This is a genomic window from Variovorax paradoxus (assembly GCF_009498455.1).
Classification (GTDB): domain Bacteria; phylum Pseudomonadota; class Gammaproteobacteria; order Burkholderiales; family Burkholderiaceae_C; genus Variovorax; species Variovorax paradoxus_H.
The window spans coordinates 2,972,127-3,086,379 of the sequence record NZ_CP045644.1; the positions used below are offsets into that span (position 1 = coordinate 2,972,127).

General features: G+C 68.6%; 97 protein-coding genes and 2 pseudogenes (2 of these 99 only partly in view). 49 read left to right on the forward strand and 50 right to left on the reverse strand.

Annotated features, from left to right (window positions below; genetic code table 11):
• The 7 genes from GFK26_RS13610 to GFK26_RS13640 all read right to left on the reverse strand — a co-directional run.
• On the reverse strand, window positions 1-81 hold the 5' portion of the coding sequence (locus GFK26_RS13610) for a CynX/NimT family MFS transporter (protein ID WP_153285961.1). It extends 1,233 nt beyond the left edge of the window; only the first 81 of its 1,314 coding nucleotides appear in the window; its start codon is at window positions 79-81; the stop codon falls past the left edge of the window.
• 5 nt (window positions 82-86) lie between these two features.
• Window positions 87-767: a FadR/GntR family transcriptional regulator gene (locus GFK26_RS13615; protein ID WP_153282415.1), complete on the reverse strand. Its 681-nt coding sequence runs from the start codon at window positions 765-767 to the stop codon at window positions 87-89.
• Window positions 768-866: 99 nt separating this feature from the next.
• Entirely contained in the window at window positions 867-2,300 is a 1,434-nt protein-coding gene (locus GFK26_RS13620) for a TPM domain-containing protein (RefSeq protein ID WP_228122010.1), read from the reverse strand.
• A 14-nt stretch (window positions 2,301-2,314) separates the two neighbouring features.
• A complete protein-coding gene (gene pbpC / locus GFK26_RS13625; protein WP_153282416.1) occupies window positions 2,315-4,546 on the reverse strand; it encodes a penicillin-binding protein 1C in 2,232 nt (743 codons plus the stop codon).
• Between the two features lie 89 nt (window positions 4,547-4,635).
• Window positions 4,636-7,065, reverse strand: a complete 2,430-nt coding sequence (locus GFK26_RS13630; protein ID WP_228122011.1) for an ATP-binding cassette domain-containing protein — start codon at window positions 7,063-7,065, stop codon at window positions 4,636-4,638.
• Window positions 7,066-7,155: 90 nt separating this feature from the next.
• Complete coding sequence (locus tag GFK26_RS13635) at window positions 7,156-7,566, reverse strand: VOC family protein (RefSeq protein ID WP_153282417.1); 411 nt, start codon at window positions 7,564-7,566, stop codon at window positions 7,156-7,158.
• Between the two features lie 31 nt (window positions 7,567-7,597).
• The gene (locus GFK26_RS13640; protein WP_153282418.1) at window positions 7,598-8,044 is read right to left on the reverse strand and encodes a helix-turn-helix transcriptional regulator; all 447 of its coding nucleotides are present in this window, start codon (window positions 8,042-8,044) and stop codon (window positions 7,598-7,600) included.
• 183 nt (window positions 8,045-8,227) lie between these two features.
• Between GFK26_RS13640 and GFK26_RS13645 the strand changes: the two genes are divergently transcribed.
• Window positions 8,228-8,434, forward strand: coding sequence for a hypothetical protein (locus GFK26_RS13645; protein ID WP_153282419.1), 207 nt, complete (start codon window positions 8,228-8,230; stop codon window positions 8,432-8,434).
• 78 nt (window positions 8,435-8,512) lie between these two features.
• Here the strand turns inward: GFK26_RS13645 and GFK26_RS13650 are convergent, their stop codons facing one another.
• The 8 genes from GFK26_RS13650 to GFK26_RS13685 form a co-directional block, all read right to left on the reverse strand.
• Window positions 8,513-9,139, reverse strand: a complete 627-nt coding sequence (locus GFK26_RS13650) for a LysE family translocator (RefSeq protein WP_153282420.1) — start codon at window positions 9,137-9,139, stop codon at window positions 8,513-8,515.
• Window positions 9,140-9,202: 63 nt separating this feature from the next.
• Window positions 9,203-9,493 (reverse strand): DUF2277 domain-containing protein, encoded by a 291-nt coding sequence (locus GFK26_RS13655; RefSeq protein ID WP_153282421.1) that lies wholly within the window; start codon window positions 9,491-9,493, stop codon window positions 9,203-9,205.
• A gap of 113 nt (window positions 9,494-9,606) precedes the next feature.
• A complete protein-coding gene (locus GFK26_RS13660) occupies window positions 9,607-9,972 on the reverse strand; it encodes a nuclear transport factor 2 family protein (protein WP_153282422.1) in 366 nt (121 codons plus the stop codon).
• Window positions 9,973-10,047: 75 nt separating this feature from the next.
• Entirely contained in the window at window positions 10,048-10,395 is a 348-nt protein-coding gene (locus tag GFK26_RS13665) for an NIPSNAP family protein (RefSeq protein WP_153282423.1), read from the reverse strand.
• 19 nt (window positions 10,396-10,414) lie between these two features.
• The gene (locus GFK26_RS13670; protein WP_153282424.1) at window positions 10,415-11,251 is read right to left on the reverse strand and encodes a hypothetical protein; all 837 of its coding nucleotides are present in this window, start codon (window positions 11,249-11,251) and stop codon (window positions 10,415-10,417) included.
• Window positions 11,248-11,760: a tyrosine-protein phosphatase gene (locus tag GFK26_RS13675; RefSeq protein WP_153282425.1), complete on the reverse strand. Its 513-nt coding sequence runs from the start codon at window positions 11,758-11,760 to the stop codon at window positions 11,248-11,250. The genes GFK26_RS13670 and GFK26_RS13675 overlap by 4 nt, the downstream gene beginning before the upstream one ends.
• A 27-nt stretch (window positions 11,761-11,787) precedes the next feature.
• Window positions 11,788-12,432 carry a hypothetical protein gene (locus GFK26_RS13680; protein WP_153282426.1) on the reverse strand — a complete coding sequence of 215 codons (645 nt, stop codon included), beginning with the start codon at window positions 12,430-12,432 and terminating at the stop codon, window positions 11,788-11,790.
• Window positions 12,433-12,526: 94 nt separating this feature from the next.
• Complete coding sequence (locus GFK26_RS13685; protein WP_153285964.1) at window positions 12,527-18,517, reverse strand: alpha-2-macroglobulin family protein; 5,991 nt, start codon at window positions 18,515-18,517, stop codon at window positions 12,527-12,529.
• 183 nt (window positions 18,518-18,700) lie between these two features.
• On the opposite strand from GFK26_RS13685, the gene opgC reads away from it, so the two are divergent.
• Both opgC and GFK26_RS13695 read left to right on the forward strand, forming a co-directional pair.
• On the forward strand, window positions 18,701-19,843 hold the full coding sequence (gene opgC / locus GFK26_RS13690) for an OpgC domain-containing protein (protein WP_153282427.1): 1,143 nt from the start codon (window positions 18,701-18,703) through the stop codon (window positions 19,841-19,843).
• A gap of 47 nt (window positions 19,844-19,890) precedes the next feature.
• Window positions 19,891-20,700, forward strand: a complete 810-nt coding sequence (locus GFK26_RS13695) for a hypothetical protein (protein WP_153282428.1) — start codon at window positions 19,891-19,893, stop codon at window positions 20,698-20,700.
• On the opposite strand, the gene GFK26_RS13700 is transcribed toward GFK26_RS13695, so the two are convergent.
• The 3 genes from GFK26_RS13700 to GFK26_RS13710 are packed head-to-tail and all read right to left on the reverse strand — an operon-like array spanning window position 20,701 to window position 22,871.
• The gene (locus GFK26_RS13700; protein WP_153282429.1) at window positions 20,701-21,474 is read right to left on the reverse strand and encodes an SGNH/GDSL hydrolase family protein; all 774 of its coding nucleotides are present in this window, start codon (window positions 21,472-21,474) and stop codon (window positions 20,701-20,703) included.
• A 43-nt stretch (window positions 21,475-21,517) separates the two neighbouring features.
• A complete protein-coding gene (locus GFK26_RS13705; RefSeq protein WP_153282430.1) occupies window positions 21,518-22,279 on the reverse strand; it encodes an anti-sigma factor domain-containing protein in 762 nt (253 codons plus the stop codon).
• 16 nt (window positions 22,280-22,295) lie between these two features.
• Complete coding sequence (locus GFK26_RS13710) at window positions 22,296-22,871, reverse strand: RNA polymerase sigma factor (protein WP_225616938.1); 576 nt, start codon at window positions 22,869-22,871, stop codon at window positions 22,296-22,298.
• Window positions 22,872-23,062: 191 nt separating this feature from the next.
• On the opposite strand from GFK26_RS13710, the gene GFK26_RS13715 reads away from it, so the two are divergent.
• From GFK26_RS13715 to GFK26_RS13740, 6 genes are all read left to right on the forward strand, one after another.
• Window positions 23,063-23,623: a DUF3455 domain-containing protein gene (locus tag GFK26_RS13715; protein WP_153282432.1), complete on the forward strand. Its 561-nt coding sequence runs from the start codon at window positions 23,063-23,065 to the stop codon at window positions 23,621-23,623.
• Window positions 23,624-23,720: 97 nt separating this feature from the next.
• On the forward strand, window positions 23,721-24,260 hold the full coding sequence (locus GFK26_RS13720) for a hypothetical protein (protein WP_153282433.1): 540 nt from the start codon (window positions 23,721-23,723) through the stop codon (window positions 24,258-24,260).
• Between the two features lie 34 nt (window positions 24,261-24,294).
• Complete coding sequence (locus GFK26_RS13725) at window positions 24,295-25,596, forward strand: hypothetical protein (protein ID WP_153282434.1); 1,302 nt, start codon at window positions 24,295-24,297, stop codon at window positions 25,594-25,596.
• A 71-nt stretch (window positions 25,597-25,667) separates the two neighbouring features.
• Window positions 25,668-27,857 (forward strand): ATP-binding protein, encoded by a 2,190-nt coding sequence (locus tag GFK26_RS13730; RefSeq protein WP_153282435.1) that lies wholly within the window; start codon window positions 25,668-25,670, stop codon window positions 27,855-27,857.
• Window positions 27,854-28,474: a response regulator transcription factor gene (locus GFK26_RS13735; RefSeq protein ID WP_101493265.1), complete on the forward strand. Its 621-nt coding sequence runs from the start codon at window positions 27,854-27,856 to the stop codon at window positions 28,472-28,474. The genes GFK26_RS13730 and GFK26_RS13735 overlap by 4 nt, the downstream gene beginning before the upstream one ends.
• Window positions 28,475-28,620: 146 nt before the next feature.
• A complete protein-coding gene (locus GFK26_RS13740) occupies window positions 28,621-29,970 on the forward strand; it encodes an MFS family transporter (protein ID WP_153282436.1) in 1,350 nt (449 codons plus the stop codon).
• Between the two features lie 45 nt (window positions 29,971-30,015).
• Here GFK26_RS13740 and GFK26_RS13745 read toward each other — a convergent pair whose 3' ends face one another.
• Both GFK26_RS13745 and argH read right to left on the reverse strand, forming a co-directional pair.
• Window positions 30,016-31,494, reverse strand: coding sequence for a rhomboid family intramembrane serine protease (locus GFK26_RS13745; protein WP_153282437.1), 1,479 nt, complete (start codon window positions 31,492-31,494; stop codon window positions 30,016-30,018).
• Window positions 31,495-31,527: 33 nt separating this feature from the next.
• On the reverse strand, window positions 31,528-32,925 hold the full coding sequence (gene argH / locus GFK26_RS13750; protein ID WP_153282438.1) for an argininosuccinate lyase: 1,398 nt from the start codon (window positions 32,923-32,925) through the stop codon (window positions 31,528-31,530).
• Window positions 32,926-32,982: 57 nt separating this feature from the next.
• On the opposite strand from argH, the gene GFK26_RS13755 reads away from it, so the two are divergent.
• From GFK26_RS13755 to GFK26_RS13775, 5 genes are all read left to right on the forward strand, one after another.
• Entirely contained in the window at window positions 32,983-34,068 is a 1,086-nt protein-coding gene (locus GFK26_RS13755; protein ID WP_153285965.1) for a sensor histidine kinase, read from the forward strand.
• Entirely contained in the window at window positions 34,065-34,817 is a 753-nt protein-coding gene (locus GFK26_RS13760; RefSeq protein WP_153282439.1) for a LytR/AlgR family response regulator transcription factor, read from the forward strand. Before GFK26_RS13755 ends, GFK26_RS13760 begins: the two co-directional genes overlap by 4 nt.
• The gene (locus GFK26_RS13765) at window positions 34,814-36,088 is read left to right on the forward strand and encodes an AI-2E family transporter (protein ID WP_153282440.1); all 1,275 of its coding nucleotides are present in this window, start codon (window positions 34,814-34,816) and stop codon (window positions 36,086-36,088) included. The genes GFK26_RS13760 and GFK26_RS13765 overlap by 4 nt, the downstream gene beginning before the upstream one ends.
• A gap of 67 nt (window positions 36,089-36,155) precedes the next feature.
• On the forward strand, window positions 36,156-37,337 hold the full coding sequence (locus GFK26_RS13770) for a DUF1624 domain-containing protein (protein WP_153282441.1): 1,182 nt from the start codon (window positions 36,156-36,158) through the stop codon (window positions 37,335-37,337).
• Window positions 37,338-37,347: 10 nt separating this feature from the next.
• A complete protein-coding gene (locus tag GFK26_RS13775) occupies window positions 37,348-38,673 on the forward strand; it encodes an OprD family outer membrane porin (RefSeq protein ID WP_153282442.1) in 1,326 nt (441 codons plus the stop codon).
• Between the two features lie 13 nt (window positions 38,674-38,686).
• Here the strand turns inward: GFK26_RS13775 and GFK26_RS13780 are convergent, their stop codons facing one another.
• The gene (locus GFK26_RS13780) at window positions 38,687-39,145 is read right to left on the reverse strand and encodes a winged helix-turn-helix transcriptional regulator (RefSeq protein ID WP_153282443.1); all 459 of its coding nucleotides are present in this window, start codon (window positions 39,143-39,145) and stop codon (window positions 38,687-38,689) included.
• Between the two features lie 121 nt (window positions 39,146-39,266).
• Here GFK26_RS13780 and GFK26_RS13785 point away from each other — a divergent pair, with 121 nt between their 5' ends.
• A complete protein-coding gene (locus GFK26_RS13785) occupies window positions 39,267-40,196 on the forward strand; it encodes a nitrilase family protein (RefSeq protein WP_153282444.1) in 930 nt (309 codons plus the stop codon).
• Here the strand turns inward: GFK26_RS13785 and GFK26_RS13790 are convergent.
• On the reverse strand, window positions 40,114-41,436 hold the full coding sequence (locus GFK26_RS13790) for an MFS transporter (protein WP_153282445.1): 1,323 nt from the start codon (window positions 41,434-41,436) through the stop codon (window positions 40,114-40,116). The two genes, GFK26_RS13785 and GFK26_RS13790, sit on opposite strands and share 83 nt — an antisense overlap.
• Window positions 41,423-41,947 carry a GNAT family N-acetyltransferase gene (locus GFK26_RS13795; RefSeq protein ID WP_153282446.1) on the reverse strand — a complete coding sequence of 175 codons (525 nt, stop codon included), beginning with the start codon at window positions 41,945-41,947 and terminating at the stop codon, window positions 41,423-41,425. The genes GFK26_RS13790 and GFK26_RS13795 overlap by 14 nt, the downstream gene beginning before the upstream one ends.
• 48 nt (window positions 41,948-41,995) lie before the next feature.
• Here GFK26_RS13795 and GFK26_RS13800 point away from each other — a divergent pair, with 48 nt between their 5' ends.
• Window positions 41,996-42,922 (forward strand): LysR family transcriptional regulator, encoded by a 927-nt coding sequence (locus GFK26_RS13800; RefSeq protein WP_153282447.1) that lies wholly within the window; start codon window positions 41,996-41,998, stop codon window positions 42,920-42,922.
• Window positions 42,923-42,928: 6 nt separating this feature from the next.
• Here the strand turns inward: GFK26_RS13800 and GFK26_RS13805 are convergent, their stop codons facing one another.
• The 5 genes from GFK26_RS13805 to ppc all read right to left on the reverse strand — a co-directional run bounded on the left by GFK26_RS13805 (window position 42,929) and on the right by ppc (window position 56,458).
• On the reverse strand, window positions 42,929-44,179 hold the full coding sequence (locus GFK26_RS13805) for an MFS transporter (RefSeq protein WP_153282448.1): 1,251 nt from the start codon (window positions 44,177-44,179) through the stop codon (window positions 42,929-42,931).
• Window positions 44,180-44,390: 211 nt separating this feature from the next.
• Window positions 44,391-44,933, reverse strand: a complete 543-nt coding sequence (locus tag GFK26_RS13810; RefSeq protein ID WP_153282449.1) for a hypothetical protein — start codon at window positions 44,931-44,933, stop codon at window positions 44,391-44,393.
• Between the two features lie 35 nt (window positions 44,934-44,968).
• Entirely contained in the window at window positions 44,969-53,230 is an 8,262-nt protein-coding gene (locus GFK26_RS13815; RefSeq protein WP_228122012.1) for a GH36-type glycosyl hydrolase domain-containing protein, read from the reverse strand.
• Window positions 53,227-53,445, reverse strand: coding sequence for a hypothetical protein (locus GFK26_RS13820; protein WP_153282450.1), 219 nt, complete (start codon window positions 53,443-53,445; stop codon window positions 53,227-53,229). The genes GFK26_RS13815 and GFK26_RS13820 overlap by 4 nt, the downstream gene beginning before the upstream one ends.
• Before the next feature lie 166 nt (window positions 53,446-53,611).
• Window positions 53,612-56,458, reverse strand: a complete 2,847-nt coding sequence (gene ppc, locus GFK26_RS13825; RefSeq protein WP_153282451.1) for a phosphoenolpyruvate carboxylase — start codon at window positions 56,456-56,458, stop codon at window positions 53,612-53,614.
• Window positions 56,459-56,515: 57 nt separating this feature from the next.
• Here ppc and hemC point away from each other — a divergent pair, with 57 nt between their 5' ends.
• Genes hemC through GFK26_RS13845 form a run of 4 tightly spaced genes read left to right on the forward strand, consistent with a single transcriptional unit; the run spans window position 56,516 to window position 60,656 of the window.
• Window positions 56,516-57,469 (forward strand): hydroxymethylbilane synthase, encoded by a 954-nt coding sequence (gene hemC, locus GFK26_RS13830; protein ID WP_153285966.1) that lies wholly within the window; start codon window positions 56,516-56,518, stop codon window positions 57,467-57,469.
• 19 nt (window positions 57,470-57,488) lie between these two features.
• Window positions 57,489-58,259, forward strand: a complete 771-nt coding sequence (locus GFK26_RS13835; RefSeq protein ID WP_153282452.1) for a uroporphyrinogen-III synthase — start codon at window positions 57,489-57,491, stop codon at window positions 58,257-58,259.
• The gene (locus GFK26_RS13840) at window positions 58,256-59,362 is read left to right on the forward strand and encodes a uroporphyrinogen-III C-methyltransferase (protein WP_153282453.1); all 1,107 of its coding nucleotides are present in this window, start codon (window positions 58,256-58,258) and stop codon (window positions 59,360-59,362) included. The genes GFK26_RS13835 and GFK26_RS13840 overlap by 4 nt, the downstream gene beginning before the upstream one ends.
• Window positions 59,363-59,369: 7 nt before the next feature.
• Window positions 59,370-60,656, forward strand: a complete 1,287-nt coding sequence (locus GFK26_RS13845) for a heme biosynthesis protein HemY (protein WP_153282454.1) — start codon at window positions 59,370-59,372, stop codon at window positions 60,654-60,656.
• 31 nt (window positions 60,657-60,687) lie between these two features.
• Here GFK26_RS13845 and GFK26_RS13850 read toward each other — a convergent pair.
• Window positions 60,688-62,256: pseudogene (locus GFK26_RS13850) on the reverse strand (MFS transporter).
• A 110-nt stretch (window positions 62,257-62,366) separates the two neighbouring features.
• Between GFK26_RS13850 and GFK26_RS13855 the strand changes: the two are divergent.
• Entirely contained in the window at window positions 62,367-63,245 is an 879-nt protein-coding gene (locus GFK26_RS13855; RefSeq protein ID WP_153282455.1) for a LysR family transcriptional regulator, read from the forward strand.
• A 61-nt stretch (window positions 63,246-63,306) separates the two neighbouring features.
• Here GFK26_RS13855 and GFK26_RS13860 read toward each other — a convergent pair whose 3' ends face one another.
• Window positions 63,307-66,546 carry an Rne/Rng family ribonuclease gene (locus GFK26_RS13860; protein WP_153282456.1) on the reverse strand — a complete coding sequence of 1,080 codons (3,240 nt, stop codon included), beginning with the start codon at window positions 66,544-66,546 and terminating at the stop codon, window positions 63,307-63,309.
• A gap of 547 nt (window positions 66,547-67,093) precedes the next feature.
• Here GFK26_RS13860 and GFK26_RS13865 point away from each other — a divergent pair.
• The 4 genes and pseudogenes from GFK26_RS13865 to GFK26_RS13880 form a co-directional block, all read left to right on the forward strand.
• Window positions 67,094-68,179: pseudogene (locus GFK26_RS13865) on the forward strand (RluA family pseudouridine synthase); the annotation flags it as partial.
• Between the two features lie 6 nt (window positions 68,180-68,185).
• Window positions 68,186-68,869: an HAD family hydrolase gene (locus tag GFK26_RS13870; RefSeq protein WP_153285967.1), complete on the forward strand. Its 684-nt coding sequence runs from the start codon at window positions 68,186-68,188 to the stop codon at window positions 68,867-68,869.
• A gap of 10 nt (window positions 68,870-68,879) precedes the next feature.
• The gene (locus GFK26_RS13875) at window positions 68,880-69,248 is read left to right on the forward strand and encodes a Rieske (2Fe-2S) protein (RefSeq protein WP_062475569.1); all 369 of its coding nucleotides are present in this window, start codon (window positions 68,880-68,882) and stop codon (window positions 69,246-69,248) included.
• A gap of 1 nt (window position 69,249) precedes the next feature.
• Window positions 69,250-70,290, forward strand: a complete 1,041-nt coding sequence (locus GFK26_RS13880; RefSeq protein WP_153282457.1) for a S49 family peptidase — start codon at window positions 69,250-69,252, stop codon at window positions 70,288-70,290.
• A gap of 12 nt (window positions 70,291-70,302) precedes the next feature.
• Here the strand turns inward: GFK26_RS13880 and GFK26_RS13885 are convergent, their stop codons facing one another.
• From GFK26_RS13885 to GFK26_RS13895, 3 genes are read right to left on the reverse strand one after another with little or no spacing between them, the layout of a single operon-like run.
• Window positions 70,303-71,469 carry an MFS transporter gene (locus GFK26_RS13885; RefSeq protein ID WP_153282458.1) on the reverse strand — a complete coding sequence of 389 codons (1,167 nt, stop codon included), beginning with the start codon at window positions 71,467-71,469 and terminating at the stop codon, window positions 70,303-70,305.
• 2 nt (window positions 71,470-71,471) lie between these two features.
• Complete coding sequence (locus GFK26_RS13890; protein ID WP_153282459.1) at window positions 71,472-72,239, reverse strand: SAM-dependent methyltransferase; 768 nt, start codon at window positions 72,237-72,239, stop codon at window positions 71,472-71,474.
• The gene (locus GFK26_RS13895; RefSeq protein WP_153282460.1) at window positions 72,236-72,817 is read right to left on the reverse strand and encodes a Maf family protein; all 582 of its coding nucleotides are present in this window, start codon (window positions 72,815-72,817) and stop codon (window positions 72,236-72,238) included. Before GFK26_RS13895 ends, GFK26_RS13890 begins: the two co-directional genes overlap by 4 nt.
• An 86-nt stretch (window positions 72,818-72,903) precedes the next feature.
• On the opposite strand from GFK26_RS13895, the gene GFK26_RS13900 reads away from it, so the two are divergent.
• From GFK26_RS13900 to nagZ, 22 genes are all read left to right on the forward strand, one after another.
• Window positions 72,904-73,461 (forward strand): YceD family protein, encoded by a 558-nt coding sequence (locus GFK26_RS13900; RefSeq protein WP_153282461.1) that lies wholly within the window; start codon window positions 72,904-72,906, stop codon window positions 73,459-73,461.
• 173 nt (window positions 73,462-73,634) lie between these two features.
• Window positions 73,635-73,817: a 50S ribosomal protein L32 gene (gene rpmF / locus GFK26_RS13905; RefSeq protein ID WP_007830466.1), complete on the forward strand. Its 183-nt coding sequence runs from the start codon at window positions 73,635-73,637 to the stop codon at window positions 73,815-73,817.
• Between the two features lie 61 nt (window positions 73,818-73,878).
• Window positions 73,879-74,976 carry a phosphate acyltransferase PlsX gene (gene plsX / locus GFK26_RS13910; protein WP_153282462.1) on the forward strand — a complete coding sequence of 366 codons (1,098 nt, stop codon included), beginning with the start codon at window positions 73,879-73,881 and terminating at the stop codon, window positions 74,974-74,976.
• On the forward strand, window positions 74,976-75,953 hold the full coding sequence (locus GFK26_RS13915; RefSeq protein WP_153282463.1) for a beta-ketoacyl-ACP synthase III: 978 nt from the start codon (window positions 74,976-74,978) through the stop codon (window positions 75,951-75,953). Before plsX ends, GFK26_RS13915 begins: the two co-directional genes overlap by 1 nt.
• 51 nt (window positions 75,954-76,004) lie before the next feature.
• Window positions 76,005-76,958, forward strand: coding sequence for an ACP S-malonyltransferase (fabD, locus tag GFK26_RS13920; protein WP_153282464.1), 954 nt, complete (start codon window positions 76,005-76,007; stop codon window positions 76,956-76,958).
• Between the two features lie 32 nt (window positions 76,959-76,990).
• A complete protein-coding gene (gene fabG / locus GFK26_RS13925; protein WP_153282465.1) occupies window positions 76,991-77,734 on the forward strand; it encodes a 3-oxoacyl-ACP reductase FabG in 744 nt (247 codons plus the stop codon).
• A gap of 100 nt (window positions 77,735-77,834) precedes the next feature.
• On the forward strand, window positions 77,835-78,074 hold the full coding sequence (gene acpP / locus GFK26_RS13930; RefSeq protein WP_007830471.1) for an acyl carrier protein: 240 nt from the start codon (window positions 77,835-77,837) through the stop codon (window positions 78,072-78,074).
• A 95-nt stretch (window positions 78,075-78,169) separates the two neighbouring features.
• Window positions 78,170-79,414 (forward strand): beta-ketoacyl-ACP synthase II, encoded by a 1,245-nt coding sequence (gene fabF, locus GFK26_RS13935; RefSeq protein ID WP_153282466.1) that lies wholly within the window; start codon window positions 78,170-78,172, stop codon window positions 79,412-79,414.
• Between the two features lie 13 nt (window positions 79,415-79,427).
• Window positions 79,428-79,910: a hypothetical protein gene (locus tag GFK26_RS13940; protein ID WP_153282467.1), complete on the forward strand. Its 483-nt coding sequence runs from the start codon at window positions 79,428-79,430 to the stop codon at window positions 79,908-79,910.
• A gap of 9 nt (window positions 79,911-79,919) precedes the next feature.
• Complete coding sequence (gene rpoE / locus GFK26_RS13945) at window positions 79,920-80,594, forward strand: RNA polymerase sigma factor RpoE (RefSeq protein WP_225616939.1); 675 nt, start codon at window positions 79,920-79,922, stop codon at window positions 80,592-80,594.
• Window positions 80,595-80,611: 17 nt separating this feature from the next.
• Window positions 80,612-81,286 (forward strand): sigma-E factor negative regulatory protein, encoded by a 675-nt coding sequence (locus GFK26_RS13950; RefSeq protein WP_153282468.1) that lies wholly within the window; start codon window positions 80,612-80,614, stop codon window positions 81,284-81,286.
• A gap of 23 nt (window positions 81,287-81,309) precedes the next feature.
• Window positions 81,310-82,389, forward strand: a complete 1,080-nt coding sequence (locus GFK26_RS13955) for a MucB/RseB C-terminal domain-containing protein (protein WP_153282469.1) — start codon at window positions 81,310-81,312, stop codon at window positions 82,387-82,389.
• Window positions 82,390-82,497: 108 nt separating this feature from the next.
• Window positions 82,498-83,979, forward strand: coding sequence for a DegQ family serine endoprotease (locus GFK26_RS13960; protein ID WP_153282470.1), 1,482 nt, complete (start codon window positions 82,498-82,500; stop codon window positions 83,977-83,979).
• A 522-nt stretch (window positions 83,980-84,501) separates the two neighbouring features.
• A complete protein-coding gene (gene lepA, locus GFK26_RS13965) occupies window positions 84,502-86,313 on the forward strand; it encodes a translation elongation factor 4 (protein WP_153282471.1) in 1,812 nt (603 codons plus the stop codon).
• A gap of 11 nt (window positions 86,314-86,324) precedes the next feature.
• Window positions 86,325-87,290 carry a signal peptidase I gene (gene lepB / locus GFK26_RS13970; RefSeq protein WP_153282472.1) on the forward strand — a complete coding sequence of 322 codons (966 nt, stop codon included), beginning with the start codon at window positions 86,325-86,327 and terminating at the stop codon, window positions 87,288-87,290.
• A 41-nt stretch (window positions 87,291-87,331) separates the two neighbouring features.
• Entirely contained in the window at window positions 87,332-87,703 is a 372-nt protein-coding gene (locus GFK26_RS13975) for a DUF4845 domain-containing protein (protein ID WP_153282473.1), read from the forward strand.
• Window positions 87,704-87,723: 20 nt separating this feature from the next.
• Window positions 87,724-88,410 carry a ribonuclease III gene (rnc, locus tag GFK26_RS13980; RefSeq protein ID WP_153285968.1) on the forward strand — a complete coding sequence of 229 codons (687 nt, stop codon included), beginning with the start codon at window positions 87,724-87,726 and terminating at the stop codon, window positions 88,408-88,410.
• A 7-nt stretch (window positions 88,411-88,417) separates the two neighbouring features.
• Complete coding sequence (gene era, locus GFK26_RS13985) at window positions 88,418-89,383, forward strand: GTPase Era (protein ID WP_153282474.1); 966 nt, start codon at window positions 88,418-88,420, stop codon at window positions 89,381-89,383.
• 1 nt (window position 89,384) lies between these two features.
• Window positions 89,385-90,158, forward strand: coding sequence for a DNA repair protein RecO (recO, locus tag GFK26_RS13990; protein ID WP_153282475.1), 774 nt, complete (start codon window positions 89,385-89,387; stop codon window positions 90,156-90,158).
• Window positions 90,155-90,919, forward strand: a complete 765-nt coding sequence (locus tag GFK26_RS13995; protein ID WP_153282476.1) for a pyridoxine 5'-phosphate synthase — start codon at window positions 90,155-90,157, stop codon at window positions 90,917-90,919. Before recO ends, GFK26_RS13995 begins: the two co-directional genes overlap by 4 nt.
• Window positions 90,916-91,308, forward strand: a complete 393-nt coding sequence (acpS, locus tag GFK26_RS14000; RefSeq protein ID WP_101493304.1) for a holo-ACP synthase — start codon at window positions 90,916-90,918, stop codon at window positions 91,306-91,308. Before GFK26_RS13995 ends, acpS begins: the two co-directional genes overlap by 4 nt.
• A 48-nt stretch (window positions 91,309-91,356) precedes the next feature.
• Window positions 91,357-92,454, forward strand: coding sequence for a beta-N-acetylhexosaminidase (gene nagZ, locus GFK26_RS14005; protein WP_153282477.1), 1,098 nt, complete (start codon window positions 91,357-91,359; stop codon window positions 92,452-92,454).
• On the opposite strand, the gene GFK26_RS14010 is transcribed toward nagZ, so the two are convergent.
• The 3 genes from GFK26_RS14010 to GFK26_RS14020 are packed head-to-tail and all read right to left on the reverse strand — an operon-like array spanning window position 92,424 to window position 96,135.
• Complete coding sequence (locus GFK26_RS14010; RefSeq protein ID WP_153282478.1) at window positions 92,424-94,310, reverse strand: glycosyltransferase; 1,887 nt, start codon at window positions 94,308-94,310, stop codon at window positions 92,424-92,426. The genes nagZ and GFK26_RS14010 overlap by 31 nt on opposite strands.
• 24 nt (window positions 94,311-94,334) lie before the next feature.
• A complete protein-coding gene (locus GFK26_RS14015) occupies window positions 94,335-94,862 on the reverse strand; it encodes a YgjP-like metallopeptidase domain-containing protein (protein ID WP_153282479.1) in 528 nt (175 codons plus the stop codon).
• 7 nt (window positions 94,863-94,869) lie between these two features.
• Entirely contained in the window at window positions 94,870-96,135 is a 1,266-nt protein-coding gene (locus tag GFK26_RS14020) for an Hsp70 family protein (protein ID WP_153282480.1), read from the reverse strand.
• Between the two features lie 94 nt (window positions 96,136-96,229).
• Between GFK26_RS14020 and GFK26_RS14025 the strand changes: the two genes are divergently transcribed.
• Window positions 96,230-97,564 carry a galactosyl transferase GMA12/MNN10 family protein gene (locus GFK26_RS14025; RefSeq protein ID WP_153282481.1) on the forward strand — a complete coding sequence of 445 codons (1,335 nt, stop codon included), beginning with the start codon at window positions 96,230-96,232 and terminating at the stop codon, window positions 97,562-97,564.
• A 21-nt stretch (window positions 97,565-97,585) separates the two neighbouring features.
• Here the strand turns inward: GFK26_RS14025 and GFK26_RS14030 are convergent, their stop codons facing one another.
• The 3 genes from GFK26_RS14030 to GFK26_RS14040 all read right to left on the reverse strand — a co-directional run bounded on the left by GFK26_RS14030 (window position 97,586) and on the right by GFK26_RS14040 (window position 100,729).
• Entirely contained in the window at window positions 97,586-98,380 is a 795-nt protein-coding gene (locus tag GFK26_RS14030; protein WP_153282482.1) for a class I SAM-dependent methyltransferase, read from the reverse strand.
• A gap of 19 nt (window positions 98,381-98,399) precedes the next feature.
• Window positions 98,400-99,962 (reverse strand): lysine--tRNA ligase, encoded by a 1,563-nt coding sequence (gene lysS / locus GFK26_RS14035; protein WP_153282483.1) that lies wholly within the window; start codon window positions 99,960-99,962, stop codon window positions 98,400-98,402.
• 122 nt (window positions 99,963-100,084) lie between these two features.
• Complete coding sequence (locus GFK26_RS14040) at window positions 100,085-100,729, reverse strand: LON peptidase substrate-binding domain-containing protein (protein ID WP_228122014.1); 645 nt, start codon at window positions 100,727-100,729, stop codon at window positions 100,085-100,087.
• Between the two features lie 49 nt (window positions 100,730-100,778).
• Here GFK26_RS14040 and GFK26_RS14045 point away from each other — a divergent pair, with 49 nt between their 5' ends.
• Entirely contained in the window at window positions 100,779-101,339 is a 561-nt protein-coding gene (locus tag GFK26_RS14045; RefSeq protein ID WP_153282485.1) for a YggT family protein, read from the forward strand.
• 84 nt (window positions 101,340-101,423) lie between these two features.
• Here GFK26_RS14045 and accD read toward each other — a convergent pair whose 3' ends face one another.
• The 11 genes from accD to GFK26_RS14100 all read right to left on the reverse strand — a co-directional run.
• Window positions 101,424-102,296, reverse strand: coding sequence for an acetyl-CoA carboxylase, carboxyltransferase subunit beta (accD, locus tag GFK26_RS14050; RefSeq protein ID WP_101493314.1), 873 nt, complete (start codon window positions 102,294-102,296; stop codon window positions 101,424-101,426).
• Between the two features lie 91 nt (window positions 102,297-102,387).
• On the reverse strand, window positions 102,388-103,233 hold the full coding sequence (gene trpA, locus GFK26_RS14055; protein WP_153282486.1) for a tryptophan synthase subunit alpha: 846 nt from the start codon (window positions 103,231-103,233) through the stop codon (window positions 102,388-102,390).
• Complete coding sequence (trpB, locus tag GFK26_RS14060) at window positions 103,233-104,519, reverse strand: tryptophan synthase subunit beta (RefSeq protein ID WP_153282487.1); 1,287 nt, start codon at window positions 104,517-104,519, stop codon at window positions 103,233-103,235. Before trpB ends, trpA begins: the two co-directional genes overlap by 1 nt.
• A 48-nt stretch (window positions 104,520-104,567) precedes the next feature.
• On the reverse strand, window positions 104,568-105,302 hold the full coding sequence (locus GFK26_RS14065) for a phosphoribosylanthranilate isomerase (protein ID WP_153282488.1): 735 nt from the start codon (window positions 105,300-105,302) through the stop codon (window positions 104,568-104,570).
• Window positions 105,299-106,123, reverse strand: coding sequence for a tRNA pseudouridine(38-40) synthase TruA (truA, locus tag GFK26_RS14070; RefSeq protein ID WP_153282489.1), 825 nt, complete (start codon window positions 106,121-106,123; stop codon window positions 105,299-105,301). The genes GFK26_RS14065 and truA overlap by 4 nt, the downstream gene beginning before the upstream one ends.
• 31 nt (window positions 106,124-106,154) lie before the next feature.
• A complete protein-coding gene (locus GFK26_RS14075) occupies window positions 106,155-108,956 on the reverse strand; it encodes a FimV/HubP family polar landmark protein (RefSeq protein WP_153282490.1) in 2,802 nt (933 codons plus the stop codon).
• A gap of 167 nt (window positions 108,957-109,123) precedes the next feature.
• Window positions 109,124-110,269 (reverse strand): aspartate-semialdehyde dehydrogenase, encoded by a 1,146-nt coding sequence (gene asd / locus GFK26_RS14080; protein WP_153282491.1) that lies wholly within the window; start codon window positions 110,267-110,269, stop codon window positions 109,124-109,126.
• A gap of 90 nt (window positions 110,270-110,359) precedes the next feature.
• Window positions 110,360-111,448: a 3-isopropylmalate dehydrogenase gene (gene leuB / locus GFK26_RS14085; protein WP_153282492.1), complete on the reverse strand. Its 1,089-nt coding sequence runs from the start codon at window positions 111,446-111,448 to the stop codon at window positions 110,360-110,362.
• Between the two features lie 43 nt (window positions 111,449-111,491).
• Window positions 111,492-112,142, reverse strand: coding sequence for a 3-isopropylmalate dehydratase small subunit (gene leuD / locus GFK26_RS14090; RefSeq protein ID WP_101493321.1), 651 nt, complete (start codon window positions 112,140-112,142; stop codon window positions 111,492-111,494).
• Between the two features lie 14 nt (window positions 112,143-112,156).
• A complete protein-coding gene (leuC, locus tag GFK26_RS14095; protein WP_153282493.1) occupies window positions 112,157-113,578 on the reverse strand; it encodes a 3-isopropylmalate dehydratase large subunit in 1,422 nt (473 codons plus the stop codon).
• A 46-nt stretch (window positions 113,579-113,624) separates the two neighbouring features.
• Window positions 113,625-114,253, reverse strand: partial view of a LysR substrate-binding domain-containing protein gene (locus GFK26_RS14100; protein WP_153282494.1) — the 3' portion only. 325 nt of this gene lie beyond the right edge of the window; 629 of the gene's 954 nt are visible here — the last part of the coding sequence; its start codon lies beyond the right edge, outside the window — the gene reads right to left on this strand; it ends in the stop codon at window positions 113,625-113,627.

Sequence of the window (114,253 nt, forward strand, 5' to 3'; positions counted from 1 at the left end):
GGCGTCGATCAGCAGTTCTTCGGCGCTGGATGGCGCCGCCTGGGTGCGCGCCGTGGTGGCCGCACCCGTGGGCAAGGTCATGGAGTTCATGCGGTGCCCAGCGCCAGGACGTGCATCGTCGGCGCCATCAGGTCGCGCACGGCGGCGGCCGCACGCGCGGGGTCGCCGCTGGCAATGCCCTCGACGATGGCGCGGTGCGCCGCCTCGTCGGGCTCGGGCAGGCTGGTGCTCAGCGTGCTGGCGATGGTTTCCTTGATGTAGCCGGTGATGAAGCGGCAGGTCTCGACCAGCGCCAGGTTGCCCGACACATCGACGATGGCCAGGTGAAAGGCCAGGTCGCGCTCGATGAAGGCGGCGCCGCCGTCGGCCGCATCGGGCTGGCCGCGCTTGTCGAGCAGGGCGTTGAGACGGCGCAGGTCTTTCGCAGTGTGGCGCACGGCGGCGAGCCGGGCGGCTTCGACCTCGAGCGCGCGGCGCACCTCGAACTGGTCGCGCAAGCTCGCCAGGCGCAGCTTCTGCAGGCTGGCCGAAGGGTCGAAGCCCGAGCGCACGTAGGTGCCCGAACCCTGGCGCACCTCGAGCAGGCCGCGCGAGACCAGCGTCTTCACCGCCTCGCGCACCGTGCCGCGGCTCACGCCCAGCAGCTGCGCCAGCTGCGGTTCGATGGGAATGCGCGAGCCGATGGGCCAGCGGCCTGCGGCGATCTCGGTGCGGATGCTGTTCGCGGCGGCGTCGGCCAGGGAGGTGCGGGGAGGTTGGACGAGCATGGGTCAGGCCGGCTTATTCATTGAATGATTGGATGAATTTAACCATTGTCAAAAAGCCGCAGTCGGCGGGAGGGGCATGAAGCCCGGCCGCCGACCGGATCACCAGCTGCCCGAAGCGCCGCCGCCGCTGCTTGAACCGCCGCTGTCCGAAGACGAGGAGGACGACGATGACGAACTGCTGCTGCTCCAGCCGCTGTCGTCATCGTCGCTGCTGCCCGATTCCCAGACGCCGGGCGGCAGGAAGCCGATCAGCATCGAGAAGAACGCCGCCAGCGCGATGGGAATCCACGAGGTGTCCGGCACCGGGCCGGGCGAGGTTTCATGGAACACGTAGCCGCAGATGCCCGCCACGATGACCAGCCGGACGAAGAAGCTGACCACGCTGCGCTGGAAGGTGTTGACCATGCAGCGCAGGATGACCACCGCGAACAGCGTCACGCCGCCGATGCACAGCGCCCACAGAAAGCCCCACCAGAAGCGCTCGGCGCCGACCGTGAATGCGATGGCGACCAGCGACGCGATCACGGCCACGAAGCCGCCCATGAAGATGGCCGCCGTGCGCGACATGCCGCAGAGAAAGCCCAGGCCGTAGCCGAAGATCGCCGGCATCGCCAGCACCAGCGCGATGGGCGGATTCAGCAGCGCAGCGCCGGCTGCCAGCGGGCCGGCCCCGAGCAGGCCGAGCACCAGGCGCAGGTCGCGCGGGGCAGGGCGCGCACGCGCCGGTTCGGGCTTCATGGCCGCCAGCGCGTCGGCCCAGGGCTCGGGGCCCGCACTGCCTTTGCGCGTGCTCTTGCGTTTTTTCTCTTCGGCACGCCGCGAGGCCGAGGTGCCGCGCGGCGGGTCGCGCTCGATGCCGCGGCCGTGGTAGATGCCCAGGCCCAGGCCCCACAGCAGCACGCCCAGCAGGCTCCAGCCTTCGGGTGTGACCTTGCCGCCGCTCGTCAGGCTGGTGGTTTTCTCGTCGTCGGGTGCGGGGGCGGGTGCGGCGGCGTGGTCCACGGCGATCTGCTGCGACTCGGGCGCGACGAAGCTCACCTCGCCGTCGAGCAGCCGCGCGAGCGCGCCCACCGCCGACTGCACACCGCCGCCGAAGTCGCCCTCGCGAAAGCGCGGCGCCATCTCGCGGTCGATGATGCGGGCCGCCTGGATGTCGGTCACCGTGCCTTCGAGCCCGGCGCCGACCTCGATGCGCATGCGCCGGTCTTTCTGCGCCACGAGCAGCAGGATGCCGTCGTCGGCCTCGCTGCGGCCCAGCCGCCATTTGGCGAACACGCGCGTGGCGTAGGCCTCGATGGTGTCTTCGCCCGTGGTCGGCACGATGAGCACCGCGAGTTGGGCCTCGGTGCGGCTCTGGATGTCGGCGATCTGCTGGCGCAGCGCATCGGCCTCGCGGGGCGCCAGCGCCTGTGCGAGGTCGACCACGCGCGAACTCATCGCGGGCACCGGCACGGGCTTGCCCTGCGCGACACGAGGGCCTGCGAGGCACAGCACGACCAGCAAGGCCAGGCTCAGCGATAGCCAGCGAGGCATCAACATTCGTCCGTTCATCGGCGCGCTCCCTTTGCTGCCACCACACCCGCACCGCGCACTTCGACGCGGCGCTGATCAACCACCTTGCCGCTCGCATCGACCAACTCGATCAGGTGCCGGCCCGGCCATGGCAGCCATTGCGCGCTGTTGCCGCGCGCGTGGAACTTGCCATCGATGCGCCACTGCACGCCGCGCCCTTCGGACTCGAAACGCACGCGCTGGCGCAGCGGCGGAATGTCGGGGTCGAGCGCGAGGATCGTGCCGTCGGACGGCGCCGTGATGCGCGCCGAGGCCGCATCGCTCGCCATGCCGGTGTCGAGCGCGAACAGCGGCTGCTCGGTGCCCTGCAAGAACCATTCGCTGCGCGCCGCTTCGAGCGGGCTGCCGTCGGCGCCGGGGCCGAAGCTCACGGGCGCCTCGACCAGTCCGGCGGGCGGCGTGGGCGCGCGGCTGGGTTCGCGGGCGTGCAGGAAGCGCATCACCTCGGCCCACACGGGCGCGGCGCCGCTGGTGCCGCTCACGTCCCACATCGAGGCGCCGCTCGCGTTGCCGACCCACACGCCGACCGTGTAACGCTGCGACCAGCCCACGGCCCAGTTGTCGCGCATGTCCTTGCTGGTGCCGGTCTTCACGGCGGTCCAGAAGCGGGTCGAGAGGATGCTGTCCAGCCCGAAGGTGCGGGTACGCGCGTTCGGGTCCGAAAGGATGTCGCCGACGATGAAGGCGGCGCGCGGATCGAGCAGCGGCGCGGCCTCGGCGGGCTTCTGCTTGCTGGCCGGCGCAGGTGGGCGCGGCGTGAGCGTGGTCGCGCCGAAGCGTCCGCCGTTCGCCACCATGCGGTAGGCATTGGCCAGCGACAGCAGAGACACCTCGGCGCTGCCGAGCGCCAGGCTGTAGCCGTAGTAGTCGCCGCTCTCGCGCAGCGGCAGGCCGGCGGCGCGCAGCTCGCGCGCGAAGGCTTCGGGCGACACCATCACCAGCGTGCGCACGGCCGGCACGTTGAGCGAGGCGGCCAGCGCGGTGCGCGCCGACACCGGGCCCTTGAAGCGCCGGTCGTAGTTCTGCGGAATGTAGAGGCCGCTCGCGGTGCTGATCTGCGCCGACGAGTCCTCGATGAGCGAAGCGGCCGTGATGCGCTTCTCGGCGATGGCCTGCGCGTACAGCAGCGGCTTGAGCGTGGAGCCGGGCTGGCGCAGCGCGGTCACGCCGTCCACCTCGGCGGCCTGGCTCAGCGGACCGGAGGAGCCGACCCAGGCCAGCACCTCGCCGCTCGCGTTGTCGAGCACCACGAGCGCGCCGTCTTCGACGTGGCGGTCGCGCAGCTCGCGCAGGTGGCGCTGCAGGCTGTCGAGCGCGTAGCGCTGCAGCGGCGCGCGCAAGGTGGTGCGGACGCTGACGGGTGCGGTGGACTTTTCATCCGCGGCACCACGCAACTCGCGCAGCACCCGCCGCGCGGCATGCGGCGCGATGCCTTCGTTGGGCTCGAATGCGCGCCGCTGCACCACCGCGCTGGTGAACATGTCGAGCGCCTCGCAGTCGGTCCTGGCGCCGGGCTCCATCACGCGCAGCACCTCGCAGGCGCGCTGCGCCACCAGCGCCGGGCGGGCGTTGGGCGCGCGCACCAGCGCGGCGGCCACGGCGGCCTCGCGCGCGTCGAGCCCGCTCGGGGCCTTGCTGAAGAGCGTGCGCGAGAGCGCGTCGATGCCGACGATCTCGCCGCGGAAGGGCACCGTGTTCAGGTAGGCCTCGAGGATCTGGTCCTTGCGCCAGCGGCGCTCCAGCTGCGTGGCGGCCACGGTCTGGCCGATCTTCTGCCTGAAGCTGCGCCCGCCCGCCGCGCGGCGCAGGTCGTCGTCGAGCAGGCCCGCGAGCTGCATGGTGATGGTCGAGGCGCCGCGCGTGCGCGTGTTCCACAGGTTGCCCCAGGCCGCGGCCGAGGCGGCGCGCCAGTCGACGCCGCTGTGTTCGTAGAAGCGCTTGTCTTCGCTCAGCAGCATCGCGGCGCGCAGCGCGGGCGACACGTCGGCCAGCGCGGTCCACTGGCCGCGCCGCACCGTGGGGTCGGTGCGCACGCGATGCAGCAACTCGCCCTGGCGGTCGAGCACGGCGGTTTCGGAGGAGCGGAAGTCGCGCTTCACTTCCTCGAAGCTGGCCAGCGCCCAGGCGGAGGGTGCGGCGGCTGCCGTCAGCAGGACCACGGCCAGGGTGTGCCGGGCGGTGGAAGAAAACGAGAACGCAAGAGGCATCGCAGCAGACGGGGCCGCAGGGCGGCAGGCAAAGCGGGGACGGCCCATTCTCCGCGATGCTTTCGGGGCGCCCTTCACACGCGGGCGCGTCAGGTGCGGACGTACGCCGCGAGATGCTGGCCGGTGAGCGTGGCGCGTTTCGCGACCAGGTCGGCCGGCGTGCCTTCGAAGACCACGCGCCCGCCGTCGTGGCCGGCGCCGGGGCCGAGGTCGATGATCCAGTCGGCGTGCGCCATCACCGCCTGGTGATGCTCGATGACGATGACCGACTTGCCCGCATCGACCAGCCGGTCGAGCAGGGCCAACAGCTGCGCCACGTCGGCCAGGTGCAGGCCGGTGGTCGGCTCGTCGAGCACGTACACGCCGCCCTTTTCGGCCATGTGCGTGGCCAGCTTGAGCCGCTGGCGCTCGCCGCCCGACAGCGTGGTGAGCGGCTGGCCCAGGCTCAGGTAGCCCAGGCCCACGTCGGCCAGGCGCTCCAGGATGGCGTGGGCGGCCGGCGTGCGCGCCGGGCCTTCGCCGAAGAAGGCCGCGGCCTCGGTCACCGGCATCGCGAGCACCTCGCTGATGTCGCGCCCGCCGAAGCGGTGTTCGAGCACCGAGGCGTGGAAGCGCTTGCCCTCGCACTCTTCGCAGACGGTGGCCACGCCGGCCATCATCGCCAGGTCGGTGTAGATCACGCCCGCGCCGTTGCAGGTGGGGCAGGCGCCTTCGGAGTTGGCGCTGAACAGGGCCGGCTTCACGCCGTTGGCCTTGGCGAAGGCGTTGCGGATCGGGTCGAGCAGGCCGGTGTAGGTGGCCGGGTTGCTGCGCCGCGAGCCGCGGATCGCGCCCTGGTCGACCGCCACCACGCCCGCGCCGGCCGGAATCGAGCCGTGCACCAGCGAGCTCTTGCCCGAGCCCGCGACGCCGGTCACGACCACCAGCACGCCCAGCGGAATGTCGACGTCGACGTTGCGCAGGTTGTGCGCCTTGGCGCCGCGGATCGGCAGCGCACCCGTGGCCTGGCGCACCTTCTTCTTCAGCGCGGCCCGGTCGTCCAGGTGCCGGCCCGTGAGCGTGCCGCTGGTGCGCAGTGCTTCGACGGTGCCCTCGAAGCAGACCGTGCCGCCCGCCGCGCCCGCGCCGGGGCCGAGGTCGACGACGTGGTCGGCGATGGCGATGGCCTCGGGCTTGTGCTCCACCACCAGCACCGTGTTGCCCTTGTCGCGCAGCCGCAGCAGCAGCTCGTTCATGCGCTGGATGTCGTGCGGGTGCAGGCCGATGGTCGGCTCGTCGAAGACGTAGGTCACGTCGGTGAGCGAGGAGCCCAGGTGGCGGATCATCTTCACGCGCTGCGCCTCGCCGCCCGAGAGCGTGCCCGAGGGGCGGTCGAGGCTGAGGTACCCGAGGCCGATTTCGACGAACGAATCGAGCGTGTGCGCCAGCTTGGCGAGCAGCGGCGCCACCGAGGGCTCGTTCAGGCCGCGCACCCACACGGCGAGGTCGCTGATCTGCATCGCGCAGGCCTCGGCGATGTTGAGCTTCTTGATGCGCGACGAGCGCGCCCCTTCGCTGAGCCGCGTGCCGCCGCATTCGGGGCAGGTGGTGAAGGTCACGGCCCGTTCCACGAAGGCGCGGATGTGCGGCTGCATCGCCTCGACGTCCTTGGCCAGGAACGACTTCTGCACCTGCGGAATGAGGCCCAGGTAGGTGAGGTTGATGCCGTCGACCTTGATCTTGGTCGGCTCTTTGTGGAGCAGGGCGTCGAGCTCTTTCTTGGTGAACTTGCGGATCGGCTTGTCGGGATCGAAGAAGCCGCAGCCGTTGAAGATGCGCCCGTACCAGCCCTCCATGCTGAAGCCCGGGATGGTGAGCGCGCCTTCGTTGAGCGACTTGCTGTCGTCGTAGAAGGCCGTGAGGTCGAAGGCGGTGACCGCGCCCCGGCCTTCGCAGCGCGGGCACATGCCGCCGGTGCGGCTGAAGGTCTGCTTGACCGTTTTGGCGTTGCCGCGTTCCACGGTGATGGCGCCGGTGGCTTTCACCGAGGGCACGTTGAAGGCGAAGGCGCTGGGCGAGCCGATGTGCGGCTTGCCCAGGCGGCTGAACAGAATGCGCAGCATCGCGTTGGCGTCGGTCGCGGTGCCGACGGTGGAGCGCGGGTCGCCGCCCATGCGCTCCTGGTCCACGATGATCGCGGTCGTCAGGCCGTCGAGCACGTCGACCTCGGGCCGCGCCAGCGTCGGCATGAAGCCCTGCACGAAGGCGCTGTAGGTTTCGTTGATGAGCCGCTGCGACTCGGCCGCGATGGTGCCGAACACCAGCGAACTCTTGCCCGAGCCCGAGACGCCCGTGAACACCGTGAGCCGCCGCTTGGGCAGCTCGACGCTGATGTCCTTCAGGTTGTTCACGCGCGCGCCCTGCACGCGGATGAGGTCGTGGTGGTCGGCGGCGTGCCGGCCGCTCGTGTCCTTCGCGTCCTTCGTGCTGTTCGTGCTCTTGGTGGCTTTTGCGTCCTTCTTCGGGGCCTTGCTGCTCATCGGGTCTTTCGTCTTTGGAAGGGACACGGGGCCGCCACGGCGGCGGCGCCCGTGCAGGAGGTCAGGGGGCCGCGGCGCTGGTGGGCCGGCTCAGCGCGTCTGCTGGATGCGGATCAGGTTGCCCGCCGGGTCGCGCACCGCGCAGTCGCGCACGCCGTAGGGCTGGTCGGTGGGCTCCTGCACGATCTCGGTGTTGCGGGCCTGCAGCCGATCGAAGGTGCCTTCGAGGTCGGGCGTGGCCAGCAGCAGCGAGGCGAAGGTGCCCTTGGCCATCATCTCGGCGATGGTGCGGCGCTCGTCGTCGGTGAGCCCGGGCGTGGCGGCCGGCGGGTACAGCACGATGGAGGTGGCGGGCTGGCCGGCCGGGCCGACCGTGATCCAGTGCATGCCGCCATAGGCGACGTCGTTGCGCACCTCGAAGCCGAGGGTGTCGCGGTAGAAGGCCAGCGAGGCCTCGGGGTCGGTGTGCGGGAGAAAGCTCGAATGGATGCTGAGGTTCATGGTGACGAGGGTCCGTAGTGGTGTCGGGCCGTCATGCTAGGTGCGAGGTGGGGTTTCGCGCTTCTCGATTCCTGATCGGCCGCGTCACTTGTTTGGCGATGCACGCCGGCATGCCCGCCGTGGCCTGCGCCGCCTCGCGCCGGTAGACGCCGGGCGACACGCCGACCAGCTCGGTGAAGCGCGTGGTGAAGGTGCCCAGCGATGCGCAGCCGACCTCGAAGCAGACCTCGGTCACGCTGAGGTCGCCACGGCGCAGCAGCGCCATCGCGCGCTCGATGCGCCGCGTCATCAGGTACGCGTAGGGCGACTCGCCATACGCCAGCCGGAACTGGCGGCTGAGGTGCCCGGCCGACATGTTCGCGTCGCGCGCGAGCGCTTCCACGTCGAGCGGCTGCGCGTGCTCGCGGTCGATGCGGTCACGCACGCGGCGCAGCCGTGCGAGGTCGGGCAAGGAGGGTTGGGGCTGCGTGGCGCTCATCGGGGCGGATCGTGCCACGTCGCTACGGCGTGCTCAAGCGCAGGCAAAGGTTCCACATCCGGTAACGAACTTCACACAAGCCACCGCATCTGGAAACCCGATGCGCACGCAGGTGGTCTTCAATACGGTACGGGTTCGCAGCAGGCGCGCCCGACCGTACAGCTCACCCAAGGAGAACTTCGCATGACAAAAACACTCGCGCTTCTGCTGGCCGCCTCGGCCATCCTGGTTGGTTGCGTGGTCGCGCCCTACGACCGGGGCCCGCCCCCGCGCGGCCATGGCTACGACCGCGACCGTGATGGCGTGCCCAACCGTTATGACCGCGACCGCGACAACGACGGCGTGCCCAATCGCTACGACCGCCGTCCGAACAACCCGTATCGCAACTGATACCGGGGCTGAAACCCCAAAAAGAAAGACCGCGAGGCGCACAGCCCCGCGGTCTTTTTTTGTGTGCCGGACGTGTACTCAGGCAGTGCGGCGCGCCATCAGCGCCCACAGGCCGGCCGCGCTCAGCAGCGAGCCGCCTGCCAGGTGAAAGCGCCGCTGCGCGCGCGGCGAGGCGAGCAGCCGGCCCGCCGAACTCGCGAACACGGCATAGAGCGTGGCATTGAGCGTCGCCAGCGCCACGAAGGTCAGCGCCAGCACCCACATCTGCTGCGACACGTCGGCGCCCGGGCGGATGAACTGCGGCAGGAAGGCCACGAAGAACACGATGCCCTTGGGGTTCAGCGCCGTCACCAGGTAGGTGTTGGCGAACAGGCGCCAGCGCGAGGCGGGCGCGGCCGGCGCGGCGGTCTCGGTGGGCGAGATGCCGGCGCGCAGCAGCTTGATGCCCAGGTACAGCAGGTACAAGCCGCCGACCCACTTCACCACCGTGAACCAGAACGCCGACGTGGCCAGCAGCGCGCCCAGGCCCAGCAGCGACACCACCAGCGCAGTCGAATCGCCCAGCGCCACGGCGGCCACCAATGGCACGTTGGCGCGGCGGCCGTGCGACATCGAATAGCTGATCACCGTGAGGATGGTCGGCCCCGGAATGATGAGGAGCAACGCGGAGGCAGCGACGAAGGCGAGCCAGAGTTCGATGGGCATGGGGACGGATGCTCCTGAAGGAATGGGAAGGGCGCGCCATTCAGCGCGGGAACGAAGTCTTTTTCATGCGTCCGACGTCGAGGTTGGCGCACCGAAGCGCAGTGCGGACCGCGCCTTGGCGCGCTCGGCCTCTACCTCGCGGTCACGCGGCTCGGCCGTGGTCACCAGCGATTCGATCAGCCGCCCGGCCGTGGCGGCCACCTCGTCGACGGCACGCTCGAAGGCCTGCTCGTTGGCGCGCGAGGGCACGCTGAAGCCGCTGAGCTTGCGCACGAACTGCAGCGCGGCGGCGCGGATTTCCTGCTCGGTGGCAGGGGGCTCGAAGTTGTAGAGGGTCTTGATGCTGCGGCACATGGCGGATGCTCCGGTCAGACGCGGCGCAGGGGCCGCGCGGCCAGTCTAGCGAACCCGATCTTCTTGCGCAGCACCCGCCGGGGAAGGCCTGCGGGAGGCCCGGGGACACCCGATCAGCTGCCTTCGTAGAAGAACTCTTCGCGCACGATCTTGCCGTCCTTGACGGTGTACAGCGCCATCTCTTCCATCGTGAAACGCTGGCCCGTGGGCTTCATCGTCACGTCGAAGCGGAAACCGACGATGAAGCGGTCGTCGTGCGGCCAGGGGCCGGCCACCTGGAACGAATGCACCTTGTGGTTGGCCACCCACCATTCGCCCTTGGCGCGGATCGCCGAGAGCCCCACCGACTCGCGCGACATGCCGGGCGGTGCGCTGGCCTCGACGCTGACGGCCTCTGGCGCATAGAGCGCCAGGGCTTCATCGAAGGTCCCTGCTTTGCACAGCGCCACGAGCTTCGCGGCGATTTGCTGGGTGTTCATGCGTTTCTCCAGTGAGGTCGGGGAATGACGGGAGGCGCAGTGTAGGCCCGCGCACCGCGCGGCGTCGACAGGCGTTTACCGCGCCGGCCCGTTGAGCGCGCGCAGACTGTCGACGCCCTCCGGCGAGAGCCACAGCAGCGTGTTCAGGTAGGTCTCGATGCGATCGACCAGCGCGCTGCGCGGGCCCTCGCGCCATTCGGTCGAACCGTAGAACGCGGCCTGTTCGGACTCCAGCGCTTCGCGGCTCGCGTAGGCGCGCACGAGGTAGTAGCTCTCTTCCTCGTGGTCCGACTTGCCGTAGCTCACCACGTCCATGCCCTTGCTGCGCAGCATGGGCACCGAGCGTTCATGCATCGTGCGGTGGAAGTCGTCGAGGGTGCCGGGCTTGAGGCGGTAGATGCGAATTTCGAGGAGGCGGGTCATGAGGAATGGACTCTGCAGTTCATGCGGGAATGCGCGGCGCTTCGATGTCGTGCAGCTGCGCGCTGAAGTCGTACCTGTATGCGTAGTCGCCCGTGTAGGCCAGCGCGATCTTTCCGGCCCACGTGATGTGGAAGCGGTCGGTGCCCGCGATGCGGTCGAAGCGGATGCGATGGTGGGCCGCGGCGTCGTGCCCGAGCAGGTAGATGTGAAAGACGTTGTCTTCCGTGTCGTCGGGCGGTGGCGCGTCGATGCTGACCTCGAGCCCGTCGATTCGCGCCAGGCTGAAGTCGGGCAGTGCGCAGACCGCGAAGCCGCCGCCGTCGCCCCAGGCGGTCGACGACAGCGTGCAGCGGTGGTAGTTGTTCCAGACCCCGGGTGCCTCCCAATCGGACGGGTGGTCGATGTCCTCGTCTTCGGGCTCGTCGATCTCGCGCTCGGCGTCGTAGTCTGCGCTGCGCAGGTGCAGGTCGAACCAGACCTCGTTGTCCCGCACGGACGCGGTCCAGCGGAATTCCTTGACGGGATGGCCTTCGGGCCAGGGGTTGCCGGCGAAGTGAATGCGGTTTTGAGGGCGTGTCATGGGAGGAGTGTTCGCTGCGCCGTCGTGTGTGCGGCCGTAGGCGCTGTCGTCTGCGATCGCGACGCAGCGGTCCAGCAGGCCGGCCTCGCGCACCTCTTGCTCGGTGTCCACCTGGAACACGTTCTTGCGGCAATCGCTGCAGTACCGGACGCCGGGCGTGGCAGTTTCTTCGAGTGCGTCCCAGGGCTTGGGGCACGAGAGTGATCCGTCGTGCGCGCTTCTCGACGACGCTTGTGGATCGACCGGCGCGCGACCGATGCGGAGGGACTTCTTCATGGAGGCGGTGGGCCGCGGGTGCCGAAAACGTACTGCGCGACCCATTCCGCCTGCTCCGATGTATCGGGCATGTCGATGCCCCGGGAGCGGCTCAGCAGGTGGAAGATGTTCTGGCCCGGAACGCCGAGCCCGTGGAGCAGGCTGCCCGCGATGAGGCCCGTGCGGCCGATGCCTGCGTGGCAGTGAATCGCGATGGCCTTTCCGCTCGCCAGTTCGACGCCCAGTTCGGCAATGAGGGCCGCCGCCTCCCGTTGCGATGGCGGGATGCCGTGGTCCGGAATCGGGAAATGCCGGAAGACGATCCCATGCTCGGCGCAGAGCGCAGGCTCGTCGTCGAGTTCAAGCGCCCTGATCTCCTGCGCCTCGAGCAGGGAGACCACGATGTTCAGCGAGGCACGCTGCCAGGACGCCACCTCCTCGCGCAGCGAGTCACCGCCGCGCGGGCGTGCCATCAGGCCCAGCCGATGCGGCGGTATGCCGCGAACCCAGTGGATGGTGGTCTCGAACATGGCCTCTGGATCCGGCAGTGATGCCTCTCAGGTGAAAACGATCGCCGTCTTGTGCGCGATGCTCAGCCGCGCCGATTCATACAGCAGCAGCCACGACTCGATCTCCCGGTAGAGGCCTTCGTCCTCTCCCATGCTGTCGCCGAGCCGCGCGGCTTCCTCGTCCGACAGCTCGCCGTCCGAGAGCGCGATGCCGAGCGCCGGGGCGACCAGCACCAATTCTTCGAGCAGGCGGTACGACGAGCCGAGCATGCCGCCGGGCAGGTCGGTCTCGTCTTCCTCGGCAAAGATCACGTCCTCGAAGTCGATCGGCAGATAGAAGCCTTCCGCGTCGGAGTGGCACAGCAGGTGGCTTTCGAACATGTTTGCCACGTCTTCGAGCGTCTCGTCTTCTGTGGGGTCGACGTCTTCCGGCAGCGGTGTGGCCATCCAGCCGGGCGTCGTCACGCGGTGCGCGTAGGCGCGGCGCAGGTAGTGGATGAACGAGTAAGGCAGGCCGTCGAGCGGCGCGCGGGATTCGAGCGGCGGCAAGGTGCGGGGCTCGACGTGTGGCGGCAGGCCGGCTTCGGCGAGCTTGCGGTTCGCGGCGGCGAAATCGGCCTCGAAGTGTTCGACGCTCTCGGGATCGTTCTCGATCAGGTCGGCGAGGATGCCGACGCCAATGGCCAGGCCCATGGGGTTCTCCAGTTGGTGGGTTCGCTGCGATGGTGACGAGGACCGGTGAAGGCGGGATGACGGCCCGCCTTCACCGTTGTCCTCAGTGGTTGCGTTACTTCGCCGCCTCCACCTTCACCCGCGCATTCGGCGTCTCGCCGAACATCTCGGGCGCGTACATCGCTTCCACGCGGCTCGGCGGCAGGGCGAAGTCGCCGACGTTGTTCAGGCGCACGGTGTATTCCATCTTCACGACGCCCTTGGGCAGGTACTCGTAGTAGCTGCGGAAGGCCTCGAAGCTGCGTTCTTCGAACGCCGGCCAGCCGGAGCCGCTCTTCTTCTCGCCCTGCGTGGCGATCTGCGAGTCGCGGCCCAGGCCACTGCCCAGGATGGTGGCGCCGCCCGGGATCGGGTCGCTGATCACGACCCAGGTCATGTCGGTGCTGGCGTTGACCTCGATGCTCACGCGCAGCACGTCGCCGCGCGTGTACTTGCCGGCCACGGCCTGCTCGACCGGGGTGATGGTCTTCTTCAGCGCGTAGCCCGCCGCGAACGGCGCCTTCAACTGCACGGCAGCCAGCGACTGCAGCGTGAGCCACGGCTTGCCGGTGCCTTGCTGCGTGACCAGCAGCGTGTCGCGCACCGATGCGCCGGAAGGCGATGTGGCCCACGGCAGGAACATGGTGTTGTTGCGCAGGTTGCCCGGCGAGGCGGGCGCACCGAACATGGTGGTCTGGTTCGGGGCGCCGGACGCGTCGCTGGCTTTCACGCGCTCGACTTTGCTCCAGTCGACCTGCGCCTTCACCGCGCCCAGCGTGGCGGCCGTGACGCCGGCCACCGGCGTGCTCTCGAACACTTTGCTGAATTTCTCCAGCGCCAGTCCGCCCCACAGGTTGGCGGTGGTGGTGTGCCACGCGCCGTTCTGCTGGCGGCCGATGAAGCCGTTGGCGAGCTTGCCGATGTCGTCCTTCCAGGCCGGGTCTTCCATCACCGTGAGCAGCAGGCGCGCGGTGTTGACGTCGCCGTTGGTCATGAGCCACCACCAGTAGTCGTCCTGCTCGGTGCTGAAGATGAGCTTGGTGCCCTGGTACGAGAGGCGCGCCTTCAGCACGTTGTTGGCTTCGTCCAGGCGCTGCTGGCGCTGCGGCACGTCGTTCACGCGCTTGAGGATGTTGAGCCAGTCGATCACCGCGCTGGTGGGCCACTGGTTCGGCGCGATGGTGATGCTGCCGAGCATGCTGCCCTTGGCCTTGCCGTAGCGCGAGAGTGCTTCGAGCGCGGCGAGCTTGCGCACGTCCAGGTCCTTGCGCGGGCTCCAGAACTCGCGCGTGACGCGGCCTTCGACGAACGCGATCAGACCCGATTCCATCGGTGCGCGCGCGTCGTCGGCGAGCGCGAAGGCCGGGTTGAGCTGGGCCGCTTCGTGCGTGGCCGCAAGCAGGTACGACGTGAGGATGTCGCTGCCGCGGTTGGCTTCGCCGTCGCGCGGCGGGAAGTAGCTGGCGAGGCCGTCGCTGTCCAGGTAGGTGGGCAGCGTGGCCAGCACGCCCTGCCACATCTTCGCGTCGCGCAGGCCGACCGCCTTGCTGGTCTTCTGCTCGAGGCAGCTGAAGGGGTAGTTGGCGAACCAGTCGCGCACGCCCGGCAGGCCTTCGGCCAGCTTGGGCTGCAGCGACATCTTCAGGCCGCCGCGGCCGGGCAGGGCGTCGGCGGGCGGTGCCACGTCGAGCGTGAACGGCCCGTCGATCTGCACCAGCGTGGCCTGCTGCACCGTGAGCGGCACGGCGGGCACGATGCGCTGGCGCACCTTGAGCGCATCGCGCGCGCCACCGACCGTGTCCTTGGCCTCGATCTCCCACAGGATGGCTTCGGCGCGCGTCTGCGCGAGCTGCGCGGGCGCGGTCACGTTCCAGGCCACCTCGCGCGATTCGCCGGCCGGAATGTCGACGGTCTGCGTTTCGAGCGTGAGCAGCGTGGCGCGCGGCGTGGCTTCCACCTTCATCGGCTTCTGCGTGGTGTTGCGCAGGGTGATCTGCGCGCGGAACTGGTCGTCCTCGCGCACCAGCGGCGGCAGGCCGCTGATGATCTGCAGGTCTTGCGTGGCCTGGATGCTGGCCTGGCCGGTGCCGAACAGGCTGGTGCCCGCATCGGCCACGGCCACGATCTTGAAGGTGGTGAGCGCGTCGTTCAGCGGCACCGTCACCACGGCCTGGCCGTTGGCGTCGAGCACGATCTTCGGGTTCCACACGAGCAGGGTGTCGAGCAGCTCGCGCGTCTGGCCCTTGCCGCCGCCGCCGCCCGCGGGCACGGCCTTGCGACCGTAGTGGCGCCGGCCGACGATTTCCATCTGCGCGGTGGAGGTGCTCACGCCCCAGCTGCGGCGCTGCAGCATCGCGTTGAGCAGGTTCCAGCTGTCGTTGGGCATGAGCTCCAGCAGCGCCTGGTCGACCGCGGCCAGCGCCACTTCGGCACCGGCGGCCGGCTTGCCGTCGGGCAGCTTGGCGGTGATGGTGACCTGCGCCTTGCTGCGGATCGGGTAGCTGGGCTTGTCGCTGGTGACGGTCACGTCGAGCTGGTGCGCGCGCGTGCCCACGCGGATCTCGGCCATGCCCAGGCGGTAGGCGGGCTTGCTCAGGTCGACCATGGCCGTGGGCGCGACGTATTCCTTGCCTTCGTACCAGAAGGCGGTCCACCACTCGCGCGGCGCCTTGAAGCCCCAGGTGAAGAAGCTGTACCACGGCACTTCGCGCAGGCGCCCGCGCAGCGCGAGCACGCTGATGTAGGCGTTCGGGCCCCACTCGGGCTTGACCTGCAGCGAGACGGTCGGGTCCTTGCCGTCGAGCTGCACCACGTGCGTCTCGATGATGCCTTCGCGTTCCACGGCCACCAGTGCGGTCGCAAAGCGGAACGGGCTGCGCACCTGGAACTTGGCGACCTCGCCGGGCTGGTAGCTCTTCTTCTCGGGCAGCACGTCGATGCGGTCGTTGTCCTCGCCGCCGAACCAGAGTTCGCCCTGCTTGGTCACGTAGACCGAGCTCACCGCGCTGGCGCTGCGGCCGTCGCTGTCGGTGGCGCTGGCGATCAACTCGACCTCGCCGGCTTCCTTCAGCTCCGATTCGCACAGCAGCAGGCCGCGCGAATCGCTCTTGCCGGTGCAGACGGTGCCGATGTCTTTGGTCTCGGTCTTGTTGTCGTAGGTGTAGAAGCCGCCCACCATGCGCTTGCGGCTGGTGGTGGTGATGCGCGCCACGGCGCGCACGTTGAGCGTCACGCCGGCCTGGGGCTTGCCCGTGAGGTCGAGCGCGAGCGCCTGGAACTTGAGCTTCTGGCTGGTCGAGACCCAGCCTTCGGTCTTGATGCCGGCAATGACCGACGCGGGCCACAGCGTCTGCGTGCTGCGGAGGGTCTGCACCTCGCCATTCGGGTCGGCATACGTGGCTTCGAGCAGCAGCTCGCGCGCGGCCTTCACCTTGGGCACCTTGTCGATCGTGACCTTGCCGGCGCCGTCCTTGTTGAGCGTGAGCGGCAGCTTGTCGGCGATCACGCGGGTGTCGTTCACGCTGTTGAGGTCTTCCTCGCCGGCGCCCGTGTCGGCGGCCGTGGCGGCTTCGCTGCCGTCGCCTGAAGCGCGCGGCGGGTTGAAGCTGAAGGCGTCGTAGTCGGAAAAGCTCAGGCCCTTGCCGCGCACCATGGCCGACACGCGCACCGGCAGGTTGGCGGCGCCGCCGCCGGCCACGTAGTTGATCTGCACGTCGGTGGGCACGCTCGTGGCGGCCACCAGCGGTTTCTTGTCGGTGGGCGCGATGCGGCCTTCGAGCACCGGCAGGCGGAACTCCTCGACGCGGAAGATGCCGGTCGAGTAGCTGCGGCTGTTGCCTTCGTCATTGGTGCCGTCGCCGGAGCGCAGCTCGACCTGGTACACGCCGAGCTTGGCGGCCGGCGGAATGGCAAAGCTGTTCTCGGCGCTCAGGCCACCGGTGGCGGTCTTGCGCCAGGGCAGCGGCTGGGTGAAGCGCTGGCCGCTGCCCATGTGGGTGACGACCAGCGTGTCGGGCCGGTCTGCCGGCAGGCCGAAGCCCTTGCTGGTCTGCGTGCGCAGCAGGCTCTTCATCGACACCGTTTCACCGGCGCGCAGCAGCGTGCGGTCGAAGATGGTGTGGGCGATGCCGTCGGGGCGCACGTCCAGGCTGGTGGGCACGTTGAAGCGCCAGGGCTCGATGCCGCGCTGCCAGTCGCTCCAGGTGAAGGCGAGGTCTTCCACGCCCTTGTCGTCCTTGGCGCGCGCGCTCACGAACCAGGCGCTGGTCTCGTATTCGTTCGGGCCGTTGCAGCTCGGTGCATCGGGCGACACGCCGTTGAGCATCACGATGCCGCTGGCGTCGGTGGTGCCGGTGGCCACGCCCTTGCCGTCGCAGCTGGACACGCGCACCTCGGCGCCCGCCACCACCTTGCCCTTGTCGAGCGTGGTGACCCAGGCCATCGAGTTCTCGCGGCCCAGCTTGAAGTGCACGGCCAGGTTGGTGGCGAGCGCGGTGGTGCGCACGTACATCGTGCGGCCGGCGTTGTAGCGCTCGTCGAGCAGGGCTTCGCCGAGTTTCTGCGAGGCGATTTCGAGCACGTGGAAGCCCGGCGTCAGCGGAATGCCGATGACTTCGAACGGGCGCGGGTCACCGCTCTCGGCCTTGGGCATGTCGAGCGCCTTCACGCCCGGCTGACCGCCGAGCAGCGACAGCATGCGGGTCTGCACGTGCGAGCGTTCGTTCTTGTCGATCACCGGAGGCAGCGCGCCCTTCACGTCGCGGCGCGCGGTGTCGCGGCTGATCGTGTAGTTGTCGTAGCGGCGCACCTTGCGGTACCACGCGATGATCTCGGCGTCGGTCTTGGGGTTGAGGTCGCTCACCTTGCCGGGCGTGAGCGCCTGCACCATGAGCTGCGGCTCCACGCGGCGCACGGTGACCGGCATCATGGCCGGGGTGTCGGGTTCGGCCAGGCGCTCGATCACGCCGAAGGGCGAGGCCGCGAACTTGGCCAGCGGCGGCATCGCGCCGGTCGCCACCTTCAGCGGAAAGCTGCCGGGCGTGCCCAGCGGACGGCCCGAGGCGTCCTGGAAGCCGGAAGGCAGTTCGATGCTGAACTGCGCGCTCTCGGCCAGCGGCGGGCCGAAGCTCGCGCTGTTGACCACGTCGTCGTCGTTCTGCGAGCCGCCGCCGCTCTCGAGCGTGGCCTTGATCGTCTTGCCGTCGCCCTTGAGCTCGATCTGCGACGCCACCTTGCGCGTCACCGGCGCATTGAACTGCAGCTGCATCGGGCGCAGCGGCAGGCAGGCGGCCTGCGCGTTCTCGCGCTCGCAGCTGAACGACACCGCGAAGGGCTCGCGCACCTGGTAATCGAAACGGCGTTCCGTGGCGTTGGCGACGCCCGACGGCGTGGCCACGCCCTTGCCGTAGACGACCTGCACCTTGGCGCCCGGCGTGAGCGTGCGGTTGCACTGCATCGTGATGAAGCGCAGCGGGTCTTTCGCGGCTTCCTTCTCACGGTGGAAGGCCTTGAGCAGTTCGGTGCGCGCCTCGCCCTCGAGCAGCTTGGCCGGAATGCGTTCGCCGACACCGTCGGCCGCGCACCAGACGTTCTGGCGCACGCTGTCGATCGTGGCCGCGCCGTTGAGCTCGAGCACGAACATCTGCTGCTCGTCGATGCGGGCGTAGGTGCCCGGCATGTAGTTGCGCACGAACGGGCCGCCGCTATTGAATTGATAGCGCTCGGGGCCGGTGAGCTCGCCGCCGCCGGCCGGCTTGAAGGTGGGAATGCGGGTGACCGAGCAGCGCACGCCGGGCGGCAGGTCGTTCTCGAAGTCGTAGACCCAGGCCTTGGCGTCGGTCCAGCGGCCGGTGCCCTTGCCGGCCTGTGCGTCCGAGCAGCTCACGGTGAGCGGGGCGGGCGCCTTGGGGTCGCCGAAGTTGACCGCCGCCTGATCGAATTTGGCGACGACCTGGCGCACGCGCGCCACTTCGCCCTGCGGGGTCAGGCTGGTGATCTGAAGTGCAAAGCCCGGGCCCGCCGCGAGCGCGCCGGCGGCCAGTAGCAATGTCGGAATGAAACGGTTCACGGAGTTCTCCACCTTGAGGCAGCGCGCAGCGTAGCCGATTTGCATGGCGCTTCGGGAGTGCCAAGCGTCATAGGCCGTGCGTGCTTTGAGCGCGCGTTCTGTTGACGTACGCCGGTCTTCTTACAATCACCGACGTCGTGCGTGCGCTGCGCAGACCGCCACCAAGACCTCGCCGCCGACCGAATGAAACGCTACTGGGAAATAGACGCCTTGCGCGGGCTGATGCTCGTGCTGATGACCGTCACCCACCTTCCCACGCGGCTGACCGACCCGCTGGGTCAACCTTTTGGCTTCGTGTCGGCCGCCGAGGGCTTCGTCTTGCTGTCGGCCTTCGTGGCCGGGCTGGTCTACAGCCGCATCGGCCACGTGCGCGGGGTCGACTCGATGCGCCAGGCCTTCTGGCGGCGCGTGCTCAAGGTCTACCTGTGCCAGGCGGCGATCCTGCTGTTTTTATTCACCGTGATCGCGGCGCTCGGCGTGCACATCGACCAGCCGGCAGTCAAGAACCTTGTCTCCTATTACCTGGCGGAGCCGCGCGACGGCTTCCTGTTCGGGCTGCTGCTGATCTACGAGCCGCCGCTGCTGGACATCCTGCCGATGTACATCTTCTTCATGCTCATGAGCCCGTGGGTGCTGGCCTTCGCCATGCGCCACGGCTGGACGCTCGTGATGGTGGCCAGCGCCGCGGTCTGGGCGATGGCGCAGTTCGGGCTCAGCGAATGGGTCTACGGGCTGGCGGTGCGTTATCTCGGCGTGCCGGTGCCGTTCCACGAGATGGGCGCCTTCAACACCTACGCCTGGCAGTTCCTGTGGTTCGCCGGCCTGTGCCTGGGCGCCAGCCGCAACGCGCCCGACGCCCGGCCGCTGCGCTTTCCGGCCTGGCTGCTGGTGCTGGCGGCGGGCATCGCGCTCTACGGTTTCCACTGGCGCCACACCGGCATCAACGGCCAGGCGCCGTTCGGTGGCGACGTGGAACTGAACCTGCTGTTCGACAAGTGGCAGCTCGGCCCGCTGCGGATCGTGAACCTCGTCGCCCTCGGCATCCTGGCGGTGGGCTTCGGGCCGTGGCTCATGCGCAAGATCCCGCGCCTGCACTGGCTCGAAGCCATGGGCTCGGCCTCGCTGCCGGTGTTCTGCGCGCACCTCGTGGCGGTGCTGCTGGTGCTGGCCTTCTACGGCGACAACCAGATGGCGCGGCCCTGGTGGGGCGACGGCCTGCTGCTGGCGGCGGTGTTCGCGGGGATGTACTTCGTGGCGCGCTTCACGCGCGGCGCCGACGTGCCGCCGCCGGCGGACGATGTGCCTTCGCAGCCTGCGCCGGCGTAGGCTGCGGCCGGGGCGCCGCTCGATTTTTTGAGAAGAGGGAGAGGGCGATGATCGAATCCGTGGTTTGGAAACGTGCGCTGGCGGTTTGCGTGCTGGCGTGGGGCACGGCGGCGTATTCGGCGCTGCCGGAGGCGGTGCAGCAGGAAGTGCAGCGGTGGCTGGATTGCTACAGCCCGAACTACTCGTCGGCCTGCGAAATCGCACTCGACAGCAGCTCCGCCCTTGGCCGTGTGCGCCGTGGTTCGGCGCTCCTGCTGGGCTCGGAGGTCGATGCCGCGACCCGCGCCCGCGCGATGGAAGGCCTTCGCTCGGCGGCGGCAGAGGGCTATCCGCCTGCCTACGAATCCCTCGCGGTTTTTCTCGGGCGTGGCGCCGGCTGGAGCGAGGGCCTGCGCTGGCGCTGGCTCGGGGCCGAGCACGGCCATGCCGACGCGGCGAAACAGCTGAGCGGGCGCATCGGCCTCGATGGGGCGGACCGTCAGTCGGCGGCCGACCGGATGTTCCTGTCGTGGGTCCACTGCCACCCCGCGTCGTTCGAGAGCAGCGGGCCCGCGATGAGCGTGTTGAGCGATGCGCGCAAGGCCGCACCGGGCGCAGACCTGGCGCAAGTGATCGCCCAGGTCCACGCGAAGCGGCTCAACGAAGGCAAGGCGAAGGCCGAGAACTTCCTGGGCGGCTGCGTGGCGGGCGCCTACTACCTGGGCAGCCTGTCGCCCGACGACCAGGCCTGGGTGCGCAAGACGGTGCGTGCGCGCATGGTGCAGACGCTGAAGAACATCAAGGAGGCGGTGCGCAAGTTCCCCGACCTGGAGCTGCTCACGCTCCCCGAATACCAGGACCTGCTGCCCCCGCCCTGATCAGGGCGCGTTGGCAGGCGAGACCGGCACCGAAGGCGGCATCGGCAAATGCGGCGCCACCACCGACTGCCAGAGCCGGTAGCCCTCGTCCGTCAGGTGCAGCCGGTCGCCGCGAAACAGTTCGGGACGCGGCCGACCGTCGGCGCCGAGCATCGGCGTGTGGATGTCGATGTACTCGCTGTTGGGCAGCAGGTTCAGGTAGGCCGAGATCACGTGGTTGGTCTCGCGGATCTGCGGCATGAGCTGCTCGCGCGACGGGCTGGGCTTGACCGAGATGAAGCTGATGCGCACGTCGGGCAGCTCGGCGCGCACCGCGTTGGCAAAGCGCGCGAAGCTGGCGAGCACCTGCAGCGGCGTGTGGCCTTCGGCCAGGTCGTTGTCGCCCGCGTAGAGCACCACCTGCCGGGGCTTGTAGCGCACCACGAGGTCGCGCGCGAACAGGGCGCAGTCGGCCAGCGTCGAGCCGCCGAAGCCGCGGTTGACGATGCCGCCCGGCACGCGGGAAAAATCCTGTGAGAGGCGGGTCCACATGCGCACGGTCGAGCTGCCCACGAACACCACGCCGCCCGGCGCCGGAAAGCGTTCCTGGTCGGCGCGCGCGAAGGCGGCCAGTTCGTTGTGCCAGCGGGCCTTGGCGGCGAGGTACGCGGAGGTGGTGTCGGCGGCCGCGGTGCCGTCGGCTTCGTAGGGGAAGGCGGCGGCCGCGGTCTGGGCCTGGGCGGTGAAGGCGAGGGCGGCTGCCAGCAGCAGCGCCGCCGCGCGGACGGATTTCATCGAAGGCATCGAACGGACAAGAGACAGGAAATTCAGGACAGGGTCAGAGCGTTTTTTCGATCAGCGGGCCATGGAACAGCACCGGTCCGGTCGGGCCGCCCGCGCTCGGGACGCCGCCCTTGGGCTCCAGGCTGATTGCCAGCGCCGGCACGCGCACATCGGATTCCGACGCGGCCAGCCGCAGCGCCGGTGCATTGTCGAGCACGCCGAGCGAGCGCGGCGCGCCGCCGGGCGGCAGGGCCCACAGCTGCAGCGACTTGTCGGTGCCTTCGCGGAAGGTGCCCACGCGCTGCAGCACGAGCTGCTTCTTCTTCGGGTCGAAGGTCACGAGCATGGAGGCGGCGGCCTTGTCGTCGGACAGCACGGCCACGTACTGCACGGCGGGCGCGTTGATCAGCTGCTCGCGCAGGTTCAGGCCCACGCCCACGGCCAGCACGGCCACGAGCGCGCCGGCCGCGGCGGCGCCGCGCCACAGCGCGAGGCTGCGCAGCCAGCCGCCAGTCGATGGAGACGTGGGTGTGGTGATGGGCGCGGCCTTGTTGCGCTGTCGCTCGAGGGCCTGCTGCGCCTGCTCGGCGTCGATCAGGTTGCGGATGCGGGTCCAGACGGCCGGGTCGGGCGTGACGGGCTGCTGCAGCTCGGTCATGCTGGCCAGCCGGCCCTGCCAGACCAGCGCGGCGGCGCGCACGGGCGCCTGCTCGCGCGCCAGGGTTTCGAAGCGGCGGCGGGCGCCGCCGCGCAGCGTGCCGAGCGCATGGCTCGCGGCCAGCAGTTCGAGCAGTTCGGGGTGGGCAAGGAGGTTCATGGGGCAGTCCTCGGGGTCAGGCGAAACGGCCCATGCAGGTGCGCAGCTTGTCGAGCCCGCGCCGGATCCAGGTCTTCACGGTGCCCAGCGGCAGCTTGAGCTGTTCGGCCAGTTCGCTGTGGCTCAGCTCGCGCAGGTAGGCCAGGCTGACCACCTCGCGCTGGCGGCCCTCGAGCTGGCTCAGGCACTGGTGCAGCGCCCAGGCCTGTTCGCTCGCATCGGCCATGTCGGCCGGGTTGGGCGTGTCGGATTCGAAGGTGTCGGCCATGAGCTCGTCGAATTCCTGCGTGAGCTGGGCGCGGTCGGCGGTGCGCCGGCGCAGCAGGTCGAGCGAGCGGCTGCGCACGATGAGCCCCAGCCAGGCCAGCGGCGGACTCAGCGAGGCGCGGTAGTCGCCGGCCACGCGCCAGACGGTGAGGAAGGATTCCTGCAGCACGTCTTCGGCCCATTCGCGCTGGCGCACCACGCGCATCGCCAGCCCCATGAGGCGGGGCGAGGTGCGGTCGTAGAGCTGCCGCAGGGCGGCTTCGTCGCGATGGCCGATCCGGTCGATCAGCGCCATCAGTTCGGCGTCGGGGCTGGGTGCGGTCATCGGCGGATTGTGGGGCATCGGTGCGCATGCCCAAGGTACGGCCCGACGGTGCGGGCGGATTCAATCGCACCCGGCGTGAATCCAACGGGCCTTGCGCTGCGTACAGGGGGACGGGGAGGCGTCGACATGCAGAACTCCAGACGGCGGCCCTTTCTTTTTTTCACCATCGATCAGACACCGAGGAAACGACCATGCACATCCGCACCCTGACCGTCCTGGCTTCCACCACCGCAGCGGCGCTTGGCCTGGCCGCCTGTTCCGGCATGGGCGCCAAGCCCATGCCGATGTTTTCGCAGGCCAGCCTGCCCGACGCCGTGAAGGTGCCCGCCGGCCACCGCGTGGCCATGGAAACCGTCGGCGCGGGCGACATCACCTACGAATGCCGTGCCAAGGCCAACATGCCGGGCCAGCACGAATGGGTGTTCGTCGGCCCCGACGCCAAGCTCATGGACCGCGCCGGCAAGCAGGTCGGCAAGTACTACGGCCCGCCCGCCACGTGGGAGAACGCCGATGGCTCGAAGGTCACGGCCACGCAGGTGGCGGTGGCGCCGAACGGCACCGGCAACATTCCGCACCAGCTGGTGAAGGCCAACCCCGCCACCGGCATGGGCGCCATGCAGGGCGTGAGCTACATCCAGCGCGTCGCCACGCAGGGCGGCGTGGCCCCCGCTGCCGCCTGTGGCGCCACGAACATGGGCCAGAAACAGGTCGTGAAGTACCAGGCCGACTACATCTTCTACCGCGCCAGCTGACGCTGGAATGAGCCCCGTCCCGCTGCCGCTTTGAAACATTCGGCAACGTATACTGCGCCGCAAAACGGAGTGGGACCGCGTGCGCGCGGGGGCGGGAATGAAGCAAATTGCGATCGTGATCGCGCTCTGCGTGGGCGCGTGGTTCTTCTTTGTCGGCGGCCGCAAGCTCGACGAGGCGATGGTGCGCGACTACTACCAGAAGGACGCCCACGCCATCTACTCGCGTGACGCCGACGCGATCTGCAAGAAGCTCAGCCGCAAGGCAGTGATCGAGAGCAAGGTCACGGCCATGGGCCGCACCCTCGAGACCACCCAGAACCGCGACGAAGCCTGCGACTCGGTGAAGGAAAACATCGAGCTGTTCCGCACCGTCGGCGAGCGCATGGGCGGCATCCTGACCATCGAGTACGACTACCACATCGACAGCATCGAGGTGGCCACCGACCGCAAGAGCGCCACCGTCACGGGCACCAGCGTGCTGAAGATGGGCGAGTCGGTGCTGCAGTACAAGAGCGCGTTCACCCAGCGCCTGGAGCGCGAACTCGGCCAGATGCGCCTCGTGCATTCCAACGGCGTCACCGTGGTGCGCCTGGGCGGCGCAGGCGCGATGAGCCAGAGCGATTTCTTCCGCAAGTAGCCGCAGCCGCAGCAGCAGCAGAACAGGCCCCGCCATGATCGACCGCGACTCCCTGCCGCCCCCCCCGCCGTTCTGGCACCGCCTCAACAGTTTTTTCGCCTTTCCGCTCCAACTGCGGCCGCTGGCCTACGGCCTGGTGCTGTCGTTCTGCAGCCTGCTGTTCGAGGCCGTGTTCTTCCTGCCCGATGCGCTGGCCTTCATCGTCATCGAGGTCGGCATCATCCTGGCGGCCAGCCGCTATGGCTTCAAGGTCATTGCGCTGGGCGCGCGCGGCATCCGCGACTCGGCCGACTTCGGGCGCGAATCGAGCGACGAGTGGACCTATCTGCCGTGGAAGCTCTTCGCCATCTCGCTGGTGCAGACGATGCTCATCGGCTGGCTCGCGTGGTACGAGCCGGTGCTGGGCACGCTGGGGCTGTTCATCATGTCCTTCACCTTCCCGGCGGCGGTGCTCGTGCTGGTGCAGTCGGGCAGCTTCTTCCAGGCGATGAACCCCGCGCACGTGATGGACGCCATGCGCACCATCGGCTGGCCCTATGCGCTGCTGTGCTTCTTTTTGTTCCTGCTGAGCACGGGCGCGCAGGTGGCGATCTCGATGGTGCTGCCGGTGTTCGACGGGCGCATCGTGCTGCCGATCGTCAACTTCGCGTTCATCTATTTCGGCTGGGTGATGGCGAGCCTGCTGGGCTACGTGATGTACCAGCACCATGACGCCTTCGGCATCGACCTTGCGCCCGGCGCGGGCGCCGACGAGGGCGCGCCGGCCGACCGCCGCACGCCCGCGCAGATCGCCGCGCAGCGCACCGACGCCGAGGTCGCGCAGTGCATCACCGACGGCGACCTGGCCGCCGCGCTGGGCATTGCCTACGAGGCGCAGCGCACCGCCGACACCGACGACCTGGCCGCGCAGCGCCGCTACCACCGCGTGCTCGCGCTCATGCCCGACAAGAAGGACACGCTGTTCGACCACGTGCGCCGCTTCATTCCGCTGCTGATGCGGCGCGATCTCGTGTCGGACGCGCTGAAAGTCTTCAAGGCCTGCCGCGCGATCGACAAGGCCTTCGTGCTCGACGACCCGGTCATGGTCATCGCCATGGCCCGTGCCGAATGGCGCGGCGGCGACGCCCACGGCACGCTCGCGCTGCTGTCGGGTTTCGACAAGCGCTTCCGCGGCCACGCGGCGATCCCGCAGGCCTACGAGCTGGCGGCCCGCGCGCTGGTGCAGGGGCTGGGCCGCACGGACATGGCGCAGCCGATCCTCACGACGCTCGAGGCGCGCTACCCGGAGAGTGAGCAGACGCAGGAAGTGCGCTGGCTGCTGCGGCCGGCGGCCTGACGGGAGGCCGGCGAGCGGATCAGGGCAAAATTCCGCACGCCGCGCCGGCCGAACCTGCGGACCCGCCTCCCATGCCGCCCCTCACGCCCGAACCGTCTCTTCCTGCTTCCTCTTCTGCCCCCACGCGCTCCCGCCGCCGCGCGCTGGTGGCCTGGGCGGCTGTTCTCGCGCTGGCCTTGCTGTTGATCGCCGTGGCCGGCCAGTGGGCTGCGCGGCGCGAGGCGAACTTCCAGGCCGACTCGATCCGCCGCGCCATGGAAGTGCACGTGCTCGGCCTGCGCGATGCCGCCGGCAAGTACGGCTACCTGCCGTTCACCGCCGGCATGCACCCCGACGTGCTCGCCGTGCTGGCCCGCCCGCAGGAGCCCGCCACGCGGCAGCGCGCCAACCACTACATCGAGGAAGTGAACCGCCTCGCGGGCTCCGACGCGCTGTACCTCACCGACCCGCAAGGCCTCACGCTGGCCGCGAGCAACTGGGCCACGCCGCAGAGCTTCGTCGGCGAGTCGTATGCCAACCGGCCGTACTTTCTCGACGCGCGGGCCGGGCGCCAGGGGTTGTTCTACGGCGTGGGCCAGACCACGGGCGAGCCGGGGCTGTTCATGTCGGCGCCGGTGCGCGCCGAGGGCGGCGGTGGCGAGGTGCTGGGCGTGATCACCGTCAAGGTCAGCCTGCGTCAGCTGCACGACGCCTGGGCTTTCGTGCGCGATCCGATCCTGCTTACCGACGCGCGCGGCATCGTGTTCCTGAGCTCGGTGCCGGGCTGGATGTACCAGGCCACGCGGCCGCTGAGCCCGGCCGACCTGGCCGGCATCGAACACGACCAGCAGTACGGCGCGCGCACCCGCTTCGCGCCGCTGCCGTGGCGTGTCGAACCCATCGAGGACGCGCCGGGTTACCTGGTGCGCACGACGGTCGGCGGCAAGGCGCGCCGTTTTCTCGCCGTCGACGAGCCCTTGCCCGACCTGGGCTGGACCTTGACGGTGATGGCCGATCACGCCGAGGTCACCCGCGCGCGCGAGCGCACCTGGATGCTCGGCCTGCTGGGCGCCGGCGTGCTGCTGCTGGGCGCGCTGTACTGGCGGCTGCGCGAGCGCCGCTTTGCCGAGCAGCGTGACGCGCGGCGCGACCTCGAACTGCGCGTGCGCGAGCGCACCCACGAGCTCGACCAGGCTCACGCCTTCCGCAAGGCGATGGAAGACTCGCTGCTGGTCGGCATGCGCGCACGCGACCTGCAGGGCCGCATCATCTACGTCAACCCGGCCTTCTGCGAGATGACCGGCTACGGCGCCGACGAGCTGCTGGGGCGGCTGCCGCCGTACCCCTACTGGCACCCCGACGACGTGACGCAGCACTGGTTCCATTACGAGGCCATGATGAGCGGGCAGCCGGCGCGCTCGGGCTTCGAGTCGCGCCTGCGGCACCGCGACGGGCACGAGGTCATCACCATGGTCTACACCGCGCGGCTCATCGACGCCGACGGCCGCCACAGCGGCTGGATGAGTTCGGTGGTCGACATCACCGAGCAGAAGCGCGCCGAGCTGCGCCAGCGCCAGAACGACGAGCAGCTGCAGCATGCGCAGCGCCTGGCCAGCCTGGGCGAGATGGCCTCCACGCTGGCCCACGAACTCAACCAGCCGCTGATGGCGCTGAGCAATTTCGCCAGCGCCGCCAAGGCCTTCGCCGAGCAGGGCAACCAGCCGCTGCTGGCCAGCAGCCTCGACGAGACCGTGGCGCAGGCCAAGCGCAGCGCCGAGATCGTGCGGCGCATCCGCGGCTTCGTGCGCCAGCGCACCGCCGGCACCGAAGACTGCGCGGTGGCCGCGCTGGTGGCCAACGTGCTGGCGCTGCTGCAGGGCGAGATGCGCCAGCGGCAGGTGCGCGCCGAGGTGCGCGTGGCGCCCGCGCTGCCGCCCGTGCGCGGCGACCGCGTGCTGCTCGAGCAGGTGCTGCTGAACCTGCTGTCGAACAGCCTGCAGGCGATGGAGCAGGGCACGCCGCCCGACCGGCGCGTGGTCGAAGTCGAGGCCGAACTGTGTGAGGGGCGCGTGCACATCCGCATCGCCGACCACGGCCCCGGCATCGACGCCGCGCTGGCCGAGCAGGTCTTCGCGCCGTTCTTCACCACCAAGGCCGGCGGCCTCGGGCTGGGCCTGAACATCTGCCGCACCATCGTGGAGGCCCACCGCGGCCGGTTGTCGTTTGCCGACCGGCCCGGCGGCGGCACGGTCTTCACCCTCGAACTGGAGGCTTCCCCGTGAACGCACCCCTGCTTGCCAACCACCTGTGCGTCGTCGACGACGACGAGGCCGTGCGCCGCTCCCTGGGCCTGCTGCTGCTGTCGCGTGGCCACGCGGTGCAGGCCTTTGCCTCGGGCGAGGCCTTCCTGGCCGGCGCCGACCTGCAGCGCCCGGGCTGCGCCATCCTTGACCTGCGCATGGAGGGCATGAGCGGCCTGCAGGTGTTCGACGCGCTGCGCGCCCAGGACAGCCCGCTGGTCGTGATCTTCCTGTCCGGGCACGGCGACATTCCGATGGCGGTCGAGGCGGTGCAGAACGGTGCCTTCGGCTGGCTGGAGAAACCCTGCAACGACGAGCGCCTGCTCGACAGCATCGCCAAGGCATTGCAGAAGGCCGAAGAGGTCGCCGTGCGCCGCCAGGCCCGGCAGGCGGCGCAGGCGCTGTGGGCCAAGCTCACACCGCGCGAGATGCAGGTCGCGCGTCTCGTGGCCGAAGGCCTGCCCAACAAACGCATCGCGCAGGAACTGGCGCCGCTGGAGCTGCGCACGGTGGAAACCCACCGGGCGCACATGTTCGCGAAGCTGGGCTTTTCGAGCAGCCTGGAGCTGGATCGCTTCTTGCGCGAGCACGGTCTCTAGAACTTAGGGTTTACCCCTGCGTACGGGTACGTAGCCCGGCGGCGGGGGGCCTACGGACGACAGCGCGCTCCCGGCGGACCAGACTCCCCGGCACGGCTTTCCGCGGGCTTCGCGGGGGCTGAAGCCAGAGACAAGGACCCCCTCGCATGACCGCCATTGCCAGCAGCAGCACGAGCGCCGGCGCCTCCAGCCCGGACGCGACCCGCGACAACCACACCCCCTACACCTTCGAGGAAAAGCGCAAGCGCATCTTCGCCATCTTTGCCGCCTCGTCCGGCAACCTGGTGGAGTGGTTCGACTTCTACGTCTACGCCTTCTGCGCGATCTACTTCGCGCCTTCGTTCTTCCCCAAGTCGGACCCGACGGTCCAGCTGCTGAACACCGCCGGCGTGTTCGCCGCCGGCTTCCTGATGCGCCCGATCGGCGGCTGGATCTTCGGCCGGCTGGCCGACCGCAAGGGCCGCAAGACGTCGATGGTGACCTCGGTGGTCATGATGTGCGTGGGCTCGCTGGTCATTGCCTGCCTGCCCACCTACGCGCAGATCGGCGCCTGGGCGCCCGCGCTGCTGCTGGCCGCGCGCCTGCTGCAGGGCCTGTCGGTCGGCGGCGAGTACGGCACCACCGCCACCTACATGAGCGAAGTGGCGATGCGCGGCCAGCGCGGCTTCTTCTCGTCGTTCCAGTACGTCACGCTGATCGGCGGCCAGTTGCTGGCCGTGGTGGCCGTGGTGGTGCTGCAGCAGCTGCTCACCGAGGCCGAACTCAAGGCCTGGGGCTGGCGCATTCCCTTCGTGCTGGGCGCCCTGGCCGCCGTCGTGGCGCTGATGCTGCGCCGCACGCTGACCGAGACCGCGAGCACCAAGACCCGCGCCGCCAAGGGCGCCGGCAGCGTGGCCGAGCTGTTCAAGCACCACAAGCGCGCCTTCCTCGTGGTGCTGGGCTACACGGCCGGCGGCTCGCTGATCTTCTACACCTTCACCACCTACATGCAGAAGTACCTGGTGAACTCGGCCGGCATGTCGATCAAGACCGCCAGCAACGTGATGACGGCTTGCCTCTTCCTGTATATGTGCATGCAGCCGCTGTTCGGCGCGCTGTCGGACCGCATCGGCCGTCGCAGCAACATGCTGCTGTTCGGCGCCCTGGGCATGCTGATGACGGTGCCCGTGCTGAGCAACCTGCAAAACGTGAGCAGCCCGCTGGTGGCCGGCGTGCTGATCACGCTGGCGCTGGCGGTGGTGAGCTTCTACACCTCGATCAGCGGCATCGTGAAGGCCGAGATGTTCCCGCCCGAAGTGCGCGCGCTGGGCGTGGGCCTGTCGTACGCGGTGGGCAACGCCATCTTCGGCGGCAGCGCCGAGTACGTGGCGCTGGGCCTGAAGTCGATCGGCCACGAGTCGTACTTCTACTGGTACGTGACGGCGATGATGGGCGTGGCCTTCCTGGTCAGCCTGCTGCTGCCGAAGCAGGCGACGTACCTGCACAACGACAAGTAAGCGCTGCGGCGCTTCACTACCAAACCCGGCCTCGCGCCGGGTTTTTTATGCGCGCTGCAACGCGCGCGTGACCATGTCGTTGGGCGCCAGCCGCAGCAGGTGCGGCAGCAGGCCCATCGCGCGCTCGCGTTCGCCCGCATGCAGCAGACCGTTGGCGCACACCGAGAGCGTGTCGGCCAGCTCGGGATGCTCGGGCGCGGTCTTCAGCAGGATGCGGCAGAGCTTGTCGGCGTCGCCGAACTGGCGGATGCGCGCGAAGCGGCGCGCCAGCCGGGCCATGTCGTCGGGCTTCAGGCGCACGCCGGGTTTGGCCTGGTCGAGGTAGGCCGTGAAGCTGCCGTGCTGCAGCGCCAGCGTGTCTTCATCGGTGGCGGGCAGGCGGAAGATGCGGCGCGCGGCCTGATGGAAGTCGTCGCTCGCGGGCTGCAGGCGCGCGGTGTTGAACCAGGCGCGCAGCGTGTCGGTGTCGCCGGGGCGCAGGGCGGCGGCGGCGCGCCATTCGGCGCAGGCGGGCTCGAACTTCATCGCCGCCGACAGCTTGCGCGCGGCGGCCACGTGCTGGTCGAAGCGGTGGTCGTCGGTCACCATTTCCGACTTCACGGTCTCGGGCGTTTTCACGCGGCCCAGCCACATGGCGCCGGCCATCAGCGCGGCGCCCGTCAGCAGGCCGCCCAGGTGGGCCATGTAGCCGACGCCCTGGTCACCGAGCCATTGCTGCATCAGCTCGTTGGCGATCCAGGCCGGCAGCAAGAGCAGGGCGGGCGCGGTGACGTAGCTGAAATAGAAGAACAGCTGGTAGAAAAAACGGATGCGCCGCAGCCGGTACATCACGGCGTACATGCCCATCAGCGCCGAGATCGCCCCCGAAGCGCCCAGGCCGTGGCCGCCGGCGCCGGCATAGGCCCAGCTGGCCAGCAGCGACGAGCCGACGGCGCCGAGCAGGTAGAAGCACAGGTAGGTGCCACGCCCCAGCGCCAGTTCGACCGAGAAGCCGAACAGGAAGAGGAACAGCATGTTGCCCAGCAGGTGGCCGGTGTCGGCATGCAGGAAGGCGGCGGTGACCCAGGTCCAGGGCTTGAACGCGGCGCCCTTGTTCTGGTCGAGCGACCAGCGCTCGGTAAAAGGCGCGGGCAGCATCGCCTCGTACTGGCGGCGTTCGCGCTGCCATTCGTCGAAGCGCGGGTTCGCGGGCGTCACGACCTCGTCGGCGCGCAGCTTCTTCAGGAAGGGCGGGTCGTTCTGCAGGGCTTCGAGCAGCTGCGGGTACGCCTCTTCATGCCCCAGCGCGCGGCGCGCCAGCTTGCCGCGCTTCGGGTCGGTCTTCTCGAGCCACTCGACGAAGGGCGGCAGCTCCAGCGCGGGCAGCACGCCCTGCATGTAGAACTGCGCGGCGCGCTCGCGGCCGTTGTCTTCGCTGCGCTGCGGACCCCAGAACACGATCATGTTCAGGAGGATCAGCAGCACCGTCATCCACGGCGGGTTGTGCCAGCTCGGTTTGTTTTCGAGCGGGATGGCGTAGAACATGAAGTGCGGCCCTCGGTGGTGTGGCCGCGGGCTTCAGCCCAGGCGGGCGCGGTGGCGGGCGACTTGGGCTTTTACCTGCACGGGCGCGGTGCCGCCCAGCACGTTGCGCGCATTGAGCGAGCCGCGCAGGCTCAGCACGTCGTACACGTCCTTCTCGATGTTCGGGTTGAACTGCTGCAGCACCGACAGCGGCAGCTCCGACAGGTCGACCTGGTGCGAGGTGGCGGCCTTCACGGCGTGGGCCACGGTTTCGTGCGCGTCGCGGAAGGGCAGGCCCTTTTTCACGAGGTAGTCGGCCAGGTCGGTGGCGGTGGCGTAGCCGCGCAGCGCGGCGGCTTCCATGGCCTCGGGCTTCACGGTGATGCCGCCGATCATCTCGGCAAAGATGCGCAGGGTGTCCTTGAGCGTGTCGACGGTGTCGAACAGCGGCTCCTTGTCTTCCTGGTTGTCCTTGTTGTAGGCCAGCGGCTGGCCCTTCATGAGCGTGATGAGCGCCATCAGGTGGCCGACCACGCGGCCGGTCTTGCCGCGCGCCAGCTCGGGCACGTCGGGGTTTTTCTTCTGCGGCATGATCGACGAGCCCGTGGTGAAGCGGTCGGCGATGTTGATGAAGCTGAAGTTCTGGCTCATCCAGATGATGAGTTCTTCGCTCAGGCGGCTCACGTGCACCATGCACAGGCTGGCGGCGGCGGTGAACTCGATCGCGAAGTCGCGGTCGCTCACGGCGTCCAGGCTGTTCTGGCAGACGCTGTCCATCTTCAGGGTGCGCGCCACGAGTTCGCGGTCCAGCGGGTAGCTGGTGCCGGCCAGCGCGGCGGCGCCCAGCGGCAGGCGGTTGACGCGGCGGCGCACCTCGCCCATGCGCTCGGCGTCGCGGCTGAACATTTCCACGTAGGCCAGCATGTGGTGGCCGAAGCTCACGGGCTGGGCCACCTGCAGGTGGGTGAAGCCGGGCAGGATCACCTCGACGTTCTTCTCGGCGATGTCGACCAGGGCCTTCTGCAGGTCGACCAGCAGGTCGCCGATGAGGTCGATTTCGCCGCGCAGCCACAGGCGCACGTCGGTGGCGACCTGGTCGTTGCGGCTGCGGCCGGTGTGCAGGCGCTTGCCGGCGTCGCCGACCAGCTGGGTCAGGCGGGCCTCGATGTTCAGGTGCACGTCTTCGAGGTCGAGCTTCCATTCGAAGCTGCCGGCCTCGATCTCGCCGCGGATCTGCGTCATGCCACGCTCGATGGCGGCGTGGTCCGTCACGCTGATGATGCCCTGGGCCGCGAGCATGCCGGCGTGCGCCAGCGAGCCCTCGATGTCGGCCTGCCACAGGCGCTTGTCGAAGAAGACGCTGGAGGTGTAGCGCTTCACCAGGTCGCTCATCGGTTCGGAGAACAGGGCCGACCAGGCTTCGGATTTCTTGTCGAGTTGGTTTTGGGTCATGGGAGCCGTCCAGGAAGGCAATAATGGGTTGGTCACCCGATGGATCTGATGTCTGCGATGCGCAACCCGGCGATTTTATCGGCCAGCTCCCCCTCCACGTCCGCTGCGTCGCCGGAACGCGTGCGCGCGCCCGTGCGCGGCGGCCCGGCGCTGTTCGACGCCTGCCAGATCGGCGTGGTGCTGCGCACCGTGGTGTTCGTCGAAGCGGTGGTGGCGGTGGCCACGCTGTTCGTGGTCGGCTCCTTTGGCGAATGGCTGGTTCAGGCGGCCACGGTCACCGGCGGCGCGCTGCCCGCTACGCTGCTGTGGCTGGTGGCAGCCTGCGGGCTCAAGAAGCCATTGCGGCGCCTGCCGCCCCCCGGGCAGTACGCCGCGGGCGCCGTGCTGGGCGCCGTGGCCTCGCTCTACGGCTGCGGCCTGCTGCGCCTGACCGGCGTGATCGCCAGCGCGCCCTGGCTGGCCAGCGCGCTGGCCGGCGCGCTGTTCGCGGGGCTGGTGATGGCGGCGATGGTGCTGCGCGCGCGCGGCCAGACGCCGGCCGCGACCACGGCCCGGCTCGAAGAGCTGCAGTCGCGCATCCGCCCGCACTTTCTGTTCAACACGCTCAACAGCGCCATCGCGCTGGTGCGCGAAGAGCCCGCCAAGGCCGAGACCATGCTCGAAGACCTGGCCGAGCTGTTCCGCCAGGCGCTCACCGTGCCCGGCGAATCGGGCACGTTGGCCGACGAGATCGCGCTGGCCGAGCGCTACCTGGCCATCGAGCAGGTGCGCTTCGGCGACCGCCTGCGCATCCGCTGGGACCTCGATGCCGCCGCCAGCGACGCGCGCCTGCCGCCGCTGTTGCTGCAGCCGCTGGTCGAGAACGCCATCAAGCACGGCGTGGAGCCCAGCCCCGACGGCGGCAAGCTGCGCATCCGCACCGAGCGGCGCGGCGGCATGGTCGTGATCGAGGTGGTCAACAGCCTGCCGCCGCTGCGCTGGGCCGACGAGCCGCTGCCGCGCGGCCACGGCATCGCCCTGGACAACGTGCGCGAGCGGCTGCGCCTGCTGCACGACATGCAGATGCAGTTCAGCGCCGGCATGGACCAGAAGAACTACCGCGTACGCATCGCGATTCCCGCAGACTCCGCCGAATCCCCATGAGCCTCAAGACCCTGATCGTTGACGACGAAGCCCTGGCCCGGTCGCGCCTGCGCACGCTGCTGCGCGACTGCACGTCGCCCGCCGCCGAAGTGACGGCCGAGGCCGCGCAGGGCGAGGAGGCGCTGGCGCACCTGGCCGCGATGGATCTCGACCTGGTGCTGCTCGACGTGCACATGCCCGGCGTCGACGGCATCGAGGTGGCGCGCGCATTGCGCAATCGGCCCGACGCGCCGGCCGTGGTGTTCGTGACGGCGCATGCCAGCCACGCGGTCACGGCCTTCGAGCTGGAGGCGGTCGACTACCTCACCAAGCCCGTGCGCGCCGAGCGGCTGCAGCAGGCGCTGCAGAAGGTCGAGCGCTTCTTGAAGGAGCGCCGCGCTGCCGAGCCGGCCGCCGACGCCACGCCCGAGTGCGTGCTGATCCAGGACCGGGGCCGCGCCGAGCGCGTGCCGCTGTCCGAGGTGCTGTACCTCAAGTCCGAATACAAGTACCTCACGGTGCGCACCGCCACGCGCAGCCACATTCTCGACGGCTCGCTCAACGATTTCGAGGAGCGCTACCCGAACCGCTTCCTGCGCGTGCACCGCAACGCGCTGGTGGCGCGCGCGGCGATCCGCGCGCTCGAGCGCTACGACGACGGCGAAGACGCCGACGGCTGGGCGCTGCGGCTCGATTCGGTGCCCGAACCCGTGGCGGTGTCGCGCCGCCAGCTGGCCGCCGTGCGCGAGATGCTCAAGGAGTCGCGATGACCGATGAAACCCCGGCCGGCCCGAAGCCCGCGCCCCCGCGCCCCGTGGCCGCCGACGAACCACCGCCTGCGCCCGCGCCGGTCCAGGTGCCGGTACCGCCCCCCGAAGCCACCGCGCCTGCTGCACCGGTCGCGCCGAAGGACGATGCGAACTCCGCGCTGCGCAAGCGCCTCGTGCTGCACATGCCGGTCGACGTGCGCAGCGCCTCGCTCGTGGTGCTGGCCGTGCTCGCCAGCGTGTTCGCGCTGCGCTGGGGCCAGGCCGTCTTCGTGCCGCTGATGCTGAGCCTGTTGCTGAACTACGCACTGTCGCCGCTGGTCGAGCGCCTGCACAGCTGGTACGTGCCGCGCTGGATCGGCGCGGCGGTGATCCTGCTGGGCCTGTTCGGCGGACTCGGATGGACCGGTTACTCGCTGTCGGGCAGCGCCTCGCAGCTGCTCGACTCGCTGCCGGTCGCGGCGCAGAAGCTCGGCCAGGCCATGCGCCGCAACAAGAACGCCAGCGCCACGCCGCTGGACAGCGTGCAGCAGGCCGCCGCCCAGCTCGAGAAAGCGGCCGAAGAAAACTCCGCCCGCGTGGCCGCGCGCAAGGGCGTGGCGCGCGTCGTTATCGAGCGGCCGGGCTTCAACGTGCGCGACTACCTGCTCAGCGGCACGGTCGGCCTGCTCAACGCGATGGGGCAGCTCACGCTGGTGGCTTTTCTCACCTACTTTGCGCTGTGTTCGGGCGACACCTTCCGGCGCAAGCTCATCAAGATCACCGGGCCCAGCCTGCAGAAGAAGAAGGTCACGGTGCACGTGCTGGACGACATCACGCGCAACATCGAGCGCTACCTGCTGGTGCAGATCCTGGTGAGCGCGCTGGTGGGGCTTGCCACCGGCCTCGCGTTCTGGCTCCTCGGCGTGGAGAACGCGGCCGTGTGGGGAATCATCGCGGCCGTGACCAACCTCATTCCGTACATCGGCTCGGTGATCGTGCTGGTGGCGGCCGGGCTCATGGCCTTTCTGCAGTTCAGCAGCATCGAGATGGCGCTGCTGGTGGGCGGCGTCTCGCTGGCCATCCACACCGTGGTCGGCAACCTGCTGATGCCCTGGCTCACCAGCCGCACCAGCCGCATGAACCCGGTGGCGGTGTTCGTGGGCGTGATCTTCTGGGGCTGGCTGTGGGGCATCTGGGGCCTGCTGCTGGGCATCCCGATCACCATGGTCATCAAGTCGATCTGCGACCGGGTGGAAGACCTGCAGCCGATCGGCGAGCTGCTGGGCGAATAAACCGGCCCTTCAGGAAGGTGCATCGTCCGATGCTGTAAATTATTGCGAATCCATTCGCAATAATTCAATGTCCGACGTTTCATCCGCTTCCTTGCCACCCGGGGCCGGCGCCCCGGCCCGGCTGCTTTCCATCGACGCGCTGCGCGGCCTCGTGATCCTGTTCATGCTGCTGGACCACGTGCGCGAGACCTTCTATCTGCACCACCAGGTGCCCGACCCGATGCTCGTGGCGCAGACGCCGGCGGCGCTGTTCTTCGGCCGCCTGCTGGCGCATCTTTGCGCGCCGGTGTTCGTGTTCCTGGCCGGACTGTCGGCCTTTCTCTACGGCGCGAAGCAGGCGGACGGCCGCGCGGCGGCGTCTTCGTTCCTCTGGAAGCGGGGCCTGTTCCTTGTGCTGCTGGAGGTCACGGTCGTCAACTTCGCGTGGACCTTCCAGTTCCCGCCGGCCACGGTGTTCCTGCAGGTGATCTGGGTGATCGGGCTGTCGATGCTGGCACTGTCGGCGCTGGTGTGGCTGCCGCGCCCGGCGCTGATCGTGGTGGGCGTGGTGCTGGTGGCGGGGCACAACCTGCTCGACGGCGTGCACTTTCCGGTCGGCCATGTGCTGCACCTCCCCTGGGCCGTGCTGCACGACCGGGGCTGGATCGAGGTGTCCGATGCCTTGAGGCTGCGCACGTCGTACCCGCTGCTGCCGTGGATCGGCATCATCGCGCTGGGCTACGTTGCGGGGCCATGGTTCCTGCCCGGTGCCGATGCGTTGCAGCGCCAGCGGCGACTGCTCGCGTGGGCTGTGGGCCTGCTCGTCGGCTTCGTGGCGCTGCGCGCGCTCAATGCCTACGGCGACAAGCCCTGGGCCGCAGGCGACAGCGCGCTGACGACGGTGATGGCCTTCCTCAACGTCACCAAGTACCCGCCGTCCTTGCTGTTCATCGCGCTGACGCTCGGCGTGGGGCTGTGGCTGCTGCGGCTGTTCGAACGCCGGCAGGGCGCGGCCTGGCTCGCGCCGCTGGCCGTGTTCGGCGCGGCGCCCATGTTCTTCTACGTGCTGCACCTGTACGTGCTCAAGTTTCTCTACCTGGGGGCCGAGGCGGTCTGGGGCCCCAACCAGGGCCGCTTGTTCGGCTTCGACGCCATGTGGATGGTGTGGCTGGCCACCGGCGTGCTGGCCTTCGCGCTGTACCCCGCGGTGCGCGCCTTTGCCGCCCTGAAGGCACGGCGCCGCGACATCGCATGGCTCAAGTACCTGTGAAGGGCCGGCGATGAAGCGGGTCTGCAGTGCGGCCCTCGCGATGCTGGGCACCTCCGCCCTGGCGGCCGAAGGCGGTGGCTTCGTCGAGGACACGCGCTGGCGCGTGCTCCAGCGCAGCGTGTACGAGAACAGGAGCTACCTGCACGGCGACCGCAGCAACGGCGGGCGCAACGCGACGCTGCCGAAGGCGCGGCGCAGCGACTACGCGCAGGAGTGGGGCTACGGCGTCATGGGCAGCGTCGAGTCCGGCTTCACGCCGGGCTGGATTGGCTTCGGCGTGGACGCGCATGCCTCGCTCGCGCGCAGCCTCGACGGCGACGATCTGCGCGTCGGCAAGATCCGCATGCTGCCGGTGGACGGTGCGGGCTACGCGCAGGACGGCATCGCGCGCGGCGGCCTGGCGTTGAAGGCGCGCGTCTCCGCCACCGCGCTGACGGTGGGCGAGCAACGCGTGAAGACGCCGGTCTTCAGTGCATCCGATTCCCGCCTGCTGCCCGAAAGCATGCGCGGCTGGCTGCTCACGAGCCGCGAGTTCGACACGCTCACGCTGCAGGCCGGCCGCTTCACCGGATCGACCGACCGCCATGCGCGCGGCACGAACAACCCGCTGATCGTGAACTACCTCGATCCGAAGTCACCGCGCGGCGACGTGTTCGACTTTGCCGGCGGCACGTGGAAGGGCAGCGCTTCGCTGTCGATCACGGCCTACGTCGGACGGCTGAAAGACACCTGGCGCACCGGCTACCTGGGCGCCCAGTACACGGTGCCGCTGCAAGACAAGCGCGCGTTGTCCTTCGACCTGCAGGTGTATCGCAGCAAGGACACGGGCCGCGCGCTGGCCGGCCCGGTGGACAACACCACCGCCAGCCTGATGTCGACCTACACCCACGGCCCTCATCGTGTGGGCCTGGGCTGGCAGAAGGTCGCGGGCGACACGCCCTTCGACTACGTGACGCGCGGCGCCGTGTGGCTCGGCAATGCGGCGCAGCTGTCCGACTTCAACGCGCCGCACGAGCGGTCGTGGCAGCTGCGGTACGAAGTGGATGCCGCGCGTTGGGGCGCGCCCGGGTTGAGCCTGGGCGCGGCCTACATCCGCGGCAGCGGCATCGACGGCAGCCGCGTGCCGGCGCGCGGAGGCTATGCATGGCTGGGCTACGGGCAGGGCGGCCGGCACTGGGAGCGCGACCTGTGGCTGCGCTACACGGTCCAGCAGGGCAGCGCGAAGGGGCTGGCGTTCCTGCTGCGCTATGGCGAGCACCGCAACAACAAGGCGCAGGCCGAACTCAACGCACGGCAGATTCGTGTTGCCCTGGAGTACCCGGTCGGCAGCGACTGAGCGGACGGCGCTGTCAGGCTGAGGTGACGGGCAGCTTCTTCACGAAGGTCGCGGCGGGGTCGAGCGGTTGGCCGTCGCGCGTGCGCAGGTCGATCGGCGCCACGGGCTCGCCACCCTCGCGCTCCAGCAACACCGAATGCGGCTCGCCCGGCGCGAACAGGTTCGCCTCGCCCCAGTGCCGCAGGCCGACCACCACGGGGAACAGGCCGCGGCCCTTGGCCGTCAGCGCGTACTCCTGGTAGAGCGAGCCGTCCGACGCCGGCACGAGGTCGAACACGCCTTCCTGCACCAGCCACTTCAGCCGGTCGGCCAGGATGTTCTTGGCCACGCCCAGGCTCTGCTGGAACTCGCCGAAGCGCCGCATGCCGTCGAAGGCGTCGCGCACGATCAGCAGCGACCACTGGTCGCCGACGATCTCGAGGGCGCGCGCCATCGGGCAGGCGTCGAACCTCAGACTTTTTCTCCTGGCCATCGTGTGTTTGTCCTGTGCGTCCTCGGGGATGGCGGGATTAGACCGTAGCGCCGAGTTGGTTGCAAATTAAAACTAGTGCCGTTAGCATCCGTCTGGTTTTAATTTGAAACCTGAAATGACCATGACCGTCTCAGCAAACATCCCCTCCGGCGGTGACGCCGTGCCCGGCCTGCGCGCCAGCCCCGTGCGCGTGGCCGTCGTGCAGTTCGACCCGCAGGTCGGCGTCGAGAACCTCGCGCGCAACGCCGCCGCCGTGCACGCACAGCTAGAGGCCGCCGTCGCCGGCGGCGCGCAGCTTATCGTGCTGCCCGAGCTGGCGACCACCGGCTACTGCTTCAGCGGCCGGGCCGAGGCCTTTGCCCATGCCGAGCCCGTGCCGCACGGCCCGACCGTGCAGGGCTGGGTCGCGTTCGCGGCGCAGCACGGCGTCTACCTTGTCGGCTGCCTGGCCGAGCAGGACGGCATGCAGCTGTTCGACACCGCCGTGCTCGTCGGCCCCGACGGCTACATCGGCCGCTACCGCAAGACGCACCTGTGGAACAACGAGAAGCTGTGGTTCACGCCCGGCAACGAGGGCTACCGGGTGTTCGAGACGAAGATCGGCCGCATCGGCCTGCTCGTGTGCTGGGACATCTGGTTTCCCGAGGCGCCGCGCATCGTTGCGCAGCAGGGCGCCGACATCATTTGCGTGCCCACGGGCTGGGTCTGGACGCCGCCGCCGCTGTACGACGCCAGCGGCGTCTGCATGCCGGCCTACCTGACGATGGCCGCCGCGCACACCAACAACGTCTTCATCGCTACCGCCGACCGCGTGGGCCAGGAGCGCGGCACGGGCTTCATGGGCAACTCGCTGATCGCGGGCACCAACGGCTGGCCGATGGGGCGCATCGCCGGGCCCGAGGAAGAAACCATCCTCTATGCCGACGTCGACCTGGGCGCCGCGCGTTCGGCACCGATCTGGACACCGCTCAACGACCTGCACCGCGACCGGCGAACCGATCTGTACGACGCGATGCTGGGCTATCGGGGCGGTGTGGCACTGCCGCGCTGAGGCGCGCGAAGCGCACGATCATCCACGGCCCGAGCAGCGCCCCGAGCCCGACCGAGCTCCACGCCGCGACCCACGCGTAGGTGCTGCCGAAGCCGAACTGCGCCTGGCCCCAGTCGAGCGCGAGCCCGAACACCCAGGGGCTGAGCGCGCCCGCGCCGAAGCCCATCACCGAGCGCACCGAGAACGCCACGCCGAGCCGGTGCGGCGCCACCACGTCGGCCAGCGCGGTCGAGTAGACCGACGAATCGGCGATGGCCAGCAGGTTGTACAGCGCCGCCATCGCGGCCAGCGCCCACAGCGGCCAGGTCCACATCCAGCCGAAGGTGAACGACAGGCTCAGGCTCGCGAGGGTGGCGATCATCATCACGCGCGCGCGGCCCAGCCGGTCGGAGGCCGCGCCGCCCACCACGCTGCCGAACACGCTCACGAGGTGCGCGAACGCCGCCAGCGCGATGCCCGCGGCCGGCCACGCGCTCGCACCGCCGCGCGACGAGGCCATGAGGTAGGCCGGCAGCCAGGCCCACAGCGCCATGAGTTCCCAGCAGTGGAAGGTGTAGGCCCAGTTGCCGGCCATCGCGGGCCGGTCGCGCACGGTTGCGTTCAGCGCCTGCAGCACGCCTTCGCGCGGTGCGCCAACGGCCGGCGACACCGGCGGCTGCATGCGCCGCAACGCGAGCACCGACAGCAGCACGCCCGCCACCGTGCAGCCCGCTGCCACCAGCAGCCCGAGGCGCCAGTGCGCCACCACGCTGAAGCCCGCCACCACCGCGAGCGACAGCGCATAGCCCATCGACGCCGCGCCGAGGAACAGCCCCATCGCGCGCCCGCGCACCGCGGGCCCGGCATTGAGCGACAGCAGCTGCAGCCCCGGCGTGTACGAGGCGCCCGCGCACAGGCCCGCCAGGCCGTACAGCAGCAGGGCGGAGCGGTGGTCGTGCGCGAAGAGCGCGAAGGCCAGCGCAGCCACCGCACCGATCGCGCCGCCCACCACGAAGATGCGGTGCGGGCCGTAGCGGTCGGCCAGCAGCCCCACCGCGAACAGCGAGCTCATGTAGCCCACGTGCCAGGCGCTCTGGATGGAGCCGGCCTGCGCGGCCGTCATCTGCCAGTCGGCCATCATGAACGGCAGCACGCCCGAGTAGGCCGTGACGATCATCCCCTGCAGCAGGCGGCTCGTGCACAGCAGCGCGAGCCATCCGCGCTGCGGCGGCGCCGGGGTGGGGGTGTCAGCGCAGTGCACGCTGCATCAGCACCGTGTCGACCCACTGGCCGAACTTGAAGCCGACGTTGCGCAGCACGCCGACCGTCTCGAAGCCCAGCCGCGCGTGCAGCCGCTGCGAGCCTGCGTTGCCGCTGTGGCCGATGCACGCGACCATCTGCATGAAGCCGGCCGCGGTGCAGCGGTCGATCACCGCCTGCAGCAGCGCCGTGCCGATGCCGTGGCCGTGCATGCCGGGCGCGACGTAGATCGAGTCTTCCACCGTGTGCCGGTAGGCCGAGCGCGCGCGGTAGGGGCTGGCGTAGGCGTAGCCGGCCACCTCGCCATCCTTCAGTGCCACCAGATAGGGCAGGCCGCGGGACAGCAAGTCGGTGCGGCGCGTGTGCATCTGCGCGACGGTGGGCACTTCTTCTTCGAACGAGCACAGGTCGTGCTGCACGTAGTGGCTGTAGATGGCCTGCACGCGGGCCATGTGGTGGGGCTCGGCATCGGCAATGTCGAGCGCGGTGGATGCAAGGGTGGGGGAAGACATGGCCCGATCTTGACGCGCTGGAATCGATAAGTGAAGCTTGGTCAAGCTATGCGATGCATAAGGAATACTTTGGAAAAAAACCTCAACCTCGACCAGCTCGCCACCTTCGGCCTGGTGATCGAAACCGGCAGCTTCTCCGCCGCGGCCGACCGGCTCGGCCTGTCGCAGCCGGCCGTGAGCCTGCAGGTGCGCCAGCTCGAACGACGGCTCGCGGTGCGGCTCATCGAGCGCGTCGGCAAGCGTGCGCGGGCCACGCCAGCGGGCGCGGAACTGCTGCGCCATGTGCCGCAGATCGAGGCGGCGGTCGAGAACGCGATCGACGCACTGGCCGACCACGCGCGCGGCGTCACGGGTCGCGTGCGGCTGGGCACGGGCGCCACCGCCTGCCTGTACTTTCTGCCCGCGGTGCTGCGCCAGTTGCGCGAGGCGTTCCCGGCGCTCGGCGTGGTGGTGAGCACCGGCAACACCGACGAGTACGTGCGCAAGGTGGAAGACAACAGCCTCGACCTCGCGCTGGTCACGCTGCCCGCGGCCGGGCGCTCGCTGAGCGTGATCCCGGTGTGCGACGACGAGTTCGTCGCCATCGGCCGCGCCGACCTCGCGCCGCTCAAGGCCCGCGTGACGCCGGCCGACCTCGCGACATTGCCGCTGGTGCTGTTCGAGCCCGCGGCCAACACGCGCAAGCTGGTCGATCGCTGGTTTGCGGCCGAGGGCCTGCAGCCGCAGCCCGTGATGGAGCTGGGCAGCGTCGAGGCGATGAAGGAAATGGTGGCCGCGGGGCTGGGCTACGGCCTGGTGCCCGGCATGTCGATGGCGGGGCGTGGGGCCCACCCGGCGCTGAAGGTCAGCCGCCTCGCCCCGCGCATGCACCGCACGCTGGCGGTGGTGGTGCGCCGCGACAAGCCGCTGAACAAGGCGCTGCGCACGGTGCTCGAGGCGATCGTGGCGGCCGGCAAGAAGCCCGGCCGCCGCTAGAACTGCTTACTCCGGAATGGCCGCCAGCGGCGCCGCACCGCCGCGTGCGCGGCCCAGCGTGCCGACGATGAGCGCGGCGATCAGCACCAGCACACCGCTGAGCACCATCGTGGGCGAGATGCCGCGGCTGTCGACCATGAGGCCGCCGATCAGCGCACCCGAGGCGATCGCCACCTGGAAGCCCGTCACCAGCAGGGCCTGGCCGGCTTCCTGCGCGTCGGGCACGGCTTCCATCATCCAGCCGGTGAGCGCCACCGGAATGAGGCCGAAGGCCACGCCCCAGATCACCACCACGACCGCGCCGGCCACCATGCCGGTGCCGATCAGCGTCGACAGCAGCAGCGCCGTCGCGAGCATCAGCGCCGCCAGCAAGGTGGTGCCGCGCACGCTGCGCGCCACCAGGCTGCCGCCGAGGAAGGTGCCGATGAAGCCCATCGCGCCATAGACCAGCAGCAGCGTCGAGACCTCGTTGGCCTGCAGGCCGAACACCTGCTGCAGCAGCGGCTTCAGGTAGGTGTAGGCCGCGAAGTGGCCGGCAATGAAGAACAGCACCGCGAGCAGGCCGACCTGCGCCATGCGGCGCGTGAGCGGCGTGAGCAGGTCGCGCGCGCCGATGGCGCGTTGCGGCGGAATGGCGGGCAGCAGCCACAGCTGCACCAGCAGCACGGCCGCGGCCAGCGCGCCGGTCACGGCGAACGAGGCCCGCCAGCCGAACATCGTGCCCAGCCACGAGCCCGCGGGCACGCCGAGCACCGTGGCCGCCGACACGCCGGCCAGCACCAGCGACATGGCGCGCGGCTTCGAGGCGTCGGGCACCAGCTGCGTGGCGGCGGCGGGCGCGAAGGTCCAGAAGCCGCCGACGGCCAGGCCGAGCATGAGGCGTGCGACCACCATCGTCGTGAAGTTGGGCGCGAACGCGGCCAGCAGGTTCGAGGCGATCAGCAAGAGCGTGAGCGCGATCAGCACCGTGCGGCGGTCGAGCCGGCCCGAGGCGACGATCAGCGCCGGTCCGGCGAACGCGGCGAGCACGCCGGGCATCGTGATCATCAGGCCGGCCGTGCCGTCGGACACGTTCAGGCCGCGCGCGATGTCGGTGAGCAGGCCGATGGGCATGAACTCGGTCGACACCATCGCGAAGGTGCCGACGGCGATGGAGCCGACCGCGAGCCACGCGGAGCGGGTGGGGGCGACCGCAGCGTCGCGCGCGGGCGCTGCGAGGTCGTCGATGCAGGGGTTGCTGCCGGAAGAATTCATCATGGAGATGCTGTCCTTGAACGCATCGGCGATGAAGGCGCCAATGCCGGTGTGGGGGCATTGGAGTGTGCGAGCGGGCCGCCTTGCGACCAAGGGGCGGTGGAGCAGTAGACAGTTTCCCTCAGGCGAACAATCGACCTCTTGGGTGTCTGAAGCCACCTGGGGATGCGGCAATGGCGCCTTTCGCCATCACCGTCTTTTTGAGTTGCCGAAATTAAGTGTGGGCGTGGCGCAACTGCAGCGCCTGTCCATCGGCCACGAACGATTCGTCGACCAGCACGCGGAAGGCCGTGCCCTGCACGAACTTCGGTTGCGCGACGGCCGGCGAGAGGAACTCGATGTCGAGCGCGACCGGCGTGCCGCGCGCGAGCGAGGAGCCCTGCGGCACGCGCCAGCGTGCCGAGAAGCCTTCGGTGCCGAGCACCAGCGCGCCCCGGTATTCGCCGGGGCCCAGCGGCACATCTTGCGCGGGCACCGAGGGCCGGCGAAAGGTCAGCTGGGCCTGCAGATGCGGCGTGAATTCGGGTAGCGTGTCGAAGCCCTCGGGCGGGGCCTGCTTGGTCGCGCGGCGCGGCAGCTTGCCGATGAGCCACGCGATCACGTTGCCGATGATCGGCACCCACAGCACCATCAGCAGCGTGCCGATGTCGCGCGTGGTGGAGCCGGGCGTGGCGTAGTGCCGCACGATGGCGCCGCCGACGGCCACGCACAGCAGGATCATGACGATGAGTCGTCGGCGGAACTGGATTTTGGTCATGAATGCGCGGGGTGAAAGCGGGTCCGGACCATAACCTACGCCGTCAACTGCCCTTCACCCGCCCCTTCACCCGCCCCTTCACCCGCCCTTTCACCTGCCGCTTCAGCGACCCGCAGCACCGCATCCGCCGGCAGCGCCTGCCAGTCGATCCATTCGCCCACCGTCACATGGTGCGTGGGCGCGGCGGCGCCTTCGACGCTGCCCCATTGCAGCGTCAGCCGGTGCGTGCCGAGCCGCAGCGCCAGCTCGAAGCCCGGCCAGTGCGCGGGCACGTGCGGCGTCATCGACAGCTGCCGGCCCTTCACGCTCAGGCCCAGCAAGGTCTCGACCGCCGCGCGGTGCAGCCACGCGGCCGAGCCGGTGTACCAGCTCCAGCCGCCGCGGCCCACATACGGCGCGGCGCCGTAGACGTCGCCCGCCATCACGTAGGGCTCCAGCTCGTAGACCGGGCCGCGCGCGGGGTGCTGCGAACGGTGGGCCGGGCTCAGGCCTTCGAAGCTCTGCCAGGCCGCTTCATGGTCGCCCTGCAGCGCCTGCGCCATCAGCGCCCACACGGCGCCGTGCGAGTACTGGCCGCCGTTCTCGCGCACGCCGCGCGGGTAGGCCTGGATGTAGCCCGGGTTGTTGGTCGACTGGGCAAACGGCGGCACCAGCAGCCGCAGCAGGCCCGCCGGTTCGTCGTGCAACTGCGACCGGATGGCGGCCATGGCCGGCCCCGTGTGGGCCGCGTCCGAGGCGCCCGACAGCACCGACCAGGCCTGCGCGATCAGGTCGATGCGGCACTCGTCGTTGGTCGACGAGCCCAGCGGCGCGCCGTTGTCGAAGAAGGCGCGGCGGAACCAGGCGCCGTCCCAGCCGGCGTCGTGCAGTGCGGCGATCCAGCCCGTGCGTGCCTCGGTCCAGCGCGCGGCGCGTTCGTGTTCGCCGCGTGCTTCGGCGATGGGCGCGAAGCGCTCGACCACGCTGCACAAAAACCACGCGAGCCACACCGATTCGCCGCGGCCTTCGTGGCCGACGCGGTTCATGCCGTCGTTCCAGTCGCCGGTGCCCATCAGCGGCAGGCCGTGCACGCCAGTGGCCAGGCTGCGGTCGATGGCGCGCGCGCCGTGGTCGAACACGGTGGCCATGCGGCCGCTGTGCTGCGGCGCGTAGTAGGCGTCTTCCGCGCCCTCGGGAATGCCGGGGCCTTCGATGAAGCCGACCATCTCGTCGAGCAGCGAGGCATCGCCCGTCACCTCGACGTAGTGCGCCGACGCGTACGGCAGCCACAGCAGGTCGTCGGAGAAATGCGTGCGCACGCCGGCGCCGCCGGGCATGTGCCACCAGTGCTGCACGTCGCCTTCGGGGAACTGGCGCGCCGCGTTCACGAGGATCTGCTCGCGCAGGCGCGGCGGGTCGGTGAGCGCGAAGGCCATCGCGTCCTGCAGCTGGTCGCGAAAGCCGAAGGCGCCACCGGCCTGGTAGAAGCCGGCCTTCGACCAGAGCCGGCAGGCCAGCGTCTGGTACACGAGCCAGCGGTTGACCAGTGCATCGAACAGCGGGTCGGGCGTGCGCACCTGCAGGCGGCCGAGCAGGTCGTCCCAGAAACCGCGCACCTGCGCCAGCGCCTCGGGCACCTCGCGCTGCCGCCAGCGGCGTGCGAGTTCGAGCGCGGCGTCGGCCGTGCCGGCGTGGCCGAGCACGAAAGTGAAGCTCGCGGTTTCGCCAGATGCGACGACAAATTCGCCGCCAATCGCCGCGCAGGCATCGAGCCCGCTGCCGGCGCGGCGCGCCAGCGTGTCGGGCACTTCGACGATGCCGCGGCCGGCGAAGAATTCGCTGCGGTCGCAGGTCCATTGCGTGGCGCCGGTCGTCGCGCCTTGCAGGCCCGCGAGCAGCAGGAAGGCGGCGCTGCCGCCGAAGCCCGCGCTCGATTCGCGCTGCTGGCCGAACACGGCCGGCTGGTCTTCGGGCTTCCAGCAATGCACGGTGCGCCGTTCGCCGCGCGCGGCGCCCAGCTGCCACTCGACCATCGCGAGCGCGCGCAGGCGGCGCTGGCCGGCGCCTTCGTTGCGCACGCGCACATGGACCAGCTTGACGGCTTCGTCGCGGTCCGCGAAGAAGGTGGTTTCGAGCACGAGGTCGCCTTGGCGGACCTCGAAAACCGAGTAGCCCTGGCCGTGCCGCACGAGGTGACGGGTGGCACCGTCGCCACCGCCGGCAGGCGTGAGCGGCAGCATTTCGCGCGTCGCCACGTCCTGCAGCAGGTAGTGCTCGAAGGCCGGGTCTTGCACCGGGTCGTTCGACCACGGCGTGACCTGGTGCATGCGGCTGTTGCCGGCCCAGGTGTAGCCGGTGCCCCACTCGGACACCTGGAAGCCGAAGGCCGCGTTGGCGATCACGTTGATCCAGGGGCGCGGCGTGCGGCGGTCGGGGCCGACCTCGAAGCGGAACTCGCCGGTCCCGGCATCGAAGTCGCCGGTGGCGGCGGTGGCATTCGACGAGGTCGCCTGCTTCGTCAGCAGCGGCGTGCGATGTTGAACCGGTGCGCTGCTGTCGTCGGCGATCGTCGGGCTGCGCGCCTCGTGCAACGCAGCCACCTGCACTTCGAGCGCGCGTCCGTCGGCCGTGAACACCACGCGCGCCAGGCTGGAGAGCGCGGCCTTTTCTGACGGCACCACGTCCTGGTCGCGCAAGAGGTAGAAGCCGGCGGTGTCGTTGCGCGGAAAGCTGTTCTGCGTCTGATGCGCGACGCGGGAGCGCAGCGTTTCGATCTCGCGCTGCAGCGGCATGAGGTACGAGTTCGGTTCGCTGTTGAGCACCACGAGGTCGCAGGCCACGCCGCCGAAGCCCCACCACGGCTGCGCGCGCAGCAGCGTGTTGATGAGGCCCATGCCGTTCATCGAATGGATGTAGACCAGCACGATGGGCTTGTCGCCCGAGATGCCGAAGCGCCAGATCTGGCGCAGGTCGATCAGCCCGCGGTCGCTCATCACGCGCGGCGTGGTGTAGGTGAGGATGGTCGTCAGGTCTTGCAGCGCGAGGTTCTGCGCGGGCGCAATGCTCAGGTCGCGCAGCCGCACCTGCGCCAGCGTGGCGGCCATGCGCGTGGCGCGCTCCACATGCATCGGCTGCAGGTAACGGTCGATGCTGGGCATCAGCGCCTCGATGCTCTCGTCGGCGGCGGTGGCGAAGCTCAGGCGCGCGGTGGTGCCCGGCGCGATCGACAGGCGCACGCGCAGGCAGGCGATGGGGTCCAGGCCGTTCACCTGCTTGCCCTGGGCCGTGAGCGGTTGCTTGTCGAGTGCGGGGTCGGCCAGCGTGCGGTTGCGGCCGATGAAGGCGCGCCGGTCGGTCATGCAGTCGATCGACAGCACGTTGGCATCGACCGAGGCCAGGAAGTGAACCGCGGCCACCACCGCGTCGCCATGCAGGCGCGGCTTGCGTGACAGCAGCAGCGCGCGCCACGTGGGCTCCCAGCGCGATTCGACGAACAGGTTGGCAAAGGCCGGATGCGCCTCGTCGGCCTTGGGGTTCGACAGCACGGGCTCGAAGTACGAGACGAGTTCGAGCGTGCGCGTTTCGTCGCCCGAGTTGTGCAGCGTGATGTTGCGCAGCTCGGTGTCGTCTTCGGGGCTGATGAGCACCGTGGTGCGCACCTGCAGGCCGGGGCCGGCCGCGTCGAACTGCACCTGGTCGGCCAGGAAGCGCGTGCGGTAGAGCCAGTCGGCGCCGGGCGCGGGGAGGGCCGTGAGCGAGGTGAGCTCGGTGCTGCCGCCGTCTTTTTGGACATCGCGTACGTAGAAGAAAGTACCGTAGCTGTCGCGCAGCGGATCGTCGCGCCAGCGCGTCACGTTGAACGCGCGCCAGCGGCTCACGCCCGCGCCGTTGGCGCGCAGCGCCACCGTGTAGCGGCCGTTCGACAGCAGGTGCGTGGGCTGGAAGCCCGGCCCCATCGGGTCGACCACGCGCGGCTGGAACAGCGGTGCCAGTTCGGCCTGGCTGGGCTCTGGCGGCGTGCGCGGATCGGCGCTGCCGATGATCTGCCGCGGCGTGCGCTCGTGCAGCAGCGCCTCGTGCGCCTGCACCAGCGCGGCACTGCCGAACCAGCGGCGCGGCGCGTCGGCGCACAGCAGGTTGCACAGCGCGACCAGCGACATGCCCTGGTGGTGCGCCATGAAGTTGCGCACCACGGTGAAGTCCTGGCCCTGGGCCTGGCGCGAGGTGGTGAAGTCGACCGCATCGAGAAAGCCGAACTCGCCGCGCGCGCCGAGCGCTTCGAGCCGCTGCAGGTTGAGCACCGCCGCTGCGGGCGCGAAGGGCGCGGCCATCAGGGTGGCGTAGGGCGCCACCACGCGGTCGGTCGGCGGCGTGCGCCGCAGCGCCAGGCGCGGCACGCCGAAGGGCGAGTACTGGTAGGCCAGCGAATGGTCCTGCGCGAAGTAGGCCGACTCGGACACGCCCCAGGGCATGTTCTGCGCACGGCCGAAGGCCTGCTGTTCGTCAATGGCCGCGGCGTTGGCCACCTGCAGCAGGCCGTCGGTGGGCTCGGTCATGACGAGCGCCGGCATCAGGTACTCGAACATCGAGCCCGACCACGACTTGAGGCTGGGCTGGAAACCCACCAGCAGGAACGGCCGGCCCAGCGCCATCCAGTGGCGGCGCGGCACGTCGCCCTTGGCAATCGCCAGGAAGCTCAGCAGCCGCGACTCGGAGGCCAGCAGGTCGTAGTAGCTCGCGTCGAGCACGTTCTCCTCGACGCGCAGGCCGATGTGGAACAGGTGGCGCTTGGCGTCGTAGAGGCCGCTGAAATCCATGCCGTCGTGCAGCGCGTCGCAGCGCTGCGCCAGGGCTTCCAGCGCGGGGGCTTCGTGGGGCTGGCAGCTTGCGTCCGCTGCGAAGGCGCGGCAGGCCTGCGCCACGGTCACGAGGTGGCCCGCGAAGTTGCCGCTGTCGACGCTCGACACGTAGTCGGGCGGCAGCGGTTTGAGCGTTTGCGTGTCGTACCAGTTGAACAGGTGGCCGTTGTGCTTCTGCATGCGGTCGACGGTGTCGAGCGTGGCGGTGAGGCGCGCCAGCAGGCCGGCCGTGTCGATCCAGCGGAATTCACGCGCGCAACAGGCGGCCAGCAGGTACATGCCGATGTTGGTCGGCGAGGTGCGGTGCGCGAGGGTCGGCTGCGGTTCGAGCTGCAGGTTGTCGGGCGGCAGGTGGTTGTCGTCCGGGCCGACCACGTGCTCGAAGAAGCGCCAGGTGTCGTGCGCCAGCGTGTCGAGGTAGCTGCGTTGCGCGGGCGGGAGCGGGTCTTCGGTTTGTGCGTCAACGCGGCTGCCCCACCAGGCTGCGATGGGCGCCAGCGACCAGAGCACGAAGAGCAGCGGGCCGATCACCGGGTAGGCGCTCCAGTTCGCGAGCACGGCGAGCACCAGGCACACGGCGCTGCTGAGGGCTGCGCTGCGCACGAAGGGCTTGAGCCGCTGGCTCGATTGCGCCTGCGCCTGGTCGGCCGTCGTCCATTGCAGCAGGTGCCTGCGGCTCACGAGCAGCCGCCACGTGGCGAGGAAGGCCGCGTCGAGCAGCAGCCGCGTCTGCGCCGCCAGCTGCACGAACTGCCAGGCCGCGCCGGCCATGGCGCGCAGCAGCTCGACCGCGCCCACGTCGAAGAAGTGGCGCAGCTCGATCGCGCGCCGTGTCGGCACCAGGCCGGCCAGCGCGCCCAGCAGCGGGCCCAGCGTGAGCGCCGCGCCGACGGCGGCCAGCGCCCAGCCCAGCGGCATGGCCTGCGTGAAGATCACCAGCACCAGCAGCGCGAAAGACGCCGGCACGACCAGCGAGCGGCGCAGGTTGTCGCTCATCTTCCACAGGCCCAGCGCGTCGATGCCGAAGCGGCGCGCGCGCCACATCAGCGGCAGCAGCTGCCAGTCGCCGCGCACCCAGCGGTGCACGCGCGAGGCGGCCACGCCGGCGTGGTGGGGATGGTCTTCGACCAGCACGACGTCGCTGACCATCGCGCAGCGCGCGACGCTGCCTTCGAGCAGGTCGTGGCTCAGCACGGCGCTGTCGGGCAGGCGGTCGTTGAGCGTGGCGTGCACCGCGCGCACGTTGAGCAAACCCTTGCCGGTGAAGGAGCCGCTGCCGAACACGTCCTGGTAGATGTCGGATGCGCCGCTGCCGTACGGGTCGAGCCCGCACTGCCCGGCGAACACCCAGTGGAAGAAGGAGCGCTCGGTCTGCATCGGAAACGGCGTGACGATGCGCGGCTGCAGGATGCCGAAGCCCGCGACCACGCGCCGGCTTTGCATGTCGATCTCGGGCGCGTTCAGCGGATGCGCGGCAATGGACACGAGGTCGCGCAGCGCGCCGGGCGGCAGGCCGGTGTCGCTGTCGAGCGTGAGCACGTAGGGCGTGCGGCCGGGCGCGAGCTGCTGGCCCGGTGCGAGCGGAAGAAAACCGCTGCCGTCGCCGCTGGCCAGCAGGCGCATGAGCATTTCGAGCTTGCCGCGCTTGCGTTCCCAGCCCATCCAGCGCTGCTCGGTTTCGCTCCAGCTGCGCGGGCGGTGCAGCAGCAGGAAGCGCGGTGAGGTGCCTTCCGCCGGCGGGTACTTGGCGTTGAGTGCGGCGATGCGTTGCTGGGCATCGTCGAGCAGGGGCCCGTCTTCGGGCATCGATGCTTGGGAGGCGTCGGCCCAGTCGGTCAGCAGCGCGAACTGCGCGTGCGCCTCGCGGTTGGCGAGCCAGTGCAGTTCGAGCCGGTGCGCGAGCTTGGCGTTGTTCGCGGTCGAACCCAGCATCGTGGGCATGACGACGAGCGCGCGGTGCCGCTCGGGAATGCCGTTCGCAAAATCGAGACGTGGCAATGCCTGCACGCGCACCGACTCCGCCATGATGCGTTGCGCCAGCGCAATCAGCGCTTCAGACAGCGGCCATGCGAGCAGCAGCAACGCCGCGATGGTGGTCCAGTCGCCGCGATGCGGCAGGCCGTGCACCACGGCCGCCAGCAGCAGGGCGGTGCCGACGGTGACGGAACCCACGTAGACGGGCAGGCGCCAGCCGCGATGGCTGCGCGCGGGGCTTCGCGTGCTTGCTGCGTGTGCGGAACGACCCGAGGGCCCGTTCGCCTGCAGCGAGGCGATCAACGCGGGCCGGCCCTGGCCGAAAAGGTAGTAGCCGGCGGTGCCGTCGGCGCGATCGGTCTCGGCGCCGGCTTCGTCGGCTGGCGCGGCGGAGGCCAGCGTGACCACGGCCTGCGCCACTTCGCGCTCGGGCCGTTCGGTGTTGCGCGCCACCTGCTCCATCGCATGTGTGATCTGCTGGCGCGTGAGTTCGCTCTCGTTCGCAAAGCTCGGCAGTTCGCGCAGCACGCGCAGCGAGCGGCTCACCGGTTCGATGAGGTCGCTCCACTCGACCTGGCCGATCATGCGCAGCGTCGTGATGATGTTGCCGACCGTGAGGTTGGCCGCAGCCTGGGCGTTCTGCGCGTCGCCGATCAGCGCCGGGCCGTTAGGGCAGTGTTGCTCGGTCCAGCGCACCAGCGCGGGCATGTCGTCGCCGTGCTCGACGGGCAGGCGCTGCCACAGCTGCGTGAGGTAGTTGTCCTGCAGGCCGTGGCTTTGCAGCGCGCGGTAGAGCACGTCGAGGTCTTGCACCGACAGGTGCGGCGCTGCGTCCCAGGCGGCATGCGCGATCTCGCGCGCGACCTTGTTCTCGGCAATGCTCTCGGCCACGCGGCGCAGGTTTTCGAGCAGCACCACGCGCAAGGTGGTGGGCAGCGCCCACAGTTCGCCGAGCATGAGCTCGTCGATGTCTTGATAAGCGTTGAGGAAGGCCGTGAACAGCGTCTTGTTGAGCACGCTGTCGGTGTGTGCCACATAGGCCCACGCAATGCCGTACACGCGCGGCAGCCCCGCCAGCGGCGGCGTGACGAGCTTGGGCAGGCGCGCGTAATAACTGCGCGGCACGCCGTCATGGATCTGCTGGAGCTGCGCCTCGACGAGGTGGAAGTTGTCGAGCAGCCACTCGGCCGCCGGCGACACATAGCGCCCGCTGCGCGAGATCAGCGCGATGTAGTCGAAGGCCGCGCGCAGCGATTCGAGGTTTTCGTCGACACGGGGAAAGAAGGGCGACCCTTCGCTGGCGCTGTGCGGGTCGTTCTCGACCACCTGGGCACGGGCCAGGCTGTGGCCGTGCTGTTCAAAACGTTGGGCGCCGAAGAGTTCGGCGCGAATCGGGAGTGCTACCGGGTCGTGCGGACCGAGCAGGAGAGACCGGGCGTAGTGACTGAGCCCTTGAAGGCGGTCGACGACGGCAGCGGCGCTCAAGTGACTGCGAACAGGCCGATGCCCAGAACCGCGGCCACGCAGGCCATCGTGACGATACGGCCCGCAGCGAGCGCGCGCACACGTTGCATGTGGCTTCGCACCGAGAACCATCGCCCGTGGGCACGTGCACAGTGGTGCATGTGTGAAGCCAGGGCTTCGAAATCGCTGCCGACAAAGTCGATCTGCGAATGGGAAAGGGACTGCGGGACGGACATTGCAACGGGCTCCTGTGAAACGACTTCGAGCTGCCGCGCGATTGCGAGAACTGTGAACGTGTCCCGACCGTACCCTTTTAAATGACCTTACAGGTACCTCATTGCCGACAGCGCACGTAGGAAAGGGCGCACAGGGCGCCCTTTGTCCATGGAGGCTGCGTGCAGATCAGCCCGTGTTGCGCAGCCCCGCCGCCACCCCGTTGATCGAGATGTGGATGCCGCGTTGCAGCCGCTCACCGCCATCGCCTGCGCGATAACGCCGCATCAGCTCGACCTGCAGGTGATGCAGCGGGTCGATGTAGGGGAAGCGGTGGCGCACCGAGCGCTGCATTTCGGCATTGCCCTCGAGCCGTTGCTTGGCGCCCGTGATGAGCGTGAGCGCGTCCGACGTGCGTTGCCATTCGCTCTCGATCATCGAGAACACCTTCTGGCGCAGCTTGCGGTCGGTGACCAGTTCGGCATAGCGCGAGGCCAGTGCGAGGTCGCTCTTGGCCAGCACCATGTCCATGTTCGACAGCAGCGTGCGAAAGAACGGCCACTGCGCATACATGCGCTGCAGCAGCGCCACGCGCTCCTTCTTGCCCGCGCCGTTGCCGGCGGCGGCCAGGAACTGCTCCACGCCCGAACCGAAGCCGAACCAACCCGGCAGCGTGAGGCGGCACTGGCCCCAGCTGAAGCTCCACGGCACCGCGCGCAGGTCGTCGATCTTGTGGCTCGGGTTGCGCGAGGCAGGGCGCGAGCCGATGTTGAGTTCAGCGATTTCGCGGATCGGCGTGGAGCCGAAGAAGTAGTCGCCGAAGCCCGGGGTTTCGTACACCAGCTTGCGGTACGCGGCCATGCTGGCGGTCGACAGCTCGCCCGCGGCCGAGAGGAAGGTGGCCGGCGCCGGCTTGCCCTGCGGCAGCAGCGTGGCTTCGAGCGTGGCGGCCACCAGCGTCTCGAGGTTGCGCCGGCCGATCTCGCGGTTGGCGTACTTCGAGCCGATGACTTCGCCTTGCTCGGTGAGGCGGATCTGCCCGCGCACCGTGCCGGGCGGTTGCGCCAGGATGGCCTGGTAGCTTGGGCCGCCGCCGCGTCCCACGGTGCCGCCGCGGCCGTGGAACATGCGCAGGCGGATCGGGTTCTTTTTCTTCTTGTTCAGCTCGTCGAACAGCGACACCAGCGCGATGCCCGCGCGGTACAGCTCCCAGTTGCTGGTGAAGATGCCGCCGTCCTTGTTGCTGTCGCTGTAGCCGAGCATGACGTCCTGCTCGCCGCCCGAGCGCTCGATGAGCGACTGGATGTTCGGCAGCGCGTAGAACGCGCGCACGATGGGCGCGGCATTGCGCAGGTCTTCGATGGTCTCGAACAGCGGCACCACGATCAGGTCGCAGGTCGCGTTGCTGTCCATCGCGCCGCGCAGCAGGCCCACTTCCTTCTGCAGCAGCAGCGCTTCGAGCAGGTCGCTCACCGTTTCGGTGTGGCTGATGATGTAGTGGCGGATGGCTGCGGCGCCGTAGCGCGCACGCGCGGTGCGGGCGGCGGCGAAGATGGCGAGTTCGCTCCTGGCGAGCGGCGAGTAGTCGGCGTCGGGCACGCGCAGCGGGCGTGCGTCATCGAGCAGCTTGAGCAGCAGGGTCTGCTTGGCCTCTTCGGCCAGCGAGGCGTACGCCGGCTCGATGCGCGCCGTGGCCAGCAGCTCGGCGATCACGGCCTCGTGCTTGTCGGAACTCTGGCGCAGGTCGACCGTGGCCAGGTGGAAGCCGAACACTTCGACCGCGCGGATCAGCGGGCGCAGGCGCGGCGCGGCGAGCACGGTGCCGTGCTTCTCGACCAGCGACTCTTCGATGGTGCGCAGCTCGACCAGGAACTCTTCGGCATTCGCGTACGGATTCTGCGGCGCGACCGCATGGCGCGCGGCCTCGCCGCCGCTGAGTTCGCGCAGCGTGGCCGCCAGGCGCGCGTACACGCCGGTGAGGGCGCGGCGGTAGGGCTCGTCCTTGCGGTGCTCGCTGGTGTCGGGCGAACGCTCGGCCAGTGCCTGCATTTCGACGGACACATCGACCAGCGTGGCCGACAGCGACAGCTCGCCGCCGAGGTAGTGCACCTCGGTGAGGTAGTGGCGCAGCGCGAGTTCCGACTGGCGGCTCAGCGCGTACTCGAGCGTTTCGGCTGTGACGTTGGGGTTGCCGTCGCGGTCGCCGCCGATCCACTGGCCCATGCGCAGGAAGGGCGCGACCGAGGGCGTGACGCCGCTCTGGGCCAGCGCCTTTTCAAGGTCGGCGTACACACGCGGGATTTCGCGCAGGAAGGTGGCTTCGTAGTAGCTCAGCGCGTTCTCGATCTCGTCGGCCACGGTGAGCTTGGAGAAGCGCAGGAGGCGCGTCTGCCAGATCTGCGTGACGCGGATGCGCATCTGGGTTTCGTTCTCGGCCAGCTCGAGGGGCGAGAGCGCGTCCTTGCCGCCCGCGTAGGCGTTCTGGCGCAGCTTGATCTCGTCGCGCGTGGTGAGCAGCAGGGCGATGGCGCGCTCGGCATCGAGGATGCTCTTGCGCTGCACTTCGGTCGGGTGCGCCGTGAGCACGGGCGACACGTAGCTGTGGGCCAGCGAGGCGACGATGTCGTCGGGCTTGATGCCGGCCTTGCGGATGCGCACCAGCGCGGTCTGCAGGTCGCCGTCGGCCTGCACGCCTTCGCGTTCGGCCTCGGTGCGGCGGCGGATCTGGTGGCGGTCTTCGGCGAGGTTGGCCAGATGGCTGAAGTAGGTGAAGGCGCGGATCACGCGCACCGTTTCGGCGGCGCTCAGGCCCTTGAGCAGGTTCTTGAGTGCGCGGTCGGCGGCGTGGTCGGCGTCGCGCCGGAACGACACCGACAGGGTGCGGATCTTCTCGACCAGCGCGTAGGTTTCGTCACCCTCCTGCTCCCGGATCACGTCGCCGAGGATCCGGCCTAACAGCCGGATGTCGTCGATCAATGGCTGGTCTTCGGTCTGGCGGCGCTTGGCGGGGATTGCAGGAGTCTTGTTGGCTTTCATTCGATGTTGTTCCTGGGGACTTGAATGGACGCGCCGCCTCCGTTGCTGCGGCGCAACATGCTAGCATTCCGGAGGTCAGAAACCACGTACTTTTTGGGAGCGATCTTGAGCAATATCGTGATCGCCACGCGCGAAAGCCGGCTGGCCCTGTGGCAGGCCGAACACGTGCAAACGCTTTTGCAAGAACGCGGCCACACCGTCAGCCTGCTGGGCATGACGACCCGCGGTGACCAGATCCTGGACCGCACGCTGAGCAAGGTCGGCGGCAAGGGACTCTTCGTCAAGGAACTCGAAACCGCGCTGGAAGAAGGGCGCGCCGACATCGCCGTGCATTCGCTCAAGGATGTGCCGATGGAGCTGCCCGAGGGCTTCGCGCTGGCCTGCGTGCTGGAACGCGAAGACCCGCGCGACGCGCTGGTGTCGCCGCGCTACGCCTCGCTCGATGCGTTGCCGCAGGGCGCGGTGGTCGGCACCTCGAGCCTTCGCCGCGTGGTGCTGCTGCGCGCGCAGCGGCCCGACCTGCGCATCGAACCGCTGCGCGGCAACCTCGACACCCGCCTGCGCAAGCTCGACGAAGGCCACTACGACGCCATCGTGCTCGCGGCGGCCGGGCTCAAGCGGCTCGGTCTCGAAGACCGCATCCGCGTCGCTTTCGACCCCGACACCATGCTGCCTGCCGCAGGGCAGGGCGCCCTCGGCATCGAGGTGCGCGCCGACCGCCAGGACCTCATCGACCTGCTGGCGCCGTTGGCGCACCGCGGCGACTGGCTCTCGACCACCGCCGAGCGCGCCGTGAGCCGCGCGATGGGCGGCAGCTGCTCCATGCCGCTCGCGGCCCATGCGCGTCGGCAGGCCGACGGCACGCTGCGCATCGACGCTGCCTGGGGCGACCCGGAAGGCGACGCGCCGCTGGTGCGCGTGCAGGCGCAGGCCGAGGCCGGCGACTTCGCGACGGCCGACGCCCTCGGCGTGCACGCCGCCGGCCTGCTGCGCGACGCCGGTGCCCACTGACCACGGTGGGCGCTGAGCGATGAGCGCGGGCCCCGTCATCGTCACGCGGCCCGCGCATGAAGCGGCGGCGTGGGTTCGCGATTTTCAGTCGGCCGGTCTCGACGCCGTGGCGCTGCCGTTGATCGCCATTGCGCCCGCGCTCGACGCGGAGCCGCTGCGTGCGGCCTGGACGCGGCTCGCTGATTACGCGGCGTTGATGTTCGTGAGCGCGACCGCCGTCGACCACTTCTTCCAGCACCGCGGCAGCTCGGCACTCGCGGGTTGCCGCTTCTGGGCCACCGGACCCGGCACCGAGCGCGCGCTGCTGCGCGCCGGCGTGCCGCCCGCCGCCATCGACGCGCCGCCACCCGGCGCCACGCGCTTCGACTCCGAGGCGCTGTGGGCGCTCGCCCATGGGCAGGTGTCGCCGGGCGTGCGCGTGCTGATCGTGCGCGGCGGTGACGAAGTCGGCCAGCCGGCCGGCCGCCAGTGGCTCGCGCAAGAGATCGACGCCGCCGGCGGCGTGCGCGACACCGTCGTGGCCTACCGGCGCCTCGCGCCTGCACTCGACGATGCGCAGCGCCGGATCGCGCTCGACGCGGCCGAAGGACGCGGCATCTGGCTCTTCAGCAGCTCGGAAGCCATCGGCAACCTGCAGCGCGCGCTGCCGGGCATCTCGTGGCAGGCCGCGCGCGCGATCGCCACGCACGCACGCATCGGCGAAGCCGCACAGGCCGCGGGTTTCGGGGCGTTGCGTGTCTGCACACCCCTGCGGGAAGCGCTCATCGCGTCGATAGAATCCTTCGCATGAGCGCCGCGTCCCCGTCCGACGACCTTTCTCCCCCTTCCGCCCCCACGGCACACCCGACGGTGCATGTGCCCGCCACGGTGGCGCCGCACCAGACGCCCGCCGCCCAGGCGGCCGCTGCCACGCTGCTGGCGCGCATCGGCGTGGGCCTCGTGGCCCTCGTCGCGCTGATCGCGCTGCTGTCGACCATTGCGCTGTGGCAGAAGGTCAGCGGCATGAAGGAACAGCTCGCGCGCCAGAGCGCCGAGGCCACCGCCCAATCGATGGAAGCGCGCACGCTGGCGCGCCAGGCCAGCGACACCGTGCGCGATGCCGCCGCCCGCGTGGCCCTCATCGAGACCCGCGTGGCCGAAGTCACGCTGCAGCGTTCGCAACTCGAAGAACTCATTCAAAGCCTCTCGCGTTCGCGCGACGAGAACCTGGTGATCGACATCGAATCCGCCGTGCGCCTCGCGTTGCAGCAGGCGCAGGTCACCGGCAGCCTCGAGCCGCTGCTCGCCGCGCTCAAGGCCGGCGATGTGCGCATCGCGCGCGCCGCGCAACCGCGCCTCGCGCCCGTGCAGCGCGCCATGCAGCGCGACGCCGACCGCCTGCGCAGCAGCGCCAGCACCGACAGCGCCGAAGCCCTGCAGAAGCTCGACGAGCTGGTGCGCAGCGTGGACGACCTGCCCACGCTCAACGCGGTGGCCGTGCGCGGCAACGGCGTCAACGCCTGGCGTCCCGAACCCATTCCCGCCGACGCGCCCTGGTGGCAGCGCGTGCTGCTGACCCTCCGCGGCGAGGCCCGCTCGCTGGTGCGTGTCGGCCGCATCGAGAGCCCCGAGGCGGTGCTGCTGGCGCCCGAGCAGTCGTACTTCCTGCGCGAGAACCTCAAGCTCAAGCTGCTCAATGCGCGGCTGTCGCTGCTGTCGCGCCAGATGGACGCCGCGCGCGGCGAGCTGGGCCAGGTGGCCGCGTCGCTCAACCGCTATTTCGACCCGGCCTCGCGCCGCACGCAGGCTGCGGCCACGCAGCTGCAGCAACTGCAGCAGCTCGTGCGCAGCACGGAGCCGGTGCGCATCGACGACACACTGGCCGCGCTGACCACCGCGGCCGCAGGGCGCTGATCCGTTCATGCGCGCTGCACTCTGGCTCCTCGCGCTGTTCGCCGTCGCTGCGGCGGTGGCGCTGTTCGCCGGCAACAACCAGGGCACGATCACCGTGTTCTGGCCGCCGTGGCGGGTCGATCTCTCGCTGAACCTCGTGCTCGTGATCCTGCTGCTGACCTTCGTGCTGTTGCATGTGGCGTTGCGCGCGCTCGCGGCGCTGTTCTCGCTGCCCACGCAGGCGCGCCACTGGCGCCTGCAGCAGAAGGAACGCATGCTGCACTCCGCCTTGCTCGATGCGATGGTGCAGCTGATTGCCGGCCGCTTCTCGCGGGCACGCAAGGCCGCGCAGGCCGCGCTCACGCAAGAAAAGACACTGGCCGCGCTCGGCGCCGAACTGCCGCAGGCGCAGCAGGTGCGCGTGCTGTCGCACCTGCTGGCCGCCGAAAGCGCGCAGGCCCTGCAGGACAAGGCAGCGCGCGATGCGCATCTGCAGCAAGCCCTCAACGAAAGCGCCGACCGCACCGTGCTCGCGAGCCCGGAAACCCGCGAAGGCGTGCAACTGCGCGCCGCACGCTGGGCGCTCGACGACCGCGACCCCACGGCCGCGCTCGCGCGCCTCGAAGAGCTGCCGCAGGGCGCGCAGCGTCGCACGCTGGCGCTGCGGCTGCGGCTCAAGGCCGCGCGGCAAGACCGTCGCACGGTCGAGGCGCTGGACACCGCGCGCCTGCTGGCCAAGCACCGCGCCTTCTCCGACGCGGCGGCGCAAAGCATCGTGCGCGGTCTCGCGACCGAACTGCTGACCGGCGCGCACGATCCGGCGCAGCTGCTGCGCGCGTGGTCCGAACTCGATTCCTCCGAACGCCAGATGCCCGAGGTGGCCATCCACGCGGCCCAGCGCATGGTCACGCTGCGTGGCGATCTGGCGCTGGCGCGCGGCTGGCTGCTGCCGGCCTGGGAACGCATGGTGGCGAACCCGCGCGGCCTCGGCGACGGGCTGCGCGTGAAGCTCACGCGCGCGCTCGAAGCAGGGCTCGACTCTGTCGACGCTGACTGGCTCGCGCGCATCGAAAGCGCGCAGCGCAACAACCCGCGCGACCCGAACCTGCAGTACCTCGCCGGCATGGCCTGCATGAAGCGTCAGCTGTGGGGCAAGGCCCAGCAGCTGCTCACGCAAGCCGGGCTCGGCTTGCAAGACCCCGACCTCTACCGGCGCGCCTGGCTCGCGCTGGCCCAGTTGGCCGAGGCGCGCGAAGACCACGCGCAAGCGGCCGACGCGTGGAAGCGCGCGGCGCAGATCGACAACACCCCCTGAGCGCTTTCTGGTTCCGTCGTGCGTCCTGGCCTCAGGAGCACGCGGATTCCTTGGCGGCCGTCAGGCCCGCTGCGCGCACCGATGGCTTGCCGTTGCCGAAGATCAGCAAGCTGAGGCCGGCCAGCACCCACACCCCGATGCCGCCGTAGAGCATCACCCACCCGAAGCTCTGCACCAGCGCCGCATGCACGACGGCGCCCGACGGATCGGCCTGCGACAGCGCCGGAAAGCTCTCGGGCAGCGACGCGAAGCTGCCTGCCGCGACCTTCTCCGCCAGCGCGCGCAGTTGCACCGCATCGAGCGACGCCGACAACGCGCTCTTCAGGTGCGAGTGAATCCCTTCGAGCAGGAGGAACCCCATCAGTGCGATGTTGATGGCCAGCGTGATCAGCCGCGCGCTCATGTCCATGCCCGAGGCCATGCCCGCGCGCGCGCTCGACACCGAGCCCGTGGTGGTGTTGGTCACGGGCGTGTTCGTCAGGCCCAGCCCGATGCCGGCCAGCAGGCAGCCGGGCAGCAGCGTGAGCCAGCTCGCGTGTGCCACGCCGCTGCCCCAGCGCATCGCGATGAAGCCGAGCCCGATCACGAACAGCCCCGCCGGAATGACCACGCCGGGCCGGTAGCGCATCGACAGGCGCTCGGCCAGCGGCGGCAGCACGAGCGTGGGCAGCGTGTAGGCCAGCAACGCCGAGCCGGCCGTGACGGCGTCGTAGCCCAGGCCGCTCTGGAAGTAGATCGGCAGGTAGATCATGAACGGCCAGAAGCTGAAGTTCATGCCGATGGAGCCGACGATCGAGCCCTAGAAGTTGCGGATGCGGAACACCGAGAAGTCGAACATCGGGTGCGGGTTGATCTTTTCGACCCACAGGAACACGGCGAAGCTGGCCAGCGTCGCCACGAGGATGCCGATGGCCACGGGGCTCGTGAAGCCGAGGCCCGGCCCCTGCGTGATGAACCAGGTGAGGCCGAACACCGCGAGCGACAGCGTGACGATGCCCGGCAGGTCGAGCCGTTTCGCGTCGGGGTCGCTGGACTCTTCCACGCTGCCCAAGACAAGCGCCAGCGCCACCACGGCCAGCGGCACATGCACCAGGAACACCCATTGCCAGCTCGACAGCGCCACGATCGCGCCGCCGACGATCGGCCCAAAGCCCAGGCCCATGCCGAACACCACGCCCCAGATGGCGAAGGCCTTGCTGCGCTCCTTGCCTTCCTGGAACTGGTGCGACAGCACCGCGAGCTGGCAGATCAGCATCGCGCCGCCGGCCAGGCCCTGCAGGAAGCGGCTGACGATCAGCACCGACGCGCTGCCTGCGATGCCGCACGCCAGCGAGGTGAGGCCGAACAGCACGACGCCGACGATCAGCACGCGCTTGCGGCCGTAGCGGTCGGCCACGGTGCCGGCCGCCATCAAGACGGTGGTGCAGGCGAGGGTGTAGGCGTTCATGATCCACTGCATGTCGCTGAAGTCGCCGTGCAGTGATTTTTCGAGCGTGGGAAGAATGACCGGCACGCTGGAGATTTCCAGGCCGAACATCAGGGCAATGAGGCAGACCGCGGACAGGGCGATCCGGTTCTTGCCAGCGGGAGAGAGGGGCATCGAGCAGCTTTCCAAAAGAGGTTCAGCCGATTCTGTTGAAACCCTCTTCATGATGGAAATGATTTGATTTCCTAGAATTCATTAGGAAATATCATTTATCCAGGATCGCCATGGACTTCGACCCCACGCTGTTGCGCGCCTTCGTGGCCGTCAAGGAAACCGGCGGCTTCACGCGTGCCGCCGAGCGCCTGCACCTGACCCAGTCGGCCATCAGCCACCAGATCCGCAAGCTCGAGGCGCAGGTGGGCCGGCCGCTGCTGCACCGCACGACGCGCCGCCTCACGGTGACCGAAGACGGGGAAGACTTTCTTCGCTACGCGACGCAGATCCTCGACACGCTCGACGCGATGACGCGGCGCTTCCAGCCCTCGCCGATCTCGGGCGTGGTGCGCTTCGGCGTGCCGGACAACTTCATGGGCGACCGCCTGCCGCCGCTGCTCTCGCAGTTCGCGCGCGGGTTCCCGGCGGTGCGCATGGAGGTCTGCGTGAGCATGCACGTCGATTTGCGCGCAGCGATCCGCGCCGGCGAACTCGACCTCGCGGTCGTGATGTCGCCGCCCGAGGTGGTGGAGGGCACCTGCCTGCGGCGCACCCAGCTGGTCTGGGCCGCGGCCGAGACCTTCGAGGCGCCGAAGGGCGCGTCGCTGCCGCTGGCGTTCTTTCCGAAGCCTTGCGTCAACCGGCAGGTGGCCGGTTCGGCGCTCGACCTCGCATCGCTCGACTGGCACGTGGTCTTCACCTCGGCCAGCCCGCAGGGCATTCGCGCGGCGGTGCTGGCGGGGCTCGCAGTGACGGTGCTCACGCGCGAAGAGGTGGAGCCGGGCATGAAGATCGTCGACGGCCGCTACGGCCTGCCGTCGCTGCCGAGCGTGAACTTCTCGCTGATCTGGAGCGAGAACGGCAAGACGCCGTGCGCCTGCCGCTTCGGGCAACTGATCCTGGAGATGCCGGACCTGCCCGGCGTCGAAGCGCTGCCGCAGCAGGCCTGAACTCCGAAGCAAAAAAAACGGCGCCACGAAGGCGCCGTTTTTACTTGCGAGGGAGCAGGGCTCAGAGCGAGCGCTGCTGTTCCTGCGGCTGCTGCTGTTCGAACGGCAGCGCCATCGAACCGAGGTCGCGACGGGTTTCGACCAGCACCAGCGGGCCTTCGTCGCGCACGATCACCGGCGGGCGCTCGCGTGGCACATGCACCGGCTTCGGCTCGGCGGCGATCGCGGCGCGCGCTTGCGCGATGCGGTCGGCATCCGAGTTGACCCACTGCAGGCCCGAGCTCTCAGCGATCTGCGCGAGTTCGTTCAGCGGCAGTTCGAAGGACTGCACCTTGGGCAGTGCGCGGCCATTGCTGGCGGGTGCTGCTGCTGCGGGCTTGGCGGCCGTTTCGACCACGATGGGTGCGGCGACAGGTGCCGGTGCGGGGGCAGCGGGGCGCTCGAAGCGCGGCTGCTCTTGCACTTGCGGTGCGGGCTCGCGCACTTCGCGCACTTCAGTCGCGGCGACCACTGCAACGGCTTCCGACACCAGCGGCAGTTGCTCCTGCGGCTGGCGCTCGGCCTGGGCTTCGGCTGCCACGGCGCCTTCGGCGACCGGTGCGGCTTCTGCGGCATTGGCTTCGTTGCCACCGTTGCCGGCGTCGTCACGCGGACCACGTTCGCGGCGGTCACGGCCGTAACGGTCGCGCGAACGGCCACGGCGCTCTTCGCCTTCGCGGCGCGGGGCTTGCTGCTCGTTGCCTTCGTTGTTGCCTTGCTCGGCATCGCCTGCGGCAGCCGACTCGGCCACGCGTGCGTCGCCTTCATTGGCTGCAGGCGCGTCGTTGCGGCGCTCGCGGCGGCCGTCGTTGCGCTCACCGCGCGGGCCGCGCGACTCGTCGCCACGGCCGTTGCGGGGCTGGCGCTCGCCGTCGCCGGCGGGCGCTGCTTCGTCGCGCGGCTGTTGCTGCGTGTCGCCGTTGCGCTCACCGCGTTCGTTGCGTTCGCCGCCACGTTCACCACGCTCGCCACGTTCACGGCGCTCGCCGCGGGCGCGCGGTGCGCGTTCCGCTGCGGCATTGCCGTTGTCGTCGCCGCCGGGTGCCGGCTGCTGTTGCTGCGCGTCGAGGTTCAGGTTGCCGTCGAGCAGGGCCTCGGCCGGCGCGTTGCGGCCTTCGCCACCTTCGCGGCGCTCGCCGCGACCGCCACGGCGCTGTTCGCCGTCACGCGGGGTGCGTGCTTCACGTGCCTCGCGCGGTTCGCGTTGCTCGCGTGCCGGGTTGGTGCTGTCGTTGCGCTGCTCGGTGTTGCGAGCCTCGCCGCGGCGTTCACCGCCGCCGCCTTCACGGCGCTCGCCGCCGCGTCCGCCACGGCGCTCGCCGTCGCGTCCACCCGAACGGCCGCCGCCTTCGCCACGGCCTTCGCCGCCGCGTCCACCGCGGCGCTGTTCGCCGTCGGCGCCGCGCGCACCGCGCGCTTCGCCGTCACGGCCTGCACCACGGCCGCCGTCGCGGCGGGGCTTGGGTGCTTCTACCGGAATGGCGCTGGGCGCCGGAGCCGGTGCGGGCGCCGGCGAGCCGCCGCCGAAGAAGCTCTTGATCCAGGCCATGAAGCCGGTCTGTGCCGGGGCCGGGGCAACCACCGCGGGCGGGGCCACCGGTGCCGGGGCGGGCGCAGTTGCGCGCACCGCTTCGGGCTTGGGCGGCACCACGGGCGCGGGTGCGTCCGGCAGCACGCCCTTGATGACCGGCGTCTGCTTGTTGGTGGGTTCTTGCGAACGGCGCGTGACCGAGGTCGGGTCTTCGATCTCGTCGGCCATCTTGTAGCTGGCTTCGATGTGGTCGAGGCGCGGATCGTCGTGCTTCAGGCGCTCGAGCTTGTAGTTCGGCGTTTCGAGCGTCTTGTTGGGCACCATCAGCACGGTGACGCGCTGCTTGAGTTCGATCTTGGCGATTTCAGGGCGCTTTTCGTTCAGCAGGAACGAAGCGACTTCCACGGGCACCTGCACATGCACGGCGGCCGTGTTGTCCTTCATGGACTCTTCCTGAATGATGCGCAGGATTTGCAGCGCGCTCGATTCGGTGTCGCGGATGTGGCCCGAGCCGCCGCAACGGGGGCAGGGGATCGACGAACCTTCGGACAGCGCCGGCTTCAGGCGCTGGCGGCTCATTTCCATCAGGCCGAACTTGCTGATCGAGCCGAACTGCACGCGGGCGCGGTCCTGGCGCAGCGCGTCGCGCAGGCGGCTTTCGACTTCGCGGCGGTTCTTCGACTCGTCCATGTCGATGAAGTCGATGACGATCAGGCCGCCCAGGTCGCGCAGGCGCATCTGGCGGGCCACTTCGTCGGCGGCTTCGAGGTTGGTGCGGGTGGCGGTCTCTTCGATGTCGCCGCCCTTGATGGCGCGGGCCGAGTTCACGTCGACCGAGACCAGTGCCTCGGTGTGGTCGATCACGATGGCGCCGCCCGAGGGCAGCTGCACGGTGCGGGCGTAGGCCGACTCGATCTGATGCTCGATCTGGAAGCGGCTGAACAGCGCCGCGTCGTCGCGGTAGCGCTTCACGCGGGCTGCATGCTCGGGCATGACGTGCGCCATGAACTGCTGCGCCTGGTCGTAGATGTCGTCGGTGTCGATCAGGATGTCGCCGATGTCGTGATTGAAGTAATCACGGATCGCGCGAATGACGAGCGACGATTCCTGGTAGATCAGGAAGGCGCCCTTGCCGCCCTTGCCGGCGCCGTCGATGGCGCTCCAGAGCTTGAGCAGGTAGTTCAGGTCCCACTGGAGTTCGGGCGCCGAGCGGCCGATGCCGGCGGTGCGCGCGATGATGCTCATGCCCTTCGGGTACTCGAGCTGGTCCATCGCCTCCTTGAGCTCGGCGCGGTCGTCACCCTCGATGCGGCGCGACACGCCACCGCCACGGGGGTTGTTCGGCATCAGCACGACATAGCGGCCGGCCAGCGAGATGAAGGTGGTGAGGGCCGCGCCCTTGTTGCCGCGTTCTTCCTTTTCGACCTGGACGGTGAGTTCCTGGCCTTCACGGATCACGTCCTGGATGCGGGCCTGGCTGGCCGACACGCCTTCGGCGAAATACTGCTTGGAGATTTCCTTGAACGGCAGGAAGCCGTGGCGGTCTTCGCCGTAGTCGACGAAACAGGCTTCGAGCGACGGCTCGACGCGGGTCACGACCGCTTTGTAGATGTTGCCTTTGCGCTGTTCGCGCCCTTCGATTTCGATTTCGTAGTCGAGCAGTTTCTGCCCGTCGACGATGGCCAGGCGGCGTTCTTCGGCCTGCGTGGCATTGATCAGCATCCGCTTCATGATGCGTTGTCCTTATATGTATCGTTTACCGGCTCATGACGAGCCAACGATGCACGGACGACGCCCGCGAAACCAGGGAATTGCCGCTTGGCCCCGGATGCTGTGACTGCCGCGTCAGGCGCGAGCAGGCCTCTCGAGCGTCAGCTCAAGAAGACAGCCGGGGTGGGGGCGCGTGGATGGGCGCGAGCCAGATTCGGTGTTGGGTGGCTGTCTTTTTGACAGCCGGTTGCGCAAGGGTGGCGCGCACTGCGGGCGATTCAATGCCTGAGGCGACTGGTCGAAACCAGGTCGACCAGCGCAGGCATATTTGAATCAGCAGCATCAACACAACAAGGGACTCGCTTCGATCCGCCTGCAGCTTGGAAGCTGCAGGCTGGGTATTCCGTATCGGTGTTTCGTGGGTGTCGGCTTGACTTGGGTGCCTGGCCTGCCACTTTGCGCGATTGCGCGGGGTTTGCGGGCTGGACGCCAAAGCGGCATCGACCTCACAGCATGGTCGTCAGTGCTCTAAACTTCTGTCTAATCAAGCACTTACACGACCGCGCTGGTGAAAAACATTATAGGTGCGAAGAAAAGCCCCACGGGGGCTCCAAATCCCGCGGATCGACCCGCGGGCGCCGACGCCGGCACGCCGCACGCGGCCATCCACTTCCTGACCGTCGACGCCGAATCCGCAGGGCAGCGGCTCGACAATTTCCTGTTTCGCCATCTGAAAGGCGTGCCGAAGACGCACGTCTACCGGATCATCCGGTCGGGCGAGGTGCGCATCAACAAGGGCCGCGTCCAGGCCGACACCCGCATCGAAGACGGCGACCAGGTCCGGATTCCGCCGGTGCGAATTTCGCCGCGCGCCGAAGAGGGCGCCACACCGCCCGCGCCGGCACGCGAATTTCCGGTGCTGCTCGAAGACGAGGCCGTGCTGGCCATCGACAAGCCCGCCGGCGTCGCGGTGCACGGCGGCAGCGGCGTGAGCTTCGGCGTGATCGAGCAATTGCGCACGGCGCGTCCGGGCGCCAAGTTCCTGGAGCTGGTGCACCGGCTCGACCGCGAAACCTCCGGCATCCTGCTGGTCGCCAAGAAGCGCAGCGCGCTGGTGGCATTGCAGGACCAGTTCCGCGAGCGTGAAACCGGCAAGACCTACCTAGCGCTGGTCGAAGGCGACTGGCCGGCCAACAAGAAGGTGCTCGACGCGCCGCTGGCCAAGTACCTGCTGCCCGACGGCTCGGGCGCCGGTGCCGGCGAACGCCGCGTGCGCGTGGTCGCCAAGGACCACCCCGACGCGATGCGCGCCATCACGCTGGTGCGCGTCCTGGCCCGCCTCAGCCTGCCGGGCGACGCCGCGCCGCTGTCTTTGCTGGCGGTGACCATCAAGACCGGGCGCACCCACCAGATCCGCGTGCACCTGGCCTCGGCCGGGCATCCGATTGCGGGCGACGACAAATACGGCGAGTCCGATCGGCAGCGCGCCTTGCACAAACTCGGCCTCAAGCGCATGTTCCTGCATGCGTGGCGGCTGCAATTCAACCACCCGGCCAGCGGCGAGCGCATCGCGCTGCAGGCCGGACTGCCGCCCGAGCTGCATGCGCTGATGTCGCGCGCGGCGCTCGAGGCGATGGCGCAACACCCCACCCCACGGCCCATGACTGATTCTTCCGCCCGCCCTGCACGTCCCCCGCGCTTCGACCTGATCGCCTTCGACTGGGACGGCACGCTCTACGACTCCACCCGCCTGATCGTGCGCTGCATCCAGGCGGCCGTGGTCGATGTCGGCGGCGCCAAGCCCAGCGAGGACGATGCCGCCTGGGTGATCGGCCTGGGCCTGGCCGAGGCGCTCGCGCGCGCGGCGCCCGATGTGCCGAAAGAAAAGTACCCCGAACTCGGCGCCCGCTACCGCTACCACTTCCTGCAGCACCAGGACGACCTCGTGCTGTTCGACGGCGTGCTGCCGATGCTTGATGCGCTGCGCGCGCGCGGCCACAAGCTGGCCGTGGCCACGGGCAAGTCGCGCCGAGGTCTCAACGAAGCCTTGAAGACTGTGGCGCTGCGCGACCGCTTCGACGCCTCGCGCACCGCCGACGAAACCTTCGGCAAGCCGCATCCGCGCATGCTGCTCGAACTCATGGAAGAGCTCGAGGTGCCGGCCGAGCGCACGCTGATGATCGGCGACACCACGCACGACCTGCAGCTGGCACAGAACGCCGGCTGTGCCAGCGTGGGCGTGGGCTTCGGCGCGCACGCGTCGTCGACCTTCGACGAATTCAAGCCGCTGTACGTGGCGCAATCGATCGCCGAGTTGCAGGCCTGGCTGCTCGGCAACGCCTGAGGGGCACAGCATGAGCGACCAGCGTATTCCGCTGTGCAATGCCTCGGACCTGGTCGAGGGCGGCAACGCCGTGCCCTTCGATGTGGTCCATGGCGGCGAAACCTGCCGCGCCTTCGCGGTCCGCTTCGAGGGCCTGCCGCATGCGTACCTGAATCGCTGCAGCCACGTGGCGATGGAGATGGACTTCCAGCCCGACCGCTTCTTCGACGACAGCGGCCAGTGGCTGCTGTGCGCCACCCACGGCGCCGTCTACAAGCCCGACACCGGCGAATGCGCGGGCGGGCCGTGCCGCGGCGGGCTCGTGAAGATCGCGCTGAGCGAAGAAGACGGCGTGGTGCACTGGCATACTGACTGGAACCTCCAACCTCTTTCCTTCTGACATGACCGATCCGAACCGCAGGGAACCCCGGGGTTTCGAACCGCTGGAGCCGGCCGCCCCCCTCACGACATCCCAAGACAGTCCCCGCACCATGGCCCAAGACCCCACACAGCGCCCCGGGTGGGAGCGCGCCACCCTCGAGAAACTCGCTTTTGCCTCCCTGAACGAGCAGAAGGCCACGCGCCGCTGGAAGACCTTCGTGCGCCTGGGCTGGCTGGCCTTTTTCGTGTTCCTGGCCTGGTTCGCGCTGTCGCGCAGCACGCCCAGCACCGCCAAGACCACGGCTCACACGGCCGTCGTCGAGATCAAGGGCGAGATCGCCAACGGCGGCGACGCCAGCGCCGAGTTCGTGATCGCCGCCATGAAAACGGCCTTCGAGGACGAGGGCGCCAAGGGCGTGGTGCTGCTGATCAACTCGCCCGGCGGCAGCCCGGTGCAGGCCGGCATCATCAACGACGAGATCCGACGCCTGAAGGCCAAGCACAAGAAGCCGGTCTATGCAGTGGTCGAAGAAACCTGCGCATCGGCGGCGTATTACATCGCCGCCGCCGCCGACAAGATTTTTGTCGACAAGGCCAGCATCGTCGGCAGCATCGGCGTGCTGATGGACGGCTTCGGCTTCACCGGCGTGATGGAAAAGGTCGGCGTCGAGCGGCGGCTGCTGACGGCCGGCGAGAACAAGGGCTTCCTCGATCCGTTCAGCCCGATGAACGACGCGCAGCGCGCGCATGCCCAGTCGATGCTCGACCAGATCCACACGCAGTTCATCAACGTGGTGAAGACGGGCCGCGGCGACCGCCTCAAGCTCGATACCCCGGGGCTGTTCAGCGGCTTGTTCTGGAGCGGCGAGCAGGCCGTCGAGTTCGGCTTGGCCGACCAGCTGGGCAACGTCGACTTCGTGGCACGCGAGGTGATCAAGGCCGAGGAAGTCATCGACTACACGCGCCGCGACAACGTGGCCGAGAAGCTGGCCAAGAAGTTCGGCGCCGCCATGGGCGCGGCCTCGGTGGGTGCGCTGAAGACCTCGCCAGCGCTGCGCTGAGCGCGGCTTTTTTCAGGCGGCGCTGTTGTCGCCGCTGCCGGTGAATTTGGCCGAGGCCGCCAGCGCGGCGGCAAAGGCCACCACCACATAGAGCGCGGCGGTCAGCGAGCTGACCCGCGCCAGCAGGCCGATCACCGCGGGCCCCGCCATGAATCCCAGATAGGCGATGGCCGACACGGCGGCAATGCCGTTGGCAGGTGCCACACCCGGCACGCGGGCCGAGGCCCCGAACAGGATCGGCACCACGTTCGCAAAACCGACGCCGACCCCCGCAAAGCCCAGCAATGCGAGCCATGGCAGATCGGTCAGCAGCACCAGCGTCATGGCCGCCGCTGCGAGTAGTCCGCTGCCGCGCAGCAGGGCGGTCGGCGAAAAGCGCGCGCGCATTGCGTCGCCACCGAAACGCGCGGCCGCCATCGCGGCGGAAAAGCTCGCATAGGCCAGCGCGGCCTGCTGCTGCGGGCTGCCCAGTTCCTGGTGCATGTAGAGCACGCTCCAGTCGTAGATGGCGCCCTCGGCGATCAGCCCCAGCGCGGCCAGCACGCCGAGCACCGCGAGTACCCCGCGCGGCAGGCGGAAGCCGTGGTCCGCTGCGGCCGCGCCGTCAGCGGGCGCGGCCGGCGTAGGCAGCATGCGCGTCGACGCGATCGCGACCACGCCGATCATCGCCACGGCCACGGTCCATAGGTGCGTCTGCGGCGCCATGCCGGCGGCCAGCGCCGCGCTGCCGCTCGCGGCCCCGACCATGCCGCCAAGGCTGAACATGCCGTGCATGCCGCTCATCAGCGGCTGATTGCCGCGCAACTCGAGCTGCGCGGCCTCGGCGTTGATCGCCACGTCGAACACGCTGGTGACGAGGCCGAAGACGGCGAGCAGGCCCAGCAGTGCGGCGTAGCCCGGCATCGCGATGAGGCCGGCGATCAGCAATGCGTAGATGCAGCCGCAGAGCGCGGCCATGCGGCGCGGGCCGTGGCGGCCGATCCAGCGCCCGGCGCTGGTCAGGCCGACCATCGCGCCGGCGCCTGCCGCGAGCATGGCGAGCCCGAGTTGCGCCTCGTCGATGGCGTAGTGCGCCTTGACCGTCGGTACGTGCACGCCCCAGGTCGCAAAGATGAAGCCCGACGCGAAGAACTGGGCGCGCGACGCCCAGCGCGTACCGGCCGTGACGCCCGGCCCCACCGTCAGCGCCCGATCGCGAACACGGCGGGCAGGCGCTCGTCGGTCGTGGCCTGCGGCTTGGCGGCGCGCCAGGCTTTCACCGTCTCGCTGCGGACCTGCGCGGTCGCCAGCGTCAGGCCGCGCGCGACGGCGAGCCGGGTGTTGTGCTGCAGCGTCTGCACCAGTGCCTGCAGCAAGGCGGCGTTGCGGTACGGCGTTTCGATGAAGAGTTGGGTCTGGCCGGTCTTGAGCGCGAGCGCCTCCAGTTCGCGGATGCGCGCCTGGCGCTCGCCGCCGTCCTGCGGCAGGTACCCGACGAAGGCGAAGTTCTGTCCGTTCAGGCCGCTTGCGGCGAGCGCCAGCAGCAGCGAGACCGGGCCGATGAGCGGCACGACGGTGATGCCCAGGTCGTGCGCGGCGCGCGCCACCGACGAGCCGGGGTCCGCCACGGCGGGCATGCCGGCTTCGCTCAACAGGCCGACGTCGTGGCCTTCGAGGGCTGCAGCCAGCAGCGGGCGGGCGTCGAACTGGCCCGCGTGGTCGCCTTTCTTGTGCACTTCGCGCGGCAGCTCCTGGATGTTCTGCGCCTGCAGCGGCGCGGCCAGCGGGGCGACCGCATCGATGCGCTTCAGGTAGGCGCGCGCCGACTTGGCGTTTTCGCAGATCCAGTGCGTGATGCTGGCGGCCGTCTGCAGCGTGCCCAGCGGCAGGGCGTCCTGCAACGGCGCCTGGAGATCGCAGCCGAAATCGAGCGGGGCGGGGACGAGATAGAGCTTGCCTGGGGTGGTCACAGCAGGTCGACCCCCGCGGCGCGCAGCATCCGGCAGGTGCGGATCAGGGGCAGGCCGACCAGCGCGGTCGGGTCGTCGCTGTCGATGGCGTCGAGCAGCGCGATGCCGAAGCCTTCGCTCTTGGCGCTGCCGGCGCAGTCATAAGGCTGCTCCACTAATAGATAGCGCTCGATGGCGGCGTCCGAGAGGTCGCGGAACACCACGCGCACGGGGGCGATGTCGCGCTGGACGAAGAACGTGGCATGGCAGACGACGGCCACGGCGGTCTGGAAGATCAGCGTCTGGCCGCGCATCCGGCGCAATTGGGTGGTGGCCCGCGCGTGGTCGCCGGGCTTGCCGAGCGCTTCACCCGCCAGGTCGGCGACCTGGTCGGAGCCGATCACGACCGCGTCGGGAAAGCGCGCGGCCACGGCATTGGCCTTTTCCAGCGCCAGGCGCTCTGCCAGCGCGCGGGGCGTTTCGTTTGCGTGCGGAGTTTCGTCGACGTCGGGCGCGTGCATGTCGAAGGGCAGATGGAGGCGGGTGAGCAGTTCTCGGCGGTAGCGCGAGGTCGAGGCAAGGATCACGGTGCGTTGCATGCAGCGATTGTGCGTGAGCGACCGGACCCGACCCGTCCGGTGGGTTGCTCGCCTGGGAAGCCCGCGGGCGCGCTAGACTGGGGCGGATGAAGAGAGAATTTGCCCCCGAAAGGCTCAATGTGCCCGCGTTCACCGCGGCGGCCGCCACGCTGGAAGGCGACGACCCGGTCCCGGGCTTTGCGCGCCTCGTTGCCGAACTGGCAACGCCGGCCACCGACGTCGTGGTCCGCTGGGAAGCGACCGGCGAGGAGCGCCCCGGTGCCGACGGCAAGGCGACGTCCTGGCTGCACCTGGACGTCGAAACCACCGTGCCGCTGGTGTGCCAGCGCTGCCTGTCCCCCGTCGATACCGACCTGTTCGTGGACCGCTGGTTCCGTTTCGTGGCCGACGAAGCCACGGCCGAGGCGGAAGATGAAGACTCCGACGAAGACCTGCTGGTGATCAGCCGCGATTTCGATCTGCGCGAGCTCATCGAGGACGAACTGCTGATGGAAATCCCCACCATGCCGGTGCACGACGAGTGCCCTACGCCGGTTCGCCTGTCCTCGAGCGACGACGATTTTCAGGCGGCCGAAGAGGCCAAGCCGAACCCCTTTGCCGTGCTCGGCGCGTTGCGTCCGCGCAAGCCGGAAGAGGGCAAGTAGCCCTTTCTCTGCGGCTGGGCTATAATCATGGGCTTCGCGCGCGCCGCCTTGAGCAGCAATGCAAACAAGGCAAAGGCAGAACGTGGCATTCCATGCATGCCGCCGGAGCTTTCGTCTCATTGCCACCGCTTGAGCCCGCATCCAGTCACCCACCTAACCGTCCAGGAGCCATCATGGCCGTCCAGCAAAACAAGAAGTCGCCTTCCAAGCGCGGCATGCACCGTTCACACAACGCTCTGGTTGTTCCCGGCATCGCCGTGGAGCCGACCACCGGCGAAACGCACCTGCGCCACCACATCAGCCCCAACGGTTTCTACCGTGGCCGTCAGGTGCTCAAGAACAAGTCCGAAGCCTGATCTCGAATCCCAAGGCCAAGGCCCGAAGCTACTTTTGCCGTAGCGTCGGGCCTTTGTTTTGATGGCTGCGCCTTTTTCTCCCGAACTCACTGCTGCGCCCGCCGCAATCACGCTCGCCGTGGATTGCATGGGGGGTGACCATGGGCCGCGTGTCACGCTCGCGGCCTGCCGCGCGTTTCTTGAGCGGCACAGCGAAGCTTCGTTGCTGCTCGTCGGTGCGCCGGTCGCACTGGCGGGGTTTGCCGATCATCCGCGCGCTCGCATCGTGCCGGCCAGCGAAGTGGTCGGCATGGACGATCCCATCGAAATCGCCCTGCGCAAGAAGAAAGACTCTTCGATGCGTGTTGCGATCCAGCAAGTCAAGGATGGCACCGCGCAAGCGGCCATATCTGCTGGCAACACGGGTGCATTGATGGCCATCGCGCGCTATCTGCTCAAGACGCTCGATGGCATCGACCGTCCCGCCATTGCGCCCCAACTGCCGAATGTGAAGGGCGGGGCGACCACTGTGCTCGATCTCGGCGCGAACGTCGATTGCGACGCAGAAGATCTGCTGCAGTTCGCCGTGCTGGGTTCGGCGCTCGTTTCGGCGCTGACCGGCAACGAGTCGCCTTCGGTAGGCCTGCTCAACATTGGCGAAGAGGCCATCAAGGGCAGCGAAACCATCAAAAAGGCGAGCCAACTGCTGCGTACGGCGGCCAACTCCAAGGATTTGAACTTCTACGGCAACGTGGAGGGCAACGACATTTTCAAGGGCACGACCGACATCGTCGTGTGCGATGGATTTGTCGGCAACGTGGCGTTGAAGGCCAGCGAAGGCGTCGCTTCGATGATCGGCGAATTCATTCGCGTCGAATTCTCGCGGAACATCTTCACCAAACTGGTTGCAGTTGTCGCTTACCCGGTGCTAAAAGCGTTCAAAGGTCGCCTGGATCACCGTCGCTACAACGGCGCAGCTCTTTTGGGCCTGCGCGGGCTGGTGTTCAAGAGCCATGGCTCGGCCGACGAAGTGGCTTTCGGCCATGCGTTGGATCGCGCTTATGATGCCGCTCGCAACAACCTGCTCGATCGCGTGCGGGCCCGCATCGCCCACGCCGCGCCATTGCTCGCGCGGCAGGAGTCGGCGGCGCCGGCCGACGCGACAGCCCTTCACGCTTGATGACCCCTTTTTCGCGCATCACCGGCACCGGCAGCTATCTGCCCCCCCGCCGCGTCACCAATGACGATCTTGCCAAGGATCTGGCGACACGCGGCATCGAAACCTCCGATCAGTGGATCGTCGAGCGCACCGGCATCCACGCGCGCCACTTTGCGGCGCCCGATGTCAGCAGCAGCGACCTCGGCCTCGAGGCCGCGAAGCATGCGCTGGAAGCCGCCGGCCGCAAGGCAAGCGACGTCGACCTGATCATCGTCGCGACCTCGACGCCGGACATGGTGTTCCCGTCGTCGGCCGCGATCCTTCAGCACAAGCTCGGCATCGCCGGCTGTCCGGCCTTCGACGTCCAGGCGGTCTGCAGCGGTTTTGTCTACGCACTGACCGTGGCCGACGCGATGATTCGCACGGGCACCGCGCGCTGCGCGCTGGTGATCGGCGCCGAAGTGTTCTCCCGCATCCTCGACTTCAACGACCGCACCACCTGCGTGCTGTTCGGCGATGGCGCGGGCGCGGTGGTGCTCGAGGCCTCCGACGAGCCCGGCATCCTGGCCAGCGACCTGCACGCGGACGGCAAGCACGTCGGCATCCTGTGTGTGCCGGGCCATGTGTCGGGCGGCAACGTGCTCGGCACGCCGCTGCTGCACATGGACGGCCAGGCCGTCTTCAAGCTGGCGGTCCGCGTGCTCGAAGAGGCCGCGCGCGCCACGCTCACCAAGGCAGGCAAGACAGAGGCCGACATCGATTGGCTGATCCCGCACCAGGCCAACATCCGCATCATGGAAGGCACGGCCAAGAAGCTGAAGCTGCCGCGCGAGAAGTTGGTCGTCACGGTGCATGAGCACGGCAACACCTCGGCCGCCTCGATCCCGCTGGCGCTCGACGAAGCTGTGCGCTCCGGCAAGGTGAAGAAGGGTGAAACTCTCATGCTGGAAGGCGTGGGTGGTGGCTTCACCTGGGGCGCGGTGCTATTGAATCTGTAGTGCGTCGCGGCGCCCCGAAGCGGGCGTCGGCGCGGTGACGAAGAAACAACAATGAAATCCTTTGCTTTTGTCTTTCCGGGTCAGGGCTCGCAGGCGGTCGGCATGCTCGACGCCTGGGGCGATCACCCGGCGGTGGCCGAGACCCTGCGCGAAGCCTCCGAAGCGCTGGGCGAAGACATCGGCGCACTGATCAAGAACGGTCCCAAGGAAGAGCTGGCGCTCACCACCAACACGCAGCCCGTGATGCTGGTGGCCGGTGTGGCCGCCTGGCGCGCCTGGCTGGCCGAGGGCGGCCAGGCGCCGTCCGTCGTGGCTGGTCATTCGCTGGGCGAGTATTCGGCGCTGGTGGCGTCAGGCGTGCTGACGCTCGCACAGGCGGCGCCGCTGGTGCGTTTCCGTGCGCAAGCCATGCAACAGGCGGTGCCGGTCGGCGTCGGCGCGATGGCGGCGATCCTCGGCATGGCGTCGGACAAGGTCATCGCCGGCTGCGCGGAAGCCACCGCCACGTTCGGGCCGGGCAGCGCCGAGGTGGTCGAGGCCGTGAATTTCAACGATCCGATGCAGACCGTGATCGCCGGCAGCAAGGCCGCGGTCGACAAGGCCTGCGAGCTGCTGAAGGCCAATGGCGCCAAGCGTGCGTTGCCGCTGCCGGTGTCGGCACCGTTCCATTCGAGCCTGATGAAGCCGGCGGCTGAAGCCCTGCGCGAGAAGCTCGCGAGCGTGGCGCTGGCCGCACCGCAGATCCCGGTGCTCAACAACATCGACGTGGCCGTCGAGACCGACCTCGATCGCATCCGCGACGCCCTGGTGCGCCAAGCCGCCGGCCCGGTGCGCTGGGTCGAAAGTGTTCAGGCCTTGAAACTGCGCGGCGTAACCTCCATCATCGAGTGCGGTCCCGGCAAGGTGCTGGCCGGCATGGTGAAGCGCATTGCCCCTGAACTGGACGCCGCGTCGGTGTACGACCCGGCCACTCTCGCGGACGTCCGACAATCGCTCGCCGGCTGAACGCCGCCAGGCACCGATACTCTTTCTCTTTTATGAGCATTCCCAAATTCGAAGGCCAGGTCGCCCTGGTCACCGGCGCAACGCGCGGCATCGGCGCTGCCATTGCGCTTGAGCTGGCGCAACGCGGCCTCAAGGTCGTGGGCACCGGCACCACCGACGACGGCGCTGCCAAGATCACTCAGGCCCTGAGCGCGTTCGACGGTCGCGGCCGTGCGCTCGACGTGAACGATGGCGCTGCCGTCGAAGCCCTGATCGATGAGATCGTGCAGGCTTACGGCGCGATCCACGTGCTGGTCAACAACGCCGGCATCACGCGCGACACGCTCGCCATGCGCATGAAGGACGACGACTGGGATGCGGTGCTCGACACCAACCTCAAGGCCGTGTTCCGCCTCTCGCGCGCGGTGATCCGCCCGATGATGAAGCAGCGCTATGGCCGCATCATCAGCATCACGAGCGTGGTGGGTGCGTCCGGCAATGCCGGGCAGGCCAACTACGCGGCCGCCAAGGCGGGTGTTTCGGGTATGACCCGCGCGCTGGCCCGCGAGCTCGGCAGCCGCAACATCACGGTCAACTGTGTCGCGCCGGGCTTCATCGAGACCGACATGACGGCCAGCCTGCCGGAAGCCCAGCAACAGGCGCTGCTCTCGCAGATCCCGCTGGGCCACCTGGGCAAGCCGGCTGACATCGCGCATGCAGTGGCTTACCTTGCATCGCCGCAGGCGTCGTACGTGACGGGGCAGGAACTGCACGTCAACGGCGGCATGCACATGTAGCCGAAAGGCGCAATCTTTTTCCGTACCGGAGCTCGGGGCAAATGCCACGGGCCGCCCGGCTAAAATCCACCAGTTACCTACAACCCTTAGAGGGAATCAAATGAGCGATATCGAAGCACGTGTCAAGAAAATCATCGCCGAGCAGCTCGGCGTGGAAGAGTCCCAAGTGACGAACGAAAAGGCTTTTGTGGCCGACCTCGGCGCTGACTCGCTCGACACGGTCGAACTCGTGATGGCACTCGAAGACGAGTTCGGCATCGAGATCCCGGACGAAGACGCAGAGAAGATCACGACGGTGCAGAACGCCGTCGACTACGCCACCAAGAATCAAAAGGCCTGATCGGCCAGCTGACACTGCAACGACGGCCGGCGGCTCTTTTTCAACCGCCCGCGCCGATCGGCAGCTGTCCAGCGCTTCCAGAAAGGTTTGCCGGCATGACCAAACGCCGCGTCGTCGTGACCGGGCTCGGTTGCATCGCTCCTGTCGGAAACACCGCAACCGAATCCTGGACCAACCTGTTGGCCGGGAAGTCGGGCATTGCGAACATCACCGCGTTCGATGCAAGCGCTTTCGCCTGCAAGTTCGCCGGTGAGGTCAAGGGTTTCGACATCACCCAATACATCTCGGAGAAAGAAGCGCGTCACATGGACCGCTTCATTCATCTGGGACTTGCCGCCGCCATCCAGGCGGTGCAGGACAGCGGACTGCCGACCGGCGACGCGCTGTCCTATGAAAAGGCCGTGCGCATCGGCTGCAACATCGGTTCGGGCATCGGCGGTCTGCCGATGATCGAACAGACGCACGGTGAATACGCGAGCCGCGGCCCGCGCCGCATTTCGCCGTTCTTCGTGCCGGCGTCGATCATCAACATGATCTCGGGCCACGTGTCGATCAAGTACGGCTTCAAGGGCCCGAACATCGCCGTGGTCACTGCCTGCACCACCGGCCTGCATGCCATCGGCACGTCGGCACGCATGATCGAGTACGGCGATGCCGACGTCATGATCGCGGGCGGTGCCGAATCGACCATCTCTCCGCTCGGCATCGGCGGCTTTACCGCCCCTCGCGCGCTGAGCACGCGCAACGACGATCCCGCCACGGCCTCGCGCCCGTGGGACAAGGACCGCGACGGCTTCGTGCTGGGCGAAGGCTCCGGCGTGCTGGTGCTCGAAGAGTACGAACACGCCAAGGCGCGCGGCGCCAAGATCTACGCCGAAGTCTCTGGCTTCGGCATGACCGGCGACGCGTACCACATGACCGCGCCCGACGTCGACGGCCCCCGCCGGTCGATGGCGATGGCGCTGGCCAACGCAGGTGTCAATGCCGACGAGGTTCAGTACCTGAATGCGCACGGCACCTCGACGCTGATCGGTGACCTCAACGAGACCAATGCGGTCAAGCTCGCCTTCGGCGATCACGCGAAGAAGCTCGTCGTCAATTCGACCAAGTCCATGACCGGCCACTTGTTGGGCGGCGCGGGCGGCATCGAATCGGTGTTCACGGTGCTGGCTCTGCATCACCAGAAGAGCCCGCCGACCATCAACATCTTCAACCAGGATCCGGAGTGCGATCTCGACTACTGCGCCAACGAGGCGCGCGATCTGAAGATCGATGTCGCGGTCAAGAACAACTTCGGCTTCGGCGGTACCAACGGTACGCTGGTGTTCAAGCGCGCTTGAGCGTCGCTCTCCCATGCACAGCGCACCGTCGGTGACCTATCCGGTGGGGCGCACCCGCGGCGCAACCCGGATTCTTCTCGCCCTTTGGACCCTGGGCGTCTGCTGCGCGGGCGCGGCCTGCTATCTGTTCGATAGCAATGGCTGGCGCCAGTTGCTGCTGCTGCTCAGCGTCGTCTTTTCTGGTGTCGCTGCGGGCTTCGGCCTGCGGCGGGATGGTGCGGCCATGCTGCACTTCGACGGATTGCACTGGTCGCTGACCGGTGCCGATCCCTCGCGCGGCGTGCTTGCTGCACGCGCCATCGTGGCGCTCGATTTTCAGTCGCTGCTGCTGATCCGCCTGGCTGAACCCGGTCGTGCGGCACGCTGGGTCTGGCTCGAGCAACGGGCCATGCCCGAGCGCTGGCGCGACGTGCGCCGTGCGGTCTACGCGCGGCCCCCAGCGGCCGAACCGGCCGGCGACCCCTGGCGCGCGACCGCTCCGGCCGATGCGCCCTGACCCGTTTCGATGACCACTTCCTTGCCGCCCGTGCCCCCGGAGTCCGTGCTGCCCGATGGGGCAGCCGAGGCGCCGCGCCCGGGTGAGGTCGACTTCCAGCTGGTCCAGCGCACCGTCGCGGGCGACCAGAAGGCGTTCGAATTGCTGGTCATCAAGTACCAGCGACGCATCGAACGCCTGATCGGGCGCATGGTGCGCGACGTCGACCTGGTCGAGGACATTGCCCAGGAGACCTTCATTCGCGCCTACCGCGCGCTGCACCAGTTCCGCGGCGAGGCGCAGTTCTACACCTGGCTGTACCGGATCGCGGTGAACACCGCCAAGAAGGCGCTGGTGGACATGAAGCGCGACCCCACCGTCTCCGAAAGCGCACTGCGTTCGTCCTCGGACGACGAAGATGAAACTTACCGCCCCGGAAACGAACCAACCACCGATGAAACCCCCGAATCGGTCATGGCGGCGAATGAAATCGCCAGCGCCGTCGAGGCTGCCATGGAAGCGCTCCCCACCGAGTTGCGCCAGGCCGTCACGCTGCGCGAGATCGAGGGGATGAGTTACGAAGAGATTGCCGAGGTCATGGATTGTCCGATCGGCACGGTGCGTTCGCGTATTTTCCGGGCGCGCGAGGCCATTTCGGCCAGGGTCAAGCCGCTGCTGGACAACCAGTCCGGCAAGCGTTGGTAGATCAGCAGGTGAATGACATGAATCAGACGATGACGGTTCGGGAACAGGTGTCCGCACTCGCGGACGGCCAATTGCAGGGCGAGGCGTTCGCGCGTGCGATCGAATCCGTCTGCGCTGAAGATGACTCGCGTGCGGCTTGGCACGCGTACCACGTGGTGGGTGATGTGCTGCGCTCGTCGGCGCATGCGCGCTGCAGCGACACGTCGGCCTTCCTGGCGCGTTTTCAGCAGCGGCTTGCCGAAGAGCCGGTCGTGATCGCTCCTCCTGTGGCCGTGGCACCGCTCGCCGCCGTGCCGGCCGCGATGCCCATGCGGCAACGCGCCGAGGCAGCCAATGAGCCGGTGTTCCGCTGGAAGTTGGTGGCGGGCGCCGCGTCGCTGATGGCCGTGGCGGCCATCAGCTGGACGCTGGTCGGCAACGGCGCCGCGGTGCCGAACGGCGGTGCCCAACTGGCCGCAGTGCAGCCGCCCGTGGCGAATTCGGTGCTGGCGGCCGCTGCCGGTGCCAACGCGTTGCCCGGCAACGGCGCCCTGACGCCGACCCGTGTGCTGGTCGGCAACGGCAACCCGCAGGTCATGCTGCGCGATCCGCGTCTGGACCAGTTGCTCGAAGCCCATCAGCAGGCCGGTGGTGCATCGCAGATGCCTTCCGGTTTCCTGCGCAACGCCACCTTCGAGGGCCCCACGCGCTGATTGCGCGCCCGTCGCCGCCTGCAATGACCGTTCACATGCCGATTTCCGCACGCACCCTCGTGCTCGTGTTAGCCGTTCTCTGCCTGGGGCAGATGGCCGTCGCGCAGACCCGCTATGGGCCGGCCAACACGAAGAGCGTGCCCTCGGCGCAGAACGACGAGCCGCCGGCCATGGGCGTCACCGAGTGGCTGCAGCGCATGCACGCCGGTGCGCGTCAACGCAGCTACGTGGGCACCTTCGTGGTGTCGGCCCCGGGCGGCGACCTGTCGAGCGCGCGCATCTGGCATGTGCGCGACGGCGATCACCAGCTGGAGCGCATCGAAGCGCTGTCGGGCCCGCCGCGCTCGACGTTCCGGCGCAACCGCAACGTGATGACCTTCCTGCCCGAGGCGAAGGTCGTGAAGGTCGAGAAGCGCGAGAACCTCGACCTCTTTCCCAATCTGCCCGACAAGCCCGATTCGTCGGTGGGCGACTACTACGACGTGCGCGCGATCGGCAAGGACCGCGTCGCGGGCTTCGACGCCGACGTCGTGCAGCTCGTGCCGCGCGACGGCCTGCGCTTCGGTTACCGCATCTGGAGCGAACGGCGCTCCGGTCTCGTGGTGAAGCTCCAGACCGTCGACAGCGACACCCGCGTGGTCGAGCAGTCGGCGTTTTCCGAGCTGCAGCTCGATGCGCCCGTGAAGGCGCAGGCGCTGGCGCAGATGATGGCCAACACGACCGGCTACCGCATCGAGAAGCTCGAGCTCGAGCGCAGCACCGCTCAGGACGAAGGCTGGATGCTGCGCACACCCGTGGCCGGATTCAAGCCCCGAAGCTTCTATCGGCGCCCCGCGCCGCCCAGCGGCGACGGCAAACCGCCCAAGCCCGAGGCGAGCACCGTCCAGTGGACCTTCTCCGACGGCCTCGCGACGGTCTCGCTCTTCATCGAACGCTACGACCCCACGCGCACGCCCAGCGACGGCGTGCTGACCATCGGCGCCACCAACGCGATCCGCCGGCGCCTGCCCGCACCGGCCAGCGACTGGTGGCTGACTGCGGTCGGCGAGGTGCCGCAGCAGACACTCAATGCCTTTGCCCAGAGCCTCGCGCGCACGCGCTGACGGGCGATGGGCTGACGCCATGCAGGCGTTCATGCTGAACCAAGCCGACGTAGCCTACTCATAGCCTCTGTCGTTATTTGCAGCTCTGTTCTTTTGGAAAGACAACCGATGATGTTCAAAGTCGAGGGACACAAGCTTCGTTCCGGTCTGCTGGCCTTTGCGCTGGCACTGACGGCCGGTGCCACTTTCCTGCCGGTCGAGTCGGTGCATGCGCAGACGCGCACGCTGCCCGACTTCACCGACCTGGTCGACCAGGTCGGCCCGTCCGTGGTCAACATCCGCACTGTCGAGAAGGTTGCGCAGCGCGGCGGCGGCAACGGCGAGATGGACGAGGAGATGCAGGAGTTCTTCCGCCGCTTCTTCGGCCAGCCGGCGCCGGGCACCCCGCGCCAGGGGCCGCGCCCGAACCGTCCGCAGCAAGAGGAAGAGCAGCGCCCGCGCGGCGTGGGCTCGGGCTTCATCCTGACGGGCGACGGCTACGTCATGACCAATGCGCACGTGGTGGAAGACGCCTCCGAGGTGCTGGTCACGCTGCCCGACAAGCGCGAGTTCAAGGCCAAGATCATCGGCGCCGACAAACGCACCGACGTGGCCGTGGTCAAGATCGAAGCCACGGGCCTGCCCGCGGTGAAGGTGGGCGACATCTCGAAGCTGCGCGTCGGTGAGTGGGTCATGGCGATCGGTTCGCCGTTCGGCCTCGAGAACACCGTCACGGCCGGCATCGTGAGCGCCAAGCAGCGCGACACCGGCGAGTACCTGCCGTTCATCCAGACCGACGTGGCCATCAACCCCGGCAATTCGGGCGGTCCGCTGATCAACATGCGCGGCGAAGTGGTGGGCATCAACAGCCAGATCTATTCGCGCTCGGGCGGCTTCATGGGCATCTCGTTCTCGATACCGATCGACGAAGCGATCCGCGTCAGCGAGCAGCTGCGCACCGCGGGGCGCGTGTCGCGCGGCCGCATCGGCGTGCAGATCGATCAGGTCACCAAGGACGTGGCCGAGGCCATCGGCCTGGGCAAGGCGCAGGGCGCGCTGGTGCGCGGCGTCGAAGCCGGTTCGCCGGGCGAGAAAGCTGGCGTGGAGCCAGGCGACGTCATCACCAAGTTCGACGGCAAGGCGATCGAGAAGCCGAGCGACCTGCCGCGCCTCGTAGGCAATACGAAGCCGGGCACCAAGAGCACGCTGACCGTGTTCCGCCGCGGCAACTCGCGCGACCTGAGCGTGACCATTGCCGAGATCGAACCGGACAAGCCCGCCAAGCGCGCCGCCGACCGCGACGAGCCGGCTGCGAAGCCGCCCGCATCCGCAGCCCTCAAGTCGCTCGGCCTCGCGGTCAGCGACCTCAGCGATGCGCAGAAGAAAGAACTCAAGCTGAAGGGCGGCGTGAAGGTCGACGCTGCCAACGACGCGGCGGCACGGGCCGGCCTGCGCGAGGGCGACGTCATCCTGGCCGTGGGCAATCTCGAGGTGGCGAATGCCCGCGAATTCGAGGCTGCGGTGGCCAAGGCGGACAAGGCTAAGTCGCTGAGCGTGCTCTACCGCCGGGGCGACTGGGCGCAGTACGCGCTGATCCGACCCGCACGCTGATACGGCGTCGGCGTCAAGTGGCCCCACCCGGCAGTCGGGTTTGGGGCCATTTTTTCGAGGTGTTTACGACGCTTCGGCGCCGGCCTCTAAAAAAATCCGAGGCCTCCAAAACGCCAATATTTGTTTGCATTCACTAACTTATAAAGGGGCTAAGGATGGATTTCGGTAGAATAGACAGCTCTCGGCAGCCAGTCAGCGCATAAAGAGGGCGAAGGCCTTCACGATGCGAGATGTCAGACAGCCGTCCACCGGTGCTCCACAGATCGCCCACAAGTTGTTCAGTGAGTGCTCCACCGTTCCTGTGGATAACCTGTTTGTATCTTTAATGTTGTGGACCTGCAACGAGCCCTTTGGACCCTGTTCCCGGATGTACGTGCTTCCCTTTTTGCCTACAATGAAGTTCCAACTACTGCAGTTGCCATTGCTTGTTGGTTCAGGGCGCGTCTCCAGAAGACGCGCCCTTTTTTCTTGGCCTCGCCCCTCGGCGCCCGAGCCAATTCAAGTACTTAAGCGTTCCCGTTGATGAATCACATCAGAAATTTTTCGATCATTGCGCACATCGACCATGGCAAGTCGACACTCGCAGACCGTTTGATCCAGCGTTGCGGCGGTCTCGCTGAGCGCGAGATGGAAGCGCAGGTGCTCGACTCGATGGACATCGAAAAAGAGCGTGGGATAACCATCAAGGCGCAGACCGCCGCGCTGCACTACAAGGCACGCGACGGACAGGTCTACAACCTCAATCTGATCGACACACCGGGCCACGTCGACTTCTCGTACGAAGTGAGCCGCTCGCTGTCGGCGTGCGAGGGCGCATTGCTCGTCGTCGATGCATCGCAAGGCGTCGAAGCGCAGACAGTGGCCAACTGCTACACCGCGCTCGACCTCGGCGTCGAAGTGATCCCGGTGCTCAACAAGATCGATCTGCCGAACGCAGACCTCGACAACGCGCGCACCGAAATCGAAGACGTGATCGGCATCGACGCGACCGACGCGATTCCGTGCTCGGCAAAAACCGGCGTCGGCATCGACGACATTCTCGAGACCATCGTCGCGCGCATGCCCGCACCGCGCGGCAATCCCGACGGCCCGCTGCGCGCGATGATCATCGACAGCTGGTTCGACGCCTACGTCGGCGTCGTCATGCTGGTGCGCGTGGTCGACGGCCGCTTGGTCAAGGGCGAGCGCATCAAGATGATGGCGTCGGGCGCGATGTACAACGCCGACAGCATCGGCGTCTTCACGCCCGCCAACGAAGCGCGTGCGTCGCTCGAAGCCGGCGAGGTGGGCTACATCATCGCGGGCATCAAGGAGCTGCAGGCCGCCAAGGTCGGCGACACGGTCACGCTGATCCGGCCCGGCACCGGCGGTGCGGCCGCCACGGCCACCGAGGCGCTGCCCGGCTTCAAGGAAATCCAGCCGCAGGTGTTTGCCGGCCTGTACCCGACCGAAGCCAGCGAGTACGACTCGCTGCGCGACGCGCTCGAGAAGCTCAAGCTCAACGATTCGTCGCTGCGCTACGAACCCGAAGTGAGCCAGGCGCTCGGCTTCGGCTTCCGCTGCGGCTTCCTCGGCCTGCTGCACATGGAGATCGTGCAGGAGCGACTGGAGCGCGAGTTCGACCAGGACCTGATCACGACCGCGCCGAGCGTGGTCTACCAGGTGGTGCGCAACGACGGCGAAGTCATCATGGTCGAGAACCCGTCCAAGATGCCCGACGTCGGCAAGATGGCGGAGATTCGCGAGCCCATCGTCACCGTGCACCTGTACATGCCGCAGGAATACGTCGGCTCCGTCATGACGCTGGCCAACCAGAAGCGCGGTGTGCAGCTGAACATGGCCTACCACGGCCGCCAGGTCATGCTGACCTACGAGATGCCACTCGGCGAGATCGTGCTCGACTTCTTCGACAAGCTGAAGTCGGTGAGCCGCGGCTACGCCTCCATGGACTACGAGTTCAAGGAGTACCGCGCCTCCGACGTGGTGAAGGTCGACATCCTGCTCAACGGCGACAAGGTCGATGCGCTGTCGATCATCGTGCACCGCAGCCAGTCGCAGTACCGCGGCCGGGCTGTGGTGTCGAAGATGCGCGAGATCATTTCGCGGCAGATGTACGACGTGGCGATCCAGGCGGCCATCGGGGTCACGATCATCGCGCGTGAGACAATCAAGGCACTTCGCAAGAACGTGCTCGCCAAGTGCTACGGCGGCGACATCTCCCGCAAGAAGAAGCTGCTCGAGAAGCAGAAGGCGGGCAAGAAAAGAATGAAGCAGATCGGCTCCGTCGAAGTCCCGCAAGAGGCCTTCCTCGCGATTCTGCAAGTCGAAGACTGATCACCACGAACATGGCATACCTCACCACCCTGGTTCTCGCGGCGTTCGCCAGCTATGTCGGCGCCTGGTATTTCGGCGCGCTCGAAGGCAACTTCGCGCTGCTGCTGTTCGTGGCCACGGTGGTCACCGGGGTCTACTGGCTGGCCGAGCGCTTCTATTTCCTGCCGAAGCGTGAACGTGCCGCTGCTGCGCTCGACAGTTCCATCGCCGAACGCAACACGCGGCTGGCGGGGCAGGGCATCACCCAGGTCGACACCACCGACGCCAAGGCCAGTGAGCGCCTGCTGATGCAGCCCTGGTGGCTCGACTGGACCGCGGGCCTGTTCCCGGTGATCCTGGTGGTGTTTCTGCTGCGCTCGTTCCTGTACGAGCCCTTCAAGATTCCCTCGGGCTCGATGATGCCCACGCTGCTGACCGGCGACCTGATCCTGGTCAACAAGTTCACCTATGGCCTGCGCCTGCCGGTCATCAACACCAAGCTCACCGACGGCACGCCGCTGGCGCGTGGCGACGTGGTGGTGTTCCGTTACCCGCCCAAGCCCAGCATGGACTACATCAAGCGCGTGGTCGGCATCCCGGGCGACGAAGTGGCCTACCTGAACAAGAAGCTCACGATCAACGGCCAGCCGGTGGGCAAGGCCCCGATCGCCGACTACCTCGATGGCGAGTCGATGCGCATCCTGAAGCAGTTCGACGAAGACCTCGGCGGCAAGCAGCACAAGATCCTCAATGACGAGAACGCCCCTGCCTTCGTGCCGGGTGCCAGCGACTTCCCGTTCCGCGAGAACTGCCGCTACTCGGTCGAAGGCGTGGTGTGCAAGGTGCCCGAAGGCAACTACTTCATGATGGGCGACAACCGCGATAATTCGGCCGATTCCCGTTTCTGGGGATTCGTACCGGACAAGAACATCGTGGGCAGGGCCTTCTTTGTCTGGATGAACTTCGGCGATCTCGGTCGCATCGGTCCGTTTCAATAATTAATCAACAGTCAACGTTACTGTTCGAGGGGTAAGAGGGCATGAGAACCAACAGTCGGTCCGTCCGTGGCAGTGCTGCGCGCCAGCGCGGTATCTCGTTCATCGGTTTGCTGTTCGTCGCGGTGGTGCTGGGCTGCGCGGGCGTCGTCGTCGCGCAGGTCATTCCGACGCTGATCGAATGGCAGGCGATCGACAAGGCCGCCAACAAGGCCAAGGAAGGCGCCACGGTGCCTGAGATCCGCGCGATCTTCGACCGCGCCCAGGCCATCGACGACTTCAAGTCGGTCAGCGGCCGCGACCTCGAGATCAAGAAGGTGGGCGACAAGGTCGTCGTGTCGTATGCGTACGAACGCGAGATTCCCCTGTTCGGACCGGCCTACCTGACACTCAAATACAAGGGCGCGTCCCGCTGACCGCGGTGTCGAACAAGAAGGTGGACGGCAGCCTCGTCGCGCTGCAGGCGCGCCTTCAGTACACGTTCTCGGACCCGCGGCTGCTCCAGCTCGCGCTCACGCACCGCAGTTTCTCGGCCGACCACAACGAGCGCCTCGAGTTTCTCGGCGACTCGGTGCTGAACCTGGCCGTCTCGCACCTGCTGTACATCCGTCTCTCGGAGTTGCCCGAGGGCGACCTGTCGCGCGTGCGGGCCAACCTGGTCAAGCAGGACACGCTGCACCGGCTCGCGCTGGGGCTGGCCCTGTCGCCGCTGCTGCGCCTGGGTGAAGGCGAGGCCCGCTCGGGCGGCCCGAACCGGCCTTCCATCCTCGCCGATGCGCTCGAAGCGCTGATCGGTGCGGTCTACCTCGATGCCGGCTTCGCGGCCGCGCAGTCGCTGGTGCACCGGCTCTACGAGGCGGTCGAGATCAATCCGCGCATGGAAGCCGCCGCGAAAGACCCGAAGACCGAATTGCAGGAATGGCTGCAGGGCCACAAAATGAAGCTGCCGGTGTACCGCGTGGCAGCGACGCTGGGTGCAGCGCACAAGCAGACTTTCGATGTCGAGTGCGAGGTGCCCGAGCTGGGCCTTCGCGAGCGCGGCATCGGCGGCTCGCGCCGCGCCGGCGAGCAAGCTGCCGCGGCCGCCATGTTGATCCGGCTCAAGGCACGCGGCGCCGCGTGAAATCAGAATGAACGACGTTACCAATCCCCAAGCGGGACCCGAAGACACCGCAGGCGACACGCCTGCCACCGGGCCGCAGCACTGCGGCCTGATCGCCATCGTCGGCAAGCCCAATGTGGGCAAGTCGACGCTGCTCAATGCGCTGGTCGGCCAGAAGATCAGCATCACCTCGCGCAAGGCGCAGACCACGCGCCACCGCATCACCGGCATGCGCACGCTGGGCGCCACGCAGTTCGTGTTCGTCGACACGCCGGGTTTCCAGACCCTGCATGCCAACGCGCTGAACAAGTCGCTCAACAAGACCGTGCAGGGCGCGGTAGGCGATGTGGACCTGATCCTGTTCGTGGTCGAGGCCGGCAGCTTCACGCCGGCCGACGAGCGCGTGCTCAAGCTGCTCGGCAAGGGCATCCCGACCGTGCTGCTGGCCAACAAACTCGACAACGTGCACCGCCGCGGCGACATCGCGCCCTGGCTGCAGACCATGCAGGCCAAGCACGCGTTCGCCGAGTTCGTGCCGATGTCGGCCAAGAACGCGAAAGACGTCGAGCGCCTGTTCGGCATCTGCGAGAAGTACCTGCCCGAGCAGCCCTGGTTCTACGCCGAGGACGAACTCACCGACCGCAGCGAGAAATTCCTCGCCGGCGAGCTGGTGCGCGAAAAACTCTTCCGCCTCACGGGCGACGAGCTGCCCTACACCTCGACCGTCATCATCGACAAGTTCGAGGAAGAGCCGCCCCAGAAGAAGGGCCAGAAGCGCCTGCTGCGCATTGCCGCCACCATCGTGGTCGAGCGCGATGGCCACAAGGCCATGGTGATCGGCGACAAGGGCGAACGCATCAAGCGCATCGGCATGGAAACCCGCGTCGAGCTCGAGAAGCTGGCCGACGCCAAAGTGTTCCTCGAACTGTGGGTGAAGGTGCGTTCCGGCTGGGCCGACGACGAGGCGCGCGTGCGCTCCTTCGGTTACGAATGAAGTGGCCGCCACCCATCGCGTTTCGCATGAACCGGCTTACGTGCTCCATCGCTACGACTGGAGCGAGTCGAGCCTGATCCTCGAGGTCTTCACCCGCCACCACGGGCGCATCGCGCTCGTGGCCAAGGGGGCGAAGCGGCCGAGTTCCAATTTCCGTCCGGTGCTGCTGCCGCTACAGCCGCTGCAGCTCAACTACGGTGGCGACGCCGAGATCCGCACGCTGAAAGGCGCCGAGTGGATGGGCGGCCACGTCATGCCGACCGGCGAGGCGCTGCTCTCGGGCTACTACGTCAACGAACTGCTGCTGCGCCTGCTGGCGCGCGACGACGCGCATGAGGCGCTGTTCGACGCCTATGCCGGCGTGGTGCAGGTGTTGGCCGGCGACCACGCAGGCGCCCAGGCCGCAACACAGGCTGCCGCGCTGCGTGCCTTCGAGCTGCTGCTGCTGCGTTCGGTCGGCCTGTTGCCCTCGCTCGACGTGCAGACGCTCACCCTGGAGCCGCTGGCGGCCCGCACGCGCTACAGCCTTGTGCCCGAAGCCGGCCTGCGGCAGGCGGCCAAGGACGAGGCCGCGCTGGCCGGTGCCGACTGGCGGGCGCTGCATGAGGTGCTCGACGACCGCACGCCGTTCACCGCCACCCTGCGCGAGGTCGCGACCATGAACGCCGGCAGCAACAGTGCCCTGCGAAACCAGCTGCGCACCTTGCTCAACTACCATTGCGGCGTGACCACGCTGCGCACGCGGCAAATGATGAGAGATCTGCAAGCACTATGAGCACTTCAGGTAACGCCGGGACCACCTCGCTGTCGGTCAACCTCAACAAGGTCGCCCTCGTGCGCAACACGCGCCACCTCGGTATCCCGAGCGTGGTGGGCGCCGCCCAGGCCTGCCTCGCCGCGGGCGCGCAGGGCATCACCGTGCACCCGCGGCCCGATGCGCGCCACATCCGCGCGCATGACGTGAGCGATCTGTGGTCACTGCTCGCCAAAGACTGGCCGGCCGTCGAGTTCAACATCGAAGGCAACCCCTTTCACAACCTGATGGACTTCGTGCGCGAGATCAAGCCGCACCAGGCCACCTTCGTTCCCGACAGCGAAACCCAGTCGACCAGCGACCATGGCTGGAGCTTCCCCGAAGACGCCGAGCGCCTGCGCCCGCTGATCGCCGAAGCCAAGGCACTGGGCGTGCGCGTGAGCCTGTTCATGGACCCGATTCCCGAGATGATGGCTGCCGTCAAGGCCGTGGGGGCCGACCGCGTCGAGCTCTACACCGAAGGCTACGCCGCCTCGCGCGGCACGCCGCAGGAAGCCGCCGTGCTCGCGCGCTACGTGGCCGCGGCACAGGCCGCCCACGCGGTGGGCCTGGGCGTCAACGCCGGGCACGACCTGAGCCGTGACAACCTCACGCCGTTCCTGCGCGCGGTGCGCGGCGTGCACGAGGTGTCGATCGGCCATGCCTTCGTCGCCGATGCGCTTGAACTCGGGTACGCCGCCGCCACGCGCGACTACCTGCGCTGCATCGCCGACGCCGCATGATCTACGGCATCGGGACCGACATCTGCGACGTGCGCCGCATCGCGGCCACCTTCGAGCGCCAGGGCGAGCGCTTCGCCCGCAAGGTGTTGAGCGACGCCGAATTCGCCATCTGGCAGGCCCGCGCCGCACGCTGGCCCAAGCGCGGCCTGAGCTACCTTGCCACGCGCTTTTCCGCCAAGGAAGCCTTCAGCAAGGCCATCGGCCTGGGCATGCGCATGCCGATGACCTGGCGCTCGTGCGAGATCGCCAACCTGCGCAGCGGCAAGCCGGTGATCGTGCTGCACGGTGAGCTGAAAGACTGGTTCGAGGCGCAGGGCCTGACGGCGCATGTGACCGTCACCGACGAAACCGAGTACGCCGCCAGCTTCGTGGTGGTGGAAAAAGCCTGAACGAATCTCCGGCGCCGTCGCGCCTTGCCGACTGATCGATCGACAGACATGACCGAACTGAACCACGCGCCGCTCCTCATCGATGTGGCCGGCACCGAACTCACCGCCGCCGACCGCCGGCGTCTCGCGAACCCGCATGTGGGCGGCGTGATCCATTTCACCCGCAACTGGCAGGACCGCGCGCAGATGACAGCGCTCAATGCCGAGATCAAGGCGATCCGGCCCGACCTGCTGATCTGCGTCGACCACGAAGGCGGCCGCGTGCAGCGCTTTCGCACCGACGGCTTCACGCGGCTGCCCTCGATGCGCAGCCTGGGCGAACTGTGGATGCGGGATGCGCTGCGCGCCACGCAGGTCGCCACCGGCGCAGGGCAGGTGCTGGCCGGCGAGCTGCGCGCCTGCGGTGTCGACTTCAGCTTCGCCCCCGTGCTCGACCTCGACTACGGCGGCAGCAGCGTGATCGGCGACCGCAGCTTTCACCGCGACCCGCGCGTGGTCGCGCTGCTCGCCAAGAGCGTGATGCACGGCATGCTGCAGATGGGCATGCGCAATTGCGGCAAGCACTTTCCGGGGCATGGCTTCGTGCAGGCCGATTCGCACGTCGAGATTCCGGTCGACCCGCGCAGCCTGAAGGCCATCCTGGCCGACGACGCGCGACCCTACGACTGGTTGGCCGGCACGCTCGCCGCTGTCATGCCCGCGCACGTGATCTACCCGAAGGTCGACAAGCGGCCGGCAGGCTTCTCCGAAAAATGGCTGAAGGACATCCTGCGCCAGCGCTTCGCGTTCGATGGCGCCGTGTTCAGCGACGACCTGAGCATGGAAGCCGGCCGCTACATCGACGGCCAACTGCTGAGCTACACAGACGCCGTGCTGGCGGCCCTCGCGGCGGGTTGCGACCTGGCGCTGCTGTGCAACCAGAGCATCGGTGAGGGCAAGCCGCTCGACGAGATGCTCGACGGCTTCACCGCGGCGGCGGCCGACGGGCGCTGGCAGGGCGATGCGGCCAGCGAAGCGCGGCGCCGGTCGCTGTTGCCCGGCGATGAGGCGCTCGACTGGCAGGCGCTCACGGCCTCGACGCGCTATGTGCAGGCGCAACGCCTGCTGGCCGGCGCTCAGTCCCGGAAGGGCCGCACCGGCAGCTGATTCGCCGCGGGGCCGAGCAACGCGGCCACCTCGGGCGTTTCGAACAGCGACTCCAGCCAGGGCTTGTCGGCCAGGCCGGCCTGGAAGAACACCTGCAGCAGCCGCAGCGCTTCGGTGCGCAGCGCGCGCGTCAGCATTTCAGCGTCGATCCGCGGTGCGTCGGCGGGCGCGGCACAGGCATGCGCCAGCGTGCGCAGCAGCTGTTCGGCAAAGTCGCGCTGCGGCGGCCAGAGGTGAGCGTAGAGCTGGGCGATCCGGTCGATGTCTTCCACGCGGCTGCGCGGCAGCAGGTGACGCAGCACCGCGCGCCGCGCGCGCATGGCGAGCGAGGCGGCATGCGCGGGATCGGCCGGCGGCGCGATCGGCGCGAGGCGGTGCAGCACCTCTGGAATGACCGCGAAGCGCGCGCCGGCCACGATGCAGCGGCAGAGCATCTGCAGGTCGTCGTGGATCGCGAACTCGGGGCCGTGGCGCACGCCGGTGCGCTCCAGGAAGCGGCGGCGGACCAGGCAGGCCGACAGCCGCAGCGGCTCGGGGCCCAAGGCTTCGGCCACGATTTCATCGTGGCGCTGGGCGTACTTCAGCGGCCCTGCGGGTGTTTCGCTCCAGCAGCCGACGATGTCCAGGTCCGGGCAGGCGGCAAGCAGCGCGGCTTGCCGCTGCAGGCGGCCGGGCATGGCGCGGTCGCCTGCAGCGGCGAAGACGACGTGCTCGCCGGTGGCCTGTGCAAGCGCAAGGTTGCGCAGGGTGGCGCGGTCGCAGGGCACGGGCAGTGCGATCCACCGCAGGTCCGGGACGATGGCGCGCGCCTCGCTTTCGGCTGCGGCAGGAAGGCCTGTCGCCACCACGACCAGCTCCAGCGCCACGTCGGCCTGCGCCGTCCAGTCGCGCAGGTCCTGCAGCCAATCGTCGCGGGTGCCGTCGGGCGTCAGGCAGACCGTCACGCGCGGCATGACGACGGGCGGCACGCGGTCGGGCTGCTGCGCGCGCCAGGCGAAGTAACGTTCCAGCGCGGGGCCGATGTCCGGCGGCGCGAAAGCCCGCTGGAGCGTGTCGAGCCCGTCGCGTTCAAGCTGGGCGCGGCGCGGCGCATCGGCGACCAAAGCCACCACGGTGTCGACCAACTGGTCGTAGGGCACGCCCACCACCGCGTCGCGAAAGGCCGGGTCGACCTCGCTGTCGGGGTAAAGCTCACAGACGACGGCCTTGCGATGGCGCAGCAGGATCGACAGCCGCGGGGCCTCGACCACGCGCGACTCTTCCCAGTTGTGCAGGTTCAGCATGACCTTGGCGCGGCGGATGCGGTCTTCGCGCTCGGCCTGCGTCCAAGACCTCCCACGCGTCACTTCGACGCGCAGGCCGCGCGCCATCAGCGCCTCGAGAATGTCGATCCGTCGCCGCGTGAGCGAGCCGAAGAAGCAGACATCGATGTCGCGCGCCTCCTCGGGCAGGACTTCCGGCAAGGGCAGGATGCGCGCCGCATCAGGCTCCCATCCGAGCGGCACGTAGTCCGCGTTCTGGTAGCCGAGTTCGCGGTGGCGCTGGAAGTTGGTCTTGCTGTACTCCCACAGGTAACAGCGCGGGATCAGGTCGCGGTAGTTGGCGTTCCAGGCATGCGTGCCTTCGACCATCGGCTCGTAGTTGACGACGATGCAGTTCGGATGAAGCGACGCGACGCTCTCCCAGGGAACGTCCCAGAAGAAGAACAGGATGTTGATCGCACTCGCATCGATCGTGGCCGGTGTGTAGGTCGTCGGGTAACCCAGCCGTTCGGCCGCCAGCCGGTAGGTCTGCACGATGTCGCCGCAGACCGCGTCTTCGGACAGTGAGGTGAAGTGCAGCCGTGGCAGGGTCATGGGCGACGACTGTAGCGGGTCGGGTCAGTCCGAGCCTGGTGTGCCCACCGCAGAAGGCCACAGCGGCGCGCCGCCCGCTTCCAGGTGCGTCAGATACAGCCGCAGCTCGAACTCGAAGCGGTGGTACTCGGGCTCCATGTGCGTGCACAGCGCGTAGAAGGGCTTGTCGTGGTTCTTCTCGCGGCTGTGCGCCAGCTCGTGCACGACGATCATGCGCAGCCATTCGAGCGGCACGGTCTTGAACAGGCTGGCTACGCGGATCTCGCGCTTGGTCTTGAGCTTGCTGCCCTGCACGCGCGCAATGGTGGTGTGGGTGCCCAGCGCATGGCGCACCACGTGCAGCTTGTTGTCGAACACCGCCTTGGCCAGCGGCTCGGCCTTGCGCATGTACTCGCCCTTGAGCTCGCAGGCGTAGTCGTACAGCGCGCGGTCGGTGCGGATGTCGTGCAGGCCGGCATAGCGTCCGCGCAGCAGGGCGCCGAGCTTGTCGGCGGCCATCAGCTCGCTCACCTGCGCCAGCAGCGCGGGCGGGTACGCGGACAGGTACTTCATCTGTGGCTTATCCCGCCGTGCGCGCCGAATAGGCGAGTCCGGCCGCGACGCCGCCGAGCAGGTCGCCCTCGATGAGCGGCACGCCCGCGAAGCTCGCGCGCAGTGCGCGCTGGAATGGGCGCAGGGCCGACGAGCCGCCGGTGAGGTAGATGGCGTCCAGGTCGCCGCTGCGCAAGCCGGCGCGCTTCACGCAGGCGTGGGCGCAGGCCACCACGTTCTCGAGCGGCGCCGCGAGCTGCTGCGCCATGTCGGCCGGCGTCAGCGCGGAAACGAGCCCGGGTTCGATGCACGACAGGTCGATCTGCACCTCGGCGTCGCTGACCGAGCCATTGATCTTGGCCTGTTCGACCTCGCTGGCGATGCGGTGGCCGTGGCGCTCTTCGAGCACCGTCATCAGGCGGTCGTGCAGCTGCCGGTCGCTGTAGCTGGTGCGCAGCTCGCGTGCTTGGCGCACGGCCTTCGGGGCATAGAGCCAGTTGATCAGGTGCCAGGACGACAGCTCGAAGAACACCTTGCTGGGCACCTCGCGCCCGCTCGGGCCGAGATGGCGCAGCCCGAGCATCGGCATCACGCGCTCCAGGTTCAGGCGCTGGTCGAAGTCGGTGCCGCCGATGTGCACGCCGCTGGTGGCCAGCACGTCGTCGGCGCGGTCGGCGCGCGCCATGCGCTCCGGACCCAGGCGCACCACGGTGAAGTCGGAGGTGCCGCCGCCGATGTCGACGATGAGGATCAGCGACTCGCGCGTGACGCGCTGCTCGTAGTCGAAGGCAGCGGCAATGGGTTCGTACTGGAACGAAACGTCGCGCAGGCCAGCCGCGCGCGCGGCGTGGCGCATGCTTTCTTCTGCGCGCTGGTCGCGCTTGGCGTCGTCGTCGACGAAGTGCACCGGGCGGCCGATGACCACGCGCTCGGGGCGCGTGCCCAGCTCGCGTTCGGCGCGCGACACCAGCTCGTGCAGGAAGCGCGCAATGATGTCCTCGAAGCTGACCAGCCCGTCATAGACGGCGGTCTTCTCCTGCATCAGCGGGCTGCCGAGCAGGCTCTTGAGCGAGCGCATGAGTCGGCCTTCCACGCCGGACAGGTACAACGCGATGGCGTCGCGGCCGAAGTGCGTGCTGCGGTCCTCGGCATTGAAGAAGAGGGCGGTCGGCAGGGTGGTGGCGCTGCCTTCGATGGGCAGCAGGCGCGCGGCATCGCCGGGGGAGGCGTAGGAGACCGCGGAATTCGACGTGCCGAAATCGATGCCGATGGCCGGGGTGCGTAGGGGATTCATTCAAGCAGGAAATCGGAGGGCCCAAGAGTGTAGAGGGTCGGCCGGAGCGCGCGATAGACTGCGGCCCAATGACCACCCCACCCGGAAGCCGTCGATGCCGTTGTGCCTGACATTCTTCGACCGGTTCGACGAGCCGGTGCTGCGCAACCACAGTCACTACTGCCGCCGTTTCGGCTACCCCCATGCCTGGGTGGAGAGTGACCGCGCCGGGCACTCCGCGCTGCGCGATTGCGCGAAATATGCCGAGATGCTGCGCCGCCTGCGGGCGCTCGACGAGGGCGACTGGCTGCTCTTTCTCGACGGCGATTCGGTGGTGTTCCACCCCGTGGCCGTCGAGCTGCTGATGGAAGGCCGCGACCTGCTCGTGGTGGACGGGCCCAAGGGCCTGCCGCTGTGCAACTTGATGATCTTGCGCAACACGGCGGCCAACCGCGCGCTGCTGCATGCGTTCATCCGGGCGGCGAGCCAGGTCGTGGCGCGCGTCACGCCCCGCCTCGACGCGGCCGAGCTGCTGCGGCCGGCCGGCTTGCTGCCCTGCAACGGGCCCATCGGCGACTGCTACGTGAACGTCTCATGGCGCATCGCGAGCTGGTTCACCGCCCGCATCTTCGTGGTGCACCTGGCGGCCCTGCCGGAGCTGGATGCCGAGGGCCGCGTGCTGGAAGAGCTGCTGCACGACGCGAACCTGCAGCGCCTGATGGTGCGCCGGGTGAACGCGGCGCTGATCGACGGCGAGCCCGTGCTGCCGCCGCCGGCCTACCCGGCGATCTCGGAGGACGCGTATTCGTGCCTCAACCCGCACGCGCCCATCGCCTTCGTCACGCTCTACACGCACCACATCAACGACTACGCGCGCGTGTCCGAGCACAACGTGCGGCGCTACTGCGAGCGGCACGGCCATGGGTATCACGTCTACCGCGCCATCCCGGACGAACTCGATCCGTCGATCAGCGGCGCCTGGGTGAAGAGCTGGCTCGTGAAGCGGCACCTCGCGCAGCACCAATGGGTGGTGTGGGTCGATGCCGACACGCTGTTCGTCAACCAGGCGAAGCGCATCGAACCGCTGCTCGAAGGCCGCGACCTGCTGTTCGCCAAGGACATCGGCGCGTGGGATGTGAACTCGGGCGTGATGGGCTTCCGCCACACCGAGCGCAACCTCGCGCTGCTCACGCAGCTGTGGGAGCGCATCACCGGCGTCGACGACAAGTCGACCGTGTACGCCAGCCAGGGCGACCAGTACTACACGAACGTGGTGCTGGCCGAGCACGGCCTGATCGGCGATGCGGTCGTGACGGACCTTCTGAGCATCAACACGCCGCCGCACCTGGCGGGCGACGACAGCCTGCTGGTGCATTTCGTGGGGCTCGGGGAGCCCTACCGGTCGGTGTACATGGCGGACGTCGACGCGCGGTCGAAGCGCCTGGGCTGAGGGGGCGGCGCGCGCTGCGCGTCAGCCGCCGAAGGTGTAGGTTGTCGGGTAGCTGTTCGACCCCATCTCGCGCTCGTGGTCGTCGCGAAAATCGCCGTGGTGCGGGCTGAGCAGGTAAAGGTTGCGGTCGGCGCACAGCCGCGCCAGGTCGTCGGCCGATGCCACCTGCAGGGAGAGCCCGCCCAGCGTCAGCACCAGCGGGAAGGGCTCGGCCTGGTGGCGCTCGTAGATGCCGCGGCCTTCGCCGAGGTAGTCGAGCCGGTGGTCGATCACGCGAAACCCGGTTTGATAGAACATCTTGCGGGCGTCGAAGTCCGTGAAAAAGCGCAGGTGCGTGAAGTCGAGCAGGCCCCAGTGGGTGTAGCGCCAATGCCCGCGCATGGCGTCGTACAGCATCGGCAGGTTGGACGCATTCGGCAGGCTGACCAGAATCTGTGCATCCGGCGCGACGATGCGCTTCAGGCCGCTGAGCAGTTGCCACGGATTGACGAGGTGCTCGAGCACGTCGAACAGGCACACGAGATCGAAGGGGCGGGTGAGCCCCTGCGCGGCGAAGTCGACGGTTTCCACGTCCTGCTCGACGACCTTGTCGAAATGCGCGCGTGCGAGCTGTGCCGCTGCGGCGTTGAACTCGCAGCCCCAGAGTTCGCAGCCGGGGTGGCGTTGGCGCAGCGCGTGACCAACGCCCCCGGAGCCGCAACCGATGTCAAGGGCGACCGCGGGCGGACGCTGGACCATGTCCAGGCATTCGGGCCTGGGGCTGAAGGGGTAGACGTACTCTTTCTTGTCGCGGTCTTGCCAGAGAAAGTCGGTCACAGCGTCCCCGTGTGGTGGGTCAGAGTTCGCGGCGCAGCGCCGGGAAAAGAATCACGTCGCGAATGCTCGGCGAATCGGTCAGCAGCATCATGAGGCGGTCGATGCCGATGCCGCAGCCGCCGGTGGGCGGCATGCCGTATTCGAGCGCGCGCACGAAGTCGTGGTCGTAGAACATGGCTTCGTCGTCGCCGCTGTCCTTGGCAGCCACCTGCGCGTTGAAGCGCGCGGCCTGGTCTTCGGCGTCGTTCAGCTCGCTGAAGCCGTTGCCGAATTCGCGGCCTGTGATGTAGAGCTCGAAGCGCTCGGTGACCTCGGGGCGATCGTCGTTGGCGCGCGCCAGCGGCGAGATCTCGGTCGGGTGCTCCATGATGAAGGTCGGCTGCCAGAGCTTCTCTTCCACGGTCTCTTCGAAGTACATCACCTGCAGGCTGGCCAGGCTGCGCTGCGAGAGCTTGTCTTTTTCTTCGCTCAGGCCGAGCTTGCGCAGGGCGTTGATGAGCCAGGTGGTGTCATCGACCCCGTCACCTGCCTCGGTGTGTTTCAGGATCGCTTCGCGGATCGTCAGGCGCTCGAAGGGCTGGGTCAGGTCGACCGGCTTGCCGCCGTAGGTGAGCTGCTGCGTGCCCACAGCCTTGTCGGCGATGGTGCGGATCAGCGTCTCGGTGAAGTCCATCAGGTCGCGGTAGTTCCAGTAGGCCGCGTAGAACTCCATCATCGTGAACTCGGGGTTGTGCCGCACCGAGATGCCTTCGTTGCGGTAGCTCCGGTTGATCTCGAACACGCGCTCGAAGCCGCCGACGATCAGGCGCTTGAGGTACAGCTCGGGCGCAATGCGCAGGAACATTTCCTGGTCGAGCGCGTTGTGGTGCGTCTTGAAGGGCTTGGCGTTGGCGCCGCCCGGAATCGGGTGCAGCATGGGCGTCTCGACCTCGAGGAAGTCGTGCGACACCATGAACTCGCGCAGCGCGCTCACGGCCTTGCTGCGCGCGGTGAAGCGCACGCGGGCCGACTCGTCGGTGATCAGGTCGACATAGCGCTGGCGGTACTTCTGCTCCTGGTCGGCCATGCCGTGGAACTTGTCGGGCAGCGGGCGCAGGCTCTTGGTGAGCAGGCGCAGGCGGGTCACCTTGACCGACAGCTCGCCGGTCTTGGTCTTCATCAGCGTGCCTTCGGCGCCGAGGATGTCGCCGAGGTCCCAGCGCTTGAAGTCGGCGTACGCCTCTTCGCCGATGGCGTCGCGCGTCACGTACAGCTGGATGCGGCCGGTGGCGTCCTGCACGGTCGCGAAGCTGGCCTTGCCCATCACGCGCTTGAGCATCATGCGGCCGGCCACGCTCACGGAAACGGCCTGCGCTTCGAGCGCTTCGGCCTCGGTGCCGTCGTGCTGCGCGACCAGCGCCGCAGCGCGGTGGCCGGGTTTGAAGTCGTTCGGGAACGCAACCCCCTTGCCTTCGGACTGCGCCGTGCGCAGCAGCTTGAGCTTTTCGCGGCGTTCGACGATGAGCTGGTTGTCGTCGACGGCGGGCGCCGAGGAAGGAACTGCAGCGGGCGCGGGAATGGGGGGGGTCAGGTGATCGGACATGAGGAGCGGATGAGGCGCAACCGGAGCGTGCGCGGCCCGGCATTTTAGCCGATCGGTCTTGAACGAAACCGCCTGCGAGCGCCCGTCAATTCTGCGCAGCACGCTATGAAAAAAGAAGCAAACTATTCAGTGATACCGGTGCGCGCCAGCAGGTCGCTGACCAGTTCGAGGCGCATCAGCGGGCTGTCGAGCTCCATCAGGCGCTGCTTCAGCGCGACCTGCATCGGCACCAGTTCGCACCAGCGGTTCGCCACCCAGCCGCAATCGTCGAAGCGGTAGGGCGCGCGGATCGGCAGGCGCACCGTGTCGCCTTGGGCGTGGCGGCGCGCTTCGAGGGTGTCGACGAGGCGGCGCAGCGCGGTGGCGGTATGGCGCAGGTCGTCGGGAATATCGAGCGCGAGGTCGTCGGCGACGGCTTCGACCTCGGCGATCCAGAGGCCGTTCTTCTGCAGCGCGCTGTGGCGCACGCGAAAGCGCGTCGTGCCGACGCATTCGATCTGCAACAGGCCGCTTTGCGGGGCGTCGAACGCGTGGATGTCGGCGAGCGTGCCGACGGCGGCAAAGCTTTCGGCTTCGGCACCGGCCTTGCGGACCTCGGTGCCGCTCGTCAGGCTGACCACGCCGAAGGGGACACCGGCCTTGCGGCACTTGCCGATCATGTCGAGGTAGCGGACCTCGAAGATGCGCAAGGGCAGCAGTCCGCCGGGGAAGAGCACCGTACCGAGCGGGAACAATGGCAGTGAATGCAGAAGGGGTTGTGTCGTCATCGAAGAACCTTGCGTGGCTATCATCGCATTCCGCTCACGGCTGCGTTCCATGCTCTATCAGATTCCTTCGTTTCTTCTCGACGTGATCGTCGGCCTGCTTGGCGGCGCCTGCCTGCTGCGCCTGTACATGCAATACCACCGCGTGCCCTTCGGCAATCCGCTGGGGCGTTTCGTGTTTGCCATCACCGACTGGATCGTGCTGCCGCTGCGGCGCATCGTGCCCGCCGTGAAGCGCTGGGACCTCGCAAGCCTGATCGCGGCCTGGCTGCTGGTGATGCTCAAATTTTTGGTGCTGTGGCTGCTGGCCGGCAGCCTGATGCGAATCACGGCGCTGCCGCTGGTTTCGCTGGTCGGCCTGCTGCAGCTCGCGGTGTCGGGCCTCACGGCGCTGCTGGTGGTGTACGCGGTGCTGTCGTGGATTCCGGGCGCGTCGCCGATGCTGCTCGACCTGATCTCGCGCCTGGCCGAGCCGCTGGTGCGGCCCTTCCGTCGCTTCATTCCGCTGATCGGCGGGGTCGACCTGTCGCCGCTGGCCGCCATCGTGGTGCTGCAGGTGGTGGCGATCGTGCTGGGCAACCTGCTGGTCTTCGCGTTCCGACTTGGCGCCTGAGGGCGTCACGCCGCAAAGCAAAACGCCCGCATCGCCTTTCACAGCGTGCGGGCGTTCAGGCCGGAGCCTAAGCTCAGGTGAGGGTCAGAGCACCGCGTCGGCCGGCTGGCGCAGCAGCATGGCCAGCGTGCTGGCGATGGTCTTGCGCAGTTCGCGGCGGTCGCTGATGAAGTCGATCGCGCCCTTGGTCTGCAGGAACTCGGCGCGCTGGAAGCCTTCGGGCAGAGTCACGCGCACGGTCGATTCGATCACGCGCGGGCCGGCAAAGCCGATCAGCGCCTTGGGCTCGGCGATCACCACGTCGCCCACGAAAGCAAAGCCGGCGCTCACGCCGCCCATGGTCGGGTCGGTCAGCACGCTGATGTAGGGCAGGCCCTTCTTCGCCAGGCGCGTGAGCGCGGCGTTGGTCTTGGCCATCTGCATCAGCGAGAGCAGGCCTTCCTGCATGCGCGCGCCGCCGGTGGCGGTGAAGCAGATGAAGGGCACCTTCTGCTCGATGGCCGTTTCGACGCCGCGCACGAAGCGCTCGCCGACCACGCTGCCCATGGAGCCGCCCATGAACTCGAACTCGAAGCAGGCCACGACCACGCTGATGCTGTGGACGGAGCCGCCCAGCACGACCAGTGCGTCGGTCTCGCCGGTGTTCTCCAGGGCTTCCTTCAGGCGCTCGGGGTACTTGCGGCTGTCCTTGAACTTCAGGGCATCGACCGGCAGCACTTCTTGGCCGACTTCGTAGCGGCCTTCGGCGTCCAAAAAGGCATCCAGGCGCGCGCGGGCGCCGATGCGGTGGTGGTGGCTGCAGCTGGGGCAGACGTTCTGGTTGTGCTCGAGGTCGGTCTTGTACAGAACGGTCTCGCAGGCCGGGCATTTGATCCACAGGCCCTCGGGCACCTGGCGGCGCTCGGACGGGTCGGTTTGTGCGATCTTGGCGGGTAGCAGTTTTTCAAGCCAGCTCATGGGACTCCGAATTTCTCAGGAAGGAAGCCTTCCTGACACTTAGCTCCCCTCTCCCGCACGGGAGAGAGGTTGGGGTTGAGGGCAGTGGCGATTATCGGCCAGCCGCGTTCTTGGCGGTAGCAGCCGGCAGGGCGTCGAGCGCCTCGCGGATGCCGGCCAGGAATTCGCGCACCGTGGGCACCACGTTTTCGCGGGGCTGGTCTTCGATGAGTTGAATGATCTTGGTGCCGATGACCACGGCGTCCGCCGCCGAGCCGACGGCCTGCGCCGTGCGCGCGTCGCGGATGCCGAAGCCCACGCCGACCGGAATGCTCACGTGCTCGCGGATGCGCGGGATCATGCGTCCGACCGCCTCGGTGTCGAGGTGGCCGGCACCGGTCACGCCCTTGAGCGACACGTAGTACACGTAGCCGCTCGCGATGCGCGCCACCTGCGCCATGCGCTCGGCGGTGCTCGTGGGGGCCAGCAGGAAGATCAGGTCGATGCCGGCAGCCTTCAGGTCGGCGGCGAAGTCCTCGCATTCCTCGGGCGGATAGTCGACGACCAGCAGGCCGTCGACGCCGGCCGCGGCCGCGTCGCGGATGAAGGCCTTCTTGCCGTGCACGAGGTCGTAGCGCTCGACCGGGTTGGCATAACCCATGAGCACGACCGGCGTGGTCGTGTCCTGGGCGCGGAACGCCGCCACCATGGCGAGCACCTGCTTCATGCCCACCCCCAATGCCAGCGCGGCTTCACCGGCCTTCTGGATCACGGGACCGTCGGCCATCGGGTCGGAGAAGGGCACGCCCAGCTCGATCACGTCGGCTCCGGCCTCGACCATGCCGTGCATGAGTTCGGGCGTGATGTCGGCGAAGGGGAAACCGGCGGTGACGTAAGGGATCAGCGCGCGACGGCCCTGCGTTTGCAGGGTCTGGAACTTGGCGGCAATGCGGCTCATCACTTGCCTCCCTTCACGCTCAGACCGCGCATCGAGGGCCGGTCGTAGAAGTCGACACCCGACAGGTCGGCGACGGTGCCGATGTCCTTGTCGCCGCGGCCCGAGAGGTTCACGAGGATCGACTGGTCGGGGCGCATGGTCTTGGCGAGCTTCAGGGCGTAGGCCACGGCGTGGCTGGATTCGAGCGCGGGAATGATGCCCTCCGTGCGGCACAGGTAGTGGAAGGCTTCGAGCGCCTCCATGTCGGTGATGCCGACGTATTCGGCGCGGCCGATGTCGGCCAGGTGCGCGTGCTCTGGGCCCACGCCGGGGTAGTCGAGGCCGGCGCTGATGCTGTGCGTTTCGGTGATCTGGCCGTCGTCGTTCTGCAGCAGGTAGGTGCGGTTGCCGTGCAGCACGCCCGGGCTGCCGCGCAGGATCGAGGCGGCGTGCTTGCCGCTGTCCAGTCCTTCGCCGGCCGCTTCCACGCCGATGAGGCGCGTGCCCGCGAACGGAATGTAGGGGTGGAAGATGCCGATCGCATTGCTGCCGCCGCCCACGCAGGCCACCACCACGTCGGGCTGCTTGCCCTCGGCTTCACCGGTGATGCCGTTGGCCGCGAGCATGGCGGGCATCTGAGCGATGCACTCGGTGCCGATCACGCTCTGGAAGTCGCGCACCATCGTCGGGTAGGGGTGCGGGCCCGCCACCGTGCCGATGATGTAGAAGGTGTTTTCGACGTTGGTGACCCAGTCGCGCATGGCTTCGTTGAGCGCGTCTTTCAGCGTCTTGCTGCCCGATTCAACGGGCACGACGGTCGCGCCCAGCAGGTTCATGCGGTAGACATTGGGGCTCTGGCGCTTCACGTCCTGGCTGCCCATGTAGACCACGCATTCGAGGCCGTAGCGCGCACAGATGGTGGCGGTGGCCACGCCGTGCTGGCCGGCGCCGGTCTCGGCGATCACGCGGGGCTTGCCCATGCGGCGCGCGAGCATCGCCTGGCCGATCACGTTGTTGATCTTGTGCGCGCCGGTGTGGTTGAGGTCTTCGCGCTTCAGGTAGATCTGCGCGCCGCCCATTTCGCGGCTGGTGCGCGCGGCGTGGTAGATCGGCGAGGGGCGGCCGACGAAGTGCTTCAGCTCGTAGTGGAACTCGGCCAGGAAGGCCGGGTCGTCCTTGAACTTGGCGTACGCGTCGCGCAGCTCGTTGATCGCGTGGGTGAGCGTTTCGCTCGCGAAGGTGCCGCCGTAGGGGCCGAAGTGGCCGCTGGCGTCGGGTTGCTGGTAGTCCTGGAATTGGCTTTGCATGGTTCTCGATCGATGGGCCGCGGCCCGAATCGCGATCGGGTGCGGCGGCTAACTGGAGAAGGACGAAGCGTCGGCTGCCGAGGCTTTGACCGCATCTGCGGCTCTCACGGCGGCGACGAATGCCCGGATCTTTCCGGCGTCCTTGAGGCCCTTGTGCCCGGGACCGTCGATTTCGACGCCCGAGCTCACATCAACGGACAGCGTCTTGCAGCGCGTCCGCAGGCTGTGAATGCCATCGCTCACGTTTGCAGGTGTGAGCCCACCACTCAAGACGAGGTGAGCGTCGACGGCGGGTGGAAGAAGTGACCAATCGAAAGCCTTGCCGCCTCCGCCATAACCTTCGACATGGGCGTCGAGCAGGATGGCCTGGGCGTGGGAGTAATCGGACGCGTATTTTACGAGGTCGAAGCCGGCCCCGGCCGCACCGAGCGGAATGCGGGCGGCGCGCATGTAACGAAAGCCCCCCGGACCGGTGGCTTCCTCACATTGTTCGGGCGTTTCTTCCCCGTGAAATTGCGCCATGGCGCCCGGCACACGGGCCAGCGATGCTATGACTTCGGGAGCATCTGCATTGACGAACAGCAGCACGGGCGTGATGAAGGGCGGCAGGCGCGAGGCCAGTTCGGCGGCGCGCTCGGCGCTCACGGCGCGCGGGCTCTTCGGGTAGAGCACGAAACCGATCGCGTCGGCGCCGGCCTCGACCGCCGCGTCCACGTCGGCCTCACGCGTGAGGCCACAGATCTTGATGCGGGTGCGCGGGGCGAGGAGGGCGGGGGATGTCATGGCGGGCCATCATACGAAGCCCGGTCGCCCTGGAACGTGGCCTCGGCCGGCAGACCCCACTTGGCGTCGTACAACGGGCCGAGGAAGTACAGGCCGTCGGCGGAGAAGGTGGGCGCCGCCACCTTGCGGCTGCGCGCTTCGAGCACCTCGGTGATCCATTCGGGCCGCTCGTCGCCGCGGCCGATGCGCACGAGGCTGCCCATCAGGTTGCGGATCATGTGGTGCAGGAAGGCGTCGGCCTCGAACTCGAAGTGCCAGCGGCAGCGCTCGCCGTCGCCCACGCGCGAAATTTCGAGGCGCCGCAGGTCCTTGACCGGCGAGAGGGCCTGGCAGGCCGAGGCGCGGAACGAGCTGAAATCGTGCCGGCCGACGAGCAGTGCCGCCGCGGCGCGCATCGCGTCGCCGTCGAGCGCGTACATCGACCAGCCGACCCGGCCCGCATCGAGGCTGGGCCGCACGGGCGATTGCGAGAGCACGTAGACGTAGCGACGCGCCAGGGCACTGGCGCGGCAATGGAATTCGGCGGGCACCGGGTGCGCCCACTGCACCGCGATGTCGTCGGGCAGGTAGCGGTTGGTGCCGCGCATCCAGGAGAAAGGGTCGCGTTCGATGTCGGTGTCGAAGTGCACCACCTGCATGAGCCCGTGCACGCCGGCGTCGGTGCGGCCGGCGCACAGCGTGGTGACTCTGCTGCCGGCGGGCAGCCCGGCGAACTTCGCGAGGGCGGCTTCGAGCTTGTCCTGCACCGTGCGGCCCGAGCGCTGGCTCTGCCAGCCCTCATATGCCTGGCCGTTGTAGCGGATGCCGAGTGCCAGCCTCACGAAGCGATCAGAAGGGCAGTCGGCAACAGGCTCAGCGCAGTTCGGCGAGCAGTTGCTTGGCTTGCGACTTGAGCTCGCCAGCGCTTTCGGCTTCGACTTCCTCGACCAGCGAGCGCGCGCCTTCGACGTCGCCGATGGCCTGCAGTTCGCGCGCCAGCGAGAGCTTCACGGCGTGCGGGTTGTCGTCGCCGTCGTCGTCCAGTTCGGACGGCGAGGTGGCCACAGCCGCAGAGCGCGGTGCTTCGGCAGCGGCAGAGCGGGCCGGCAGTCCGGCGAGTGCGCTCATGTCGAACTCGATAAAGCCCGAATCGGCGGGCAGCGTGTCGCGCAGCATGGCCGGGCGGGTGTTGTGCTCCGCGTCGCTGAGTGACGAGGGGCGCGTGTTGGCGGTCAGCGCGCCGGGGGCGGTGTCGAAATCATTCTCGAGGTCGACAGGTGCTGCGGCGTGGCCGTTGCTCAGCGGGGCCGGTGCGGGCGCCGGCGCATAGACCGACTTCGGCAGGCTGGCGCCCACAGGAGCGGGCGCCGGTGCCGGCGGCTGGGTCAGGTCGAGGTCGAAGTCCAGCGGCGCGACCGAAGGCATGAAGGCCGGCGGTGCCGACGCGACGGGCGGTGCGGCAGGAGGCGGCGGCGGTGCCACGACGGGGGCGGCGGCCGGCTTGGCGGCGGCTGCCAATGCCCCGGCAAACGCGGCGGTTTCGGCCTGGCTCGCGCCACGTGCGGTGCTGCCCGTGCCCGATTCGTACAGCGGGTTGCCCGGATCGAGGTCCTTGCCCATGTCGACCACGCGGTTCCATTCGGAGCCCGCGCCGTTGGTGAGCTTGTGCACTTCGGTGGCCAGGCCGTCGAAGGCGCGCACGTCGCGGCGCTTGGCATGGATCTCGAGCAGCTTGAGATGGATGGCGGTGCGGTCCGGGTTCAGGCGCAGCGCTTCACGCAGGATTTCCTCGGCCTGCAGGTCGCGGCCATAGGCGAGGTAGACGTCGGCTTCGGCGACCGGATCGACATCGCCCGCGTCGAGTTGGCTCGGCGAGTACGAGAGTGACGACACAGTGGAGTCGCCGCGGTTCTTGGTGTCGACCGATTCACCGCCGCTGGCGCCGAAGAACGAGTCCTTGGGAATGCGGCTCTCGAGGAACACGCTTTCGCTCATCTCTTCGCGGCGGCGGCCCAGCACGCGGTACAGCAGGAAGCCGATCAGCAGCGCGATCAGCGCGGCGCCGGCGAGCATCAGCGGGTTGTCGAGCAATTCGTCGAGGAAGCTGCGCTCCGGCGGGGGCGGCGGCGGAGCGGCCTTCACCACGGGCTTGGGCGCGACGACGGGGGCTGCAGCGGCCGCAGCGCTGGCAGCGGCTGCCGCTGGGAGGGCGGCCGCGTCGGTGGCGGACGGTGTGGCTGCTGCGGCGGGTGCAGCAGCAGAGGCCGCGGCGACAGGGGGCGTTGCCGTGGGAGCGGCTGGTGCAGTGGCCGGAGCTGGCGTTGCCGGTGCGGTGGCGGCAGCTGCAGGCGCTGCGACGGGCGCAGGTCCTGCCGTGACCGCCGGCGACGGCGTCGTGGCGCCGGTCAGAGGCGCGGGAACGGCAACGCCGGGCGTGGTGGCCGGCGTTGCAGGTGCAGCAGCAGCGGACGATCCGGTGCCGGTACCCGCACCGGCCTTGAGCTTGTTCAGCTCGTTGATGTTCTTCGTGAGTTCGGCGACGCGGTTGCTGCTGTCCTGCGCCTGGCGGGCCTGCGCAACCTTTTCGTCGGCGGCGCGCGCGGCGGCGTTGCCTTGCGACACTGTGAGCTTGTCGGGGGCGCTGGCGGCGGCGTTGCGATCTTCCACGCTGGCCTGCAGCTTGCCCGAGGCCTGGCGGCTCGCGGCGGCCACGTTGGTGGTGGGGGCGTTTTCGGCGAGGCGCTGACGGTAGCTGCCGAAGTCGCGGCTTTGCGCGGTGATCGTGCGGCGCGCGTCGGCGGCTGGCACGGCGCTCGCTGCGGCGGCGTTGGGCAGGTCGAGCACGGCACCGGCCTTCATCCGGTTGACGTTGCCGCCGACGAAGGCGTCGGGATTGGCGTTCAGCAGCGCGACCAGCATCTGGTCGAGCGACACATCGGCGGGCTTGTGAGCGGAGGCAATCTTGCCGGCGGTGTCGCCGCGGCGCGTTGTGACTTGCTCGCCACTGCCGCCACTGGGCGCGACGACGGCGGCACGTGCCGGCGCAGGAGCCGGTGCGGCAGCAGGGGCCGGCGCCGCAGCAGCGGGTGCCGGCGTTGCCGCGACCGCCGGTGCAGGTTCGCGGCGCACACGCGGGGCGGGCGCGGGGCGCTCGACCGGCGTGGCGATCTGCGGTGCGATGGGCGCCACCGGTGCGGCGGCCGCCTGGCGCGTGGCCGGCGGATCGAGCAGCACGGTGTAGTCGCGCACGATGCGGCCCGAGGCGCCGTTGGCTTCGAGCAGCAGGTCGATGAAGGGGTCGTTGAGCGGACGGTTGCCGGCCAGGCGCACGACGTACTGGCCGCCGGCGCGACGTTGCAGCGTGGCTTTCACGTCGCCGAGGGCCGCGTTGTACGGGATGCCTGCATTCTTGAAGGCTTCGGCCGTGGCGATGTTGATCTTCAGGCCTTCCGCTTCATTGGCGGCCATTTCGGTGACATCGATCTCGGCGCGCAAGGGTTCGCCCAGTGCCGACTGCACCCGCAGCGGCCCGAGCGCGAACGCGCTGGCGTCAGGGCTGGCGAGCCCCAGCGTCAGGGCGGCGGCAGCGCCCAGGATGGAAAGGCGCCAGCCATTTGACGGCAGGGCGGGGCGGGCGGCCGAAGGGCGGGCCGCGGGCAACAGATGTCTTGTCATGCTGATAGGGGCGGCTCAGGCCCTGAATTTGTAAGAGGACGTTAGCATCATCAACATGCACTGACAAGGCAATGCGCCTGATCTACCCAGTGCGCGCATACTTCCGATGACATCCTGTGTTGCCTTTTGGCAACATTTTTGTATTTCAAGGCCCTGAGCAACCCGCATCAGGCTTCGAGCAGGATGCGCAGCATGCGGCGCAGCGGTTCGGCCGCGCCCCACAGCAGCTGATCGCCGATGGTGAAGGCGCCGACGTACTCGGGGCCCATCGCCAGCTTGCGGATGCGGCCGACCGGGATGTCCATGGTGCCCGTCACGGCCACCGGCGTCAGGTCCTTCAGCGTGGCTTCGCGCGTGTTCGGCACGACCTTGGCCCAGGGGTTGTCGGCGGCGATCATCGCTTCGATGTCGGCCACCGGCACGTCCTTCTTGAGCTTGAAGGTCAGCGCCTGGCTGTGGCAGCGCATCGCACCGATGCGCACGCAGAAGCCGTCGACCGGCGTGGCAGCGGTGCCGAAGCCCGCGCCCTGGCCGAGGATCTTGTTGGTCTCGGCGCCGCCCTTCCACTCTTCCTTGGACATACCGTCGCCCAGGTCCTTGTCGATCCAGGGGATCAGCGAGCCGCCCAACGGCGCGCCGAAGTTGGCGATTTCGGAGGCGCTCAGGTTCTGCTGCTTGTGCAGCACCTTGCGGTCGATCTCGAGGATGGCCGACTTCGGGTCGTCGAGCAGGGAGCGCACTTCGGCGTTCAGCGTGCCGAACTGGGTCAGCAGCTCGCGCATGTGCTGCGCACCGCCGCCCGAGGCTGCCTGGTAGGTCATGCTGGTCATCCACTCGACCAGGCCGGCCTTGTAGAGGGCGCCCACGCCCATGAGCATGCAGCTCACGGTGCAGTTGCCGCCGACCCAGTTCTTGCCGCCCTTGGCGAGCGCGTTCTGGATCACGGGCAGGTTGACGGGGTCGAGCACGATGATCGCGTCATCGTTCATGCGCAGCGTGGAGGCCGCGTCGATCCAGTGGCCGTTCCAGCCGGCGGCGCGCAGCTTGGGGAACACCTCGCTGGTGTAGTCGCCGCCCTGGCAGGTGATGACGATGTCGCACTTCTTCAGCGCCTCGATGTCGTTCGCATCCTTGAGCGCGGTTTCGTTCTTGGCCATCGCCGGGGCCTTGCCGCCGGCGTTGGAGGTCGAGAAGAAGACCGGCTCGATGAGGCCGAAGTCGCCTTCGGCCTGCATGCGGTCCATGAGGACCGAGCCGACCATGCCGCGCCAGCCTACGAGGCCGACCAGAGGTTGCTTGGATGCGTTCGCCATTTCAGTTTGCCCTTAGTGAAGAAAGAAAAAATCAGTCTTTTTTGCCCCCGACTCGTCGGCCGGGGGAGGGCGTGACGAAGCGGGCTGCGGTTAGCCGGTAATCGTCTTTTTGGTGATGGCTGCTACGACCGCGTCGCCCATTTCGCGGGTGCCGACGCGCTTCGTGCCTTCAGACCAGATGTCGCCCGTGCGCAGCCCGGAGGCGAGCACGTGCTTGACCGCCGACTCGATTCGGTCGGCAGCTTCGGGTTGGTTCAGGGAGAAGCGGAGCATCATGGCAGCGGACAGGATTGTAGCCAAAGGATTGGCAACCCCTTTGCCAGCAATGTCGGGGGCACTGCCGTGGCTGGGCTCGTACAGGCCCTGGTTGCTCGCATTGAGCGACGCCGAGGGCAGCATGCCGATCGAGCCGGTGAGCATCGCGGCCTCGTCCGAGAGGATGTCGCCGAACATGTTGCCGGTGACCACCACGTCGAACTTCTTGGGCGCCTTCACGAGCTGCATGGCCGCGTTGTCGACGTACATGTGGTCGAGTTCGACGTCCGGATATTCCTTGCCGACCTCGGTCACGATGTCCTTCCAGAACTGGAAGGTCTCCAGCACGTTGGCCTTGTCCACGCTGGTCACGCGCTTGCTGCGCTTGCGGGCCGCTTCGAAGGCCACGCGAGCGATGCGCTCGACCTCGGGGCGCGAGTAGCGCATCGTGTCGAAGGCTTCCTCGGCGCCCGGAAAGTGGCCGTCGGTGGCGATGCGGCGTCCGCGCGGCTGGCCGAAGTAGATGTCGCCGGTCAGCTCGCGGATGATGAGGATGTCCAGGCCCGCGATCAGCTCGGGCTTCAGGCTCGAGGCGTCCACCAGCTGCTCGTAGCAGATGGCCGGGCGGAAGTTCGCGAACAGCCCCAGGTTCTTGCGCAGCCCCAGGATGGCCTGTTCGGGACGCAGCGGGCGGTCGAGCTTGTCGTACTTCCAGTCGCCGACCGCGCCGAACAGCACCGCGTCGGATGCCTTCGCGAGCGCGAGCGTCGACTCCGGCAGCGGATGACCGTGCGCCTCGTAGGCCGCGCCGCCGACCAGGGCCGACTCCATCTCGAACTTCAGGTCGAGGACGTCGAGCACCCTGACGGCTTCCGCCACGATTTCGGTGCCGATGCCGTCACCCGGGAGAACTGCGATTTTCATAAGTTGGTCTGAGGTTTGAATGCGGAAGAAATGCGGTGAGCGGTCACGAGATCATCGTGTGCGCGAGCCAGGGCTTCTGCGCCAGGCGCTCGGTCTCGAAGGCCTTGATCTTGTCCTTGTGGCGCAGCGTCAGACCGATGTCGTCCAGCCCGTTGATCAGGCAGTACTTGCGGAAGGCCTGCACGTCGAACGCGAGTTCGCCGCCGTCGGGCTTCACGACCACCTGGCGCTCCAGGTCGATGGTCAGCGCGTAGCCGGGGAAGGCCAACGCTTCGTCGAACAGCTGCGCAACCTGCGCTTCGCTCAGCACGATCGGCAGCAGGCCGTTCTTGAAGCTGTTGTTGAAGAAGATGTCGGCGTAGCTCGGCGCAATGATCGCGCGAAAGCCGTACTGGTCGAGCGCCCACGGCGCATGTTCGCGCGACGACCCGCAGCCGAAGTTCTTGCGCGCCAGCAGCACCGAGGCGCCTGCGTAGCGCGGCTGGTTCAGCACGAAGTCGGGGTTGGGCTTGCGGCTGGCCGGGTCCTGGCCCGGAAAGCCGGCGTCCAGGTAGCGCCACTCGTCGAACAGGTTCACGCCGAAGCCGGTCTTCTTGATCGACTTGAGGAACTGCTTGGGAATGATCGCGTCGGTGTCGACGTTCTCGCGGTCCATGGGGGCCACGAGGCCCTTGTGCACGGTAAATTTCTGCATGTGATGTCTCCAGATCAGGCGAAGGTGCGCACGTCGACGAAGTGACCGTGCACGGCAGCAGCGGCGGCCATCGCGGGGCTCACGAGATGGGTGCGGCCGCCGGCGCCCTGACGGCCTTCGAAGTTGCGGTTGCTGGTCGATGCGCAGCGCTCGCCGGGCTCGAGACGGTCGGCATTCATCGCCAGGCACATCGAGCAGCCGGGCTCGCGCCATTCGAAGCCTGCGGCCTTGAAGATCAGGTCGAGGCCTTCGCGCTCGGCCTGTTCCTTCACCACGCCCGAGCCGGGCACGACCATCGCGAGCTTCACGTTCTTCGCGACCTTCTGGCCGAGCTTCTTCACCACGGCGGCGGCTTCGCGCATGTCCTCGATGCGGCTGTTGGTGCACGAGCCGATGAACACCTTGTCGATGAAGATGTCGTTCATGGCCTTGTTGGGCTCCAGGCCCATGTAGACCAGTGCGCGCTCGATGGCGCCGCGCTTGCTGGCGTCCTTTTCCTTGTCGGGATCGGGCACGCGGCCGTTGATGTCGACCACCATCTCGGGCGAGGTGCCCCAGGTGACCTGCGGCGGGATGGTCGCGGCGTCGAGCTCGACCACGGCGTCGAAGGTGGCGCCCGGGTCGGACTGCAGCGTGCGCCAGTAGCTCACGGCCTGGTCCCATTCGACGCCGGTGGGCGCGAGCGGGCGGCCCTTCACGTAGGCGATGGTCTTCTCGTCGACCGCCACCAGCCCGGCGCGCGCGCCGGCTTCGATGGCCATGTTGCAGACCGTCATGCGGCCTTCCATGCTCAGGTCGCGAATGGCCGAGCCGGCAAATTCAATGGTGTAGCCCGTACCGCCGGCGGTGCCGATCTTGCCGATGATGGCCAGCACGATGTCCTTGGCCGTGCAGCCCAGGGGCAGCTTGCCTTCGACCTTCACGAGCATGTTCTTGGCCTTCTTGCCCAGCAGCGTCTGCGTGGCCATCACGTGCTCGACCTCGCTGGTGCCGATGCCGTGCGCCAGCGCGCCGAACGCGCCGTGCGTGGAGGTGTGCGAGTCGCCGCAGACGACCGTCATGCCCGGCAGCGTTGCGCCGCTTTCCGGGCCGATCACGTGCACGATGCCCTGGCGCTTGCTCAGGAACGGAAAGAACGCGGCGGCACCGAACTCGGCGATGTTGTGGTCCAGCGTGGTGACCTGTTCCTTGCTGGTCGGGTCGGCAATGCCTTCGTAGCCGCGCTCCCAGCCGGTGGTGGGCGTGTTGTGGTCGGCCGTGGCCACCACCGAGCTGATGCGCCACAGCTTGCGGCCGGCTTCGCGCAGGCCTTCGAAGGCCTGCGGGCTGGTGACTTCGTGCACCAGGTGGCGGTCGATGTAGAGGATCGCGGTGCCGTCTTCCTCGGTGTGGACGACGTGTTCGTCCCAGATCTTGTCGTAGAGCGTGCGTGCCATGTCGGTCTCTTCTTTCGTGGGGAAATGGATTGTCTGTCGATGCGGTCTAGGCCGCGAGTCGTTCGGTGGCGCCGGCCGAGTCGGCCGCCGCGTGCAGGTGGTTCACCAGCGTGCGCGCGGCCACCGGCAGGGTGGAGAAGTCGCGCGCCACCAGCCGGATTTCGCGCGCCGCCCAGGCGTCGTTGAGCGTCACGCTCACGAGGCCCCGGCCGATGCCGTTGTGCATGAGCTCGAAGGCGCGCTGCGGCATCACGCCGATGCCCAGGCCGTTGTCGATCATCCGGCACATGGCGTCCAGGCCTGTGACGTGGATGCGCAGCTTGACGCTGCGGCCGGCACTGAGCGCCGCTTCGTGCATCGCCACGTAGATCGAGCTGTTGGTGTGCAGGCCGACATGGTCGAAGGCCAGCGAGTCGATGAAATCGATCGTGTCCTGCGCGGCCAGCGCGTGCCCCTCGGGCACGATCAGCGCGAGGCGGTCGTGCCGGTAGGAAAGGCTCTGCAGCTCGCCCGCGCCGCCAGCCACGTGGCACACGCCGAGGTCGGCCGCGCCTTCCTGTACCGCGCGGATCACCTCGCTGCTCAGGTGCTCTTCGAGGTCGATCTTGATGGCCTCGTGTTCGCGCGAGAACACGCCCAGGTCTTCCGGCAGGAACTGCACGATGGCCGAGATGT

Bases quoted from the DNA above. Each gene is read 5' to 3' on its own strand.
- GFK26_RS13770 (WP_153282441.1), top strand. From the start codon at position 36,156: ATGTCCGACGTTTCATCCGCTTCCTTGCCACCCGGGGCCGGCGCCCCG.
- GFK26_RS13715 (WP_153282432.1), top strand. From the start codon at position 23,063: ATGCACATCCGCACCCTGACCGTCCTGGCTTCCACCACCGCAGCGGCG.
- GFK26_RS13695 (WP_153282428.1), top strand. From the start codon at position 19,891: ATGATCGAATCCGTGGTTTGGAAACGTGCGCTGGCGGTTTGCGTGCTG.
- GFK26_RS13665 (WP_153282423.1), bottom strand. From the start codon at position 10,395: ATGACCCGCCTCCTCGAAATTCGCATCTACCGCCTCAAGCCCGGCACC.
- GFK26_RS13880 (WP_153282457.1), top strand. From the start codon at position 69,250: ATGACCGATCCGAACCGCAGGGAACCCCGGGGTTTCGAACCGCTGGAG.
- GFK26_RS13730 (WP_153282435.1), top strand. From the start codon at position 25,668: ATGCCGCCCCTCACGCCCGAACCGTCTCTTCCTGCTTCCTCTTCTGCC.
- GFK26_RS13755 (WP_153285965.1), top strand. From the start codon at position 32,983: ATGCGCAACCCGGCGATTTTATCGGCCAGCTCCCCCTCCACGTCCGCT.
- GFK26_RS13870 (WP_153285967.1), top strand. From the start codon at position 68,186: ATGACTGATTCTTCCGCCCGCCCTGCACGTCCCCCGCGCTTCGACCTG.
- GFK26_RS13810 (WP_153282449.1), bottom strand. From the start codon at position 44,933: ATGACCAAAATCCAGTTCCGCCGACGACTCATCGTCATGATCCTGCTG.
- GFK26_RS13835 (WP_153282452.1), top strand. From the start codon at position 57,489: ATGAGCGCGGGCCCCGTCATCGTCACGCGGCCCGCGCATGAAGCGGCG.
- GFK26_RS13950 (WP_153282468.1), top strand. From the start codon at position 80,612: ATGAATCAGACGATGACGGTTCGGGAACAGGTGTCCGCACTCGCGGAC.
- GFK26_RS14075 (WP_153282490.1), bottom strand. From the start codon at position 108,956: ATGACAAGACATCTGTTGCCCGCGGCCCGCCCTTCGGCCGCCCGCCCC.
- GFK26_RS13955 (WP_153282469.1), top strand. From the start codon at position 81,310: ATGACCGTTCACATGCCGATTTCCGCACGCACCCTCGTGCTCGTGTTA.
- GFK26_RS13775 (WP_153282442.1), top strand. From the start codon at position 37,348: ATGAAGCGGGTCTGCAGTGCGGCCCTCGCGATGCTGGGCACCTCCGCC.
- GFK26_RS14010 (WP_153282478.1), bottom strand. From the start codon at position 94,310: ATGACCCTGCCACGGCTGCACTTCACCTCACTGTCCGAAGACGCGGTC.
- trpB (WP_153282487.1), bottom strand. From the start codon at position 104,519: ATGCAAAGCCAATTCCAGGACTACCAGCAACCCGACGCCAGCGGCCAC.
- hemC (WP_153285966.1), top strand. From the start codon at position 56,516: ATGCTAGCATTCCGGAGGTCAGAAACCACGTACTTTTTGGGAGCGATC.
- rpoE (WP_225616939.1), top strand. From the start codon at position 79,920: ATGACCACTTCCTTGCCGCCCGTGCCCCCGGAGTCCGTGCTGCCCGAT.
- GFK26_RS13650 (WP_153282420.1), bottom strand. From the start codon at position 9,139: ATGCCCATCGAACTCTGGCTCGCCTTCGTCGCTGCCTCCGCGTTGCTC.
- GFK26_RS13800 (WP_153282447.1), top strand. From the start codon at position 41,996: ATGCGATGCATAAGGAATACTTTGGAAAAAAACCTCAACCTCGACCAG.
- GFK26_RS13740 (WP_153282436.1), top strand. From the start codon at position 28,621: ATGACCGCCATTGCCAGCAGCAGCACGAGCGCCGGCGCCTCCAGCCCG.
- GFK26_RS13995 (WP_153282476.1), top strand. From the start codon at position 90,155: ATGAGCACTTCAGGTAACGCCGGGACCACCTCGCTGTCGGTCAACCTC.
- GFK26_RS13845 (WP_153282454.1), top strand. From the start codon at position 59,370: ATGCGCGCTGCACTCTGGCTCCTCGCGCTGTTCGCCGTCGCTGCGGCG.
- leuC (WP_153282493.1), bottom strand. From the start codon at position 113,578: ATGGCACGCACGCTCTACGACAAGATCTGGGACGAACACGTCGTCCAC.
- fabG (WP_153282465.1), top strand. From the start codon at position 76,991: ATGAGCATTCCCAAATTCGAAGGCCAGGTCGCCCTGGTCACCGGCGCA.
- pbpC (WP_153282416.1), bottom strand. From the start codon at position 4,546: ATGCCTCTTGCGTTCTCGTTTTCTTCCACCGCCCGGCACACCCTGGCC.
- acpP (WP_007830471.1), top strand. From the start codon at position 77,835: ATGAGCGATATCGAAGCACGTGTCAAGAAAATCATCGCCGAGCAGCTC.
- GFK26_RS13660 (WP_153282422.1), bottom strand. From the start codon at position 9,972: ATGAACACCCAGCAAATCGCCGCGAAGCTCGTGGCGCTGTGCAAAGCA.
- lysS (WP_153282483.1), bottom strand. From the start codon at position 99,962: ATGTCCGATCACCTGACCCCCCCCATTCCCGCGCCCGCTGCAGTTCCT.
- GFK26_RS13915 (WP_153282463.1), top strand. From the start codon at position 74,976: ATGACCCCTTTTTCGCGCATCACCGGCACCGGCAGCTATCTGCCCCCC.
- GFK26_RS13760 (WP_153282439.1), top strand. From the start codon at position 34,065: ATGAGCCTCAAGACCCTGATCGTTGACGACGAAGCCCTGGCCCGGTCG.
- GFK26_RS13860 (WP_153282456.1), bottom strand. From the start codon at position 66,546: ATGAAGCGGATGCTGATCAATGCCACGCAGGCCGAAGAACGCCGCCTG.
- GFK26_RS13785 (WP_153282444.1), top strand. From the start codon at position 39,267: ATGACCGTCTCAGCAAACATCCCCTCCGGCGGTGACGCCGTGCCCGGC.
- GFK26_RS13705 (WP_153282430.1), bottom strand. From the start codon at position 22,279: ATGAACCTCCTTGCCCACCCCGAACTGCTCGAACTGCTGGCCGCGAGC.
- rpmF (WP_007830466.1), top strand. From the start codon at position 73,635: ATGGCCGTCCAGCAAAACAAGAAGTCGCCTTCCAAGCGCGGCATGCAC.
- GFK26_RS13645 (WP_153282419.1), top strand. From the start codon at position 8,228: ATGACAAAAACACTCGCGCTTCTGCTGGCCGCCTCGGCCATCCTGGTT.
- GFK26_RS13895 (WP_153282460.1), bottom strand. From the start codon at position 72,817: ATGCAACGCACCGTGATCCTTGCCTCGACCTCGCGCTACCGCCGAGAA.
- GFK26_RS13675 (WP_153282425.1), bottom strand. From the start codon at position 11,760: ATGTTCGAGACCACCATCCACTGGGTTCGCGGCATACCGCCGCATCGG.
- fabF (WP_153282466.1), top strand. From the start codon at position 78,170: ATGACCAAACGCCGCGTCGTCGTGACCGGGCTCGGTTGCATCGCTCCT.
- acpS (WP_101493304.1), top strand. From the start codon at position 90,916: ATGATCTACGGCATCGGGACCGACATCTGCGACGTGCGCCGCATCGCG.
- nagZ (WP_153282477.1), top strand. From the start codon at position 91,357: ATGACCGAACTGAACCACGCGCCGCTCCTCATCGATGTGGCCGGCACC.
- GFK26_RS13960 (WP_153282470.1), top strand. From the start codon at position 82,498: ATGATGTTCAAAGTCGAGGGACACAAGCTTCGTTCCGGTCTGCTGGCC.
- GFK26_RS13765 (WP_153282440.1), top strand. From the start codon at position 34,814: ATGACCGATGAAACCCCGGCCGGCCCGAAGCCCGCGCCCCCGCGCCCC.
- GFK26_RS14025 (WP_153282481.1), top strand. From the start codon at position 96,230: ATGCCGTTGTGCCTGACATTCTTCGACCGGTTCGACGAGCCGGTGCTG.
- GFK26_RS13635 (WP_153282417.1), bottom strand. From the start codon at position 7,566: ATGAACCTCAGCATCCATTCGAGCTTTCTCCCGCACACCGACCCCGAG.
- GFK26_RS13820 (WP_153282450.1), bottom strand. From the start codon at position 53,445: ATGTCCGTCCCGCAGTCCCTTTCCCATTCGCAGATCGACTTTGTCGGC.
- argH (WP_153282438.1), bottom strand. From the start codon at position 32,925: ATGACCCAAAACCAACTCGACAAGAAATCCGAAGCCTGGTCGGCCCTG.
- GFK26_RS13840 (WP_153282453.1), top strand. From the start codon at position 58,256: ATGAGCGCCGCGTCCCCGTCCGACGACCTTTCTCCCCCTTCCGCCCCC.
- GFK26_RS13655 (WP_153282421.1), bottom strand. From the start codon at position 9,493: ATGTGCCGCAGCATCAAGACCCTCTACAACTTCGAGCCCCCTGCCACC.
- GFK26_RS13710 (WP_225616938.1), bottom strand. From the start codon at position 22,871: ATGACCGCACCCAGCCCCGACGCCGAACTGATGGCGCTGATCGACCGG.
- GFK26_RS14020 (WP_153282480.1), bottom strand. From the start codon at position 96,135: ATGAATCCCCTACGCACCCCGGCCATCGGCATCGATTTCGGCACGTCG.
- GFK26_RS13640 (WP_153282418.1), bottom strand. From the start codon at position 8,044: ATGAGCGCCACGCAGCCCCAACCCTCCTTGCCCGACCTCGCACGGCTG.
- GFK26_RS13630 (WP_228122011.1), bottom strand. From the start codon at position 7,065: ATGAGCAGCAAGGCCCCGAAGAAGGACGCAAAAGCCACCAAGAGCACG.
- GFK26_RS13745 (WP_153282437.1), bottom strand. From the start codon at position 31,494: ATGTTCTACGCCATCCCGCTCGAAAACAAACCGAGCTGGCACAACCCG.
- leuD (WP_101493321.1), bottom strand. From the start codon at position 112,142: ATGCAGAAATTTACCGTGCACAAGGGCCTCGTGGCCCCCATGGACCGC.
- asd (WP_153282491.1), bottom strand. From the start codon at position 110,269: ATGGCGAACGCATCCAAGCAACCTCTGGTCGGCCTCGTAGGCTGGCGC.
- plsX (WP_153282462.1), top strand. From the start codon at position 73,879: ATGGCTGCGCCTTTTTCTCCCGAACTCACTGCTGCGCCCGCCGCAATC.
- GFK26_RS13670 (WP_153282424.1), bottom strand. From the start codon at position 11,251: ATGAAGAAGTCCCTCCGCATCGGTCGCGCGCCGGTCGATCCACAAGCG.
- GFK26_RS13805 (WP_153282448.1), bottom strand. From the start codon at position 44,179: ATGATGAATTCTTCCGGCAGCAACCCCTGCATCGACGACCTCGCAGCG.
- GFK26_RS14015 (WP_153282479.1), bottom strand. From the start codon at position 94,862: ATGAAGTACCTGTCCGCGTACCCGCCCGCGCTGCTGGCGCAGGTGAGC.
- opgC (WP_153282427.1), top strand. From the start codon at position 18,701: ATGAAACGCTACTGGGAAATAGACGCCTTGCGCGGGCTGATGCTCGTG.
- era (WP_153282474.1), top strand. From the start codon at position 88,418: ATGAACGACGTTACCAATCCCCAAGCGGGACCCGAAGACACCGCAGGC.
- leuB (WP_153282492.1), bottom strand. From the start codon at position 111,448: ATGAAAATCGCAGTTCTCCCGGGTGACGGCATCGGCACCGAAATCGTG.
- GFK26_RS13615 (WP_153282415.1), bottom strand. From the start codon at position 767: ATGCTCGTCCAACCTCCCCGCACCTCCCTGGCCGACGCCGCCGCGAAC.
- GFK26_RS13855 (WP_153282455.1), top strand. From the start codon at position 62,367: ATGGACTTCGACCCCACGCTGTTGCGCGCCTTCGTGGCCGTCAAGGAA.
- GFK26_RS13700 (WP_153282429.1), bottom strand. From the start codon at position 21,474: ATGAAATCCGTCCGCGCGGCGGCGCTGCTGCTGGCAGCCGCCCTCGCC.
- GFK26_RS14040 (WP_228122014.1), bottom strand. From the start codon at position 100,729: ATGACGACACAACCCCTTCTGCATTCACTGCCATTGTTCCCGCTCGGT.
- accD (WP_101493314.1), bottom strand. From the start codon at position 102,296: ATGAGCTGGCTTGAAAAACTGCTACCCGCCAAGATCGCACAAACCGAC.
- trpA (WP_153282486.1), bottom strand. From the start codon at position 103,233: ATGAGCCGCATTGCCGCCAAGTTCCAGACCCTGCAAACGCAGGGCCGT.
- GFK26_RS13720 (WP_153282433.1), top strand. From the start codon at position 23,721: ATGAAGCAAATTGCGATCGTGATCGCGCTCTGCGTGGGCGCGTGGTTC.
- lepA (WP_153282471.1), top strand. From the start codon at position 84,502: ATGAATCACATCAGAAATTTTTCGATCATTGCGCACATCGACCATGGC.
- GFK26_RS14045 (WP_153282485.1), top strand. From the start codon at position 100,779: ATGCTCTATCAGATTCCTTCGTTTCTTCTCGACGTGATCGTCGGCCTG.
- GFK26_RS13680 (WP_153282426.1), bottom strand. From the start codon at position 12,432: ATGGGCCTGGCCATTGGCGTCGGCATCCTCGCCGACCTGATCGAGAAC.
- lepB (WP_153282472.1), top strand. From the start codon at position 86,325: ATGGCATACCTCACCACCCTGGTTCTCGCGGCGTTCGCCAGCTATGTC.
- GFK26_RS14065 (WP_153282488.1), bottom strand. From the start codon at position 105,302: ATGACATCCCCCGCCCTCCTCGCCCCGCGCACCCGCATCAAGATCTGT.
- GFK26_RS13975 (WP_153282473.1), top strand. From the start codon at position 87,332: ATGAGAACCAACAGTCGGTCCGTCCGTGGCAGTGCTGCGCGCCAGCGC.
- GFK26_RS13875 (WP_062475569.1), top strand. From the start codon at position 68,880: ATGAGCGACCAGCGTATTCCGCTGTGCAATGCCTCGGACCTGGTCGAG.
- GFK26_RS13620 (WP_228122010.1), bottom strand. From the start codon at position 2,300: ATGCCTCGCTGGCTATCGCTGAGCCTGGCCTTGCTGGTCGTGCTGTGC.
- GFK26_RS13780 (WP_153282443.1), bottom strand. From the start codon at position 39,145: ATGGCCAGGAGAAAAAGTCTGAGGTTCGACGCCTGCCCGATGGCGCGC.
- GFK26_RS13900 (WP_153282461.1), top strand. From the start codon at position 72,904: ATGAAGAGAGAATTTGCCCCCGAAAGGCTCAATGTGCCCGCGTTCACC.
- fabD (WP_153282464.1), top strand. From the start codon at position 76,005: ATGAAATCCTTTGCTTTTGTCTTTCCGGGTCAGGGCTCGCAGGCGGTC.
- GFK26_RS13725 (WP_153282434.1), top strand. From the start codon at position 24,295: ATGATCGACCGCGACTCCCTGCCGCCCCCCCCGCCGTTCTGGCACCGC.
- GFK26_RS13795 (WP_153282446.1), bottom strand. From the start codon at position 41,947: ATGTCTTCCCCCACCCTTGCATCCACCGCGCTCGACATTGCCGATGCC.
- ppc (WP_153282451.1), bottom strand. From the start codon at position 56,458: ATGAAAGCCAACAAGACTCCTGCAATCCCCGCCAAGCGCCGCCAGACC.
- GFK26_RS13940 (WP_153282467.1), top strand. From the start codon at position 79,428: ATGCACAGCGCACCGTCGGTGACCTATCCGGTGGGGCGCACCCGCGGC.